Annotated in this window: 101 protein-coding genes, 6 tRNA genes and 1 other annotated feature (2 of these 108 cut by a window edge); of the genes, 26 read left to right on the top strand and 81 right to left on the bottom strand. The window is 38.1% G+C overall.

The genetic code is table 11. From position 1 onward, the window contains the following. The 36 genes from clpP to EFD62_RS07325 form a co-directional block, all read right to left on the bottom strand. Positions 1–443 carry the 5' portion of an ATP-dependent Clp endopeptidase proteolytic subunit ClpP gene (clpP, locus tag EFD62_RS07500; RefSeq protein WP_069195766.1) on the bottom strand. 142 nt of this gene lie to the left of the window's left edge, so 443 of the gene's 585 nt are visible here — the first part of the coding sequence; its start codon is at positions 441–443; the stop codon falls past the left edge of the window. Between the two features lie 70 nt (positions 444–513). Further along, positions 514–1,800, bottom strand: coding sequence for a trigger factor (gene tig, locus EFD62_RS07495; RefSeq protein WP_069195765.1), 1,287 nt, complete (start codon positions 1,798–1,800; stop codon positions 514–516). A gap of 193 nt (positions 1,801–1,993) precedes the next feature. Further along, complete coding sequence (locus EFD62_RS07490; RefSeq protein ID WP_069195764.1) at positions 1,994–2,701, bottom strand: metallophosphoesterase; 708 nt, start codon at positions 2,699–2,701, stop codon at positions 1,994–1,996. A gap of 12 nt (positions 2,702–2,713) precedes the next feature. Further along, positions 2,714–4,588 carry an excinuclease ABC subunit UvrC gene (uvrC, locus tag EFD62_RS07485; protein WP_069196404.1) on the bottom strand — a complete coding sequence of 625 codons (1,875 nt, stop codon included), beginning with the start codon at positions 4,586–4,588 and terminating at the stop codon, positions 2,714–2,716. Between the two features lie 5 nt (positions 4,589–4,593). Further along, positions 4,594–6,348, bottom strand: a complete 1,755-nt coding sequence (ptsP, locus tag EFD62_RS07480; protein WP_069195763.1) for a phosphoenolpyruvate--protein phosphotransferase — start codon at positions 6,346–6,348, stop codon at positions 4,594–4,596. A gap of 3 nt (positions 6,349–6,351) precedes the next feature. Then, complete coding sequence (locus tag EFD62_RS07475; protein ID WP_069195762.1) at positions 6,352–6,621, bottom strand: HPr family phosphocarrier protein; 270 nt, start codon at positions 6,619–6,621, stop codon at positions 6,352–6,354. A gap of 170 nt (positions 6,622–6,791) precedes the next feature. Then, positions 6,792–7,655, bottom strand: a complete 864-nt coding sequence (locus EFD62_RS07470) for a VanW family protein (RefSeq protein WP_069195761.1) — start codon at positions 7,653–7,655, stop codon at positions 6,792–6,794. Positions 7,656–7,803: 148 nt separating this feature from the next. Further along, the gene (locus EFD62_RS07465) at positions 7,804–8,178 is read right to left on the bottom strand and encodes a hypothetical protein (RefSeq protein ID WP_069195760.1); all 375 of its coding nucleotides are present in this window, start codon (positions 8,176–8,178) and stop codon (positions 7,804–7,806) included. 131 nt (positions 8,179–8,309) lie between these two features. Continuing rightward, entirely contained in the window at positions 8,310–8,894 is a 585-nt protein-coding gene (locus EFD62_RS07460; protein ID WP_069195759.1) for a zf-HC2 domain-containing protein, read from the bottom strand. Next, positions 8,891–9,445 carry an RNA polymerase sigma factor gene (locus EFD62_RS07455; protein WP_069195758.1) on the bottom strand — a complete coding sequence of 185 codons (555 nt, stop codon included), beginning with the start codon at positions 9,443–9,445 and terminating at the stop codon, positions 8,891–8,893. Before EFD62_RS07455 ends, EFD62_RS07460 begins: the two co-directional genes overlap by 4 nt. A gap of 308 nt (positions 9,446–9,753) precedes the next feature. Beyond that, entirely contained in the window at positions 9,754–10,956 is a 1,203-nt protein-coding gene (gene tuf / locus EFD62_RS07450) for an elongation factor Tu (protein WP_069195757.1), read from the bottom strand. Positions 10,957–11,092: 136 nt separating this feature from the next. Beyond that, complete coding sequence (fusA, locus tag EFD62_RS07445) at positions 11,093–13,177, bottom strand: elongation factor G (protein WP_069195756.1); 2,085 nt, start codon at positions 13,175–13,177, stop codon at positions 11,093–11,095. Between the two features lie 71 nt (positions 13,178–13,248). Continuing rightward, positions 13,249–13,719, bottom strand: a complete 471-nt coding sequence (gene rpsG, locus EFD62_RS07440; protein ID WP_069195755.1) for a 30S ribosomal protein S7 — start codon at positions 13,717–13,719, stop codon at positions 13,249–13,251. Between the two features lie 200 nt (positions 13,720–13,919). Further along, positions 13,920–14,348, bottom strand: coding sequence for a 30S ribosomal protein S12 (gene rpsL, locus EFD62_RS07435; protein ID WP_069195754.1), 429 nt, complete (start codon positions 14,346–14,348; stop codon positions 13,920–13,922). A gap of 91 nt (positions 14,349–14,439) precedes the next feature. Further along, on the bottom strand, positions 14,440–14,679 hold the full coding sequence (locus tag EFD62_RS07430) for a ribosomal L7Ae/L30e/S12e/Gadd45 family protein (RefSeq protein WP_069195753.1): 240 nt from the start codon (positions 14,677–14,679) through the stop codon (positions 14,440–14,442). A gap of 140 nt (positions 14,680–14,819) precedes the next feature. Continuing rightward, positions 14,820–18,317: a DNA-directed RNA polymerase subunit beta' gene (gene rpoC, locus EFD62_RS07425; protein WP_069195752.1), complete on the bottom strand. Its 3,498-nt coding sequence runs from the start codon at positions 18,315–18,317 to the stop codon at positions 14,820–14,822. Between the two features lie 17 nt (positions 18,318–18,334). After that, complete coding sequence (gene rpoB, locus EFD62_RS07420; protein ID WP_069195751.1) at positions 18,335–22,084, bottom strand: DNA-directed RNA polymerase subunit beta; 3,750 nt, start codon at positions 22,082–22,084, stop codon at positions 18,335–18,337. Between the two features lie 610 nt (positions 22,085–22,694). Continuing rightward, positions 22,695–23,078 (bottom strand): 50S ribosomal protein L7/L12, encoded by a 384-nt coding sequence (rplL, locus tag EFD62_RS07415; RefSeq protein ID WP_069195750.1) that lies wholly within the window; start codon positions 23,076–23,078, stop codon positions 22,695–22,697. 51 nt (positions 23,079–23,129) lie between these two features. After that, entirely contained in the window at positions 23,130–23,663 is a 534-nt protein-coding gene (rplJ, locus tag EFD62_RS07410) for a 50S ribosomal protein L10 (RefSeq protein WP_069195749.1), read from the bottom strand. 61 nt (positions 23,664–23,724) lie between these two features. Further along, positions 23,725–23,892, bottom strand: a sequence feature (ribosomal protein L10 leader region). Positions 23,893–23,940: 48 nt separating this feature from the next. After that, positions 23,941–24,636 carry a 50S ribosomal protein L1 gene (rplA, locus tag EFD62_RS07405; RefSeq protein ID WP_069195748.1) on the bottom strand — a complete coding sequence of 232 codons (696 nt, stop codon included), beginning with the start codon at positions 24,634–24,636 and terminating at the stop codon, positions 23,941–23,943. An 85-nt stretch (positions 24,637–24,721) separates the two neighbouring features. Then, complete coding sequence (gene rplK / locus EFD62_RS07400; protein WP_069195747.1) at positions 24,722–25,147, bottom strand: 50S ribosomal protein L11; 426 nt, start codon at positions 25,145–25,147, stop codon at positions 24,722–24,724. Between the two features lie 110 nt (positions 25,148–25,257). Next, positions 25,258–25,791, bottom strand: coding sequence for a transcription termination/antitermination protein NusG (gene nusG, locus EFD62_RS07395; protein ID WP_069195746.1), 534 nt, complete (start codon positions 25,789–25,791; stop codon positions 25,258–25,260). 56 nt (positions 25,792–25,847) lie between these two features. Beyond that, positions 25,848–26,066, bottom strand: a complete 219-nt coding sequence (gene secE, locus EFD62_RS07390) for a preprotein translocase subunit SecE (protein WP_069195745.1) — start codon at positions 26,064–26,066, stop codon at positions 25,848–25,850. Positions 26,067–26,125: 59 nt separating this feature from the next. Then, positions 26,126–26,275, bottom strand: coding sequence for a 50S ribosomal protein L33 (rpmG, locus tag EFD62_RS07385; RefSeq protein ID WP_069195744.1), 150 nt, complete (start codon positions 26,273–26,275; stop codon positions 26,126–26,128). A 216-nt stretch (positions 26,276–26,491) separates the two neighbouring features. After that, the gene (gene ilvB, locus EFD62_RS07380) at positions 26,492–28,159 is read right to left on the bottom strand and encodes a biosynthetic-type acetolactate synthase large subunit (protein WP_128705921.1); all 1,668 of its coding nucleotides are present in this window, start codon (positions 28,157–28,159) and stop codon (positions 26,492–26,494) included. Positions 28,160–28,215: 56 nt separating this feature from the next. Further along, positions 28,216–29,880 (bottom strand): dihydroxy-acid dehydratase, encoded by a 1,665-nt coding sequence (ilvD, locus tag EFD62_RS07375; RefSeq protein ID WP_069195742.1) that lies wholly within the window; start codon positions 29,878–29,880, stop codon positions 28,216–28,218. Between the two features lie 235 nt (positions 29,881–30,115). Then, entirely contained in the window at positions 30,116–30,835 is a 720-nt protein-coding gene (locus EFD62_RS07370) for a CvpA family protein (RefSeq protein WP_069195741.1), read from the bottom strand. Positions 30,836–30,852: 17 nt separating this feature from the next. Beyond that, positions 30,853–32,043 (bottom strand): DUF5711 family protein, encoded by a 1,191-nt coding sequence (locus EFD62_RS07365; RefSeq protein ID WP_128705920.1) that lies wholly within the window; start codon positions 32,041–32,043, stop codon positions 30,853–30,855. A 78-nt stretch (positions 32,044–32,121) separates the two neighbouring features. After that, a complete protein-coding gene (locus EFD62_RS07360; RefSeq protein ID WP_407921086.1) occupies positions 32,122–33,249 on the bottom strand; it encodes a YkvI family membrane protein in 1,128 nt (375 codons plus the stop codon). A 65-nt stretch (positions 33,250–33,314) separates the two neighbouring features. Next, positions 33,315–34,700, bottom strand: a complete 1,386-nt coding sequence (locus EFD62_RS07355) for a DUF4340 domain-containing protein (RefSeq protein ID WP_170176847.1) — start codon at positions 34,698–34,700, stop codon at positions 33,315–33,317. Then, positions 34,697–36,100, bottom strand: a complete 1,404-nt coding sequence (locus EFD62_RS07350; RefSeq protein WP_069195738.1) for a GldG family protein — start codon at positions 36,098–36,100, stop codon at positions 34,697–34,699. The genes EFD62_RS07355 and EFD62_RS07350 overlap by 4 nt, the downstream gene beginning before the upstream one ends. 6 nt (positions 36,101–36,106) lie before the next feature. Next, positions 36,107–36,829, bottom strand: coding sequence for an ABC transporter permease subunit (locus EFD62_RS07345; RefSeq protein WP_069195737.1), 723 nt, complete (start codon positions 36,827–36,829; stop codon positions 36,107–36,109). 1 nt (position 36,830) lies between these two features. After that, a complete protein-coding gene (locus EFD62_RS07340) occupies positions 36,831–37,859 on the bottom strand; it encodes an ABC transporter ATP-binding protein (protein ID WP_069195736.1) in 1,029 nt (342 codons plus the stop codon). A gap of 383 nt (positions 37,860–38,242) precedes the next feature. After that, positions 38,243–39,178, bottom strand: a complete 936-nt coding sequence (locus EFD62_RS07335; protein WP_069195735.1) for a transketolase family protein — start codon at positions 39,176–39,178, stop codon at positions 38,243–38,245. A gap of 1 nt (position 39,179) precedes the next feature. Next, on the bottom strand, positions 39,180–40,025 hold the full coding sequence (locus EFD62_RS07330) for a transketolase (protein ID WP_069195734.1): 846 nt from the start codon (positions 40,023–40,025) through the stop codon (positions 39,180–39,182). Between the two features lie 101 nt (positions 40,026–40,126). After that, complete coding sequence (locus EFD62_RS07325; protein ID WP_069195733.1) at positions 40,127–41,032, bottom strand: YitT family protein; 906 nt, start codon at positions 41,030–41,032, stop codon at positions 40,127–40,129. A gap of 308 nt (positions 41,033–41,340) precedes the next feature. Here EFD62_RS07325 and csaB point away from each other — a divergent pair, with 308 nt between their 5' ends. Further along, positions 41,341–43,578 carry a polysaccharide pyruvyl transferase CsaB gene (gene csaB / locus EFD62_RS07320; protein WP_128705918.1) on the top strand — a complete coding sequence of 746 codons (2,238 nt, stop codon included), beginning with the start codon at positions 41,341–41,343 and terminating at the stop codon, positions 43,576–43,578. A 37-nt stretch (positions 43,579–43,615) separates the two neighbouring features. Further along, entirely contained in the window at positions 43,616–44,356 is a 741-nt protein-coding gene (locus EFD62_RS07315) for a WecB/TagA/CpsF family glycosyltransferase (RefSeq protein ID WP_069195731.1), read from the top strand. Positions 44,357–44,496: 140 nt separating this feature from the next. Here EFD62_RS07315 and EFD62_RS07310 read toward each other — a convergent pair whose 3' ends face one another. The 11 genes from EFD62_RS07310 to EFD62_RS07260 form a co-directional block, all read right to left on the bottom strand. Further along, the gene (locus tag EFD62_RS07310) at positions 44,497–45,048 is read right to left on the bottom strand and encodes a hypothetical protein (protein ID WP_069195730.1); all 552 of its coding nucleotides are present in this window, start codon (positions 45,046–45,048) and stop codon (positions 44,497–44,499) included. Between the two features lie 21 nt (positions 45,049–45,069). Then, positions 45,070–45,420 (bottom strand): type II toxin-antitoxin system PemK/MazF family toxin, encoded by a 351-nt coding sequence (locus tag EFD62_RS07305; RefSeq protein WP_069195729.1) that lies wholly within the window; start codon positions 45,418–45,420, stop codon positions 45,070–45,072. Next, a complete protein-coding gene (locus EFD62_RS07300; protein ID WP_069195728.1) occupies positions 45,410–45,697 on the bottom strand; it encodes a CopG family ribbon-helix-helix protein in 288 nt (95 codons plus the stop codon). The genes EFD62_RS07305 and EFD62_RS07300 overlap by 11 nt, the downstream gene beginning before the upstream one ends. 512 nt (positions 45,698–46,209) lie before the next feature. Then, the gene (alr, locus tag EFD62_RS07295; protein ID WP_069195727.1) at positions 46,210–47,379 is read right to left on the bottom strand and encodes an alanine racemase; all 1,170 of its coding nucleotides are present in this window, start codon (positions 47,377–47,379) and stop codon (positions 46,210–46,212) included. Positions 47,380–47,425: 46 nt separating this feature from the next. Beyond that, positions 47,426–48,973, bottom strand: coding sequence for an NAD(P)H-hydrate dehydratase (locus tag EFD62_RS07290; protein ID WP_128705917.1), 1,548 nt, complete (start codon positions 48,971–48,973; stop codon positions 47,426–47,428). A gap of 2 nt (positions 48,974–48,975) precedes the next feature. After that, positions 48,976–49,653: a hypothetical protein gene (locus tag EFD62_RS07285; RefSeq protein ID WP_128705916.1), complete on the bottom strand. Its 678-nt coding sequence runs from the start codon at positions 49,651–49,653 to the stop codon at positions 48,976–48,978. Between the two features lie 102 nt (positions 49,654–49,755). After that, positions 49,756–51,354 (bottom strand): O-antigen ligase family protein, encoded by a 1,599-nt coding sequence (locus EFD62_RS07280; protein ID WP_128705915.1) that lies wholly within the window; start codon positions 51,352–51,354, stop codon positions 49,756–49,758. 6 nt (positions 51,355–51,360) lie between these two features. After that, complete coding sequence (locus EFD62_RS07275) at positions 51,361–51,858, bottom strand: DUF4330 domain-containing protein (RefSeq protein WP_069195723.1); 498 nt, start codon at positions 51,856–51,858, stop codon at positions 51,361–51,363. A gap of 37 nt (positions 51,859–51,895) precedes the next feature. Next, positions 51,896–52,999: a glycosyltransferase gene (locus EFD62_RS07270; RefSeq protein WP_128705914.1), complete on the bottom strand. Its 1,104-nt coding sequence runs from the start codon at positions 52,997–52,999 to the stop codon at positions 51,896–51,898. Between the two features lie 41 nt (positions 53,000–53,040). Next, complete coding sequence (locus EFD62_RS07265) at positions 53,041–53,577, bottom strand: acyltransferase (protein ID WP_069195722.1); 537 nt, start codon at positions 53,575–53,577, stop codon at positions 53,041–53,043. 13 nt (positions 53,578–53,590) lie between these two features. Continuing rightward, positions 53,591–54,493, bottom strand: a complete 903-nt coding sequence (locus tag EFD62_RS07260; protein ID WP_128705913.1) for a decaprenyl-phosphate phosphoribosyltransferase — start codon at positions 54,491–54,493, stop codon at positions 53,591–53,593. 251 nt (positions 54,494–54,744) lie between these two features. Between EFD62_RS07260 and pdxR the strand changes: the two genes are divergently transcribed. Further along, positions 54,745–56,241 carry a MocR-like pyridoxine biosynthesis transcription factor PdxR gene (gene pdxR / locus EFD62_RS07255; protein ID WP_128705912.1) on the top strand — a complete coding sequence of 499 codons (1,497 nt, stop codon included), beginning with the start codon at positions 54,745–54,747 and terminating at the stop codon, positions 56,239–56,241. Positions 56,242–56,340: 99 nt separating this feature from the next. Here pdxR and EFD62_RS17750 read toward each other — a convergent pair whose 3' ends face one another. Then, a complete protein-coding gene (locus EFD62_RS17750; RefSeq protein ID WP_170176846.1) occupies positions 56,341–56,508 on the bottom strand; it encodes a hypothetical protein in 168 nt (55 codons plus the stop codon). 725 nt (positions 56,509–57,233) lie between these two features. Between EFD62_RS17750 and EFD62_RS07250 the strand changes: the two genes are divergently transcribed. Continuing rightward, the gene (locus EFD62_RS07250; protein WP_128705911.1) at positions 57,234–58,685 is read left to right on the top strand and encodes a methyl-accepting chemotaxis protein; all 1,452 of its coding nucleotides are present in this window, start codon (positions 57,234–57,236) and stop codon (positions 58,683–58,685) included. Positions 58,686–58,749: 64 nt separating this feature from the next. On the opposite strand, the gene spoVB is transcribed toward EFD62_RS07250, so the two are convergent. The 12 genes from spoVB to EFD62_RS07190 form a co-directional block, all read right to left on the bottom strand. Next, on the bottom strand, positions 58,750–60,303 hold the full coding sequence (spoVB, locus tag EFD62_RS07245) for a stage V sporulation protein B (protein ID WP_128705910.1): 1,554 nt from the start codon (positions 60,301–60,303) through the stop codon (positions 58,750–58,752). Positions 60,304–60,391: 88 nt separating this feature from the next. Then, complete coding sequence (locus EFD62_RS07240) at positions 60,392–60,895, bottom strand: acyl-CoA thioesterase (protein WP_128705926.1); 504 nt, start codon at positions 60,893–60,895, stop codon at positions 60,392–60,394. A 108-nt stretch (positions 60,896–61,003) separates the two neighbouring features. Continuing rightward, the gene (gene pilM, locus EFD62_RS07235; protein ID WP_069195716.1) at positions 61,004–62,107 is read right to left on the bottom strand and encodes a pilus assembly protein PilM; all 1,104 of its coding nucleotides are present in this window, start codon (positions 62,105–62,107) and stop codon (positions 61,004–61,006) included. Between the two features lie 140 nt (positions 62,108–62,247). Then, positions 62,248–63,219, bottom strand: a complete 972-nt coding sequence (dusB, locus tag EFD62_RS07230; protein WP_128705909.1) for a tRNA dihydrouridine synthase DusB — start codon at positions 63,217–63,219, stop codon at positions 62,248–62,250. Between the two features lie 185 nt (positions 63,220–63,404). Continuing rightward, positions 63,405–63,842, bottom strand: coding sequence for a PilZ domain-containing protein (locus EFD62_RS07225; RefSeq protein ID WP_128705908.1), 438 nt, complete (start codon positions 63,840–63,842; stop codon positions 63,405–63,407). Positions 63,843–64,050: 208 nt separating this feature from the next. Then, positions 64,051–64,125 (bottom strand) — tRNA-Arg (locus EFD62_RS07220). A gap of 104 nt (positions 64,126–64,229) precedes the next feature. Further along, the gene (locus tag EFD62_RS07215; RefSeq protein ID WP_088262818.1) at positions 64,230–64,847 is read right to left on the bottom strand and encodes a hypothetical protein; all 618 of its coding nucleotides are present in this window, start codon (positions 64,845–64,847) and stop codon (positions 64,230–64,232) included. 131 nt (positions 64,848–64,978) lie between these two features. Continuing rightward, positions 64,979–65,323, bottom strand: a complete 345-nt coding sequence (locus tag EFD62_RS07210; RefSeq protein WP_069195712.1) for a hypothetical protein — start codon at positions 65,321–65,323, stop codon at positions 64,979–64,981. 72 nt (positions 65,324–65,395) lie between these two features. Beyond that, positions 65,396–67,792, bottom strand: a complete 2,397-nt coding sequence (gene spoIIE / locus EFD62_RS07205; protein WP_069195711.1) for a stage II sporulation protein E — start codon at positions 67,790–67,792, stop codon at positions 65,396–65,398. A gap of 434 nt (positions 67,793–68,226) precedes the next feature. Continuing rightward, positions 68,227–68,302: transfer RNA gene (locus EFD62_RS07200), tRNA-Val, on the bottom strand. Positions 68,303–68,310: 8 nt separating this feature from the next. After that, positions 68,311–68,385, bottom strand: a tRNA-Glu gene (locus EFD62_RS07195). Between the two features lie 35 nt (positions 68,386–68,420). Continuing rightward, positions 68,421–68,497 (bottom strand) — tRNA-Met (locus EFD62_RS07190). Between the two features lie 335 nt (positions 68,498–68,832). On the opposite strand from EFD62_RS07190, the gene EFD62_RS07185 reads away from it, so the two are divergent. From EFD62_RS07185 to EFD62_RS07170, 4 genes are all read left to right on the top strand, one after another. Next, the gene (locus EFD62_RS07185) at positions 68,833–71,070 is read left to right on the top strand and encodes a tetratricopeptide repeat protein (protein ID WP_069195710.1); all 2,238 of its coding nucleotides are present in this window, start codon (positions 68,833–68,835) and stop codon (positions 71,068–71,070) included. A 182-nt stretch (positions 71,071–71,252) separates the two neighbouring features. Next, entirely contained in the window at positions 71,253–72,320 is a 1,068-nt protein-coding gene (locus tag EFD62_RS07180) for a tetratricopeptide repeat protein (RefSeq protein ID WP_069195709.1), read from the top strand. 361 nt (positions 72,321–72,681) lie between these two features. Next, positions 72,682–74,808 (top strand): ABC transporter ATP-binding protein, encoded by a 2,127-nt coding sequence (locus EFD62_RS07175; protein ID WP_069195708.1) that lies wholly within the window; start codon positions 72,682–72,684, stop codon positions 74,806–74,808. Beyond that, the gene (locus EFD62_RS07170; protein WP_206659752.1) at positions 74,805–76,688 is read left to right on the top strand and encodes an ABC transporter ATP-binding protein; all 1,884 of its coding nucleotides are present in this window, start codon (positions 74,805–74,807) and stop codon (positions 76,686–76,688) included. Before EFD62_RS07175 ends, EFD62_RS07170 begins: the two co-directional genes overlap by 4 nt. Positions 76,689–76,711: 23 nt before the next feature. Here the strand turns inward: EFD62_RS07170 and EFD62_RS07165 are convergent, their stop codons facing one another. The 3 genes from EFD62_RS07165 to EFD62_RS07150 form a co-directional block, all read right to left on the bottom strand. Further along, the gene (locus tag EFD62_RS07165) at positions 76,712–77,431 is read right to left on the bottom strand and encodes a sensor histidine kinase (protein WP_069195707.1); all 720 of its coding nucleotides are present in this window, start codon (positions 77,429–77,431) and stop codon (positions 76,712–76,714) included. A gap of 175 nt (positions 77,432–77,606) precedes the next feature. Beyond that, positions 77,607–79,049 carry a TraB/GumN family protein gene (locus EFD62_RS07160; protein WP_069195706.1) on the bottom strand — a complete coding sequence of 481 codons (1,443 nt, stop codon included), beginning with the start codon at positions 79,047–79,049 and terminating at the stop codon, positions 77,607–77,609. Positions 79,050–79,670: 621 nt separating this feature from the next. Next, positions 79,671–80,231, bottom strand: a complete 561-nt coding sequence (locus EFD62_RS07150) for a TetR/AcrR family transcriptional regulator C-terminal domain-containing protein (protein WP_235832593.1) — start codon at positions 80,229–80,231, stop codon at positions 79,671–79,673. A 283-nt stretch (positions 80,232–80,514) separates the two neighbouring features. Between EFD62_RS07150 and EFD62_RS07145 the strand changes: the two genes are divergently transcribed. Further along, complete coding sequence (locus EFD62_RS07145) at positions 80,515–83,109, top strand: calcium-translocating P-type ATPase, PMCA-type (RefSeq protein ID WP_069195705.1); 2,595 nt, start codon at positions 80,515–80,517, stop codon at positions 83,107–83,109. Between the two features lie 149 nt (positions 83,110–83,258). Here the strand turns inward: EFD62_RS07145 and EFD62_RS07140 are convergent, their stop codons facing one another. The 8 genes from EFD62_RS07140 to yabP form a co-directional block, all read right to left on the bottom strand. Further along, the gene (locus tag EFD62_RS07140) at positions 83,259–84,959 is read right to left on the bottom strand and encodes an ABC1 kinase family protein (protein ID WP_128705907.1); all 1,701 of its coding nucleotides are present in this window, start codon (positions 84,957–84,959) and stop codon (positions 83,259–83,261) included. A gap of 337 nt (positions 84,960–85,296) precedes the next feature. Continuing rightward, positions 85,297–86,553, bottom strand: a complete 1,257-nt coding sequence (locus EFD62_RS07135; RefSeq protein ID WP_069195703.1) for a methyl-accepting chemotaxis protein — start codon at positions 86,551–86,553, stop codon at positions 85,297–85,299. A 253-nt stretch (positions 86,554–86,806) separates the two neighbouring features. After that, a tRNA-Met gene (locus tag EFD62_RS07130) sits at positions 86,807–86,882 on the bottom strand. 10 nt (positions 86,883–86,892) lie between these two features. Further along, a tRNA-Leu gene (locus tag EFD62_RS07125) sits at positions 86,893–86,981 on the bottom strand. A gap of 298 nt (positions 86,982–87,279) precedes the next feature. Further along, complete coding sequence (locus EFD62_RS07120; protein WP_069195702.1) at positions 87,280–87,702, bottom strand: S1 RNA-binding domain-containing protein; 423 nt, start codon at positions 87,700–87,702, stop codon at positions 87,280–87,282. A 118-nt stretch (positions 87,703–87,820) separates the two neighbouring features. Beyond that, positions 87,821–88,102 carry an FtsB family cell division protein gene (locus EFD62_RS07115; protein WP_069195701.1) on the bottom strand — a complete coding sequence of 94 codons (282 nt, stop codon included), beginning with the start codon at positions 88,100–88,102 and terminating at the stop codon, positions 87,821–87,823. Positions 88,103–88,197: 95 nt separating this feature from the next. Next, a complete protein-coding gene (gene yabQ / locus EFD62_RS07110) occupies positions 88,198–88,716 on the bottom strand; it encodes a spore cortex biosynthesis protein YabQ (RefSeq protein WP_268919958.1) in 519 nt (172 codons plus the stop codon). 5 nt (positions 88,717–88,721) lie between these two features. Beyond that, the gene (gene yabP / locus EFD62_RS07105) at positions 88,722–89,012 is read right to left on the bottom strand and encodes a sporulation protein YabP (RefSeq protein ID WP_069195699.1); all 291 of its coding nucleotides are present in this window, start codon (positions 89,010–89,012) and stop codon (positions 88,722–88,724) included. A gap of 180 nt (positions 89,013–89,192) precedes the next feature. Between yabP and EFD62_RS17840 the strand changes: the two genes are divergently transcribed. Further along, on the top strand, positions 89,193–89,480 hold the full coding sequence (locus EFD62_RS17840) for a hypothetical protein (protein WP_407921085.1): 288 nt from the start codon (positions 89,193–89,195) through the stop codon (positions 89,478–89,480). Between the two features lie 8 nt (positions 89,481–89,488). Continuing rightward, positions 89,489–89,821 carry a type I restriction endonuclease subunit R, EcoR124 family gene (locus EFD62_RS18310; RefSeq protein ID WP_069195698.1) on the top strand — a complete coding sequence of 111 codons (333 nt, stop codon included), beginning with the start codon at positions 89,489–89,491 and terminating at the stop codon, positions 89,819–89,821. 255 nt (positions 89,822–90,076) lie between these two features. Here EFD62_RS18310 and EFD62_RS07090 read toward each other — a convergent pair whose 3' ends face one another. From EFD62_RS07090 to EFD62_RS07055, 8 genes are all read right to left on the bottom strand, one after another. Next, positions 90,077–90,316, bottom strand: a complete 240-nt coding sequence (locus EFD62_RS07090; protein ID WP_069195697.1) for an RNA-binding S4 domain-containing protein — start codon at positions 90,314–90,316, stop codon at positions 90,077–90,079. Positions 90,317–90,468: 152 nt separating this feature from the next. Beyond that, positions 90,469–90,744: an HU family DNA-binding protein gene (locus tag EFD62_RS07085; RefSeq protein ID WP_069196399.1), complete on the bottom strand. Its 276-nt coding sequence runs from the start codon at positions 90,742–90,744 to the stop codon at positions 90,469–90,471. A gap of 153 nt (positions 90,745–90,897) precedes the next feature. Further along, positions 90,898–91,683, bottom strand: coding sequence for a nucleoside triphosphate pyrophosphohydrolase (gene mazG / locus EFD62_RS07080; RefSeq protein WP_069196398.1), 786 nt, complete (start codon positions 91,681–91,683; stop codon positions 90,898–90,900). 254 nt (positions 91,684–91,937) lie between these two features. Next, positions 91,938–92,492: a stage V sporulation protein T gene (gene spoVT, locus EFD62_RS07075; RefSeq protein WP_069195696.1), complete on the bottom strand. Its 555-nt coding sequence runs from the start codon at positions 92,490–92,492 to the stop codon at positions 91,938–91,940. Positions 92,493–92,830: 338 nt separating this feature from the next. After that, complete coding sequence (locus EFD62_RS07070; protein WP_069195695.1) at positions 92,831–93,550, bottom strand: tyrosine-protein phosphatase; 720 nt, start codon at positions 93,548–93,550, stop codon at positions 92,831–92,833. After that, on the bottom strand, positions 93,543–94,292 hold the full coding sequence (locus tag EFD62_RS07065) for a CpsD/CapB family tyrosine-protein kinase (RefSeq protein WP_069195694.1): 750 nt from the start codon (positions 94,290–94,292) through the stop codon (positions 93,543–93,545). The genes EFD62_RS07070 and EFD62_RS07065 overlap by 8 nt, the downstream gene beginning before the upstream one ends. 13 nt (positions 94,293–94,305) lie before the next feature. Beyond that, positions 94,306–94,974, bottom strand: coding sequence for a YveK family protein (locus EFD62_RS07060; protein ID WP_170176845.1), 669 nt, complete (start codon positions 94,972–94,974; stop codon positions 94,306–94,308). Between the two features lie 171 nt (positions 94,975–95,145). After that, positions 95,146–95,478, bottom strand: coding sequence for a hypothetical protein (locus EFD62_RS07055; RefSeq protein WP_069195693.1), 333 nt, complete (start codon positions 95,476–95,478; stop codon positions 95,146–95,148). A 381-nt stretch (positions 95,479–95,859) separates the two neighbouring features. Between EFD62_RS07055 and EFD62_RS07050 the strand changes: the two genes are divergently transcribed. From EFD62_RS07050 to murJ, 15 genes are all read left to right on the top strand, one after another. Further along, positions 95,860–97,683 (top strand): nucleoside-diphosphate sugar epimerase/dehydratase, encoded by a 1,824-nt coding sequence (locus EFD62_RS07050; RefSeq protein ID WP_069195692.1) that lies wholly within the window; start codon positions 95,860–95,862, stop codon positions 97,681–97,683. A gap of 208 nt (positions 97,684–97,891) precedes the next feature. Next, the gene (locus EFD62_RS07045; RefSeq protein ID WP_069195691.1) at positions 97,892–98,719 is read left to right on the top strand and encodes an aldolase/citrate lyase family protein; all 828 of its coding nucleotides are present in this window, start codon (positions 97,892–97,894) and stop codon (positions 98,717–98,719) included. Between the two features lie 10 nt (positions 98,720–98,729). Beyond that, entirely contained in the window at positions 98,730–99,338 is a 609-nt protein-coding gene (locus EFD62_RS07040; RefSeq protein WP_069195690.1) for a sugar transferase, read from the top strand. Positions 99,339–99,353: 15 nt separating this feature from the next. After that, positions 99,354–100,286: an ATP-grasp domain-containing protein gene (locus tag EFD62_RS07035; RefSeq protein WP_069195689.1), complete on the top strand. Its 933-nt coding sequence runs from the start codon at positions 99,354–99,356 to the stop codon at positions 100,284–100,286. Beyond that, positions 100,283–101,485, top strand: coding sequence for a glycosyltransferase family protein (locus EFD62_RS07030; protein ID WP_128705906.1), 1,203 nt, complete (start codon positions 100,283–100,285; stop codon positions 101,483–101,485). The genes EFD62_RS07035 and EFD62_RS07030 overlap by 4 nt, the downstream gene beginning before the upstream one ends. A 13-nt stretch (positions 101,486–101,498) precedes the next feature. Next, a complete protein-coding gene (locus EFD62_RS07025) occupies positions 101,499–102,479 on the top strand; it encodes an NAD-dependent 4,6-dehydratase LegB (RefSeq protein ID WP_069195687.1) in 981 nt (326 codons plus the stop codon). 15 nt (positions 102,480–102,494) lie between these two features. Continuing rightward, a complete protein-coding gene (locus EFD62_RS07020) occupies positions 102,495–103,664 on the top strand; it encodes a LegC family aminotransferase (RefSeq protein ID WP_128705905.1) in 1,170 nt (389 codons plus the stop codon). A gap of 4 nt (positions 103,665–103,668) precedes the next feature. Continuing rightward, complete coding sequence (locus tag EFD62_RS07015; protein WP_069195685.1) at positions 103,669–104,715, top strand: sugar phosphate nucleotidyltransferase; 1,047 nt, start codon at positions 103,669–103,671, stop codon at positions 104,713–104,715. Next, positions 104,708–105,352 carry an acetyltransferase gene (locus EFD62_RS07010; protein ID WP_069195684.1) on the top strand — a complete coding sequence of 215 codons (645 nt, stop codon included), beginning with the start codon at positions 104,708–104,710 and terminating at the stop codon, positions 105,350–105,352. Before EFD62_RS07015 ends, EFD62_RS07010 begins: the two co-directional genes overlap by 8 nt. Continuing rightward, positions 105,349–106,344 carry an N-acetylneuraminate synthase gene (gene neuB, locus EFD62_RS07005; RefSeq protein ID WP_128705924.1) on the top strand — a complete coding sequence of 332 codons (996 nt, stop codon included), beginning with the start codon at positions 105,349–105,351 and terminating at the stop codon, positions 106,342–106,344. The genes EFD62_RS07010 and neuB overlap by 4 nt, the downstream gene beginning before the upstream one ends. Then, positions 106,341–107,513, top strand: a complete 1,173-nt coding sequence (gene neuC, locus EFD62_RS07000; RefSeq protein WP_069195682.1) for a UDP-N-acetylglucosamine 2-epimerase — start codon at positions 106,341–106,343, stop codon at positions 107,511–107,513. The genes neuB and neuC overlap by 4 nt, the downstream gene beginning before the upstream one ends. Further along, complete coding sequence (locus tag EFD62_RS06995) at positions 107,510–108,202, top strand: acylneuraminate cytidylyltransferase family protein (RefSeq protein ID WP_128705904.1); 693 nt, start codon at positions 107,510–107,512, stop codon at positions 108,200–108,202. The genes neuC and EFD62_RS06995 overlap by 4 nt, the downstream gene beginning before the upstream one ends. A 30-nt stretch (positions 108,203–108,232) precedes the next feature. Further along, positions 108,233–109,576, top strand: coding sequence for an O-antigen ligase family protein (locus EFD62_RS06990; RefSeq protein ID WP_128705903.1), 1,344 nt, complete (start codon positions 108,233–108,235; stop codon positions 109,574–109,576). Beyond that, on the top strand, positions 109,557–110,609 hold the full coding sequence (locus tag EFD62_RS06985; protein WP_235832590.1) for a glycosyltransferase family 4 protein: 1,053 nt from the start codon (positions 109,557–109,559) through the stop codon (positions 110,607–110,609). The genes EFD62_RS06990 and EFD62_RS06985 overlap by 20 nt, the downstream gene beginning before the upstream one ends. 6 nt (positions 110,610–110,615) lie before the next feature. Then, a complete protein-coding gene (gene murJ / locus EFD62_RS06980; protein ID WP_069195678.1) occupies positions 110,616–112,148 on the top strand; it encodes a murein biosynthesis integral membrane protein MurJ in 1,533 nt (510 codons plus the stop codon). A gap of 136 nt (positions 112,149–112,284) precedes the next feature. Here murJ and EFD62_RS06975 read toward each other — a convergent pair whose 3' ends face one another. Together EFD62_RS06975 and mfd are read right to left on the bottom strand one after the other, a co-directional pair. After that, entirely contained in the window at positions 112,285–113,370 is a 1,086-nt protein-coding gene (locus EFD62_RS06975) for a peptidylprolyl isomerase (protein WP_069196396.1), read from the bottom strand. Between the two features lie 177 nt (positions 113,371–113,547). Further along, a protein-coding gene (gene mfd, locus EFD62_RS06970) for a transcription-repair coupling factor (RefSeq protein WP_069195677.1) crosses the window boundary here: on the bottom strand, positions 113,548–115,343 show its 3' portion. It continues 1,729 nt past the right edge of the window; 1,796 of the gene's 3,525 nt are visible here — the last part of the coding sequence; the start codon falls outside the window, past its right edge — the gene reads right to left on this strand; the stop codon is at positions 113,548–113,550.

Below are 115,343 nucleotides of genomic sequence, written 5' to 3'. Positions count from 1 at the left end.
TCTTTCATCTTGAGTATTTGCTCTGCGTGAATCTTTATATCAGTCGCCTGACCTCTAGCGCCGCCTAAAGGTTGGTGTATCATGATTTCACTGTTTGGCAAAGCGAATCTTTTTCCTTTGGCACCAGCCGCAAGAAGAAACGCACCCATACTTGCCGCCATACCTATACAGATGGTAGAAACATCCGGCTTTACATACTGCATGGTGTCAAATATGGCAAATCCTGATGTTACAGAACCACCAGGGCTATTTATATATAACTGTATATCCTTATCGGGATCTTCTGCTTCCAAAAACAGCATTTGGGCAACAACAAGGCTTGCAGTTACATCGTTTACTTCATCGCTTAAGACTATTATCCTGTCTTTTAAAAGCCTTGAATAAATATCATATGAACGTTCACCACGGTTTGTCTGTTCTACTACTACCGGTACTAAACTCACAATATCGCCTCCCTGTCTAATTTGAAGTCTTATATATGTTTTCCCATATTATCAATAAATTAAACTCTGTTTATGATATTTTTGCATTTTGAACCAAAAATTCAACCGATTTTCTCAATAATATTGTTGCCTTGATATATTCTATATCGTCATCTCTTAAATGTTTCTTAAAATCTTCTTGTTCCATATTATAACTTTTAGCAATTTTTTCAGTCTCTTCATTAAACTCTTCATCGGACACTTGGATATCCTCTGTCTTGCCTATCTTTTCCAATACGAGCTGTCTTTTAATATCATCATGTGCCCTGTCTCTAAGCTGGCTTCTGAAGGTATTATAATCGGTACCCATAATCATGAGATATTTGTCAAGATCCAGACCTTGATAGTTAAGTCTCATATTGTAGTCACGAACAATACCGTCTATTTGTTTCTCAATCATTACCTCAGGAATATCCACCTGGGCATTCTCAACTACTTTTGCTACTACTTTATCCTCCAACTCGTGCTTAGCCTTATGCTCAGCATCTCCTGTGAGTTTTTTCCTTATATCTTCCTTGTACTCTTCCAAGGTATCAAATTCACTTACATCCTTTGCAAATTCATCGTCAATAACAGGCAGTTCCTTAACCTTTACATCATTAACAATTACTTTGAACAATGCCGGTTTGCCCGCGAGTTCTTCCTTGCCATAATCTTCAGGGAAAGTAACATTTACATCTATATCGTCTCCGGGCTTTCCGCCGATAAGCTGATCCTCAAATCCCTCAATAAATGTTCCCGAACCGATTTCCAAAGTATAGCCGCTGGCTTTTCCTCCTTCAAAAGGTTCACCGTCTATAAAACCTTCAAAGTCTATATCGGCTATATCGCCTTTTTCTATACCCCTGTCCTCCACCGAAATGATTCTTGCGTTCTTTTCTGCAACAGCCTTAAGTTCTTTATCTACATCCTCATCGGTGATATTAACCTCTACCTTTTCAACCTCAACGCCCTTGTATTCTCCCAATTCCACTTCGGGCTTAACAGTCACACTGGCAGTAAATACCAGGTTTTCTCCTTCACCGAACTTCTTGATATCTATGCTCGGTCTATCTACAGGATAAATATCATTCTCTTCGATTGCTTTATCATATGCATCAGCACATACAATATTTATAGCATCTTCATAAAAAACTTCTTTTCCATAATATCTTTCGATGATATTTCTAGGAGCTTTTCCCTTTCTGAATCCCGGAACATTGAACTTTTTAGAATTCTTCTCATAAGATTTCTGTACAGCCTCTTCGAATTTCGCCGCTTCTACTTCAATCTCCAACTCAACAATGTTTTTATCTTTCTTTTCTACCTTAACATCCATTTAAAACTTATCCTCCCGTTTTTTAGGTTTTCATACTGTATTTTATATTTATTTTTTGCTTAACCGTAAATCTCTATTTAATAATTTATCATACTCAAAAAGCGCTTCTTTCAATCGGTCTAGTACTTATTAAAATAGCCATTACATTATAACATAATATGTTTTGAAAATCCAATACATAGGCTTAAAAATTTTACAAACTTAGCCGAAGCGGCTCAAAATTTAAATAATCCGCTGAAACCAGCTTAAATTCAATGTCTTCCACCAGCCCTGTGACAGCGCCTTTGAAACTGTTGCCATGCAAATGACCGTAAATACACATTTTTACATTATATTTCCTCATTATTTCCACAAAATCCGAGGGGTCTCCTGTCGGATTAAAGGGTGGATAATGCATTGCTACAATGATACTTCCACCTTCCGATAAATCCAATGCACTTTTTAACGAAAGGTCCAGACGATTTAGCTCGCGGTCATATATTTTCCTGTCCTCTGCCCCAAATTCATCATCTCCGGGACACTTCCAGCCTCTTGTACCACATATCACAAATTCATCCACTCTAAGGCTGTTGTTATGCATAAAGCTTATAGTTTTAAAATCATGCTCCAGAAGGAATTTCTGCAGCTTGCTCATAGTTGTCCACCAGTAATCGTGATTGCCCTTTGAAATTATTTTCCTTCCAGGAAGTGCCTCAATAAACTTAAAATCCTCCACGGCCTGCTCCAGATATGTGGCCCAGGAAATGTCTCCGGGTACAATTACATAGTCATCTACTCCAACAGTTCTTTCCCAGTTATCCTTTATTCTCTGCATGTAATTAGACCATCTATCTCCAAAAATATCCATGGGCTTATCAATGCCATAGGCCAGATGCAGGTCGGAAATTGCAAATACCGCCATTTACTTTTGCTCCTATTGTCTAAAATAATCATAAATTTTTTGGGCCAGTTCGTTGCTGATTCCTTTAACTTTTGCAATTTCTTCCGGATTAGCCGCTTTAATACCTTTAACCGAGCCAAAATGCTTGATTAATGCCTTTTTGCGTTTTGGCCCAACTCCTTCTATATTGTCCAACACAGAACCGCTATATCTTTTGGTTCTAAGGGTTTTGTTGTAATCTAAAGCGAATCTATGGGCTTCATCCTGAATAGCTGTCACAAACCTCAACAGAATGATGTCCTTTGAAAGGTCAAACTCGTGTTTTCCCGACACCAGCCCTCTTGTTCTATGGTGATCATCCTTTACCATTCCATATACGGGAATGTTAAAATCAAATTCCTCCAATGTGCTGCGGACCGCATTCACATGGCCTATGCCTCCATCCACTAGCAAAATATCCGGAAGCACCCCAAATCCTGTGTTTTTCCCGTCACCAATATCTTTTTCGTCATCGGCACTCTTGTCAAGCATCTCTTTTTGGGCTCGCTTAAATCTTCTGTAAATAACCTCCTGCATGCTCTGATAGTCATTCTGAATATTGGTTGACTTTATCTTAAACCTTCTGTAATCACTCTTTTTAGGGGAACCCTTTTCAAAAACCACCATTGAAGCAACAATTTCAGTGCTTCCTGTATTTGATATGTCATAGGCCTCTATTCTTTCCGGCAGCCGTTCTAGGTTCAAAAGCACTTTAAGCTTTTCCATGCCCTCTATAGCCAGTGCAGTCTCTTTTTTTATTCTTTCCTTGAATTGGCTGAGCTCAATCATAGCATTCTTAGATACCATCTCCACAAGCTTGAGCTTTTCTCCCTTTCTCGGTACCCTTATGTGAGTCTTTGTGGATCTTTTGCTGCTTAGCCATCTTTCAATAATACCTATTTCATCAATATCCTCCTGGAGAATTAACTGATTGGGAACATAGGCAGCACTGCTGTAAAACTGCTTGACAAATGCTGTCATCAACTCGCTATCACTGACATCAGCAGTTCCTTCTAAAATAAAGTGCTCTCTGCCAATCAGCTTTCCACCTCTGATGAAGAATACCTGTACGCACGAGTCTGTTTCACTCTTTGCAAAAGCTATGACATCCTGATCTTCCATTGCTGTAGATATAATCTTTTGCTTCTCTGCAATATGCCGTAAACTATTGATTTTATCCCTTATTTTTGCGGCCTTTTCAAATTCCAGATTATCCGATGCTTCCTTCATATCCTTCTCAAGTCTCTTAAGTATATTCTCCTGCCTTCCTCCTAAGAAGCTGCAAATATCCCGCATCAGAGCTCTGTACTCATCCCTGCTCACATTGCCCTGGCAGGGTCCAAGACACTGATATATATAATAATTAAGACATGGCCGCCCTTTTCCGATATCCCTAGGAAGCACCTTGTTGCAGGTTTTTATCGGAAACAGCTTCTTTACAAGATCAATCGTCTCCCGAACGGCAAACACGCTGGTATACGGTCCGAAATATTTAGCTCCGTCCTTTTCAATCCTGCGTGTCATCAAAATACGGGGAAAATCCTCGTTCATTGTAACCTTTATATACGGATAGCTCTTGTCATCCTTCAATAATATGTTGAACTTGGGCCGATGCTTTTTGATAAGGTTACATTCAAGTATTAAAGCCTCTAGCTCCGTATCAGTAACAATATATTCAAATTCCTTAATATGAGAAACCATGGCCCGAACTTTCGGAGTCTGATTTGACAAGGATTGAAAATACTGTCTCACCCTGTTTTTTAACACAACGGCTTTTCCGATATAAATTATCTCTCCATTTATATCTTTCATAATATAAACGCCCGGTTTACTCGGCAGCTTCTTCAATTCCTCTTGAATGTCAAACACTTTTTTCACATCCTGCTTTTTATCCATTCTGAAAGCATGTCCTTTACCTCCTGAAGACTTCTGCCCTCCATTGCCCTTCTTGCTGCTTCCTTTGCTTCATCAAGCTTTACCGTTCTTATGAAACGGCCTATATCTTCAATATAAGCAGGGCCCATGCTCAAATCCTTTACGCCTATTCCCAACAGCACTATTACCGCCATAGGATCTGTTGCCATTTCTCCGCATACGCTCGCCGGCTTGTTCTTTTCAATGGCCTTATCAACACAATATTTTAATGTTTGCAGAAAAACAGGCTCAAGGTATGATCTCATCTCCAAGGTTGAACACTTTCTGTTCTGTTCGCATATTTGGTGCAGCATATCATTTGTGCCTATGCTTATAAAATCCACCTCATTCAGAATTTCCTCAATGATTTTGACCGATTCTGCTGTCTCTATCATGGTTCCTATTCTGATGCTTTTTAGAGGTTGTCCATTTTTCTCTGTCAGCTCCACACTGACCTCTTCTATTATGCTTTTTACTTCTTTTATCTGTTTTATCGAATCCACCATAGGAAAGGAAATGCTTACTTCACCAAATTCCGCCGCTCGCATTATCGCACGAATCTGTGTTATAAGCTCCTTCTTGTGCTCTAGAGATCTTTTTATTCCTCGTGGGCTTCGGCTTAGGGACTGGTCATTAATCCCCAGGGCCCCCGGAACTTTATCCCCGCCAATATCCGCCGTCCTTATGACTACAGGTTTTCCAGATATCTCTTTGGCTATTTTAGAGTAAATTAGATACTGCCTTTTTTCATCCGGTATCTTTTTATAGTTAATAAAAAGGGACTCGGTTCTGACAAGGCCTACACCGTCAATCCCAAGACTTTTTGCAGCAAAGAATTCCTTTACGCTGCTGATGTTTACAAATAAACCCACCCTGTGTCCGTCGGCAGTCTCAACAGGCCTTCCTTCAAACAGTATACCGCTATTTTTGCTGTCTTTTATGCAAAGAGGCTTTCGCGATGAACCAAATTTGAAGTCGTCCATTTCACGTTCCGTTGGATTTACAATAAGTATGCCCTTTTCACCGTCTATTATTGCAGGGTTGTCATGAAATTTTTCAATCTCGTCGATGCAAATACCATTTATTGCAGGTATTCCCGTACTCCTTAAAATTATTGATGCATGAGTAAAATAACCGGCACCCTCCTCTGCCACAACTCCCTTGACTTCTTTTTTTGCAAGGGATGCTGCAATTATCGGTGTAAGCTCCTTAATCACAACAATCTGCTCGCTGTTTATTTCCTTGATTTTGATGTCATTTTCATCGGATATGCCGCCGGATATGTTCTTAATTAGTCTCTTTGCTACATCATTCAGATCAAAAACACGCTGTTTTATATATTCATTATTGCTCTCGGATATTTCATCTATATACTTCTTTATGCAGGTATGTATTGCCATATCTGCCCTATATCTTTCATTCTTTATTAAATTTTTAATTTCCTCGAAGAATGTTCTATCATCGAGTATTTCTTTATAAAAATCAAAAATCCGGTTCTCCTCTTCACTGAGTATTCCTCTAAAACCGTCATTCAGATCATAGATTTCTATAAAGGTTCTGCATATGGCTACTTCAAGATTTGTAATCTGAGCTTCCACTTCAGATTCATCTATAATATCCTCATTTATTTCAATATCAGATTCCTTTATTATAAATACTTTACCCACTCCTGTTCCGGTTGAAACAGGTTCACCTTCGAAGTTCTTTCTCTCCATAGCTCAAACGTTTTCCCCGAGACCAGATACAAGATAATTCTCCAATTCATCCGAGGCTTCCGCTTCATCCTCACCTTCAGTGATGAGCATAATCTTACTGCCTTTTCCTACCCCTAATGATAGAAGCCCTAAAAGACTCTTTGCATTGGCCTTCCTTTCGCCCTTTTCAATCCACACATTTGATTTATAATTTGATGCTTTCTGAATAAACATTGCTGCAGGCTTTGATTCCAGCCCCAAAATATTATTAATTGTAATTTCTTTCTTAATCATCTTTTTTACAGCCTCCCAAATAATCTCGAGTTCTTTGCATTTCATAATATTTATATCATTATTTCCGGAATAGTTCCATATTTTTTGGTGAATTTCCGCCCTTATTCACCAACATTTATTTTATCATAAATATTTGACAAAGCAATGTTATATTTGTTTTCGCCTTTACACTATTTCCTGATTTCATATAATCGTACCGTCACTTTTCCGTCGGATATCTCCGATTTGATGACTACGGGATTTTGACGATTGTTTTTAAACCTAAAGTCAGAGGAACCATAGGATACCATTGCATCCTTACCTTGATCCACATAGGGCACCTTTTTAGAATGCGAATGCCTTTCGGTTATTTCTAAGCCTGCCTTTTCCACTGCATTATACAATGTGGTGGACAGCTGACAGATTCCTCCTCCTACTGCGTATGCCTTAATGGGTCCGCTTTCTGTTCTTTTTATTATCGGTGCCTTCTTGTATCCTTTTTCCGCTGTTCTTCTTCCTAATGTCTCATTAAATGAAAACTCCTGTCCGGGCAACACCTTCTCATTATTAAGACAATCCGATGCAGTATCGATATTGTCCACCCGGTTTTCGCTGTCATCCAACAATGGAGTTGTGAAAGTCCCTATCTCTACCAGCTGCTTTTCTACGTCTGCTCGGGTTATGTTGGGCTTTACCTCTTCAATTATTGGTTCTACCCTTTCCCCTTCTTTTGCGTTAAGAACAGCCTCAAGAGTAGTTTTTATATTCACTCTTTTGCCGGGTGCTTCCGGTATAATCTCTACATTTTCCTCATTTAGAACCGCATCCTTCGGCGCTACATCAGTACTATTTGAAATTTCTTTGATAATTTGCTCAACCTCGGCTTTACTCTTACCGCCGACATTAATATCCTTAATATAAACATTATTTTCTACTTTATTTTCTACTATGTTTTCTACTTTTCCCTCATCGGAATCGCAGCCAACTGCTGCAATGAGAAGAAAAGCAGCCATAAAAGTTGCAAGTATTTTCTTCAATGCGATTTTATCTGTCATATCAGATTCCTTCCTTCTAGATTTTTTATAATAAAATCTATATTATGTACTCTGTATATCAATAGTTCTATGAGAGTACTTAAACTGAATATTCATTAAGCACTCTCATAAAAAGTACCTTATTTATAATTTTTATTTTGCTACTTAATTAGTATCCATACAATGCATTCCCGGCAAGCATTATAATAATAACATTAAATACTATATTAATTAGGGCAAGCGAAATATTTGCTATAATTACTGCATTTCCGCTTCCTCTCATCTGCCTGTTTAGAATTACTCCAAAAGTTATCCCCGCTATAGCAATCAGTGGTGATATAAATATCGTCATAACTGCACTTATCCAGCCTAAAACTACATATAGCTGATTTATTCTTTTAAGAGCTATTGCACCTTTTTCATTGTCACTTATTTGGTCATTGCCGATAAAAAATTGCTCATTTTCTTCTATTTGCTCTTTTTCGTTGCGGTCATTTCTTTCTGCTGTAATGATTTCATTTTCTTTATTAAAATCATCAGTCATCGAAATCACCTCCGTTTGATTATTATTAGTGTTATGAAAACATATAATTCAAGTATTATTTTCATAAACAAAGAAAACGAAGCCTTTATAGAAATGCTTCGTTTTCCTGTTAATTTATTAGTTCTGTTTTTCTATTTTTTTCCGTTTGGTTGTGATGGCGATATGCCCTTTTGAGTTAGCCTTACCGAATTGATTTCATACATTTTTGACATTAAAACAATTACAAAAAGACCTATTAGAAGATAATAAAAATCTGAAAATGCTGATTTTAGGCTTGTAGTACCGTAAACAACAAAAGCAATCAGCAAATCTATTCGAGTCAGCAAGCCATAGACAGAGTAGGAGAATGATTCCGGTAAACCTACACCAAGCATCAAACCGAGAATGCTCTCTCTGCAAAAAACTGCAAACATTAAAGATACAACCCAAAATGCAAAGCCAAACATAAAGTATGATATTAAAACTTTCTTCCTTCTCTGTTTTTTATCATAAATGTTAAGCGCATTAATCTTTTTCATTACAGTATTTTCAAAATCCGCAGGAGGCTCAATAGGGATTTCTTCTTCAAGAACAGACACAATGCTTTTTAATTCACTAAACTCCAAGTTGCATGCATTGCACTGTTTCAGATGCTTATCCAGTTCAATTTGTTCAGCTTCTGTTATAACTCCATCCATATACTTCATAATATACTCGTTATATCGCTCACAATTCATAAAATTCCTTCCTTTCTTTCGGAAGATAATGCTTCTCTCAACATTAGTCTGGCTCGGTAAAGCCTGTTTTTAATAATCGACATCGGTTCGTTTAGAATCTGCGAAATTTCCTCGTATGAAAGTCCATTTCTATGGAATAGAATCAATGGTATACGATACTTATCCGGAAGTTTTGACAATTCATCATTAATTCTTTGCCTTTTTTCCTTTTTCAAGTATCCTTCTTCAGGAGTATCAAAATTACTGGAAACACCAATTGCTTCATCTATTGAGATTGAGTCTATTTTCTTTTTCCTCAGGACATCCAGGCAATAGTTGGTAGTAATTTTCACCGACCAAGTAGAAAACTTGTATTCGGGATTATATTTGTCCAATGACCTGTAAATCCTGATAAAAACCTCCTGAGCTATGTCATTAATCTCTTCCCGGTTATTTATCATATTATATATTACATTATATATCAATCTTTTGTATCTTGCCACCAATTCGGAAAAAGCATCACTTTCACCGTCAAGGCTTCTCTTTATCAGGTCCGTGTCCGGTGTTTCCAAGCATTTTTCACCTCCCAAAATACCGAAATTATCTGTATATCGATTGTCCTCTATGCAGCCATTTACATGCCGGTATTTTCAATTGCTATAATTGAAATCCGTTTACATTGCTATAACCTACGATACACCTATAATATTATTATACGTTATTCTGATGCCCATGTCTGATTTTTAATGCGAACCAAGAGCAAAAGCTCGGGACATTGATTCCCTTGGCTTTTGCCTCTTTCATTTCACTCCAAGACGCTAAAATATAAAATGAGCCAGAGTACAATACTCTGGCTCATTTTATATATCGCATCTAATAATTATTCAATTATCTTTGATACGTTTCCAGCTCCTACAGTTCTACCACCTTCACGGATAGCGAACTTCAAACCTTCTTCCATAGCGATAGGAGTTATCAATTTGATTTTCATTGTTATATGGTCACCAGGCATAACCATTTCAGTTCCCTGAGGAAGTTCAACTACTCCAGTAACGTCAGTAGTTCTGAAATAGAACTGTGGTCTGTAGTTGTTGAAGAAAGGAGTATGTCTTCCACCTTCTTCTTTAGTCAAAACGTAAACCTGTGCTTCAAAATGAGTGTGAGGTTTGATTGAACCCGGTTTTGCAAGAACCTGTCCTCTTTCTATTTCAGTTCTTTGAATACCTCTTAAAAGTGCTCCTATGTTGTCACCTGCAACAGCCTGATCAAGAAGCTTTCTGAACATTTCTATACCGGTGATAACTGTCTTTCTTGGAGCGTCAGTCATACCAACGATCTCAACTTCGTCACCCATCTTAAGGATTCCTCTTTCAACCCTACCTGTAGCAACAGTACCACGACCAGTGATTGTGAATACGTCCTCGACAGGCATAATAAATGGTTTGTCAGTTGCTCTTTCAGGTGTTGGAATATATTTATCAACTTCAGTCATGAGCTTCATAATTGGCTCATACTCTGGAGCATCAACTGTATTAGCTGATGATTCAAGAGCAACAAGTGCTGAACCTCTTACTATCGGAATATCGTCTCCAGGGAATTCATAGGAGCTCAGAAGCTCTCTAACTTCCATTTCAACCAATTCGATAAGTTCTTCGTCATCAACCATATCACATTTGTTCAAGAAAACAACTATGTATGGCACACCAACCTGACGAGCCAAAAGAATGTGCTCTCTTGTCTGAGGCATTGGGCCATCAGCAGCTGAAACAACGAGGATAGCTCCATCCATCTGAGCAGCACCAGTGATCATGTTTTTAACATAGTCAGCATGGCCTGGGCAGTCAACGTGAGCATAGTGTCTTGTGTCTGTTTCATACTCAACGTGAGAAGTTGAAATTGTGATACCTCTTTCTCTTTCTTCTGGAGCTTTGTCAATGTTGTCATATGAAGTGTAGTTTGCCTTACCCTGTAAGCCCAAAACTTTAGTTATAGCTGCAGTCAAAGATGTCTTACCATGGTCAACGTGACCTATTGTTCCAATATTAACGTGGGGTTTGTTTCTTTCAAATTTAGCTTTTGCCATTATTAATTCTCCTCCTTTTTCAGTTCACCAACTGATTAATTTATAGTTTAATTTTTTCTTCAGGAAATATACAGAAGTCTGTATATTTCCTGAATTTTATGCTTATTTCAATTATTCAGGCTATAAATAATGCAGATTAGTCATTACCTTTAGCTCTGCCACTTATTATCTGCTCCTGAATATTCTTAGGAACTTCCTCAAAATGGCTTATTTCCATGGAGAATACACCTCTACCTTGTGATCTTGAACGCAAGGCTGTAGCGTATCCAAACATTTCAGCCAAAGGAACATTGGCATGTATAACCTGTGCTCCTCCTCTTGCTTCCATTCCCTCAATTCTTCCTCTTCTTGAGTTCAGGTCACCCATAACATCACCCATGTACTCTTCGGGAACAGTAACAACTACTTTCATAATAGGCTCGAGAAGAACAGGGTTTGCCTTTCTCATACCTTCTTTGAAGGCCATAGAACCGGCAACCTTAAACGCCATTTCCGATGAGTCAACCTCATGGTATGAACCATCGTACAAAGTTACTTTAACGTCAACAACAGGATATCCTGCCAGAACACCGTTATTCATAGCACCCTGAATACCTGCATCAATCGGTGCAATATATTCTTTTGGAATAACACCACCGACGATTTTATTAACAAATTCATATCCTGCTCCAGGTTCTCTAGGCTCTATTTCTATCCAACAGTGACCATACTGACCCTTACCGCCTGACTGTCTAATATACTTACCTTCTGATTTGACAGTCTTCTTAATTGTTTCTTTATAAGCAACCTGTGGATTACCAACATTTGCCTCAACCTTAAACTCTCTTAACAGACGGTCAACGATAATATCAAGGTGAAGCTCACCCATACCAGCTATTATAGTCTGTCCCGTTTCTGTATCAGTATAAGTTCTGAATGTTGGATCCTCTTCAGCTAATTTTTGGAGCGCTATGGACATTTTTTCCTGTCCCGCCTTTGTCTTAGGCTCAATAGCAACGTGGATAACCGGTTCTGGGAAGTTCATGGATTCAAGAATAACAGGATTTGCCTCATCGCAGAGAGTGTCTCCTGTAGTAGTATCTTTTAATCCAACTGCTGCTGCTATATCACCGGAGTAAACCATATCGATTTCTTCTCTATGGTTTGCATGCATCTGCAGTATTCTACCTATCCTCTCTCTTTTGCCTTTAGTGGCATTGAGAACATAGGAACCGGAGCTGAGCTTTCCCGAATAAACTCTAAAAAAGCAAAGCTTACCTACATACGGGTCTGTCATAATCTTAAATGCCAAAGCCGAGAATGGAGCATCATCATCGGCATGTCTTTCGATTTCAGTCTCTCCGTCAACAGCTACACCTTTAATAGCTTCAATATCAACCGGAGAAGGCATATAGTCGACAACTGCATCTAAAAGACGCTGAACTCCTTTATTCTTGTATGAAGAACCACAGAGCACAGGTATCATTTTTACGGCAATGGTAGCCTTTCTGATAACTGTCTTTATTTCCTCTTCTGTAATATCTTCACCTTCAAGATACTTCATCATGAGTTCTTCGTCGTGCTCTGCCACATTCTCCAACAGATTAAGACGGTATTCATCAGCCAGTTCTTTCATATCATCAGGAATATCTCTTTCCTGAATATCTTTTCCCAAATCATCCATATAGAAGAAAGCTCTCATCTTTACAAGGTCAATTATTCCCTTAAAATGATCTTCCTTGCCTATTGGAAGCTGGATGGGAACTGCATTTGCCTGAAGTCTGTCCTTCATCATTTTTACACAGTTAAAAAAGTCTGCTCCCATTATATCCATCTTATTTACATATGCCATACGAGGTACTTTATATTTATCAGCCTGTCTCCATACAGTCTCAGACTGAGGCTCAACTCCTCCCTTGGCACAGAACACTGTAACTGAACCGTCAAGAACACGAAGTGACCTTTCAACTTCAACTGTAAAATCAACGTGCCCTGGCGTATCAATTATGTTTATCCTCGTATTCTTCCATTGGGCAGTAGTGGCAGCTGAAGTTATGGTTATACCTCTTTCTTGTTCCTGCTCCATCCAGTCCATAGTTGCCGCACCCTCATGAGTTTCTCCTATTTTATGAACTCTACCGGTATAATACAGGATACGCTCAGTCGTTGTGGTTTTACCAGCATCTATGTGAGCCATTATTCCAATATTTCTTGTATTCTCTAAACTAAATTGCCTGGGCATTTTAACCTTCCTTTCAAAAATCGACAAATCTAACAAACACTATTGCCACCAAGCGTCTTAGCATGCTAAGATTACCATCTGTAATGTGCAAATGCTTTGTTTGCTTCTGCCATTTTATGAGTGTCTTCTTTCTTTTTATATGCTGACCCTAAATTATTTGTAGCATCGAGTATTTCTCCTGCAAGTCTCTCTTTCATTGTTCTTTCGCCTCTCAGTCTTGCATAAGTCACTAGCCATCTGAGGCCAAGAGCCTGTCTTCTGTCGGGTCTTACTTCAACAGGAACCTGATATGTCGCTCCACCAACTCTTCTAGCTTTTACTTCCAACACAGGCATAACATTGTTTAGAGCCTGCTCAAATACTTCCAGCGGATCTTTGCCTGTTTTGTTCTTAATGATATCAAAAGCTTCATAGCAGATTTTTTGTGCTACACCCTTTTTTCCATCAATCATTATATTATTGATAAGTTTTGTCACTACCTTGTCATTATATAATGGATCAGGTAATACATCTCTCTTTGGTACATGTCCTTTTCTTGGCACTTTTCTTCCCTCCTTTTCATGATATAAACAATATCATCGGTACTCGCCGACCATACAGTAAGAAATTTCTGAGGTCGCCGTCAGTGCTACGTACTTGCTAATATACTTGCGGATATTTATATATATAAACAACGTACTTGGCACTATTATTTTGTTACATTGCAGTTTTTTCATACATCGTATATGCACGTTGCACGAATTTACTTTCCTGCCGCACCAGCCTTTGGCTTTTTGGCGCCATATTTAGAACGACCTTGCATTCTCTTGGCAACACCAGCAGTGTCAAGAGTTCCACGAATGATATGATATCTAACACCAGGAAGGTCTTTAACCCTTCCACCCCTTATCAGAACTACACTGTGTTCCTGAAGATTGTGACCAATACCGGGGATATAAGCTGACACTTCAATACCATTAGTTAAACGTACCCTTGCAACTTTTCTCAATGCTGAGTTCGGCTTCTTTGGTGTTGTTGTCTTAACAACTGTGCATACTCCTCTTTTTTGAGGACTGCTTATGTCTGTTGGCAACTTCTTTATTGAGTTAAACCCCTTTTGAAGCGCTGGAGCCGTAGACTTTTTCTGAAGGTCCTTTCTACCTTTTCTAACTAACTGGTTAAACGTTGGCATCTTTCCACCTCCTTTCAAGTTTCAAATAAATATATTTCTAAACAAAAGTTAGAATACGCCAAGTCTAAGCACTAATAAATAAACAATACGGTTAAAGCAAACATGCAACAGCTGCGCCTACATCTATATTACAGGCCTTTCCCAGCTGCTTCATTGTGTCAACATATACTATCGGTATGTTATTTTTAATGCAGAGCTCTTTAATCCTGGCAACAACACGCTCATCCGCATCTTCGGCAATGAATACCTGTTTTGCCTTCAATGCTTCAACAGCTTTTATGGATTGTTTCAATCCTACAGTTTTATTACTGTTTTTCAGAATTTCAAGCACTGTTTACCCTCCCTGTCAACACAGGCTATTCTTCAACTCCAAACTAACAGATAGCACAAATTTACACACTGAATCATTTTATCACCAACAAACTACATTTGTCAAGATTTTTGATTCAGTGTGTTTTTATGCCAATTTGACTATTCTGTTACCGTACTTATACTAATATCTTTATATCTACTCATACCAGTTCCGGCTGGTATCAGCTTTCCTATAATTACGTTTTCCTTAAGTCCTACAAGTGGGTCAATCTTGCCTTTTATTGCGGCCTCAGTGAGTACTCTTGTAGTTTCCTGGAAGGATGCCGCCGACAGGAATGATTCCGTAGCCAGCGCAGCTTTCGTGATACCAAGAAGAGTTCTCTTTGCAACAGCCGGTCTCTTTCCTTCAGCCACCGCTTTAGCATTCTCCTCTTCAAAGTCAAATACGTCTACAAGGCCTCCCGGCAGAAGGGATGTATCCCCTGCATCTTCAACTTTTACTTTCCTAAGCATCTGTTTTACAATAACTTCAATATGCTTGTCATTGATATCAACACCTTGAAGCCTATAAACCCTCTGAACTTCGTGAACCAGATATGCCTGTACTCCAGATACACCTTTAATTTTCAATATATCATGAGGATTTACCGAACCTTCTGTAAGCTCATCACCGGCTTCAACAATATCACCTTCGGATACTTTTATTCTCGAGCCATATGGAATCAGGTAGTTTCTAGCCTCACCATCTTCTGAGGTTACAATCACTTCTCTCTTTTTCTTGGATTCGGCGAACTTGACTGTACCCTTTATTTCTGAGATTATCGCAAGTCCCTTTGGCTTCCTTGCTTCAAACAATTCCTCTACACGAGGAAGACCTTGGGTTATATCATCTCCGGCAACTCCACCGGTATGGAATGTTCTCATGGTGAGCTGCGTTCCAGGCTCGCCTATGGACTGAGCAGCTATTATACCTACAGCCTCACCAACATTGCACTCTTCTCCAGTCGCAAGGTTTGCACCATAGCACTTTGCACAAACTCCATATTCAGAGTGGCAAGTTAATACCGACCTTATTTTTACTTTTTTAATTCCAGCTTTTACAATTCTATCGGCATCCTGATCGGTTATCATTCTTCCCGTTTCAACCAGTACTTCACCTGTTTCCGGATGTAGTACGTTTCCGGCAGGATATCTACCAACAATTCTTTCTGCCAATTCTTCAATTATTTCATTTCCGTCTTTTATGTCCGCTACTTCTATTCCTTTTCTGGTTCCACAATCATTCTCTCTTACAATAACATCCTGACTGACATCAACAAGACGTCTTGTCAAATAACCTGAGTCAGCAGTTCTTAACGCCGTATCTGCAAGACCCTTTCTGGCACCGTGGGTGGATATGAAGAACTCCATAACGTTAAGACCTTCACGGAAGTTTGCCTTTATCGGAACCTCTATGGTCTTACCGGATGTATCAGCCATAAGTCCTCTCATACCGGCCAGCTGTTTAATCTGATTGATATTACCTCTCGCTCCGGACTGTGACATCATATATACCGGATTAAATCTGTCAAGGTTGCTTATAAGTGCTTGGGTAATATTTTCAGAAGCCTCTGTCCATGCAGCTATAACGGAATTATATCTTTCTTCATCGGATATAAGTCCTCTCTTAAACTGCTTTGTTATTCTTTCAATTCTACTTTCGGTTTCTTTTATATAATTAGCCTTTACTTCAGGTATAACCATATCCGATACGCTTATGGTTATTGCTCCCTTTGTGGAATATTTAAAGCCCAATGCCTTTATTCTGTCGAGCAATATTGCAGTCTCTGTGGTTCCATGTACCTTTATGCTCTTATCGATTATTTTCCTGAGCTCGCTTTTTCCAACAAGGAAGTCAACTTCAAGATCAAACAGATTATCCGGGTTGCTTCTGTCTACAAAGCCCAAATCCTGTGGAATAGCTTCATTGAATATGAGCCTTCCTAAAGTTGTCTCCATTATTTTTGACTTTTCAACACCATCTATAATTTTCTTTATTCTTACTTTTAGCTTTGTATGAAGCTCTATTTCTCCGTTGTCATAAGCCATAACAGCTTCATTAATAGATGCAAATACTCTGCCTTCTCCTTTTGCACCTTCTTTTAAAATGGTCAGATAGTAACTACCCAAAACCATGTCCTGTGTCGGAACCGCCACTGGCTTACCATCCTGTGGTTTTAGAAGGTTATTGGCTGACAGCATCAAAAATCTTGCTTCTGCCTGAGCTTCCGCGGAAAGAGGTACGTGAACAGCCATCTGGTCACCATCAAAGTCAGCGTTGTATGCTGTACACACCAACGGGTGAAGCTTTAGAGCTCTACCTTCAACAAGTACAGGCTCAAAAGCCTGAATTCCTAATCTATGCAGTGTTGGAGCACGGTTCAAAAGCACTGGGTGTTCTTTGATAACTTCCTCCAAGACATCCCATACTTCATTCCTTACTCTTTCAACCATTCTCTTTGCGCTCTTTATATTATGTGCAAGACCGTCATTAACGAGCTTCTTCATGACAAAAGGCTTAAACAACTCTAATGCCATCTCTTTCGGAAGTCCGCACTGATATATTTTCAGTTCCGGTCCAACAACTATAACCGAACGACCGGAATAGTCAACACGTTTTCCCAAAAGGTTCTGACGGAATCTACCCTGTTTACCTTTCAACATATCGGAAAGGGATTTAAGAGGTCTGTTTCCAGGACCTGTTACCGGTCTTCCTCTTCTTCCATTGTCTATTAATGCATCTACTGCTTCCTGAAGCATTCTCTTTTCATTACGTACAATTATGTCCGGTGCTCCAAGATCTAAGAGTCTTTTCAATCTGTTATTTCTATTTATAACCCTTCTGTAAAGGTCATTTAAGTCTGAAGTCGCAAATCTTCCTCCATCAAGCTGAACCATCGGCCTTAATTCAGGTGGTATAACAGGAATTACATCCAGTATCATCCATTCAGGCTTGTTATGCGACTGTCTAAAGGACTCAACCACTTCAAGCCTCTTTATAGCTCTTACTCTTTTTTGCCCGGAGGAATCATTGAGCTCGGCTCTAAGCTCGGTTGAAAGCTCATCAAGATTAACCTCTTGAAGAAGCTCCCTTACCGCTTCTGCACCCATTCCGGCACGAAACTTCGGTCCAAACTTCTCCATACTGTCCCTAAACTCTTTCTCCGACAATATTTGCTTTTTAGAAAGTGGAGTCTGACCCGGGTCAATAACAACATAAGATGCAAAATAAAGTATTTTTTCCAAGGCTCTTGGAGACATATCCAAAAGCAACCCCATTCTGCTTGGTATTCCTTTAAAGTACCATATATGGGATACTGGCGCCGCCAGTTCAATATGTCCCATTCTTTCTCTTCTAACCTTCGATCTGGTGACCTCAACTCCACATCGGTCACACACTATGCCCTTATATCTGATCCTCTTGTATTTTCCACAATGACATTCCCAATCCTTTTGGGGTCCGAATATTCTCTCACAAAAAAGTCCATCTCTCTCAGGTTTCAATGTTCTGTAGTTTATAGTCTCAGGCTTTTTCACTTCACCCCGTGACCATTCTCTAATCTTTTCTGGAGAAGCTAAACCAATTTTCAATGAATCGAAGTTATTAAGTTCAAACACGGCCTTCTCTCCTTCCCTTATAAATCATCATCAAAGCTATCGTCTAAATCATCTTCAAACAGGTTGTCGTCCAATTCTGTATCAATGGTGTCATCAGGACTGATTTCCTCATCATTTAAATCCGCTAAATCAAAATCGTCCGCTTCAAGGTCCTCATCTATTATTTCATCACCTATATCACCAAACTCATTGAAATTAACCTCATCTTCTCTGCCTTCAATGTTAACATTCAGCTCTTCAAGGTCATCTTCTACCGATTCTTTGATAGCTATTTCTTCCTGTTCTTCAGAGTACACCTTCACGTCAAGGCATAAGCTTTGAAGTTCCTTAATAAGAACCTTAAAGGACTCTGGGATTCCAGGTTCGGGAACGTTTTCACCCTTTACTATTGCCTCATATGTCTTAACCCTACCCACTACATCATCGGACTTGACCGTCAGTATTTCCTGCAGTGTATAAGCGGCACCGTAAGCTTCAAGGGCCCAAACTTCCATCTCTCCAAATCTCTGTCCTCCGAATTGTGCCTTACCTCCAAGAGGCTGCTGAGTTACCAGAGAGTAAGGACCAGTTGACCGCGCATGTATTTTATCATCTACGAGGTGAGCCAATTTCAGCATATACATGTATCCAACAGTTACTCTGTTTTCAAATGGTTCGCCCGTTCTTCCATCATATAATATTGTCTTACCGTCTTCCGACAGACCTGCCTTTTTCAGCGTCTCCACTATATCTTCCTCGGTAGCGCCATCAAAAACAGGAGTAGCAATCTTCCACCCAAGGGCTTTCGCTGCATATCCAAGATGCACTTCCAGCACCTGACCGATATTCATACGGGACGGAACGCCCAGTGGGTTTAAAACTATCTGCAAAGGTGTACCGTCTGGAAGGAATGGCATATCTTCCTCCGGAAGAATTCTTGAAATAACACCCTTATTTCCGTGTCTTCCTGCCATTTTATCTCCTACGGATATTTTCCTTTTCTGTGCTATATATACTCTTACCAGCTTGTTTACTCCAGGAGACAGCTCATCACCGTTTTCTCTTGTAAATATTTTTACGTCAACAACAATACCCGATTCACCATGGGGTACACGAAGGGAAGTATCCCTAACCTCTCTGGCCTTTTCTCCAAAGATTGCACGAAGAAGTCTTTCTTCTGCCGTAAGCTCTGTTTCTCCCTTTGGAGTAACTTTACCTACAAGAATATCACCGGATCTAACCTCCGCACCTATTCTGATGATACCTTCGCTGTTCAAATCCTTGAGCGCATCTTCACTGACATTAGGTATTTCTCTTGTTATATCCTCAGGACCGAGTTTTGTGTCTCTTGCCTCAGCCTCATACTCTTCTATATGAATGGATGTGAACACATCCTCTTTAACAAGTCTTTCACTTATCAAGATAGCATCTTCGTAGTTATATCCTTCCCAGGTCATAAATCCTATCAGGATATTCCTTCCCAATGCAATTTCACCGTTGTGGGTAGATGGACCGTCAGCTATTACATCTCCCTTTTCAACTTCTTCGCCTTTTCTCACTATTGGCTTCTGATTGATACATGTGCCCTGATTGGAGCGCAGGTATTTAAGGAGCTTATAATTATCTCTCTTACCGTCTTTAGTGCGTATAACGATTTCATTGGCACTTACCTTTTCAACAGTACCGGAATTTTTCGCCAGCACCACAACTCCGGAATCCTTTGCAGCCTTATATTCAATTCCCGTTCCTACAATCGGAGAATCGGTTCTTACAAGAGGTACTGCCTGACGTTGCATGTTCGCACCCATCAATGCACGGTTGGCGTCATCATTTTCAAGGAACGGTATCATCGAGGTTGCAACAGAAACTATCTGCTTTGGCGATACATCCATAAAATCGATTCTGGATGGCTCAACTTCAATAAACTCTTCCTTATAACGGCACACAACTTTAGTGGATGCAAACTTTCCTTCCTCATCCAAAGGCTCATTCGCCTGCGCAATAATATACTCGTCTTCTTCATCTGCCGTTAAGTACACTATTTCGTCAGTCACTTTGCCCACTTCATCTTTACTTACTCTTCTATACGGAGCCTCAATAAAACCATATTCGTTTATCCTTGCATAAGTACTGAGAGAACCGATAAGACCAATGTTTGGTCCTTCAGGAGTCTCTATAGGACACATACGGCCATAGTGAGAATGGTGAACGTCACGAACTTCAAAGCCTGCCCTCTCTCTACTCAAACCTCCAGGTCCCAACGCACTAAGTCTTCTTTTATGTGTCAGCTCTGCAAGTGGATTCGTTTGATCCATAAACTGAGACAGCTGACTGCTTCCGAAGAACTCCTTTATTGCAGCTGCAACCGGCCTTATATTAATAAGTGCCTGCGGCGTAACAATATCTATATCTTGGATAGTCATCCTTTCTCTTACTACCCTTTCCATTCTGGAAAGACCTATTCTAAACTGATTCTGCAAAAGCTCTCCAACAGAACGCAGTCTTCTGTTTCCTAAGTGGTCAATATCATCCGTGTTTCCAATTCCATAGCTCAAGCCTATAATATAATTGATGGACGATATTATATCCTCTACTGTAATATGCTTCGGAATTAACTCGTCAATTTTTTCCTTCAACTCCTTTTTCAGCATATCAGCACTCTTATCCTGATGCTCTTCAAGGATTGTCATCAAGACATCCCTTTTGACTTTTTCGTTAATGCCGATTTCTTTTGGGTCAAAGTCCACGTATGCTTTGATATCCACCATATTATTGCCGATAACCTTGACCAATTTGCCTTCTATGTTAAGAAATACAGTATTCACACCTGCATTTTGTATTGTTTCAGCCATTTCTCTGCTGATGCTTTCTCCTTCTGCCACAATTATCTCACCGGTATTCGGGTCAACAATATTCTCGCCGGAGATAAATCCGATTATCCTTGACGCAAGGGAAAGCTTCTTATTAAATTTAAATCTTCCGGGCTTTCCTAAATCATATCTTTTAGGGTCGAAAAACAGGCTGTGAAGCAGCGAACGCGCACTTTCAACTGTAGGCGGTTCCCCTGGTCTCAGCCTTTTGTATATTTCCAAAAGTCCCTCATCTTCTGTTTTTGAGTTGTCCTTCTGTATTGTTGCAAGTATTCTTTCATCCTCGCCCAAAAGCTCTGTAATCTCGATATCCGTTCCATATCCCAGAGCTCTTACCAATACTGTCAGAGGCAGCTTTCTGGTTCTATCTATACGCACCGACAATACATCGTTTGAATCGGTTTCATATTCAAGCCATGCACCCCTGTTTGGAATAACTGTATTTGAATACAGCTGCTTTCCGGTTTTGTCAAACTTCATTGCATAATAAATCCCCGGTGATCTTACCAACTGGCTTACTATAACCCTCTCGGCTCCATTAATAATAAAGGTTCCCGTTTCAGTCATTAGGGGAAAATCACCCATAAAAATTTCCTGTTCCTTGACTTCGCCTGTTTCCTTGTTAATAAGACGTACCTTAACCTTTAACGGTGCAGAATAAGTCGCATCTCTTTCCTTGCATTCATCCACACTGTACTTTGGGGGCTCATCCAACGAGTAGTCCACAAATTCCAGAATCAGGTTTCCAGTATAATCGGTTATGGGGTTGACGTCTCTGAAAACCTCCTTTAAGCCATCTTTAAGGAATTGCTCGTATGAATTCTTCTGAATTTCGATAAGGTTTGGCATGTCGATAGCTTCATCAATTCTAGAGTAACTCATTCTAACGTTCTTTCCCAATTTCACGGGATGTACCATTAAATATCACCTCATATTTCAGACTTTTGTCTTTGTGCTCAGATAAATAAAAATCTCGATTATTTATGTATAATATTTCATTACATAATTAGACTACAGCCTCACAGCCTAATACAATATTAATATATATAAATTAACACAAAGCTTTACAGTAGCAATGGATCAATCAACCCTTTACGTGTAGAGCCTTGCGGTTGTTTTATGATAAAACATCAGTATATTTTTCTGTTATGTACATATACTAAAAATACTTCATTCCGCAGACATTAAAATATTATTAACAAATATTGTCTAACTTATTCCAATATGCTATAATTAAATAGTAAAAAAGTTTATCTTTATGCAGAAAATATTGGAATAGCATAATGAAATTATAACGCAGTTTATAATTCTAACATAGGTAGTTCAACTTGTCAACTATTTCATAACTATATTTTACATCAACATTTCTTATTATATTTCTAACTATTTTTTTAACTATATTACCAGCTATTTTTATGCTTTTTTACTCAAGCAAAAACAATATATATTTTACATAACAGATAGCAAAAAGGCTCCTTCCAGCAAGGAACCTTTTTGTTATCTGTCAACCGATGTCGCAATAAATATATTATTTTATTTCTACTGTTGCTCCAACTTCTTTGAATTTAGCTTCAATCTGAGCTGCTTCATCCTTTGATACGTTTTCTTTTACTGTCTTTGGAGCTCCGTCAACCATATCTTTTGCTTCTTTCAATCCAAGACCAGTTACTTCTCTAACAACCTTTATAACTTTGATCTTGTCTGCTCCTGCTGATTTCAGAACTACTTCAAACTCAGTCTTTTCTTCAGCTGCAGGTGCTGCTGCGCCTGGAGCTGCTGCTGCTGCAACTGCTACTGGAGCTGCTGCTGATACTCCAAACTCCTCTTCGAGAGCTTTTACCAATTCTGATAATTCCAATACTGATAAACCTTTAACATCTTCAATTAATTTTGTAACTTTTTCACTAGCCATTTTTATTTACCTCCATAAATATTATTATTATTTTTTAATTTTAAGCGGCAATTAAGCATTTGCCTTCTGTTCTGCAATTGCGTTTAGAGCAATGACCAATCCTCTGATATTGCCGTTCAACACGTTTACAAGACCTGCTATTGGTGACTTCAAGCCTCCGAGAGCCTTTGCAATGAGCTCTTCCTTTGGCGGAAGTGCTGCAACAGCTTCAAGACTCTTTACATCGAATACTTTGCCTTCAATTACACCAACTTTAAGCTCAAGCTTTTCATATTTTTTTGCATATTCAACTAAAATCTTTGCCGGAGCTACAGCATCTTCAGAACTTAACGCCATTGATGTCGGTCCGTTAAAGTGAGGTTCCAACTCTTCCAAGCCGTTCTCTTTTGCTGCAAACTTTGTCAAAGTATTTTTTACTACCTTATACTCTACTCCAGCTTTTCTAAGAGCATTTCTGAGCTCAGTATCCTGCTCAACTGTAAGACCTCTATAATCAGCAAACACTATAGATTTAGCCGATTTAATCTTTTCAGTCAGTTGTTCTACTACTTCTTTTTTTTGCTGAAGAATTTTTTCACTTGGCACTACTAATCCACCTCCTTTTAATAACTGAGTGCTCTATTTTATACTTCACTCTTCTTTTATCAACCAAATAACAAAACCCCTATATGCACATAGACATAAAGGGGTAATTGGACTTAATTAATCAATCACTCAATCAATCACATTACCTCGGCAGGGTGGTTTATGAATACTTTTACACTTTCTTCACAAGAAAGCAACCTGCTGTCTATGGCATATCTATATTAATATTTGTCAATGGCTATAATACAACATTATCTCAAATTTGTAAAGCCCTTTTTTACTCAGCTACTTTTAATGGGTTAACTTTTATACCAGGACCCATAGTGGAAGTAACAACCACACTCTTAAGATATTGTCCCTTTGCTGCTGCAGGCTTTGCCTTAATTATTGCTGACATCAATGTACGGAAGTTGTCAACAAGCTTTTCGGTTCCAAAAGATGCCTTTCCTATAGGGCAGTGAATAATATTGGTTTTATCCAATCTGTATTCAATTTTACCGGCCTTAATATCGGCAATTGACTTAGCTACATCCATTGTTACAGTACCGGCTTTAGGGTTTGGCATTAATCCCTTTGGACCAAGGACTTTACCAAGTCTACCAACAACACCCATCATATCCGGTGTAGCTACTACAACATCAAACTCAAACCAGTTTTCACCCTGAATCTTTGTAACCAATTCCTCTGCACCAACATACTCTGCACCGGCTTGTTCAGCTTCTTTTGCTTTTTCACCCTTAGCGAAAACCAGAACTCTTACTTTCTTACCGGTACCATGGGGTAAAACAACAGCACCTCTTACCTGTTGATCGGCATGTCTTGAGTCAACACCCAATCTAATATGTGCCTCGACAGTTTCATCGAACTTTGCCTTTGCTGTCTTTTGCACAAGTTCCATTGCTTCTGATGGTTCGTATAACTTAAATTTATCAACAATTTTTGAACTTTCCTGATACTTCTTACCTCTTTTCATCTGCTTCACTCTCCTTACGTGGTAATTATTCTCGGAAACTTTGTTTCCTCCCACCTTACTTTAGAACAACACGAAAACCTTTATTTTAGTCTTCAACAACAACGCCCATGCTTCTTGCAGTACCTGCAATCATACTCATGGCAGCTTCTACGCTTGCCGCATTAAGGTCCGGCATTTTCATTTCAGCTATTTTCCTTACATCTTCTTTGGAAATTTTCGCAACCTTTTCTCTATTCGGTTTACCGGATCCGCTTTCTATCTTGCATGCTTTTTTAATAAGCACTGCAGCAGGCGGAGTCTTTGTAACAAATGAGAAGGATCTGTCAGCATATACTGTAATAACTACAGGTATTATAAGACCTGCATCCTTTGCAGTCTTCTCGTTAAACTCCTTACAAAAACCCATTATGTTTACGCCATGTTGTCCTAAAGCTGGTCCAACCGGTGGAGCCGGAGTTGCTTTCCCCGCAGGAATTTGAAGTTTTACATAGCCAGCGATTTTCTTAGCCATATTATCCACCTCCCAATTTTAATCATAATAAATCCCTCTTTAGTAAAGAGGATTTATTAGCTCTTGCATATTTATAGTTAAAATTATAATGTCCATTCAAAAAAATAATCCTACATTTTCTGGATCTGGAAAAGCTCAAGCTCAACAGGAGTCTCCCTTCCAAACATTGAAACGGAAACACGAACCTTTTTCTTCTCCATATTTATTTCTTCAACAATTCCAATAAAGTTTTCCAAAGGACCCGAAACTACTCTTACATTATCCCCGACCTCATAGTCTAACACAGGAGCAAATTCTTCTACTCCCATAGCCCTTATTTCCTCATCGGATAAAGGCACTGCCTTAGACCCCGGTCCGACAAACCCTGTAACACCCCTTGTGTTTCTAACTACATACCAAGATTCATCACTCATAATCATCTTTACAAGGACATATCCGGGAAACACCTTCTTGAGGGAGGCTTTCTTTTTTCCATCCTTAATCTCAATCTGCTCCTCCATAGGAACAACTATATCAAGAATATACTCCTGCATATTTCTGTTTTCAACGATTTTTTCAAGGTTTGCCTTTACTTTGTTTTCATATCCGGAATAAGTATGAACTACATACCATTTTGCGCCCTCGGATATTTCATTATTCGGCATAAAGCTCCAAGTCCTCCTTTATAACTTTATTAGTGCACACTGCTTTATGCATAACCTTAATAAATAAGATTGTATAGCGCACCAAAGCCTAGGTCAAGCAGCCAGATTAGTATGCCAACAATAATACACATAACTAAAACTGTAATGGTATTGTTAATAAGCTGTGACTTTGTAGGCCAAATAACCCTTTTCAATTCATTTCTAACGTCCTTGACGTATCTTACAAATTTCCCTTTTGTTTTTTCAACCTTAGAGACTTTCACTTCCTCAGCCATACGAACACATCTCCATTATTAAATATTTTTATTCTGTCATCGCAATAGAAACCAAAAAATTATTTTGTCTCTTTATGAACAGTATGCTTATGGCAGAACCTACAATATTTTCTCATTTCAAGTCTGTCCGGGTTGTTCTTTTTGTTCTTCATTGAGTCGTAGTTTCTCTGCTTGCACTCTCCGCAAGCCAATGTAATTTTTACTCTCACCTTTCACACCTCCAGGGCCTGTCTAAAAAATATATTCAGATATATTTTTAATATAAATTAATATATTATTTTCACATAAAAAAAAAGACGTACAGCGAAACAATCAATAATTTAACACAAATTTTAGTCAAAGTCAAGGTTTTTTATATGTTTGCCTTCATTTTTTTTGTTCTAAATTGGTTTTTATCTAGAAAACCCATGTGCACTCTACGTCTATTATTCCTCAATAAGCTCGCTAATCGGAGCTCCCGGTGGAACAATGGGAAATACTTTTTCATCCCTGTCAATCTCAAAATTAATCACCACAGGAGCATCCTCAGATGCCAGCGCTCTCTTTAGAGCTTCATCAACATCCTCCCTAGTTGTAACATTTATACCGATTGCACCATATGCCTCCGCTAGAGCTTTAAAATCGGTACCTCTGTCCAATGTAGTTGAGGAATATCTTCCGTCATAAAACAAATCCTGCCACTGTCTTACCATTCCCAGAACATGATTGTTAAATATCGCTATTATTACCGGCAGCTTGTACTCAACAGCTGTAGCCAACTCGTTACAATTCATCCTAAAGCTTCCGTCACCAGCAACATTTATTACCTTTTTTCCCGGTTTTCCAATTTGTGCGCCAATACATGCTCCAAACCCATATCCCATAGTTCCAAGACCACCTGAGGACAGGAACTGCCTTGGGGAGGTGTACTTATAGAACTGGGCAGCCCACATCTGATGCTGACCCACCTCAGTAGTTATTATTGCCTCTCCTTTGGTAAGTTCATACATCCTTTCGATAATATACTGGGGGTGCAATTTGCTGTCCTGAGAATATTTAAGGGGATACAACTCTTTCCACTCATTAATTTTTCTTGCCCAGTCAGTGTACTCCTTCTTTTCAACCCTCTGATTCAAAAGCTTCAATATCTTCTTAATGTCACCTGAAAGAGCATATTGAACACTAATATTCTTCCCTATTTCTGCAGGGTCTATGTCTATATGCATTATACTTGCCTTAGGCGCAAATCTTCGAACATCACTTATAACTCTATCGCTAAACCTTGCCCCAATGGCAATAAACAGATCCGATTCTGAGACCGCCATGTTTGTGGTTCTTGTACCGTGCATTCCAATCATACCCGTATACAGCTCATGGGTCCCCGGAAAAGCGCCCATACCCATTAAAGTTGTCGTAACGGGTATTTTTGCAGTGGTGGCAAGCTCAAGAAGCTCCTTATTCGCTCCGGCAATGGACACACCCCCGCCTGCGAGAATAACCGGCCTTTTGGCGCTATTAATTATCTCTGCTGCCTCATCAATATCCTTCTCATCTACTCCTATAGGAGCCTGAGGCAATCTTTTGGGCGGCTTTGGTTCATATTCAGCACATGCCGCAGTTACATCCTTGCATATATCAATCAGAACCGGACCGGGTCTTCCCTCCCTAGCTATGAAGAAGGCTTTACGCACCACGTCAGCCAATTTGTCAACATCCTTGACAATAAAATTGTGCTTGGTTATAGGCATCGTTATTCCGGTTATATCAACTTCCTGGAACGAATCCTTCCCCAGTAGAGTTGTTGCCACCTGTCCTGTGATGGCAACCATTGGAACCGAATCCATATAGGCAGTTGCTATTCCTGTAACCAGATTTGTAGCACCGGGGCCGGATGTGGCAATACATACTCCTACCTTCCCCGTTGCCCTTGCATATCCGTCTGCCGCATGAGCTGCTCCCTGTTCGTGGGAAGTCAATATGTGCCGTATTTCATTCCGCGCCCTATACAGTTCATCGTATATATTCAATACCGCTCCGCCCGGGAATCCGAATATTGTATCAACACCCTGTTCCTTAAGACATTCAATTAATATTTGTGAGCCGGTCAACTTCATTTCTATTACCTCCGTATTCTTGCAAAAGTATCAGTAAATCAAATATCTTCGACTGACTATTTATTTTCTAAAACTGCGCCCTTGTTTGCAGAGGAAACGAGTTTTGAATACCTTCCAAGATAACCCTTTGTTATTTTCGGTTCCGGTGCCTTCCAAGCTTTCAGTCTCTCTTGAATTTCACTGTCGGGTATTTCCATATCAAGCTTTCCTCCGGGTATATCTATACTGATAATGTCCCCATCTTTGACAATTGCTACAGGTCCCCCTGCCATAGCCTCCGGAGATACATGACCTATTGAAGCACCTCTTGTAGCCCCTGAGAAACGTCCGTCAGTAATTAAAGCAACGTGCTTGTCGAGACCCATTCCTGCGATTGCCGAAGTGGGAGACAACATTTCCCTCATTCCGGGCCCACCTTTTGGACCTTCATAACGTATTATTACTACATCACCTTTATTTATTTTGCCGTTGTAAATTGCATCTATAGCAGCATCCTCCGAGTCAAATACCCTTGCCGGTCCTTTGTGAACCAACATCTCGGGAGCAACAGCCGAACGTTTTACAACTGCTCCATCCGGAGCAAGGTTACCCTTAAGCACCGCTATACCTCCTGTAGGGCTGTAAGGATTATCAATACTTCTTATAACCTCACTGTCTTTGATCGCTGCCTTTTCAATGTTCTCCCCTACTGTGCTGCCGGTAGCGGTTATCAGATCCAGATGTAAGAGATTCTTCTTCGAAAGCTCCTTCATTACAGCCTGTACTCCCCCTGCTGCGTACAGATCCTGAACATGATGGTGTCCGGCTGGAGCCAACTTGCAAAGGTTAGGTACTTTGCTGCTTATTTCGTTTATGATTTCAAGATTTATTTCAATTCCCAATTCGTTGGCGATAGCAGGAAGATGAAGTACCGAGTTTGTCGAGCAACCCAGAGCCATATCTATAGCCAGAGCATTCTCAAAAGCCTTTGGAGTCAATATATCCGAAGGTTTTATATCTTTTTGGACCAATTCCATTATTTTCATTCCAGCCTTCTTTGCAAGGCGTATCCTCTCGGCATAAACCGCAGGAATTGTCCCGTTGCCCGGAAGACCCAATCCCAGAACCTCCGTCAGGCAGTTCATGGAGTTGGCGGTAAACATACCCGAGCAAGAGCCACAACCGGGGCATGCAGTATCCTCATACTCACATACTTCCTCTTCAGTCATTTTTCCTGCCTTATAGGCTCCTACAGCCTCAAATACGCTGTTTAAGTCCAGGTTTTTGCCATTGTGCCTAAGGGACAGCATAGGACCTCCACTTACTACAATGGACGGAACATTTATTCTTGCAGCTGCCATCAGCATTCCCGGCACTATCTTGTCACAATTCGGTATAAAAACCATGCCGTCAAAGCTATGAGCCAATCCCATCGCCTCGCATGAGTCTGCTATAAGCTCCCTTGTTGCCAAGGAATATTTCATTCCTATATGCCCCATAGCTATGCCGTCGCACACACCAATCGCTCCGAACTCAATAGGAGTTCCTCCAGCCATTCTGATGCCTGCCTTTACAGCTTCGGCTATCTTGTCTAAATGTATATGTCCTGGAACAATCTCATTTTTAGAATTGACAACTCCTATAAGAGGCCTCTCTATTTCTTCATCAGTATAGCCCATTGCTTTAAATAAAGCCCTGTGAGGAGCCTTCTCTATGCCCTTTTTTACTACATCACTCTTCATGATAAGTTCCTCTCTTTCCAAATATATTAATATCAATACCAATTTCAGTAATTAAGCCTTGTAATTCACTATGATTTGCAATTCATTATAATAATAGCCGGGTTTGCCCGGCTATCGCTTTATTTAATATTTATTTTACTACTATACTGCTTTAATTGTCCAGTGTTTTGACAAAAAAGCATTATTCGTTAAATATTTTAAAACCCTCAATAACATTCATTAATTGCACTTAAGATCAGACTATAGTATTCTTTGGAAACATCCAATCCACTATAAAATTGTTCTGGTATAACACTTTTGCAACGGTTGAGTGTTCGATGGCATCAAATACCCCCTGAAACTTTGGTGATGAGCTGAACATCATTAGTATCGCAAACACAATGCAAACTGTCAGCAATCCTTCTAATGCACCAAAAGTAAATCCCCCTATCTTATCTGCCTGCTTTATGATCGGAAGCTTGGTAACACCCTTTATTACCCGTTCAAGTATAAACAAGCCTATTCTTATCACAATAAACATGACTATCAAACTTATAATATCAATTATCATATATGCAAGCAAGCCGCTTAATGAATCCATAATGGTTGAGACATCAATAAGCTCTGTCACATTGGGTAAGCTTTTAACAATACTGTTTTGCATCATGTCCTTCATAAATCCGGGTAGACTGAGTCCATCAATAACCGACTGAGCCGTAGCCTTTGCCCCATCATTAATCGAAGGGCTCATGGCCTCTTGTCGAAGCATGAGATTATTGAAAATTCCACTCTTTATACTGTCGAAAATTTTAGTACCCGATAGAGCCTTTGCAATTATCGGATAAAGCTTTACGGATAAGACTGCTGAAATGAAAAAAGAAGCCAGCTTAAACACTGAATAAACAATGCCTTTCTTCATCCCAATCAATGCCAATCCCAAAATAATCCCGATGACAACCAAATCAATCCAGTTCATATTTTCCCCCTCGTCCATTACTTCATTTTTAACACAATGACGCCTTCCTTTGTAATAGCCAAAGCCTCATTGTTGCCAAGAAACTTCACCTCATTAATCAAATGATCTGAAGTGTAGCTTCCTCTAAGCCGTCCGGCCACATCTATAAAATAAACACATTTTGATGTGTTTACAGCTATGAAATCATCATTTGCAGCTATATTCACAATATCCTGGTCAATTCTATAATCGGCTACCTCCCTGCCTTTAGCATCAACTATCAATACATGCCCAACTTCCCCCATCATACCCGCATATTTTTTCTCACTAAATGCAAACACGGCGTACTTGTCTTTCATTATATCCAGACTGAACACTTTACCGCTTATGGTTCTGCTCCACTTCTCTTGAAAATCTTTTCCAAACAGGTAAATGGCTGAATCTGCCGCGGCCACAATAGTATCGTCATTCAAGTAGCGAATTGAAGGAAAAATAACATTTTCAAAAGTCTTGCCGGCAACATTCCCCCCTGAAATTGTGTACAAATGGAGTCCAGTATTTATGCTTACACCCGAAGTATCAACACAATTTATAAGAACCTCCTTGCCGGATGGGGACACCTCCGAGGAAATAGCATAAGTTTCGCCCAATATCTTGGTAAAAAGGAACACTCCCTGCTTATTGAATACCGATACAGCAGATTTATCCCTATCGGCCTTATGAAGGATAGTAACATAGCCTCCACTATTTATGCTGGCATTAATTATATTATAATCCAGCTTTTTTTCCCACTTTTTCTCCTTGCCGTTCAAAACATAAATGTCTTTTGATTCTAAGCCTGTAGCCAAAAGATATTCTCCTGAAGACTTAACAGAGGGGGTGTTCAGAGAAACAGGGTAGATCCACTGCTGCTCACCATTTCTATCAAGGTACTCCAGACCGTTTTTTGTGCATCTTACAATGTAGCCCTTGTGAGCGCCAAACTCGGAGTGCAGACTGTTATCGTAGCGTATCAAGGTACCGGTTACTTCGTATACGTCCTTATCTCCAATGAAAAATCCGTTTGCTATTACATCTCTTATGCTTATACTTTTAATGTCTATACCCTTACTGTTGAGATAAGCAACAGCAGACGTACATACAACTACGATTATAAGTACAAAAAATAAAAGTATACTCATCCTACTTGATGGCTGCCGCGTCTTTGGTATGTTTTCAGGGCTGTTCACTTTGTCCTCACCCCATACTCTTCTTTAGTATAAAACAGTATAAGAACATTGTATCATATATATCGTTTTTTCTTCAATCTATTGATTTCTATTTTTGAATGCTCCCTTTAAAGAAGCAGGGGCACCCCTTCCGAAAAGCCTTGATACAAGCATATTCAGTCCCTGCAATAGTATCATGAACAGCATAAACATTCCCATATAACCAAATAATGGATAAACCGACGATATGAGTTCAGAAAAACCCACATTTGAAATCGGCACAATGAATCCGCATATTACGGGAATTAGTATTTTTCTGCTGACTTTGACCTTATTTCCTATTCTCTCAATAAAACCATACCCGGATGTAATAGCAGAAATAAACATAGCAAGAAGAAGCAGTATCTTGTAAAGCTCTCCTAAAATTGAGTTGTGTCGGCCAATTATGCTTAAAATCGGGAGTTCATCGGAGATAATCTCGGGATAAAAAAGGTAAAGGAGAATGTTCAGAACTATTGCTATAAAGCTTAGCATCAGCCCACCAAAAATTCCTCCTGCCGCAGCAATTTTCCTGCTTTTTAGATAGGGTAGCAAGCTACACATGACTACAACCCCGCTTATGCTGTTGTAGCTTACATAGAGCAGTGATGAGACAAACCAGTTATTCGTTACTGAATCAAAATCTGACGCCAGGCTAAATATCCCTATATCTCTATTTACTATAACGTAGAATCCGGCTCCAAGAATGCCCAATACCAAAATAGGGGTCACGAAGGAACTCAATGTCACTATTCCCTTTATGTCCGTAAGGAAGGCAATCATGCATAAAATTACCGCTATCAACGTGGCATACCGATAAGGTATACTTATCGCATTGGATATTATATTTCCTGCTCCGGCAACCATTATGCATAAAACCGAGCCCATAAACAGTGTTACCACAATTTCCATAATCCAGCCAATAACCCAGCCCACAGTAGGAAAAAGGAATTCCTCATAATTTCTTATCCTCTCACTGTAGACCTTTACCAACACAATATATCCTATTAACGCAAACAAAATACCTGCAAGAATAATGCCGTAAAATCCACCCTCATAATAAAACGAAAAGAACTGCATAATTTCCTGCCCCGAAGCAAAACCCGCACCAATTACCGTTGCCATATATATACTGGCAACCTTTAATATATCCTTTATATCTCCAAACAAAATAACAACTCCTTGCATAGAATCATTTATCTAAAATAATTCTATGTAGGAGTTGTTTCACAAATTACCAATTAATTTTGCTCTCAGTTCTGAAGCATTGTCATAAGATTTTCATAAACCTTTCTTGGACCATCCTCCGCATCGAAGGCATCTTTCCTGACAACAATTCCTGTATATTGGCCATTCCTCATTGCATAATAGGTTTTCTCATCTCTAGGAATAAACTCCACCGTTACTTTTCCCGGTTCGGTATTGAGGTTATAAATTATACTGATTTCGGCATCTCCCGCAGGTTCTGCTTCCGGCTCAATTGCACTGGCCATCACACCTATAAGGGATGCATAATAATTTCTAAATTTGGCTACGGCTTCTTCTCCCTTTTTAGCCTCTACATCAATACCGTCAACATAAAACTTGTATTCCTTGTCGACTTCTGTTTCCGTTTCAGCCTTTACTTCTTCAATCTTGAGTTTTATTGTTTTTCCGTCGATATTTATCTCTGCATCATTTACAGTATAAATATATGGTGCATATATAATACCATCTGTCATTTCCAATGCAGGTGTATCCAGAAAACCAAGGGAACCCGGATTTAATGTAAATACTTCATTGCTTCCTTTAAACATTCCATAGGACTCCGAATGGTTCTCTTTCACATCGCCAATAAGCAAAGTCACTCTCTGACTTTCAGTAGCAGCTTCAACAACATAGGATGGATTGTCGAGACCATATTTTGCAAGATCTTTTACATCCTTCTCAATATAATCCACAACTTCTGCTCTTACAAGCGCATCTAAAGCAGTATTCAGCCTGACCATGTTAATTCCTGCTTCTATAGGCTCTACCAACTGCCATCCTTTGTCATTCGACTTTAAAGCCTTAAAGGATTGCTTTCCTTCTCTTGTCACAGCGAACTCGGTTACTTCCTGCGTTGTGACATCCAAGATAAACCTATTCCTGATGCTGTTCTCATTTGCCTTAAGTATATTTCCTGCATATAAAGCAATTGTATATACAGCATCTTTACTTTTTTCCCTTATATAGTATCCGGTTCGTGTCGGTGTTTCATTTCCAACTTCTATTTCTGCAGTTGAGCCGTCTGAGAATTTGACTGTCACTACCACCGGGTTTTCAAGTCCATACTTCTCAAGACTTTTTGGTTTTTCCTCCACTAGTTTGTAGGCATAAAGGTCACACATATTAGAGACAATACTGTCAATCTGAACTTGATTTATATCAAAGTCTCCTCCTGAAACCAGTTCCCATTCAGTATCATTCTTTTTGAAGGCAAAGATATCTTCGTTGTTTTTTACCGTCAGTTCTACTGCCTGATCCTTGTCGAGTTTATAAACTTCAATACTTTTATACTCTTCCTCTTCTACTGAAAGCATAGGCTTAACAACAAAGTATGCACCTATTAGAACCAAAAACGCAACTACAAGAATAATAATATTCCTGTATAACTTCATAGATGCCTCCTCCTTAACCATATAATAATACCTAATGATGTAATTATAATTGGGAACGCCAGAACAGCTACAGCAATTACTAAAGCTGCATTAAGCCCACTGAGGTTTATTGTGTCGGTTACTGAGGTTTTTGCCACAATAAACACATCATTTGACTTGTCTTGCATCCAATCTGACGTAAGACCAATAAGATGTAAATTGTTTGATGAATAAGGATAATATGTCTCATATACTTCATCCGTCAGGAATGAACCGTTTCCAATGACAACAATTTTTGAAGTTACTGCACTGACATATTCTGCAACAAGGGCAACATCGACAGGTCCTTGATTTTTCTCTGTTGCTCCGCCTCCAAAGGGTTCTCCTACTGCATCACTGCTGGTACTAAGAAGAGGGGTAACTGTCAAAGGCTCCTTGTCATTAATGAGGCTCCTAATACTTCTGGACTCAGGCATTATTACTGCAAATTGACTCAAATCCTGTTCATTGGTAATATCGGTTTCCATGACCTGAGGTATAATATGATAAGGCCTGTTTGCCACATGAGCTTGAACGTTGTTTTCCTTAATCTTGTCATAATTTAACGCCATGCTATACTCATTCAACACTTTATCAAAATTATCTAATTTCTCATCACTATTTGACGGATCAAACAAGAATATTGCATTTCCGCCACCTTTTAGGTAATCAATTACTCTATCCCTCTCCTCAGCGGATAAATCCTGAGTCGGCGGTGCGAAAAACAAAATAGAAGTATCTTCAGGTACCTTTTCCTGTCTTGTCAGATCCAATTTCTTAACCTCATAGTTATTGTACTCAAGGGTCTTTTTAAGATAATTGTATTCTGACTCCAGCTTTTTTGTACTGTGGGCATCAACAAAGTAAACCGTTGGCGTAGTTTCGCTGGTAACATACTTAATTGCCCCAGTCACTGCCTGCTCTCCCATAAACATCACGGGACCATAATAGTCCTGCTGAAAAATATCATATAAAGTAATCTTTTTAACTTTGTCTCCGCTTCTTACAATAATCTCATTCTCAACGGGATTTAAAGTACCGGACTTGTTCAGATCCTTTACTATATCAGGATTTTTATCCGGGTCAATGAAGCTCACATTCACCTTGTCAAATTTGCTGTATTTGTCCAAAAATTCTACAATAATAAATCCTGCTTCATATGACTTTATTCCTTCCCTATCGGCCAACATTACCACATCAACTTCCTGTTTTAATCCCTCAAGTATTATTTCGGTCTGTTCGCCAATAGAATACATCTTGTTCTGAGATACGTCCCACCTTATATCAAGGTTTGAAGCAAAAACATTTAACAATATCGTTATCCCTACAACAAGAACCGCCATAACAAAAAAAACTATACTATATTTAAGATTCTTTTTCATTATTTATCACCCCTGACTCCATCGCCTTTTTTCTATAACAATCATTACAAGTACAAGGAACATTCCCGTCAAACTAACAAAAAACACTATATCCTTCAAGCTAATTACGCTCTGGACAAATTGCTTGTAATGCTCATACAGCGACAACTGATTTATTATCTTCAAGAAAATCCCGGAAACCAAAGTCTTTAACTGGTCTATAAGCAGTATAAAAAACAGTGTTACAGTTCCTAGCACTGCAGCTATTATCTGGCTCTCTGTTATGGAGGAAGTAAAGAGTCCAAAAGCTACAAAAGAAGCCCCCAACAGTACAAATCCCAGGTAGCTGGATAATGTATTGGAGATAACCAAATCACCGGATATGGATATTATAATAGGGAAAATTGCTGTTAGTGCAGTCATTGTTAAAAACACTGTAAAGGCTGCAAGAAATTTTCCTATTACTATTTGAGGAACGCTTATCGGCGATGTCATCAATAAAACTTCTGTTCCGTTTTTTCTTTCTTCCGCAAATACCCTCATCGTCAATATAGGAATCAGCATAACAAGCCAGAAACTTGCGAAAAACAGCTGGCCTCCAAACACAATCTGAGCGATGCCCTGTCCTGCCTTGGACATCGTTTGAGTCAAAAAGTATATTCCAAAAACCAATACGAATATTCCTGACAGAACATATGCCAGCGGGGAATAAAAATATGTTCTGAGCTCTTTTTTATAAACCGACAGCATCTTATTCAACCTCCTTCTCTTCCGCTTGGTCATCCTCTTCCGGCGCTTCCCCCGAAGCGTCCTGCTTGGAATTGTCAGACTCAGTACTTACGACAATATTCTTTGTTGTAAGCTCGCGGAATATTTCCTCGAGACCTAGCTCCTCTTCTTTAGTCTCAAGAATAGGGAAGCCAAGCTTTGCCATTGCAAAGAATATAGGCTTTCTTACATCTACTTGCTTATCCGAATCAACTATATACTCATAAACATCTTCTTCAACTTTATCACTTACTTCAACGTTCTTAACACCGTCAATAGCCTTCAAAGCCCCTATGACAGAAGCCTTTACTCCTGCAATTTTAATTGTAAACCTTGAATTCTTGGTAATTGCCTTTGATAGATTTTCCGGTGTATCCACTGCCACAATCTTACCTTTGTTTATTATAACAATGCGCTCACATACTGCACTTACTTCCTGCATTATATGGGTGCTGAAAACTATCGTGTGCTCCTTCCTCAAATCCTTTATAACATTCCTTACCTCAAGTATCTGGTTCGGGTCAAGGCCAACCGTAGGCTCGTCCAGAATAAGAACCTCGGGATTGCCTATCAGGGCCTGAGCAAATCCCACCCTCTGCTTATAACCTTTTGAAAGGTTTCTTATAAGCCTTTTTCTGACATCAGTAATCTTCAACAACTCCATAATGTCAGATATTTGTTGCTCTCTCTTACTCCTCTCTACTTTTTTGAGTTCACTGACAAAACTCAGATATTCATCGACAGTCAAATCGGTATAAAGCGGAGGATTCTCCGGCAAATAACCGATACGCTTTTTGACTTCATTCGGTTCCTGAGCTATGTCATACCCGGATACCTTTACAGTACCTTCGGTTGAAGGCAGATACCCGGTTATCATATTCATAGTAGTAGACTTACCTGCCCCGTTCGGCCCAAGGAAACCAAGAATTTCTCCTCTTTCAACCGTAAAATTCAGGTTGTCAACAGCCACTATTTGACCGTATTTCTTGGTCAAATTCTGTATTTCAATCATCTGGTTTCTTCCCTCCTATTTGTATTTGTCCTGAAAATAGCAGCACACAATTTTATTATCTAAAATTTATTTTAATAAATTGTGAACAATTTGTAACTATTAGTAATGTAATGTGTTAAGCTAAAGGAAATCTTCGCAACAACTGGTTTTACAGCTCATTCATTTCGTGTAGATAATTTTTTGCGATCCAAAAATTAATTGTACTGACTCCCGTATTATATAGCTTTTTATCCTTCTTTTCAAGTAATATTTAAGCTCCAACTGCTATTGTCCATGAGTTGCTCCCTTTCATTTATTTTCAAAAAATCAAAAATACCCGGACATAATAAAATTACACCCGGGTAGCATATTCTAATCAACCAGTATTATTGATATTCTATTTACTATTTATTCTTTAAGACATCTTTTACCTTTTCGACTATATTCTCAGAGGTTAGTCCATACATTCTAAGGAGCTCATCCGGCTTTCCGGACTTTCCGAACCTATCCATAATTCCAACCATCCTCATAGGAACAGGTCGGCTTTCCACCAGAACTTCAGCCACAGCGCTACCAAGCCCTCCGATAACATTGTGCTCTTCGCAGGTAACAATGGCACCGGTTTCGGCTGCAGCCTTTATAATGATATCTCTGTCAATAGGCTTTATTGTATGGATGTTGATAAGTCTGGCGTTAATCCCCTCACCTTTTAAAATATCCACGGCTTCAATAGCCTTTGATACCATAAGCCCTGTAGCAATTATTGTAACATCATTACCGTCCCTTACTGTAACTCCCTTACCCAGCTCAAACTTATAATTCTCATCGAATATAACCGGTACCGCTAGCCTAGTAAGTCTTAAATAGAAAGGCCCCGGCGTCTTATATGCCGCTATTGTAGCATGCCTTGCTTCAACGGCATCCGCAGGACTAACAACGGTCATGTTGGGTATAACCCTCATGATTGCTATATCCTCAATAGTCTGATGGGATGCTCCGTCCTCTCCTACAGTAAGTCCAGAGTGGGATGCTCCGATTTTTACATTCAACTGCGAATAGCATATGGAATTTCGAACCTGCTCAAAGGCTCTTCCCGAAGCAAACATTGCAAAGGTACTTGCGAACACTATTTTCCCGCAGGAGGCAATTCCTGCTGCAGCAGCCATCATATTCGCTTCTGCAATACCCATATTGAAAAACCTTTCGGGATATTTGTTTTTGAAAATCTCTGTTCTCGTTGACTTTGACAAATCTGCATCCAAAACAACAATTCTTGTGTCAGAACCTATCTCCTCTAAAGCTTTGCCATAAGCTTCTCTTGTTGCAATCATTTCCTGCATATTATTCTCCCTCCAATCCCGCGAGTATCGCATCCAGCTCCGCTATCGCCTTATCACGCTGTTCTTTGTTTGGAGGTGAACCATGCCAGCCTGCTACATTTTCCATAAAGGATACCCCTTTACCCTTTATGGTTTCGGCAATTATCATGGTCGGTCTGTCCTGTGACTTCTTAGCCTCAGAAACAGCATCCGATATCTGTCTGTGGTCGTGTCCGTCAATTGTGATAACATCCCATCCGAATGCCCGAATCTTATCTACAACCGGTTCAGGAGACATTACCTCCGCAATATTGCCATCTATCTGCAAATGGTTGTGATCCAGAAAGGCTATAAGGTTGTTGAGCTTGTAATGGGAAGCAGACATAAGCGCCTCCCAGACCTGGCCTTCCTGTATTTCACCATCTCCCAAAATCGCATAAACATAATAGTCTTTCTTGTCAAGCTTACCTGCAATAGCCATACCTACAGCAGCCGATATTCCCTGCCCCAAAGAGCCGGTAGACATATCTACTCCCGGCACATATCTCATACTGGGATGACCCTCAAGGAAACTGTCTATATGCCTGAATTTTAAAAGCTCTTCCGCAGGGAAAAAGCCTTTCTCGGCAAGTGCTCCGTAAAGTGCAGGGGAGCAGTGACCTTTAGACAGAACAAACCTGTCCCTATCTTCCCATGCTGGGTTTGTAGGATCTACGCGCATTTCATTAAAAAATAAAACTGTTATTATATCTGCACTTGAAAGCGATCCTCCGGGATGTCCCGATTTTGCATTATAAACCGCTTCAATAATATGTCTTCTAATTACAGTGGAATATCTTCTAAGCTCGTTTAGTCTCTTCTCGTCCATCAAAACAACTCCTACGAATTTTTTTATATTAGTATACTACAGTAAAAGGTCTAAGTCCATAGTTTTAGGCATAATTTGGATACATTTTTTTCGACAGGATTTTAATCATAGGTTTGGAAACCTTCTCCTAGGACCTCTCTTATATCCGTCAATACAATAAAGGCCTTTTTGTCAACTTCCCGAACAATTTTCTTCACCATTGGAATCTGTCTTCTTTGCACCACACAGAAAAGGACTTCCTTATCCTCTCCTGTAAACATTCCTTTGCCTTTAAGCGCTGTCACCCCCCTGTCCAGATCCTTCAAGATGCTGGTAGCTATCGTTTGCGGCGAGTCCGATATGATTAACAGAGCCTTTGCAAAGCTTACACCCTCCAAAATAGCATCAATAATTTTCGAACTAATGTACAATGTAACTATGGCGTACAGGGCAAGCTGAAAGCTTCTGAACACGAAGGCGGCAAATACTATTATGCCGGTATCTATGAACAGTAGCGTCTGTCCCATTGTGAATGTGGGTACAAAGTGATTTACTATCCTTGCTGCAAGGTCTGTTCCACCGGTTGTTGCTCCGGATTTAAACACCAGGCCCAGGCCTGCTCCCATCAACAAACCGCCGAATATTGAGTACAGCAGAATATCCGGTGAATACTGGTATTCCTCAACTCTTGCAAGATAGTTCGTTACAAAGTAATCTGTCAGTGGCTGTGTCATATCTACCAATAGGGAAAGAAGAATTGTCCCATACAGCGTTTTTATGATAAACTTTTTTCCTATAAGTCTAATACCTATAAGAAACAAAGGTATATTCAGAATCAACATTGCAGTCCCCACAGGGAGCTTAGCGTCGGTAAGGTAATAGATTACAGTAGCTATTCCGCTTACACCCCCGGGCGCTATTTTGTAAGGAACCATAAATGCATTGATTGATATTGCCGTAATAATGGATCCTGTAGTTATCAATAAATAATCCTTCCAGCCTTTTATGCTCATTTTTACTTCCTTCATACTTTACCTCGGCCTATAAATAATTCTTGTTATTTAGTATTTTTGCTACTTTTATCTTACCCACAAAAGGCAAGTTCATCCCAAATATTTTAACCTTCCGAAATCCTCATTGTCACATCTTATGTTTAAAAGATCACCAAATATGCAAAATTATATTAAGAGACTCACCCTGTTAAAATTGCAGCAATGATAATATTGAACATACTTTCATTTCCCACATGTTATGTGCTATAATGTGTTGGACATATTAATAACCGTAATTAAGGTTAAAAATATATTGATAATAAGACTTTTTGAGGAGAGTATTCATGAAGGTTCTTCATTTAATAGGCGGAGGAGATGTTGGCGGAGCCAAAAGCCATGTTCTCTCTCTGGTCAAAGAACTCGGCAAACATATAGATGTCAAACTTATTAGTTTTAGAACAGGTGCTTTTGCTGACGATGCCCGTGCAATGGGTATAAATGTGGAGATTGTAAAGACAGGCACTATTTTTTCCGATGTGCGCAAGGTCTTAAGTATCGTAAAGAATGAAGGATATGAGCTTATTCATTCCCATGGCGCAAAGGCTAATATGATTGCTGTTTTCGTAAAAAAGTTTACCGGACTTCCTGTGGTTACAACAGTCCACAGCGACTACAGACTTGACTACTTGCAGAATATTTTTAAAATGTTCTCCTTTGGGCTTATAAATACACTTTCATTGAGATTTCTTGACTATTATATAGGTGTATCCAAAAACTTCAAGACAATGCTTATTGAGAGGAAGTTCAGTCCTCAGGAGATTTTTACCGTTTATAACGGCATCAACTTCAATCAGGAAATCAATCCTTCGCCAAAGGAAGATTTCTTTAAAAAATATAATCTAAAATTTGACAAGAACGATGTCATAATCGGAATACTAGCCCGCCTTGATCCCGTAAAAGGCTTGGATATATTCCTTAAAGCTGCAAGCGTTGTCATTAAAAGCAGCCCGTCCACCAGGTTCTTAATAGCGGGTGACGGACCTGAGAGAAAATCTCTCGAAAAAAAGGCCGCATCTTACGGGCTTTGTGACAATGTTTTCTTTTTGGGTTTTGTAAATCAGCCCTACGATTTTTTGAACTGCATAGATATAAACACCCTTACTTCACTCAGCGAAAGCTTTCCCTATGCAATCCTTGAAGGCTCGCTACTAAAAAAAGCGACCATAAGTAGCAATGTAGGCGGTATTTCAGACCTTATCGAAAGCGGGATAAACGGCTTCCTTTTTGAGCCAGGGGATTATATGACTCTAGCCAACCATATATTGACCCTGATAAAGGACTCCTCTCTTAGAAAGAATATGGGAGATAAACTTCATGAAAAGGCAAGCACTTACTTCTCACTGGATAATATGTGCAAAACACAGCTTGACATATATGAAACAATACTGATACGAAGTTTTCGCAACAGCAAGTCCAAATATCGATATGATGCAGTTATCTCCGGTTATTACGGCTTTAAGAATATCGGGGATGATGCCATGCTTATGGCTATAATTGATAATCTTCGCATGTATCGAAAGGATTTAAGGATTCTGGTTCTGTCCAGAAACCCCTTGGAAACAAGCATTGTATACAACGTTGACTCAATAAACAGGTTCAACCTCCTCAAAATCCTTCACATCATGAAGAATTCGAAACTATTTATAAACGGTGGAGGAAGCCTGATTCAGGATAATACCAGTACACGTTCTTTAGTGTACTACCTCGGAATGATATGGCTTGCTAAAAAAATGGGCATGAAGGTAATGATCTACGCCAACGGCATAGGACCTTTGAATAAGGAGAAAAACCGAAGACTTACAAAGAAAATCGTTAACCAAGTTGATATCATTACTTTAAGAGAAGAGCTGTCCTATGAAGAACTGAACAGCCTACAAATCAGCAAGCCCCAAATTAAGGTGACCGCTGATCCGGCTCTCACTATAATGCCCGAAAAAGATGAACGCATAAATCAACTTCTCTTAAACGAGGGAATTGACCCGAAAGAGCAGTTTATCGGCATCTCCGTAAGAAAGTGGAACGAGCACGAAAAATACGAATCTGTAGTTGCTCAGCTTGCCGACTATATAGTCGAAAGATATGGTGTAAAGCCTCTTTTTATAGCAATGCATTACCCGGGAGACCTTACAATAATTCAAAATATAGTGTCGAAGATGAAAAACAAAAGCTTTGTAATAACCAATAAGCCCACCGTTTCAGAGATGCTTGGGATAATCGGCAAAACTCAAATGCTCATTGGAATGCGTCTTCATGCTCTTATTTTTGCTGCAAGCCTTGGAATTCCTGTGGTAGGCATGGTATATGAGCCCAAGGTTGAGGGTTTCATGCAGTATGTCAACCAGATGTCAGCAGGACATGTAAACTCCCTTGAATTGGAGCATATGAAAAAGGTAGTAGATGAGACCTGGAAAAACAGGGACTCTATCAAGAAAGATCTGGGAAAAACCACTGCCCTTCTCAAGGACAAGGCTCTTGAGAATGCCAGAATTGCAATTGAGATAATTGATGAAAAACCTCTTTAAAAGCAAAAAAGTACTTTAGGCACGAAGGAGATTTTTTATGCGTAACACAGTAAATATACTCGGCATACCCGTTGATAATGTTTCGATGGGCGAAGCCCTTGATATTGTAAAAGGCTTCCTAAACGAAGATATGGTTCATACAGTTTATACCCCAAACTCAGAGATAATGATGGCAGCTCAGAGAGATCCGGAGCTTAAGGAAATACTTTGTGAAGCCGATCTGTTGGTACCTGACGGTGCGGGAGTTGTACTGGCATCCAAAATTAATGGTTGCCCTTTAAAAGAAAGGGTAGCAGGCTTTGACCTGACAAACTTACTGTTTGTAGATAAATCCGCAGAAAATATCAAATTCTTTTTCCTAGGGGGTAAACCGGGCGTCGCAGAGGAGGCATATAAAAACCTTTTAGAACGAAAAATAAACATTAATGTGTCAGGCATAAGAGACGGATATTTCTCAAAAGACGAGGAGGAGGAAATAATCCGCCAGATAAACAACTCTAATGCCGATGTTTTGCTGGTTGCCCTCGGCGCGCCGAAGCAGGAAAAATGGATTCATGCGAATAAAAAAAGGCTCAAAGTCAAGATATGCATCGGAGTTGGCGGCACCTTTGACGTGCTTTCCGGCAAGGCAAAACGTGCTCCTGTTTTCTTTCAGAAGCACGGTCTGGAGTGGTTATACAGGCTTTATAAAGAGCCCTGGCGTTTTGTAAGAATGTTGGACCTGCCACGTTTTATACTCTGTGTCATTGTCAATAAAATCAACCCTAAAAGGGCTTGATTCTATATAAAACCTATATATTTTCCATTTCAGATAGAGCAATATATGATAAAACAATAAAAATTTCGACATATAATAAAAAATTCGACATATAAAATAAAGGAAGCTAATGCTCCCTTTATTTTTTCCATAGCAAAATCCTATTTTATTGTGTACGGACCTTTTACGAGAACCCATGCCTTCTCGCTCATGACTTTCAAGCCTCTTCCGTCATCTCTCGATATTAGAAGCAGATGGTTTAGTGGTACCTCATCATCGGTATTTACATCTACACCTGTTCCCGAGGTAATATCCGAAAGACCTCCGCCTTCCCCACCTATTGCCAGCGCTTTTCCGCCCCTCAAAATCAATTCGGCACTCGCGCCTGCAATAAGTACCTGGTCCTTATTCAATTCCAATGCTTCAAACTTACCGTATTTTTCGATCTCCTCAAGTCTTTTTTCTGCTTCTTCCAGCTTCTTTGCCATCTCTTCAAGTTTTGAATCTTCGCCCGATTTCAATTCCTTAATTTTGGACTCAAGAGCGGCAAATTTTGAATCCACATAGCTTTGAGAGACCAGAGGATCCTTATCCGAACCTGGCTCCGCTGCAACCGAAGCCTGTACTACCTGTACAATATGTATAATTGCTACACTTAAAACAACCGTCAAAATAATCTTTCTTGAATTAGTACCAAAAATCATTTTTTTCATCTTTTGCAACCCCCTGAACCTTTACATTTCTATCAATCCAAAACTTATCGTCAGTGCCTCATTAACCTTTTCCATCAACTCGTCATCCAAGTGCCCTATTTTTTCTCTCAGTCTTTTCTTGTCTATGGTTCGTATCTGCTCCAAGAGCACCACTGAGTCCTTGGTAAGTCCATAATCCTTTGCACTTAGTTCTATGTGTGTCGGTAGCTTTGCCTTGTTTATTTGTGAGGTTATAGCTGAAGCTATAACAGTAGGACTATATTTATTTCCAATATCATTCTGAACAATAAGTACAGGTCTTACTCCTCCCTGCTCAGAGCCGACAACTGGACTTAAATCGGCATAAAATATATCTCCGCGTTTAATTACCACTATCTTCCAACTCCCTGAGGCCTTCCTCATATTTTTGCTGCTGGTCATTATCTGCATCAAAACAGATCTCCGCAAGTTTGACATTAATTTCAGCCATTTGCTGATAACCTTTTTTCAATCTATCCCTCATTTCAATTCTTCTTTTCTCACGTATATAAAGCTTCATTGCTTCCCGTACAAACTCACTTCTGTTAATCTTCTCCATTGCAACAATGGAATCAACCTCTTTAAGTAAATTGTCGGGAAGACTGATTAATATTTTCTTTAATTGTGCCAAAAGTAAAACCCCCACTTCTTTTTTTGGGTTAAGACATAAAGAAAAATTCAAATGATGTACTTGTTTGTGCTATTAACAAGGAAGTATTTAAATGGAGCACATACACTTTCCTTGTCAAAGGCTTTTTTACAAAAAACGGTAATCGCGAAGGTAGTAATTCTATAATTATATATATAATTATAATATCTAACATATGCACGGGTCAAATTAAAATTTAATTACTTCCCTTCAAACACCTATGTAATTCTTGCTAAAATCATTTTTTACTTAGCAAAAGCTGAATATCTCCACACATATCTGCAGCGCTGCACTAAAATTGTTTTCGGCACCTACCATTAGGTTAAATTTTAGTATTAAGCTTAGTTTTTAATTATTTTCCATAACTTATACATAAAACTTTTATATTTATTTTAAATCAAAAAGTATTTATATGTTTGTTAACTGAATCTGTATAATTTATTATATTATCAACTGCATTATTATGACAATATGCAAAGTATATTTTATAGCCATTATATCAAATAATTCAATACATTGTATATCTTTCCTTCTTTTAAGTAGACCCTGGGAATTCTCTTTCCTATTATACTCACAAGCTCGTAATTTATTGTCCCAACACTTTTTGCCAAGTCTTCCACTTTTATTTCGTTATCCTGCTGTTTTCCTATAAGTACTGCCTCGTCTCCGACATTTACGTCACCTTCAATATCGGTGATATCCACCATACACTGATCCATACATATTTTCCCTACTATAGAAGCCAACTGACCGTTTAAAAGTACCTTTCCTTTGTTGGTAAGAAGCCTTGTATATCCATCGGCATATCCTATAGGTATGGTTGCTATTTTACTGCTTCGGCATGTTTTGAATATTCTTCCATAACTAATGCAAGTGTCCTTTTCTACATCCTTTACAAGTATGACATTTGCTTTCATAGACATGGCAGGCCTTAACTCGATTTTTGTTTTGTCCACCTCATCGGAGGGATACAAGCCATAAAGTGCTATTCCTGGCCTTACCATGTTCAGGTGCATTTCAGGAAACTCAATCAGCCCGGCACTGTTGCATACGTGCTTGACAGGAATATACACCCCTATCCTGTTAAGTTCGCTCACTATACTCATAAACCTTTCAAACTGCATATAGGTATAGGCTTTGTCAGTCTCATCCGCCGATGCAAAGTGGGTAAACAAGCCCTCAATAATAATGCCCGGCAGCTTGCTTATTTGCACCACATTCTTAACTGCACTATAACCCGGCATAAACCCAACCCTGGTCATACCAGTATCGATCTTGATATGAATCTTCACATTTCTATTATGCTTCACAGCCGCATCCGACAGAGCCTTTGCCAGGTCGTGGCTGAAGACTGTTTGCGTAACATCGTTTAAAATGATCTCTTCTGCCCGTATAGGGTCAGTATAGCTAAGAATCAATATCGGAACCTGGATACCGTTTTGACGGAGTTGTATGGCTTCATCCAACATGGATACGGCCAGACGGGTCACACCATTATCTAAAAGTGTCCTGGTAACCTCCATTACACCATGCCCGTATGCATCAGCCTTGACCACACCCATTATCTCAGCTTTTTTATCGGTGATTCGTCTGATTTCTTTTACATTGTGAGCAATATTGTCAAGATTAACCTCAGCCCATGCCCTGTTAAATTTATAGTCCATAACCATTCCCTCTTTAGTTGTCATATATCTAAATATGAATTAGTTTCTAAATAAGTGATTTAATTGCATAAGGAATTTCCCCTGTCAAATCACTTGCTACAAGACCATGTTCCCCTTTTGTATTTGCAACACGATCACCACAAAGTCCATGTAAATACACACCGGCTACTGCCGCATCTACAGGACTCAATCCTTGCCCAATAAAACTTGCTATTATACCGGTCAAAACATCCCCGGTGCCTCCGGTTGCCATTCCGGAGTTGCCTGTAGGGTTTATAAATACTCTTCCATCGGGGGCTGCCACAATGGTTCTAGATCCCTTCAGCACAGTTATCACGCCCCACTTTTCAGAAAATTCCTTCGCTGCGTTGACCCTGTTCCTTTGCACCTCCCCGATACTTGTGCCCATAAGCCTTGCCATTTCACCGGGATGTGGTGTCAGAACCATTGGCACCTTACTCTTATTTAATACCGACAAATCCTTTGCTATCAAGTTCAATCCATCGGCATCAACCACCAAAGGTACCTTGCAGTTTTCAACAACACTAAACACAACAGCCTCTACACCTTCCTTGGTTGACAGACCGGGTCCAATAGCTACTGCATCCATCTTTTCCATATACCCCAAAAGTTCAGGTATGGACGCTTCGGTAAGGAAGCCGGTATTCTCATCCTCCAGTGGAATTGTTATGGCTTCTGTCAGATTACATTCATATATAGAGTACAGCGCCCGGGGAACACCAAGATACAAAAGTCCTGCCCCGGAGCGCAAAGACGCAGTTCCGGCAAGGCAGCCGGCTCCGGTCATTCCCCTAGAGCCTGTAATAACAAGAACCTTTCCATAATCCCCTTTATTGCTGTTGCCGGTTCTTTGGGGTATTAATCTTGAAACCGTCTTTTCGTCTATGATATAGCTCTTAATATCAAAATTTTGAGCAACACAGGATGGGATACTTATATCTGCTGTTATCAATTCTCCAACAAAATCACATCCGGGATGCAGGAAATGTCCGTATTTGGGAAAACCGAAGGTTACGGTCTTGTAAGCTTTTATGCATTCCCCTGCTATTTCTCCTGTTTCGCCGTCTACTCCTGACGGTATATCAACGGCAATAACAGGTATGTTTTTTTTATTTATAAGCTTCACAATATCTCCCTTAAGGCCTTTGATACCACCTTTTAAACCGGTGCCGAAGATACCGTCCACCACAAGGTCAGCGCTTTCAAGTTTTGCCTCTACATCCTCCAACTTGCTGCTTTCCACAACCTCCACCGTTTCTATACCCATGTTTTCGAGTATATCAAGATTTATTTGGGCATCACCGGTGATATCTTCCTTAGCTGCCAGTACAAAAACAACTGTATTTGCCCCTTTATTGCAAAGATGCCTTGCAATTGCAAAGGCATCCCCACCGTTATTTCCTTTCCCGGCAAACAAAAATATATTTTTATTCACTACACTTCCACAGTCCTTTAGGATTTCGTCAGTCATTCTAATGGCCGCATTCTCCATTAATACAATCCCCGGAATTCCAATGCTTTGTATTGTGTATGTATCAATTTCTCTCATTTGCGTAGGTGTAACAACCCTCATGTCTATACCTCCGTTGTGTTGAGCTTTTTAGCATCTCTCATTTTTCCATCGGCATTATTGAAGTACTCATTATCTAGCTTTTGAAGCTCCTCTCCTCCAAGGAGGTCATGGAAATACATATAGATTCCATTGTCATACTCCGACAAGCCTGATTTTTCGTCGATATAACTCTCCAACTGCTTCTTGGTCTGCTCAATGAGTTCATCCAATTCCCTCAACCTAAGTTGATTCTCCCTCATCTTAAAATACACCGAATTTATTGTATGTTCCAAAAGTTCTAGATTTGCTTCCCGAATTTTTTCAGGCATATTATCAATTTCCGCATCGATGCTATTAATTCTTTCGTTTATGTGATTTATTTCCTTTTCATATTTTTGCATTTCTTCTTTCGACTGCAAATTGTTATTATCAAATACTTCCGGAGTAAGCTTTAGTATTTTTTCCAGACAACTTTTTTTTCGGGATAGAATCTCCTTTTTCTCAAAAGCAAGGCGGGATTCCTCCTTCAAAAGTTCCTTAAGTTTTTCCTCTTTTTCAATAATGTCCTTTGATTTTTCCGTATTCTTGAAAACGGTATGCCATCTCTCATCCAGTATTAGTATCGGTATACTGGATTTCTTTAGTACCGACCAGTCAAATTCTTTCTTTTTGTTTTCCCTGCGCTTAAGAAAATCAAACATACAATCTCAACCAACCCTCTCATAAGACATTTGACCGCTAGTTTCATACCATTATTAAAAAATTAGTCTATATAATTGTATCGGTATAATTGCATGTTTTTATTAATCCATTTCCGACAGTTTTCTGTTCTTTAGTTCGGCTAAGGATATTGCAGAAGCTATTATGCCCAAAAGCACCCAAAACATCACCATAACCCTTGGATAATACCAACTATACTCCACCAACGACGTAACCAGAATCCCGGATAAGGCTGCAGTCCCTGCCGCAAGTATAGTTTTAAGCGTTGGGGTTGAGTTATATACACCAATAACAGAATTCTTTATTGTCCGGTAAATATACCATATAAAAGTAGCAAATCCGGCTAACCCAATTTCAATCCAAATCTGCAAATACAGAATATGGGTATGAGGTGGAACTGCTTTGGTATACAGTTTGTAATTTTGAATCAGTTGCCTGAATATGTCCGAACCTAAGCCCACTCCCGATACCATATAGGTTTTTAACATTGGTTTCACAGTCTGAAGAATCTTGATTCTAGTCTGGGCTGAAGTATCCTGCGAAGCCCTGAAAATGGTAAGAATTCGGTTGTAAACGTACTGAGGAAGGAAAGGTATCATCATTACCCCTCCCAATAATATAAAAGGCAAAAGTCTTTTGTTGATCAAAAATGTTATCACTATTACTGAAACTGCAAACCCTATCCATGATGACCTGGAGCCGGTATTAAAAAGCGCAACCAGCGGCGGCAACGCCATAACTATATATACCACTTTTTTGAAGAAAGTCTTCGAATTCAGAATCACGCTTACATAGAACGGAAGTGCCATTATCAGTATCTCTCCGAAATTGTTGGGGTTGCTCATGGTGGCATAAATCCTTCCCGGCATACCCTGATTCATCCCAACATCGGTAAGAGACGGATCAAAAACAACAGCTCCGCTTATCGACTGCCACAATCCATAACTTCCTATCACTGTAATACCAAAAAGCATCATCTCAATAATTGTTTGAAGGGAATTTTCATTTTTGACAGTACTGACAATTACCAAGACAAATAGAAATCCGGCCACATAAAACAATAGATACTTAATACTGCTCGAAATATTCATGGAAGTTGCAAATGAAACAACTACCGCCGTCATAAACAGTATAAGTGTATAGTCCAATGCCTTAAAATTAAACATCCAGTACCTTTGAATTATGGTATTGATAAAAATCAGAAAAACAAGAAACAATGCTATTGCAACATTGTAAATATTATTCCATCTCTCGTGCGGAACAACCAGAATGACTATCAGAAATAGGCCTACTATACATTCCAATCTTTGCAACAAAAACTTTAGAGCTCTAATCACAGCGCTCTCTAAAAATACCGCTTCATACTTCTGATAAAAACCCTTTAAAATTCTTGATGGTACTTCAAAACAGCCATTTATTATTCGGTAAGCTAGAGAATGTTCCCACCACCGGGCCATTTTACCTTTTCTTGTAAAAAAGCCGATTATGGCACTGTTATACAACAGTCCTGTTATGGATTTTGCTATATATGCAGTAAAGCTATTCTCATAGAAATGGTTCAGCTTTCTAAAAAAATTGATGATCGAGGTGACAACCTTCTTTAAAATACTGCTTTCATAGGAAGTATTTATCACCTGAATCATAAAAATAATCGGCTTTAAAAGCACACTATTATGAAGCAAAGCTCATTACCCCTTTTTCTCCAATCTATCAATCCTGCCCATAAAAATAGCACTTCCAACTTTTACGGTCATTTGCTTTCCTATTTGGTAGTCCATTCCATCAAAAATAACCCCTCCGATATCGCTTGGAACCCCTGTTGCTTCAAGGGTAATATGGTAGGACACATATCCCGGTGTCGAGCCTGCAACAACCCTGCCATCGTCAGTCTTTACAAAGGATATTGAATCGGCTATCTTAATATCCGTAACCTTGCCCAAAATAGCTCCACGGTCAAAATCTCTTGCGATATCGCCAATCTTAACGGCATTTACTGCAAATTCAGGGGATTCCTCCCAATAAAGTCCTACTATATAGGTTTCGCTTTTTGCCGCAATGGGTGTTACAGAACCTGACTTAAAAAATTTAGCCCATACCCCTGCAATTCCTACAGCCAATACCAGCAAAATTAAGATATCGATTATACTTACCTTGCCAAACAGCTTTCCTTTACTGTCAATAATCATGTTCTCAACTCTCCTTGTAAAGATTTAAAAATTTAAACTATTTTTTGTTCAAGCTTTCCTCGTATAAATTATATGTTTCCTGTGCAACTTTATCAAGATTAAATTTCTCATTAACAGTTTTTAGTGCATTTTTGCTTAAGGTCTGGCGAAGCTCCCGATCTTCCATAATTTTGATCATGGCTTCTGCAAGGCCCTTATGGTCATTGTATTGTACAAGTATGCCACAGTTGGTCTCATCATTGATAATATCACGGTTTCCGCCCATATCAGTGGCAATAATGGGTACCCCGCAGGCCAATACTTCAATAATGAGGAAGCTCAATGCCTCATGCTCGGAAGAATTAATATATAGGTCGCTTCCGCATATAAGGTTCTTTATGTCCTTCCGAAATCCTGTAAATATTACAACGTCAGTAAGGCCCATATCCTCAACCTGCTTTTTGCATTCCTCAAGCAGTGGCCCGTCGCTTGACAGGATGCATTTGAACTTTCGGCCAGTCATCTTTTTCAACTCATAAAGTGCATTAATTAAAAACTTGTGTCCCTTGTCATGGGCAAATCTCGAGGCGCAAAGCATTACGAATACATCATCATCTATTTTGAACTCTTCCCTTACCGTCGAGTCAATCGGTTCACTCCAGTATTTCACATCTACTCCGTTGAATATCACCTTAATCTTTTTTGGGTTTATGCCGTTGGAAACCATCATGTCCTTTCCCCGGTTGCATACCGCAATAATATTGGACTCCAAAGGCGTAATAATTCTGTTGGCCAGCCGTATGGGAAAACCATTTTCCAGGATAAAGTGGTTTGTATACATAACCCTAACCTTCGGATTAATGATACGAGACAGCATGGCTATATAATTCTCTCTCAAGAACTGTGTATGAATGAGATCAATATCAAGCTTTTTGCAAAGTCTCTTGAGATCAAAAACAGCTTTGATATCAAAAGGGTTCTTCATTTCAACCCTGTATGTCTCAACCCCTAAAGACTTCAATCTTTCTACCAAAAGTCCATCCTCATTATAGGCAAAATAAGCCTTTATCTTCTTATTATTCAGCTTTTCAATGAGGGTCTGTACATATCTTTCCGTCCCGGCCTTTCCGGCATGATTTAATAAGTATAGTACCTTTATCATTGTATCATCTCCGCCACCCATATTGTATCATATTTCCCATACTAAACCTTTCTGCCATCCCTATATTTTATAACTTTTGCGGGATTTCCTCCCACTATGGCATACTCGGGCACATCCTTTGTGACAACAGCTCCGGCACCAACAATAGCCCCCTTATGAATCGTAACTCCCGGAAGGACAATAACTCTTGCCGCAATCCAGACGTCATCCTCTATAATTACAGGTTTTTTTGGGTCGGTCTGAAGTCTCATTGGGATATCCAGCCTGTCATGTTTGTGGTTTTGCGTAAATATCATAACATCGGGCCCAATCATAACATCATCTCCTATTTTTAAAGGGCCGTTCACCCTGCAATTCAATCCCAATCCGGAGTTGTTTCCTATTTCTATATCTCTCCCGGAGGCAAAGTAAACACCGTGTTCAATATTTACGTTACTTCCCGTACTTTTAAAAATCCTTTTGCATAGAAAACCCCTTATCTTTTTTGAGCCAAGGCTGTAAGGCGTATCCGATCCAGGCAAATGCCGCGCCACCATATAGTACAAACCAAGGCATATGTAATATCTTAGCTTTTTCATAAATCCCCTTCCCCTACTCAATATATAAAATTATTATGCTTGCCAATGCCCAGAGAATTATGTTTATCATAAGAGGCATGTCCGACAAAACCGTCTCCTCAGGACTTCCTCCTTCTTTTTTTCTGTATATGATATACTGATACCTGAAAATACCATACAATACAAAGGGTATTGTCAGCATCATGTAGTATGTGTTGCTGCTCATAAAAGTATAGAGGGAGTACGCCATCACAGTACAGGCTGTAACAATGGAGAGCATATTGTCTATAAACTCCAAGGAGTACTCTTCAAGTATCTTTCTGTGGGAATTTGCGCCATTTTCCAGTATTACAAGCTCGTTTCTTCTCTTGCTAAAGCCTAAAAACAGTGACAGAAGTAGGGTACACAGCAAAATCCATGGAGATATGTACACCTTTATGACCAGCGCTCCTCCGATTACCCTCAGGAGAAATCCCAAGGCTATCGACATTACATCCAGTATAACCATATGCTTAACCTTTATGGAATAGAGTATGTTGTTTGCAAAGTACAAAAGCAAGACCACCGCAAAACTTATATCCAGCATAAATGCCCCTATGACAGAAACCGGCAGCAACCCGCTAAGGAATACCAGTGCCTCCGTTTTGCTTATCCGTCCCGATGCTACGGGTCTTAACTTCTTTTTCGGATGTAGTTTGTCCTTTTCTGCATCTATTACATCATTTATGATATAGACGCAAGCGGAAATCATGCAAAAGCAGAAAAAAGCCAGTAGAACCTTTGTAACATAATCAAGCTCAAAAATATGTTTTGCAAATATCAGAGCCGCAAACACAAACAGATTCTTTATCCACTGCTTTGGTCTTGCAAGCTTGATATATCCTTTGACTTTATCAACAACGCTAACCTTCCCCGAATTTTCCAAGGATTGCCTCAATCATTATCACTCCTAGAAAGCTTTCTGTATACTTCATTACATATTATTGTACAATAATATATTTAAAAAACATTTTAAATTATTATTTCATCGCTTCTTTGCATTTCAAATACTTGGACACCAATCTCATATTATATCATTTGACAACGGGTAAATCCAGTGCCTTTTATGGCGGTAAATCGCCGACTCTTTACATACACCTGTTATTCTGTTACAATAGCTGCGTGTATTATAGCTGCGTGGTGATTAAAATGCTGGAGTTATTTAAGTCTCTAAAACTTGATAAGAATTCAAGCACCCCTTTGTATATACAGCTTAGTGATAAAATTGCCGAAATGATCGACAACGGCATACTTCTGGCTGATTTGAAGCTCCCTTCCATACGCCGGATGTCATCTCTGCTGAATGTTAATTCCGTGACAATAGTTTCCTGTTATAAACAGTTGGAAATTGACGGCTATGTCCATTCTCGACCGGGAAGCGGTACCTATGTTGCCGCCGTTCTGCCCGACCGAAGCGGAAATTTTTCAGACAGCAATGTTATATTGGATGAACTTTATCAAAGCGATGATCTGAATTTAATTAATAATGGTCATATTAAAATTAATGAAGACACTATTAACTTTGCCAGCGCCACACCACAGTCTAATCTGTTTCCAGTGGAGAATTTCAAGCTTGTTTTAAATGAAGTGTTGGACCGTGACCTGGGCAACGCTTTTGATTATCAGGACAGTCAGGGATTTTATCCCTTGCGTTCGTCAGTTTGCAGCCTTTTGGAAAAAAGGAAAATTGCCTGTTCCGAGGGAAATGTCCAAATAATTTCAGGAGCACAGCAGGGAATAGATATAATTGCTAAAGCCCTATTAAGACAAGGTGACTACGTGATTACCGAAAGCCCTACCTATACAGGTGCAATTGCGGTGTTTAAATCAAGGGGAGCTGAAATAGCCGACGTTCCCCTTTCTAATGACGGGCTGAATCTCAATATTCTTGAGTACAACCTGAAGAAGTATAAGCCGAAGCTCATTTACACAATACCGTCTTTTCAGAATCCCACGGGAATATCGTATTCAAACGAGAAAAGACAGGAAATTTTGGCCCTTGCAGAGCGGTATAATGCTTATATTATCGAGGATGACTATGTGAGCGGATTGGACTTTGAAAACATGAGCTTTACACCCATTAAATCCCTGGATAAATCCGACAGAGTTATTTTTCTTAAGAGCTTTTCCAAGATATTTATGCCGGGACTGAGACTCGGTTTTATGATTGTACCGCCAAGCCTTAAAGGGTACGTAATAGAAGCAAAGCATGCAACAGATATATCCACCTCCGGACTTATCCAAAGGGCCTTTGACCTATATATAAGAAAAGGGATGTGGGACGAACACTTCGAAATAATGTTTGATATTTACAGAGAAAGATATAATAAAACCGTAAAAGCACTGGACATGTATCTTCCTAGAAATGTTCAATTTCATAAGCCTGGAGGCGGTTTGAATATCTGGCTTGACATTCCCTCAAACTGCCTAGTTGGCAGCCTATTGAAGGCTGCGTCTGCCGAGAATATTGTTTTTGCTCCCGGTAGGATCTTCTACAGCAGTACGCCCACCAAGCTCAATAATGTTAGATTAAGTTTTGCTGCAGTTCATACTGATGAAATTGAAAGAGGCATTAAAAAACTTTGTGAATTGATTTCATACTTTGACAGGGGTGAGTCGCTGACAGGCAATATTCCTATACTGTAAGCATATCGAAAGCTATGTACTCACCGGCAAGGGTATATCGTTGGCTACCCATTTACCGGTCTTTAGTTTCTTAATATGCTTACCTTTAGTCAGCAAATCCTAATCCCCATTCTTAAGTGTCTTGTAATACTTATACAAAAGGCTGTCAAGCTCAACTTCGATATTTTGAACCTTCGACTTATCCAAGTCGTATTTCTGATTAAAATAATCAATCAGCTTGTTCTTTTCTACAATCTCATTTTTTAACCCTTGTGTGTTTTCTTTCATTTCATACACCTCCTTACACAACTTACGTCATAGAATTCACAATCTTGTTCCATTATATAATAAAGCTGTTATAAATATTAATATTTTAACATAAACTTCATGTGTTATTAATACAAATTTAATAATCCATCAATCCTAGGGCTTAAATTAAAGCATACTATGTATTGTATGTAGTACAACCTGGCATTTATGACACCTCAAAAGTCCGAGTCGGTCTAACTTTCTATGACCCGATTGTAACATATTTCCCTATTCTGTTCCAATAATATCAAAATTTAAATCGCAGCCTTTATTTTATCGGCAAAAAAAAATAATACTTTAGTGGAAATTTAATTTAGTTCATTATTTATTATAGAATATGTAAATCTCCTCGGATGTGTGCAAGCTTTTTTAGGAAGCATTTATGCTAAATGCACAAGCACTTCAGAATTTGACATTGTTAAAGAGAATAGTAATGATTGAATATCGTTGTCCATGGTGTTATAATATTTTTTAGATATACCATTGGCAAGTTTCTATTGCCAACAAAATCGTGAATTTCTGCACTTTATTGAGAATTTTACAAACTAGATATCCTTCCATGATACATTTCGCAACTTGTTTTTTCATTAATTACTTATAGACTGTTTGAGAAATCTGTAATGCAAAAATTATATATAACCTACGATAATTAAATAAGGAATACACTGCTGTAAATTTTAGCATTAAGATAGGAGGCGTTATTTTTGGATAAAGAATTGTTAGACCTACATAAAAGAAATAAATTAATGGCTATAGTCCTTTGTATGTGCGTTGTGTTAGGAGCTTTATCTGCCTTCAAATATCCTATCACAATGATGGCTATATTAAAGTATGCTTCACCAGCTGCATTGTTCATAGTCTTTCTTGTTTGGAGAAAAGTCGCAATCCCATATCTTATGTATATTATAGCGTTAGGTTTTAACTTTGTATCTTTTTTCATGATAAAAAGTACGACAAACTTTCCCAATTCCCTTGTTTTGTATTTATCTTTAGCAATTATATCTATCTATCATAATTACCGTCCGTTATTGCTTAATGGTGTCATTGGTGTATTTATACTAAATTATGCGCTTTTTACAAAGCCGGCATATGCCCACATAGACCGTTTTTCTCCCAATGCTTATTTTATATTTTGCTTGGTTGCTTTAGTCGCCCAAAGTCGTGTTGGTACCCAAATGTTGGCAAAAATTAGACAAGGAGCAATTGAGTCAGAGAATTCAAAGAAAAAAGCAGATGAGCTCCTGGAAAAGGTTTCTCATACGGTAGAAATACTCAGAAAATCAACCATAAACCTTCAGGGGAATGCCACATCTACAGGTACCATATCCGAAGAACTGGTAGCAGCTTTTAAAGAAATATCTATTGGGATCGAAACCCAAACAGCCAGTTTCAATGATGTTTTGCAAGCAATGCAGGATGTCGCAGACACTGCGCAGCAAACGGCAGATGCGTCATCCAATATGAGCCAGATGTCTAGAAATACAACTGAAGTAACCGGAGAAGGTCAGGAAAAAATGAAAGCAATGTCCAAGCAAATGCAAGAAATAGACCAGTTTGTTGATAGTACATCTATAGCAATCGGTAAAGTTAATGAAGAAAGCGTTAAAATAGACAACATTGTTTCTATGATAAAAGAAATTGCCAACCAAACCAATTTGCTTTCCTTAAACGCTTCCATAGAGGCAGCAAGAGCTGGTGAGCATGGCAAAGGTTTTTCTGTTGTTGCATCCGAAATCCGCAAACTTGCAATGAACTCCCATAATGCTTCCGAACAAGTTAACCTAAGTATCAAACTTATACAAGAAAAAATTCGCCAAGTAAATGAATTGGTTCAAAATGGGCTTAAAATAGTTGTTTCCGGCAAACAGTCAGTAAGTATAGTCGAGCAGTTGTTTAATCAAATCAAGATAAATTCTGAAGAGGTGCTCAATCAAGCTGAGTCACTCAGCTTGATAAATGAACGGCTCTTACAGTCGGCTCATAAAGTTACAGATGAAATGAGCACAGTTGCTGCTATATCAGAGAAATCATCCGCTTCGGTTCAAGGAGTACTTGCCAATGCAGATATTCAGCAAAACCGGATTAGCAGCATGATAGAAAGTATTGAAGAGCTAACCGATTTAATGAAAACACTAGATCAGAATATGAATCAATAATATGCTGATTTTACTACAATTATTGATGCCAAATTAGTTTTTTTAAAGTTTTGCTACCATACTTTTATCTTTGTGGCTTTTTTAGGCCTATCATTGTCAGCATTTCATCTTTATCAAGTGCACCTAGGGCAAACATGAGCAAAAAGCCAATTACAATATTTCCTACTATGGTCAGCACCACTGTCCATAAGTGGCTAAGATTAAATATTGTAAAGAAACTTTGTACGTATTTCCCAATTAGAAGCATTATTATTCCCACCAAACCGGGTTTTAGTATCCAATTTCTAAAGTCAAGCGCCATTCCTGTTGTTTTAACAACCGTTGAAACATCCAATATGCAGACGCATATGGAACTTATCACCATACCCGCAATATATCCTGCTATTCCGTATACAGGAATACAGTAAATCACAAAAACTATTCTTATTGCATAACCGACAATAGAGTTTCTAAGAAGAATTCCCTGTTTCCCAAGTCCGTTCATTATACCTAGAAGGGTCTGCTGAAGATAAATAAATATTCCGGTAAATGAGAGTAGATATAATATATGTCCAATATTTTCTTTTCTGTAAACCAGGTCCCCTATTGTATCGGGGAAGAGCATGAATACCGCTGAGAATATGAATCCCATTATAAAGGTCAACTGTATCGATTTTGACATTCTGTAGTTTACAGTTTTGTAGCTTCTTATAGACATCGCCTCTGAAATTGCCGGGACGAGTGTTGTCGCCAAGGCAGATGTCACAAGGGATGGGAAAAAAACCAACGGCATGGCCATTCCCGTAAGTCTCCCATATTCCTGTATGCTGTTCTGGTAGGTCAAGCCGCCTAAAACAAGCATTCTCGGGATTAGAATGAATTCAACGGTGGACATAATAGAAGTAATAAATCTGTTGAAGGACACAGGAATTGACACTTTGACAATTTCCCTAACTATAATTCTTTTCCTCATAAAGCCCTTCTTCGAACTACTCACAGAAGCTCTATTTTTCTTGAGCTTGTATACAAAAATCAACACCAGCAGGTTTGATATTTCTCCCAATGCCATTCCGATAGTTGCAAGAGCGCAGGCATATTCCAGCCCAACATTTACAAAGTATCCGGCCATGGCCATAACCACAGCTGTCTTCACAATCTGCTCTACTACTTGGGAGCATGCAGTAGGCGTTACATCCTGTATTCCATAGAAGTAACCCTTTAATGCGGATGCAGCTGCAATCACAGGTATGCATGGTATCAAAAGAAGCATTGAGTAATAGGTTCTCGAATCCTTCAATATTATATTGACTATGGGATTGATAAAAATGAGTATCAGCAGGGAAACCGCCACCCCTGCCAATAGAACAATACCTAAGGCGCAGCCCGTAATCCTTCTTAGATTAACCCGGTGATCTTTCGCCATCTCTTCTGCCACCATCTTGGAGACTGCTATCGACACTCCCGAAGTTAGGGTAAGGATAATAAGGGAATATACAGGAGAAATAAGCTGAAACAATCCCATTCCTTCTGCGCCAATTAGGTTCGAAAGATATATCCTGTAAATAAAACCGATTATTTTTACTATGAAACTGGCTATCATTAGAATGATAGCGCTGCCTATAAATGATTTTTTAGCCATATTAGTCCTGAATTAATAAATTGTCCTGATTATTATTATTTTATAATCCAGAAACTTATGACCAATAATATTATACGTAATTTAAAACTTATCCCTTTTCTTTTCTCTTAAGGCGTTCTGCTCTTCTTGCTTCGGCTTCTTCAAATTCCCTCTTTTCTTCTTCCGTCTCAAGTATCAGTGGCGGAACCGGAGTGGGTTTTCCTTCGCTGTCTAATGCCACAAACGTAATATATGCTTGGTTGGTCAGAATAACACTACCGGTTTTTAAATTTTCAGCATACGCCGTCACTTTAACCTCCATAGAGGTTTTACCCACCCAAGTCAACTTGGCTTTAAGCATTACCAGCTCCCCCATACGCGCGGGATGTCTGAAATCCAGGCTGTCTAACGCAACAGTAGCTACAATCCTGTTGGAATGCCTTGATGCAGCCATAGCACCTGCTATGTCAATCCAGTGCATGAGCCTACCTCCGAGAAGATTTCCCAAAAGATTGGTATCATTGGGTAATACAAGCTCGGTCATTTCCACCTGTGACAAACTTGGAGACTTGCCCACAGGGTTTTCTTTATAATCCTTTGATATATTATTCATAATGTATATCTCCTTCCCGTCAAATGTTGTCTTATACTTCCAAACCATATCAAAAAACGGCATCTAGAATGCCGCTGCTCGATTACAAAATTTAGTTTTTGAAAACTATTACAAAGTTATTCCCACAGAGTTAATTAGGTAGTTCAATCTCTCCCCATCAAGTCCTTTATTTATCTGTATTCCTTCTATGCTAAGAAGCCCAACAGGATATATCGGAACCTGAAATACTTCTTCTAAGTACTCACGAAGTCCTTTCAGCAATGCTCCTCCACCTATTATATAGATTTTTCCGACTTTTTCACCGTAGCACCTTTTTTCATAAAACTCAAAGCACTGAAACATCTGCCGTACAATCTCGTCAATAACAGACTTGATGCTGCTGTGAATTTTCTCCTGCTCATCGCCGACATTTATATCGGGAAGATCAAACCCTTGTATTTTTTTAAGTCTTTCTGCTTCTTCAATATTCTTACCCGTACTGGCTGCAATGGCCTCGTCAAGATTGCTGCTTCCTCTTAAAATAACCTTATTAAACTCCAAAACTTTATCTTTCAATATATTTACTATGGTAGTCTCTGACCCGAAATCAACAACGGCAAAGGTATTCTGGCTTAGCTTACTATACCTCTTCTTTTTAAACCACGTTTCATCCTCAGAAACCATAATCTCTCTGTTAAAAAACTTTGCTGCACTGTTGGCGGGAATATCCACCGACACAGGCTTTAACCCCAGCTCAATCAAAATATCTATATAGCTCTGAATAATACTTTTTAAAACTGCGGTAACAAAAACCTTTATTTTATCGATCCCATCTTCTCTAAACTCCTGCAAAACCTTATAATCTATCTGATGTGCATCAAGATCTATTGGCATGCTCTGAGAAATAGTCGTCCTGACAAGATGGTTCATATCTTCTCCGGGAATCTTCTCAATAACAAAAACCCTAGAAATAATATTGGTACCGGACATAACAATCTTCGCACTCTTGGCTTTGACATTTATGTTTTCCATTACCTTCTTTATTTCGTTGGTAACACTCTTGACATCTTTAATTGCCCCATTCTTGATAGATCCTTTTGGAGTAGAAGCAATACCGAAATTCTTAATAAAAATCTCATTATTCCTGCTTAACTCCACTTCAACAATTTTTATGTTCCTAAAACCGATGTCAATACTTAGAAGGTTGGTTTTAATGAAAGGAATTGTTACCATTTTATCTACTCCTTAAGTATTATTAAGATAACCTATATGATTATATTATCATCCATGTATTTTAAAATCAATATTTTGAACTAATTAAGTTGCAAAATTGTAAATATAGTATATTTTATATGCCATGTTTTATTGCATTATTACATGTTGAATTCCAAAAGTTCGTTAAGCAAATCACAAACTTCTTCCTGAGTTACTGCTTTAAATACCTTTTCCTTAATATGTGTAGAGTTGCGCATCCCCTTTATATACCATGCTATATGTTTTCTCATTTCCCGTACTCCACATTGTTCCCCTTTAAGTTCAACAAGCATTTGCATATGTCTTTTCATTATGTCCACTTTAGTTTCCGGCGATATATTCGAATCAAGCGCCTCCTCAGTTCCTTCAAGATGCTTTATTATTCTTCTGAAAATCCATGGATTTCCCTGAGCGCCCCTCCCAATCATTACTGCATCGCAATTTGCTTCATTTAGCATTCTCTTGGCATCTTCCGGTGAGAAAACATCTCCATTGCCTATCACAGGTATGCTGACAGATTCCTTTACCTGTCTTATAATACTCCAGTCCGCTTTGCCGCTATAAAACTGCTCCCTTGTCCTTCCGTGAACTGCAATTGCCGCCGCTCCGTTTGCCTCAGCTATCTTGGCTATCTCTACTGCGTTGACCCTGTCTTCATCCCATCCCTTGCGTATCTTTACCGTAACAGGTTTGATCGAAGCCTTTGAAACCTCTCGAACTATTTTCCCAACCAAATCCTTGTCAAGCATTAATGCACTTCCGTCACCGTTTTTTGTTATCTTAGGTGTCGGACAGCCCATATTTATGTCAATAATGCATGCATCAGAATCATTCAAACGTTCTGTTACCTTTGCCATAATACCGGGATCTGAGCCAAAAATCTGCAACGCAACCTTTCCCTCATCACTGTCTATCGCAGTAAGCCTTTTCGTCTTCTCATCATTATAGTAAATCCCTTTTGCACTTACCATCTCCGTATATGTCAACCCACATCCCTGTTCTCTGCATAAAAGCCTGAATGGAATATCGGTTATGCCCGCCATAGGAGCAAGAAAAATATTATTATCAAGGGTAACATTCCCTATTTTCATATCATTCCTCCTTCATCTTAACATTGTAGCATATATTTGCGAATAATAAATATACAATTAAAAAGTTGCAAAAAAAAAGACTAACACTTAATCTTTTATCAACCTTATTATAAAATAATCTTAATATAAATCACCATAATATTTTAAATCTATTATATACTTTTTATTATATCTTTATTTGGTCTTTAATATCTGCGGAAATAGTGGTGCTTGCCTGAATTGCTTCTCGGATTTAAAACAAAGGAATGTATACCGTCATTTGCAGAGAAATGTTTGTTCTTAACTGCTATATTAGCGTTAAAAATTTCATCCAACTGAATCTTTACATGCCTATCCAGATTATTAAACTCAACGCTGTAGTTATAACCATCGGATAGAGTTTCTTTTTCTGTAATGCATCCCTCTACTCCAAATTCAAAAGCGGTCAGCATACTGTATACATGCAGGTCATAGTTTAGAATCTCACCTACATTAAAATTTCTTGTTGAGTAGAATTTGAGTCCCCGGGTTGAGATGTCAGTTACTTCCACTTCATGCCAACGTATTCTGTCGTGGCTTACAGAAGCCATACAAGTTGTGGCATTGCCGTAATGGTTATTCATCCAATTTTGAATATTATTCATCAGAACTCCCCCTTGAATTCCGGTTTGGATTTTTCTATATACATTATTTAAATGTATTTTATCATCATTGACTATTATGTTACTGTGAACACATTAATATACAATGAGAAACGGGTACTCCTTCTAATATTATTTTACTACATTTTGAGTATGGTGTCGAGGGTTAGTTTTTTAACAAAGCTTTGAGCTTTAAGAACTTTAGAAAATTTGGCGTCCCGGACAGGAATCGAACCCGTATCAGTGGAACCGGAATCCACCGTCTTATCCATTAGACTACCGGGACATTGATGGGTTATTATCATTTAAGTATTATAGTATATTTCTAGATTATTTACAACTGTCATTTACAAGTAAATTGCAAATAAATTTGTTCTACAGCAATCAAAATCACTTAAAAAGCGTAAAAAACCAATTATTTATAATAAACCCAAGAGCATATCCTAGCATGGTTGTCCACAAGTATACAATAAAGAAAACTAAAGTTCTAAGCCTTTCATCAAAGTTGTAAATTGTATTTATACCTCTTGTCAAAATCGCAGTATGCCAAAGGGGCGTAATCACCGACGTAATAAAATACGCTAAAATACTTATGCCTTCCGTACCGAAAGGTCCTATTACCAGCCAATAGAAAAAAGCATTTACCGGCACCACCGGAAAATGCGATACTACATATATTTTCATAAGTTTTATAAGCTGTCCGTTTAAATTATTTATTCTTTCCTTTACCCTGAAGAATTTAAATATATCAAACAGCGGAAGCGCGAAAAAAACCACGTCTATAAGTCCTATCAAAAGAACAAAGCAAATGGCAAGGGAAATATTAAATATTAAGGCCGATTGCGACTTTCCAAAGAAATAACTATACAATTTGGTGCCGAGTGCAAAACCTATATCAATAAATCCCACCAGTATAATACCCGGGTACAGGGTATTCATTCTATCCGATATCTTCTTATAAAATGACCTTGGCAACAATAGTATATCCAATAAAGTATTATTTGGCACAATAACACTACCCCTTAATATATTTTTCCTTTTTAATAATACAACTCAGCACCTACAAAAGCAATGCTATAATTGGAAGTTCACAATTCTTACCCGGTCAATTAAATGACACATATAAGTTTCACGCCAAGTCATAAAAATCTTGAGACCAAAAAAATCAGCAGGCCAATGCTTCCAAGTAAAGCCATATTTATAACAATGTTTGGAATACGGGCCTTTATGCGGTATGGCTTTAATCTCAGCTCCGTGCCGCAATCATCTTGTGAACCGTACCTTTTTATATAATTGTTTATTATTTCTTCCGCCTCTTTCAAAAGATGCTCATTCATTTTTTCCCTGTCTTTGGGCAAAACCTTTTTGCTTTTTCTTCCACCGCCTTCATCGGGATTGCGCTTTAAAATCAGTATGGCCTCTTCAATAAAGTTCGAGGTTATATTTCTAATTACTACTACTCTTTTTGTGTCATCACACACCATAATACTCCTCCGAAAATATGTATTCAGAGATAGTCTTTCTCAAATCAGTGCAAATTATACTAAGAATATTATTTAGCGTTTCCATACCTTTGCCACTAGCACCGTCATGTCATCCACCGGCTTGTCCTTACACTTTGAATGTGCCTCTGCCAATATTAGATCGGCAATCTCCTGAGGATTAATGCTATCTATATCTTCAATGAATTTTATCAAATTCTGCTCTCCACCTTCTTCAAGCTTAAAGGAATCAATTATTCCATCGGTAACCATAATCATAAAATCACCGTTTCCTGCATTTTTGCAAACCAGCTCCGTCTCTATATTGCTAAGTATTCCTGCCGGAAGGGATATGGTTTTTACAACTTCCACCTTGTTCTCCTTCTTTATAAAAGTTGGTGCAGCCCCTATTTTCACAAACTCAATTTTTCCGTCATATAGATCTATAGCCGAAAGGTCAATAGTAGCAAAGGAGTCATCATCGGATTTCAATACAAGTATTGAGTTTATAAGCTTTATTGCAGTATCCTGGTCAAAGCCTGTTTCCATAAACTGCTCCAACAGGTTTATAGCAACCTTGCTCTGACTTGATGCTGCCTGACCCGTCCCCATACCGTCACTTAAAGCCAAAATATACTTCCCTGCTCCGGTGTTCATAAAGGAATAATTATCTCCCGAGACCTGATCTTCGTACTTCGATCTCCTTGCCATACCTGTTGTTATGTTGAAGACCTCTTCCTCCACCAGTTTCAGGTTGCATATCCCCGTCCTATGATTATGTACACATTCATTTTTGTCCCGTATCATTCGCCTTCCCAAGGCAGAAGATGCCATCTCTTCAATGAGATCAAGACATTTATTTGCTCCCGCACATCCTTCATGGAAAATATTTACTTCGTATTTCCCCCATTTGTTTTCATATATCACCACATCATTTGCTTTTATCCCTTTATTCTCAAGCTCAGACAGCAACACATCCTCCATATCGCCCTTGAATTTGATTTCGTTGTCAATTTCAATAGCCAGATTTGATACTACCTTTGACAACCCGTCCAGTTGCTGCGATATAAGGCCTCTGCTTTCTCCTATCCTATTCTTCCATACCATATCCACTTTAAACAGCTCATATACATTATTCACCTGCTTTACAAACTCTCCTATTCTTTCACACCTTTCCATAAAATACACCGGTATATCATTCTCATCAATCCAACCCTTTTTCTCCAGGCTCTCAACTATTTTAAACATCACCTGATAGGTATTGTAAAAATTCCTGTCCCAGCAGTGAAGGCACAGACTGCAATCCTTGCATACCTTGTCTGCCACCCTGTCAAATAAGGATGAAATGTCCTGCTTATTGGTAACCATTTTTGTTTCGGATATCTCACTGAAAGTCTTTGAAAGTTCCTCAAAAGCTCTAGCAAAATTACTCAGTCTTTCTACCGTCAGCTCTTTTATACGATCACTATAAGAGACCTTTCCCTTAGAAGTAGCTGTCTGTAAAGCAAATGCTCCGAACATATCTTCAATTATTTTTTTAGGAATAACCATAAACATAATTGAAGCCGGAACTATATCTTTAATATGAATAAGTACTTCTGTTGAACCATTTATATATAGAGTCAGCACTGCATTGGCAACTACAAACCCTGCAGCAGTTCCAACTTTTCCAAGACTTCTAAACAGACCTGCCATTAGCCCGCAGAAAGCATAGGTACCTATAACCAGAGGTGTTACAGGATTGCTCAAATTAATTACCAGTCCCACAATTACTCCTACAGCTGCCCCCATTCCCGGGCCCGCTCCAAAGGTCAGCAGCAGCACCGCTAGAATCCCCAGCACATTAACAAGAGATGTACCGAAAATATTTATGCCCCCCAGCCCCGACAGGGAAATTGCCGCTATCATCGCAGCACTTATCATTTCTTCGTTGGTTAATACACTCTTTTTCTTTATTCCCTCAATCAGCGGCACACTGCGCCTAAATATGTATATCATTGAGAATACCAATGAGCTATGGAATAAAGCCATTAAAACGTCATACATCAGAAATCCCTGAAATCCTGCCAGTATAATTTGCGGAACAGCGACACTTATTAGGCCTATGGCAGAATGTCTGATATCTTCTTTTTCCTTTAGGCTCTTAAATAATTTGGTCAACATAGTATAAAGAGCCATAAATGTCAACGCCGTGTAAAGCTCTCCGCGGGCACCGCCCGTTGCCATTCCGATTACTACTGCCGCTGCCGTCATAAGCCTGTTTGCATTAGATGTGATTGCCGCCCCATAAAATGCAAGCCCAAAAGGCATTAGTCCTCCAAATAAAGATACTCTGCCGAGAAGGAAGCTTATCAAAAAGAATATAATATTGTTTTTTGAGATTGTAAGTCCCTGTAAAATTCCTCCTCTCGTTTTGCCATACATCCTTTCCAAAACACCGGATTTTTGATACGGAATAATCTGCGTCTTCATCTTTTGTAACCCCCATATAAAATATTTTTGTGAAAAAACTTTTTTCGTTTGACTCGCAGAACTGATTATAGAATAGTACCCAAAAAATCTTTGTCGATTTTGGCTGAGTATTCTAAAAATTAATTTGACACCTATTCTCAAAAGATACCCCGAGGATTACATAGAACAAACTTATAGGAACATGAATGAAACTTTTCATCAAAGTATGAAATCATAAATTTTCTCGATAATAATGTAACATTTCGTCAAAAACTTTTTTGATACCTATATATTTTCACCAAGAAAATTTCTCTCGATATCAATCAACTTGCCCATTTCGATAAATAAAAGGAAAATAGAAGCTCGGGACATCGAGTCCTTTCACTTTTGCCTCTTTCATTTCACTCCAAGAGGCTAAAACGCAAAAACGGTTGTACATTATTGTACAACCGTTGTGGTGGGCACTATAGGGCTCGAACCTATGACCCCCTGCTTGTAAGGCAGATGCTCTCCCAGCTGAGCTAAGCGCCCATAAAATATGGTGACCCATAGGGGACTCGAACCCCTGTTACCGCCGTGAAAGGGCGGTGTCTTAACCGCTTGACCAATGGGCCATGTATTATTTTATTAAACAACTAATATATTATAATGGTAGCGGCGGTCGGATTCGAACCAACGACACTACGGGTATGAACCGTATGCTCTTGCCAACTGAGCTACGCCGCCATATATATACTATATGTTACATCGTACTGTTACAAAAATTAATTATGTCCAGCACGCTTTACTATTGTAGCAATAGACTAAAAAAATGTCAAGCATAATTTTAATAAAAGTTTGTGTATTTTTCTGGAATGTTGAATCTTTATTCTATGCGTTGACAAAAGTATAGAGTCAGAATGTATAATATGGTATAATGTACTAATAAGAGGTACTATGTCCATGAAAATGTGTCTTCAAATACCCTTAGGAAATATCAACTCCGAAATTTTCGAAGGTTTATCCCGAGTGGTTTATGTTTGAGCACCGATTATTTGATTTATTGGGAATGGGGGATTTTAGTGAAAAAACATCTTTTACTCTTCATTTTAGTGCTTAGCATGGGGCTCTTTACTTCATGCAACAGCTCTATTAAAGCAACACTTTACTTTTCAACAGCCGAGTCAGAATTTGATTCCGGACAATACGAAGATGCAATAGAGTATTATGACAAGGTTATAGAGATAAACCCCAGTAATGAGAAGGCTTATCTCGGTAAAGGCCTAGCTTTGCACGCTTTAAGAAAATATGAAAAAGCCCTGGAATCTTTCGACAAAGCCATTGAAATTAACAGCGATATGGCTAAAGCTTATAATTCCAAAGGTATTACTCTAGCCGACCTTGAAAGGTATGACGAATCCCTTGAGAACTTAAAAAAAGCAATGGAATTAGAGCCGTCAAACAGTGCTTATCAAAATGATGTGGCCTTTGGTTTAAATAACCTCGGTGAATTTGAAGAGGCAATTAAATATGCCGAAAAGGCACTCGAACTTAATCCTCGCAATGATGTAGCTTATTCAAACAAAGGTTTTGCCCTTGTTGCTCTCGGAAGAACGGACGAAGCCATAAAATGCTATGACAAAGCAATTGAACTTAATCCTACGAATACTTATGCTTACCACAATAAAGCACAGACGCTTTACGATATTGGCAAAATAGAAGAGACCATAGACATTCTAGATAAGTTGCTTGATATTGATCCCGATGATCTAGACGCTATGACTGCAAAAGGTGATTGCCTAAATCATCTTGGAGAATTCGAAAAAGCAATACCTTTTTTTAATACAGTGAGCAAACAAGACCCTACAGATCCATATGCTTACGTTTCCAAAGCCATTTCTCTTTATTATCTCGGGAAATATGATGAGGCTATCGAAGACTGTGACAAGGCTCTGCGATTAAAATACGATTATCTTGATGCCTATGCATGGAAGGCTCAAAGCCTTCTTGATAAAGGGGATATGGATGGAGCCAGAGAAGTATGTGACAAATCCTTATCCATAGATGACAACGCCGCTGCCTATGATATCAAAGGGCAAACATATTTTTTTGAGTACAACTATCCGGAGGCCATGAAGCATTTCGATAAAGCAATAGAAGTTGACTCCTCATATGAAGATTCTTATCTTAATAAAATTTATTGCCTATACCAGCAAAAAAATTACAGCAAGTGTATAGAATTTGCTACAAGTGCCGCAGCCATTTTCCCAAATTGCGAGGATATTCCCTGGTATATTGGCGATTGCTATAGCATACAGCTTGAACCCGAAAAGGCTATTGAATACTATAAAAAGGCCCATGAGATAAACACTGAAAATATTGGTATTATAACTTCTATTGCTTGGGAATACTATAGTCTTCAGGATTATGAAAAAGCATCGGAATATACTGAAAAGGCTGCAAAAATATCTGCTGATGATGAAGGTGTAAAATACCTTAAGGCAGAGATTGACAAGCAAAAGCTCCCTGAATCGGAGAGAATAGTTGACTTTGTTAAAAGCAATTACTTATACTACGACAAAGTAATGAACTTTGACGCTCTGGCAAACGAATTCAAAGCTAAAGACGAAGTTAGTGTGGACGACATATGCAAATTTATCGATGGCATAAGGCAGAAGGATGACATGTTTACTTTTGTAATCCACGGTGAAGACTATGATTTAGTAAAATATGAAGAAAGTATTTCTCAAGTGGTCTCAAAACAACTTGAATCAAACATACACTATGTCAAAATCAACTCTTTTACCGCAAGTGTCAGCTGGGAATTCAAAGAAATAATTGATTCAATTGAAAACCCCGAAGACAAAGTTTTAGTTATTGACCTTAGGGATAACACAGGAGGACTTACATCTTCTTCCACTGACATATTAGACTATCTCTTGCCGGCATGTACCACAAGCTACATAGTCTATAGAGACGGATATATGTATTCATACTATTCCGATGCTACTCAGACAAAGTTTAAGAAGATTCTTGTTCTTGTCAATGAGTATTCTGCAAGCAGCTCGGAGATTCTTGCCCTGGGTCTTAAAAAGTACCTTAATAATGTTGTCATAATCGGCCATCCGACTGTAGGCAAAGGTGTTGGACAACTAGCTTATGAAGACAAGGCCAAAAAGTACATGATTTATCTGGTAAGCTTTTATTGGAATGTTATGGAGGAAAACATAATGGGGAAGAAAATTGTGCCTGACATTTATGTAAACGGCTCCAGTGATTCTGCCTACATAAACGAAGTAAAGCGCCAGGCGTCAAAATAAGTATGGTTATTGAAATTAGAGCTATTTTATGCTATATTCAATATATTAAATAGTAATAGTAACATATTCACAGTATCGTCTTTTGCAAATAATCATCATTTTACAAGCAATTGCTACATTGATTCTTTAGCAATAGTCTCATCCCATTGTTACCTATTACAACTTGTTTTAGGGGGAATTATATGGAACAGAATTATGAAAACCAAGATCACAACTCAAGTATACCAGCGCCTGACACAAAAGAAGTGTCTCAATATTCTTCGAGCCCTGATATAAAGGAAGGTTACAATGTAGATTTATCTGGACATCGCAGAAACAAACCCACAAAACGTCGCTTTCCTTTATGGATAAAGATTTTTTCTTTAATTATAATACTTGCTGCAACTATCTTTTCTCTTATCAAACTTACTTCTGTTGTAAGCGGTACCGTAGCTTTTAACAGAGGCGAAAAGGCTTCAAAAGAAAAGAATTATATTACTGCTGCCAACGAATATAAGAAGGCAATCGAAAAGCATTCAGATTCCACTGTCGTTCTGGCAAAGCTGTTTGTTGCCCAATACTATAATCTACAAATTGACGAAGCTTTCGCCACTTTTGAAACTATATCCGGAAGAGAATCGGATATGGAACTGGTAGACATGGTAAATTCAATTATTGAAAAAATCGAGACCTATTACTACCCTCAAGACAACAGTTTTTATACCACACTGCTTACATACTATGATGATGTCGAAATTCTTGTAGAGGCAATTACTGAATATTTAGAATATTATCCCGATGATGTTTGCGCAACCTATTATCTTGCGGATAAAAAAGTAGAACTAAAGAGGTATGATGAAGCTGAGCAGCTTATGAATGATGTACTTGCCAAATATGATGACTTTTATTTCGGTCACCTCCTTCTCGCTGAAATATACTGTGAAAAAGGAGACTACGACAAATCCGTGGAATACTGCCAGAAGGTTTTGGCTGACAACCAGCAAAACACTGCTGCATTGGGAAACCTTGTAAGGGCCGAACTCAAACTTGGAGATGTCAAGAAAGGGATGGAACTTGCGACTAAAACATATGAACTGGACAAAACCAACCCCCTCTCGGTATCCAATATGGCTTTAGCATACCACTATAATAATATGACAAAGGAAAGAGACGAAATGTTTGAGCAGTTAAAGAACGGCACATACATTGACAATTATACAATTAATCTGCTTACTTCCATATTCAACGGTGAGTTGGAGTGGAGAAAGTAAATTTTGTATGCTTTGACATCGATTTTAGAGTAAGATAAAAATAAAAATAACATTTATATAGAGAGAGGCTCGATAACGAGCCTCTCTTCTACCTTCATACCAAACATTTTTAACTTTTTTAGCAAACACTAATCTTCTCACTACTATATTATTTCGGTATCAACTCAAATTATTATGGGGTTCAAGCCAAAAATCTTAAATTATTTTTCGCCTTTTACTATATTTTATTCCCTTCAACCTATTTCGTTCCTTCCTATTTGATTGAATGTTGTATTCTGTTGTATTGACAGGGTTAAAATAACAATAGTAAAATACTTTGTATGCCAAAGTTTTTTATTATGAAATAGGGGAGGATGCAGTAGTGTATAAATTAGTCAAATATCTAAGACCATTTGCCCTGTATATAGCTATCGCAATTGCGTTATTGTTTATACAAGCCCTTACCGACCTCGCGCTGCCGAATTATATGTCCGATATTGTAAATATCGGTATACAGCAGGAAGGAATTGAAAATTCAATACCGAATGCAATAAGAAAAAGCAAAATGGATGAGATTGTATTGTTCATGTCCCCGCAGGAAAGAGATAAAGCCCTCGAATGCTATGATTTGATTGATAAATCCAGTATAAACTTCGATAAGTACATAGACAAATATCCTACTTTGAATAATGAGCCTGTTTTTGTGATAAAAAATATAGATAAAACCCAGTCTGAATTATTAAATCCGATAATGGGCAAAGCTCTTCTTGCTGCAAGTATATCCGAAAAACCAACAAGTGAATTATCCAAAAACGAAATTGCAGAACTTGAAGTCTTAGACGAAGACAAGTTAGATCTGTCTACTGCCCTCTTAGTTAAAGCAGAGTATGTGGCATTGGGCATGGACACCGCACAAACACAAAGAAATTATATCATAAATACCGGATTAACCATGCTTCTAATAACTTTAGTAGGTATGGCGGCCACTATTATTGTAGGCCTTTTCGCCTCAAAAGCTGCGTCAGGAGTTGCAAGAAATATAAGAAAGGATGTATTTGCAAAGGTTGAGTCCTTTTCCAATTCAGAGTTTGATAAGTTCTCCACAGCCTCACTTATAACAAGAACAACTAATGATATAACCCAGATCCAGACTCTGGTTTTCATGACGATAAGAATGGTATTATTCGCTCCTATCACGGGAATAGGAGGAGTTATACTTGCAATAAACAAAAGTCCGTCAATGTCATGGCTGATTGCTCTTGCGGTCATTGTTGTTTTAGGGCTTATTCTTATAGTTTTCTCCATAGCTGTTCCAAAGTTTAAAGCTATTCAGAAACTTGTTGACCGTCTCAATCTCGTTACCCGGGAGAACCTCACGGGGATGATGGTAATAAGGGCCTTCAACACCCAGAAGTTTGAAGAAAAGCGCTTTGACAGGACAAATCAGGAGCTTACAGACACACACCTGTTTGTAAGTCGTGTCATGGCAACTCTATTCCCCACTATGACCTTCATAATGAACGGTGGTTCCGTACTTTTAATGTGGATTGGAGCACAGCAAATTGCCAATGCAAATATGCAAGTGGGAGATTTGATGGCATTTATGCAGTATTCAGCCCAGGTAATTTTTTCATTCCTTATGCTTTCTATGATGTTTATTATGCTGCCAAGAGCCTCCGTATCAGCACAGCGTGTCGCTGAGATCTTGGATGTGAAGCCGGAAATTACAGACCCCGAATCACCAAAGCACTATGGAAAGAAAATAAACGGAGTTATTGAATTTAGGAATGTATCCTTCCGCTATCCGGGAGCTAGTGAGAATATGCTAAAGGACATTAACTTTACTGCACTGCCTGGTCAGACCACTGCATTTATCGGTTCTACAGGAGCAGGCAAAACAACTTTGATCAACCTAATCCCCAGATTTTATGACGTGACAGCCGGGCAAATTCTAGTTGACGGTATAGATATAAGAGAAGTACCCCAGCATGAACTTCGTGAGCATATCGGCTATGTGCCTCAGAAGAGCTCTTTGTTTAGCGGCACCATTGAGACTAACTTAAAGTATGCCGATGAAAATGCCACTGAGGATGAAATACGTACTGCTTCTAAAATTGCTCAGGCTATAGATTTTATTTCCGAAAAACCGGAGGGCTTTAAAAGTGAGATTTCCCAGGGTGGTTCAAATGTATCCGGCGGTCAGAGACAGAGATTGTCAATTGCCCGCGCTATTGTTAAGAAGCCTGAAATCTATATTTTTGATGACAGTTTTTCTGCCCTGGATTTTAAGACAGATGCAGCTTTAAGAAAAGCCCTAAAGGAGCATACAGCTTCAAGCACTGTTATTATTGTGGCACAACGTATTTCAACCATCAAGAATGCAGATCAGATAATTGTCCTTGATGAGGGCAGGGTAGTTGGTATCGGCACTCACAGTGAGCTCATTCAAACCTGCGATACCTACCGCGAAATCGTTTTATCACAGCTTTCTAAGGAGGAATTGGCATGAGCATGGAAAAGAATAAATCGGTTAATTCCCAGTTGAACGGCAAACGCCAAGGCGGAGGTGGTTTGCACCGTCCCAATGCTGTAATGCATCGAGGGGAAAAAGCAAAAAATTTTAAAGGTGCAATCAAAAAGCTTCTGGAGTATATTGGCAGCTACAAACCCGGTATAATAGCTGGATTCATATTGGCTGCCATCAGCACAGCTTTTAACATTATTGGCCCTAATGTGACCGGTGAAGTCACCACGGCAATGTTCGACGGCTTTATGAGCAAACTCAATGGCACGGGAAACGGAATAGACTTTGGTTATATTGCACAAAAGCTTATTTTTCTTCTGACATTGTTTTTATTGAGCACATTATTTTCGTACATCCAGGGTTGGATTATGTCAGGAATCTCAATGAAAATAAGTTATCGTTTCCGAAAAGATATTTCTGAAAAAATTAATCGTATGCCGCTAAAATATTTTGACAGAACAACCCACGGAGAAGTTCTGTCCCGTGTTACCAACGATGTAGATACCATCAGCCAGACATTAAATCAAAGTCTGACACAAATTATAACATCGGCCACTACCTTCATAGGCACACTAATTATGATGCTAATTATAAGCTGGCAATTGACTCTTGTCGCTTTGCTGATTGTTCCTGTGTCCCTTTTACTAATCGCCTTTGTTGTGAATTTTTCACAAAAATACTTCAAGCAGCAGCAGGATTACTTAGGACATGTAAACGGCCATGTTGAAGAAATGTATGGTGGCCATCTGGTAATGAAAGCCTTTAATGGAGAGGCAAAGAGCATTGAGGAGTTTGAGAAATCCAACAATCTCCTTTATAAGGCAGCATGGAAATCCCAGTTCCTTTCTAGCGTGATGATGCCCATTATGAACTTTATCGGAAATCTCGGATATGTGTTTATATGCATTCTGGGGGGATATCTTGCGGTGAAAAAGACCATTACTGTAGGTGACATTCAGGCATTTATAATTTATGTCCGAAACTTCACCCAGCCAATTTCACAGCTTGCAAATGTCTCAAACATACTTCAGCAGACTGCTGCCTCCGCTGAGCGTGTATTTGAGTTTCTTGATGAAGAAGAAGAAATCGCAGATACAGATAAGCATATAAATCTCCACAATATTCAGGGAAACGTTGATTTTGCAAATGTCCACTTTGGATACACCCCTGATAAGATCATCATCAATGACTTTTCAGCTTCTGTGAAGCGAGGGCAGAAGGTTGCCATAGTAGGCCCTACCGGAGCCGGAAAAACCACCATGGTAAAGCTCCTGATGCGCTTCTATGATGTAAATGAAGGGGCAATCCTTATTGATGGTCATGACATCAGGGATTTTACCCGAAACGATTTGCGCTCAATGTTTGGAATGGTTCTTCAAGACACATGGCTATACAATGGCAGCATAATGGAAAATATACGCTACGGCCGTCTTGATGCAACCGACGAAGAGGTTATTGCCGCTGCCAAAGCAGCCCACGTGGACAGCTTTGTCCATACCCTGCCCGATGGTTACAATATGATACTTAATGAAGAAGCCTCCAACATCTCACAGGGACAGAAGCAGCTTATAACTATCGCGAGGGCTATACTGGCAAACCCAAAGATTCTGATTTTTGATGAGGCGACAAGCTCCGTTGATACCCGTACAGAATTTCAGATTAAAAAAGCTATGGATAACCTTATGCAAAACCGCACAAGCTTTATAATTGCTCACCGTCTCTCAACCATCCGCGATGCCGATTTGATTCTTGTTATGAATCACGGTGATATTGTAGAACAGGGCAATCATAAGGAGCTCCTTGCTAAAGACGGTTTTTATGCCAATCTATACAACAGTCAGTTCGAGGATGCAAAGACAGGTTAAACCCTGTCTTTTTTTTATCCTGTTTAGTTTTTGGGCAATGAGATATAAAATGTTGTCCCCTTGCCCAATTCACTATCAAACCAAATCTTTCCTCCATGGACCTCGGCAATCGCATGCTGAACCATAAACAGTCCCAAACCGGTCCCATCCTTACGTTGATAAACAAAGGGCTGAAACATTGACTCTTTTGCCTCCTCTGGAATACCCGGCCCATTATCATTAATCGACATAAAAAAGTTGCTGTCATTTTCGCTGGTGTATATTTTAATTCTGCCCCCATTGGCCAATACCTGAACAGCATTTCTGACCAAGTTTTCTATAGCTCTCTTAAACACCTTGATATGAAGACTTATCTCTCCTTCACATCTTGCTATGAAAACCAGCTCAATATTATTTATATCACAAGTTGCCTGAAACTCGTCCAAAACTTCCTTTACAATCAACGAAGGATTGGCTCTGACGCTCTTTTCTGGCTTAAAGACATTCAGCAAATCAATTACTGAGGTGTTTAATGAATCAACCTGTTTTATTATCCTTTCGAAATAACTCCGCTCCTTTTTTGATGAAGACGTGAGCATACCCAGTTGTCCCAAACCCCTTATACTGGCAAGCGGATTCTTAAGGTCATGAATAGCTGCAGCCATAAGCTCCGCTGTAGCAATCGTTTTTTGGTATGATTCAACCCTTTTGTGTTTTAGAATATCCGTGTTTCCAAATTCTACGGTGTTTTCCCATGCTTGCATTTCATATACACCCCTTTATTTTCATCCTAAAGCAGTAATTTGTATTCGACACAGATAATTAATCTCCTTTATTTCTTCATTTTGCCCACCATTTCCCGTGGAATGAAATAGGCTAAAACAAAAAAGCGGTAAGGCTATCTAAGACCTCCCGCTTTTAATTTGTCTTATGTTTGATTTATTTAATTTGCTCTACTTTATATTCGTCCTCCAATTGTGCAACAATTCCATTGCTTCCTACCATATGCCCTGCTCCGACTACCACAAAATAAGTTTTGCTTTCCGGATCGGCAAGGTAGTCTTTCACCTTTTGTGCCATATTGTTATCCCTTGATATCCACATTTTTTCATTAAACTCATTAACTTCTCCTTCAACTTCGTGGTCAGCCTTAACTATCTTTGCAAGCTCTTCTGTATTGCCTTCTTTCCAGCACTTTAACATATAGGCAACCAACTCTATATTTGCTTCAGCGTTTGCTTCTGTTTCTTCATCTCCTTCACTTAAACCTAAACTGGAAGCCAAAAACTGAGTTTGAAGTTCACTTGAGAAAGAGTCAAACATATCTACCTGGAACTTGATGCCTTCTATTTCCAATATGTCTTTTTGACCCATTGCCTTTGAAAGAAAATAAATATCTACTCCCAAGTTTCCGCTATATGAGTTTTCTGAAAGCTGCAGGTTTTGAACCAGCAATGCCGCATACCAAGGCTTAAACTTGTTATATACTTCCTCACCAATTTCATAAGGAGTAATAAACTCTACAAATTGCTTATAAATATCTTCCGGTACATTTTTGTCAAGAGTATTTTCATCTTCATACATAGCCTTTTCCGCCATATATTTCGCTGATTCTTCCTGCTTTGAAATGTCTGCTTCAACAACTAAAGCATCAGATTGCTCATAAGCATTCAATATGTCTTTCGATAACGGATACAATGTTGCATCCGCAATATGTATTGAACCCAGCAGATAGACTGTACTATCCTCATCACTTACTTTCCAAAAGGCACCTTTAGAATCCCTTCCCGACTCATATATAGCAAACTCATATGCGTTTTTTGTAAATACTAACAGTTCCTGCCTTGTGCATTGACTTTCAAGATCGAGAATTTCCTTACTCCTTCCGTTTAATATACCTTTTGAGACAGAATACTTAATAATATCCAGTGAACTCTCAGGTATTGAGCCAATATCCTTGAAGGTAAGATTTATATTGGCGTTAAAATCAAATTCCGGTTGTGCGGCCTTTAGCACATTGTATACAGCTGTGACCATTTCCAGCCTAGTTGCTTCTTTTTGAGCTGCAAACTTGTCGTTATCAGTAAAGAGTTTTTCATCTTCCTGATCAACAGCTTTACCTGTTAATCTTTCATAAAGATTTGCACAAACCTGAAGTAACTCTTCCTGTGTGGCCTTAGATGAATACTTTGCATACATCTCCTCGGATGCAAGTCCATATATTGCCGACCATTGCACAGCTTCCAAAGCCCATGCGTCCGGTTGTTCAACAGGTGCCGATACTAGAAGTTGCGGCTGTTCTTCTGCAAACACAAGAACTTGCAGTGAAAGCACAACTATCAATGCTGCTACAACTACTTTTACCATTGCTGTTTTTTTCATTTAAAACACCCTCTCCTTCATATTCATTTATTAATTATATATTATTGAACCCCACATTAGTACCTGTCTTCTTCACCATTAGTATTTGCTTTAAAAGTCTTATCTGATTTATGAAACTTTGCTCTGACTGTAGTATCTAAAGTTTCTAATAAGTATCCAGGATTATCCGAATTAATGCTGATTGTTTCATTATCTACAGAATATTTTAAATAAAATATCGTCATAGATAATGAAACTATCGTCTTTTAATCTTAATGAATTGGGAAAACTCTTAATCACGTATACTATCATGTTATATTTGCGATTAAAAGTTAGAAAGCACCGCTAAATAAGTTAATTTTTCATATATTCGTACATAAATAAAAATTCAAACGCTTCTGTATATATTTGAGCCTTCTCCAAGGAAGAAGCAAAAGAAAACAAACCATGTCCTTTCAGTAAATACCCGTAACTTATTCTTTCAAAATTGCTATCGATAATCTTCAGCAATTCAGTCTTTTGCTGCAAGTTGGCAAATACGCACCTACTAGCTTTTATATCTTATTATAATACACTTATTACCTCCTTTTCTACCTTTTTATCTTTTTCTCAACAAATATCCTATGACACTCTCTACTCTTGTTACTTATTGTGCTTCTTAATCTTTTTCTCAACAATAAATCTCAGGCATTCCTCCGTTAACGGATAAAAACTCGTTCTATATTCATAAGGAGGGCTTTTCATTCCCCCTCTCGCCCATTGGGTAATACTCCCGACAATCGCATTGGTAAAATAATCTATAATTATATTGAATTCAGCTGGTGCAATTTTATTGTCCCCCAGCACATCTTCAGCTTTTTCCTTAATAGATTCATAAATAATCCTGAAAAAATGTTCACTAAGATTGTTTTGCACGTTTGAAGTAAGGGCAGCAACATAAAAGTCCCTGTTTTTATATAAGTGCTCCACAAGCTCGTCAAACACTGAGTTATCTTGATTGACATCTGTAAGGCTTGCAAATTCAGTGTCAAAAATCCAACAGACTAGGGCCTGTTTATCTTGAAAATGATAATAAAAGGTTTTTCTATTTAGACCGCATGCGTCTACAATTTCTTGAACACTTATTTTATCCAGCGGAGTGTTCAACATAAGTTTCTTTAGAGTTTGAGCTATTAGCTGTTTGGTAAGCTCGGGTTTTGCCATTATCAATCACCTCATATATGGACATTTAATATAATCTGTCCGAAAATTACACACTTTGGGCAATCTGTGTAAAAACCGGACACTTAGTTATAAATATTGGTTTTTTTAAATCTTATCTCATGGTAGATTATTTGTAAAGATAATTGTTAATTAGACCTTAACCCTTGGACATCATTGTTTCAAACAAAGCTATTAGGATATAATATTTACTGGCTAATTTAGGATATCCTAAAAATAATACATTAAATAATGAAAATAAAATTATTATGAAAGGACATGGGAAATGAAACACTATTTTGAAAGTATCGAAACTGTATTAAAACAGCTGGGAAGCTCCAAAAACGGTATTAACCCAACGGATGCTACACAGAGGCTTGAAAAATACGGTCATAACAAGCTGGACGAAGGCAAAAGGAAAACAGTCTTTGCCAAATTTTTAGACCAGTTGAAGGACCCTATGATCATTGTTTTGATTGTAGCAGCCATTATTTCAGGCATTGCGGGAGAGCCGGCTGATTCCATCATCATACTGATGGTTGTAGTTGTAAATTCAATACTGGGTGTAGTGCAGGAAGGAAAAGCAGAAAAAGCCATTGAAGCCCTGCAGAAAATGTCATCTCCTTACTCTAAAGTCAGGAGAAACGGTCAGGTGATGCAAATCAAGTCCGACGAAATTGTACCCGGTGATATAGTCCTTATCGAAGCAGGTGATGCTGTTCCTGCGGATATGAGGATTATTGAAGCCTCAAGCTTGAAAATCGAAGAAGCATCCCTCACCGGAGAATCAGTGCCTACCGAGAAAGATGCCGATGCCATACCTCCATCGGATAAGGACATTTCTCTTGGCGATCGCCGCAACATGGCTTACATGGGCACCAATGTTGTATACGGCCGCGGCGAAGGTGTTGTAGTCAGCACCGGAATGTCCACAGAAATGGGAAAAATCGCAAACATTATTTCCAATACGAACGAGGAAAAAACACCATTGCAGAAAAAACTTGCCGGATTGAGCAAGGTACTTAGCGTGGGTGTACTCGGAATCTGTATATTCATATTTGTCTTTGGAGTATTGAGGAGCGGAGGTTTTTCAGGGGATAATGTTCTGGACACATTTTTGCTGGCAATCAGTCTAGCTGTTGCTGCAATTCCGGAAGGTTTGGTAGCGGTTGTCACCGTTGTTCTTTCCATCGGTGTCACAAAAATGTCCAAACGCAATTCCATCATCCGAAAACTAACCGCAGTTGAAACATTGGGATGTACACAAATTATCTGTTCCGATAAGACAGGTACTTTGACTCAAAATAAAATGACTGTTGTAGATTCCTTTGGAGATGTCCAAAAGCTTGCTGTCTCCATGGCTCTTTGCAATGATGCCAATATATCGGGAGAAAACGGCGAAGTAATCGGTGAGCCTACAGAGAGCTCCCTTGTACGATATGCTTTTGATATGGGGATCAATAAAACCGAAATGGAAAAGAAAATGCCCCGTGTTGCAGAAGCCCCCTTTGATTCAGTTAGGAAAATGATGTCTACAGTCCACAAGACTGAAGGCGGCAAATTTGTTCAGTATACAAAGGGAGCACCCGATGAGCTTCTGAAGAACTGCACTCACATTCTCACAAAAGATGGTGTGGTTCCTCTGACAGATAAGCACCGCACCGAGATTCTCAGTGAAAACAAGAAGATGGCAAATAAAGCCCTTCGTGTCTTGGCATCGGCAATGAAGGAGACTGATTCCTTGCCTGCTGACACATCTCCAGAAAGCCTTGAACGGGACCTAACATTTATTGGTCTTGCAGGCATGATTGACCCTGTACGTCCGGAGGTAAAAGCAGCCATCGAAAAATGCCGTCAGGCAGGTATACGCCCTATTATGATCACTGGGGACCATAAAGATACTGCAGTTGCTATTGCAAAAGAATTGGGCATTATCTCCGATGAAAGTCAGGCTATCACTGGAGCGGAGCTGTCTGAAATATCCGACATTGATTTTGAAGAAAAGGTTAAAAACTATTCCGTCTATGCAAGAGTACAGCCTGAGCATAAGGTGCGAATTGTAAATGCATGGAGAAACCGCGGCAAAATCACTGCAATGACGGGCGACGGCGTTAACGATGCCCCGGCTCTTAAATCCGCCGATATAGGCGTTGGTATGGGAATTACCGGTACCGATGTTACGAAAAATGTATCCGATATGGTTCTGGCTGACGACAACTTTGCTTCAATTGTGTATGCAGTTGAGGAGGGACGTAGAATATATGACAACATCCGTAAGTCTATACAGTTCCTTTTATCCTCAAACTTGAGCGAGGTTATTGCATTGTTTATAGCTACACTTCAAGGATTTATACTGTTTTCACCTATACATATACTGTGGATTAACCTTGTAACCGACACACTGCCAGCCATAGCACTAGGTATGGAAGAAGCCGAAGAAGACATTATGAAAAGACCTCCTCGTAGCACAAAAGAAGGGATTTTTGCCAATGGCCTAGGAATTAATATAATATATCAAGGTATTGCCATTGCAGCATTAACGTTGATATCCTACTTTATAGGCAACACACAATCCCATATAATAGGAATGACAATGGCATTTTTAACAATGTCCACATGTGAGGTTTTCCAATCCCTCAACCTAAGGTCAATGACCAAGTCTATTTTCAGATTGAAAACCCACAACAAGGTTTTATTTGGTGCAATGGTATTAGCTTTCGCTTTATCGCTATTTGTAATATATGTACCGGGTGTTAATAACATATTTAAGCTGACTCCGCTTTCAGGATCAAACTTCCTTATCTCAATAGGTCTTGCCTTTGCAATTATTCCTATTGTGGAATTGGTTAAACTTATTGCATTTGCAGTAAAGAAAGCATAATAATAATGAAACTATAACGGGGGCATATTGCCCCCATTATAATTCATCAAAGATCGAAGAATTCAATGTAGTAAAATGGTTCACAAAAACATCAAATCTTATAATAATCCGTACCTGGTATTCAAAACTGAATTTACGAAAAACATAGATTAAAAGTGATCTGATCGAAACATTGAAATGATTAGACCTAATATAATGGCCACCACAGTTCCTAGCCCAATCCGAAGTGCCGTAACATTTACAAAATACATTTCGCTTCCTGCGCTTGCGCTCTGGCTGGAGCCTATAATAATACCCGTAATAATGATACTTACAGCAAGAAGTACTACACTAAAAGACATCCTATTAAAGTTCCTGTCGAGCCTCTTCATAATTCTATCAATATCTTTAATCCCAAGCTGAAGGGTATAATCTCTATCTTCGAATTTTTCCAAAAAGCTCAAAGCAATGAACGGAAATTCATTAAACAGGTCCACCACGTCCCGATAATTTAGAGCATTCTTCTTTATGCTATTGGTAACGTTTTTTACCGAGAAGGATTGATAAATCAGCTTCTTCGCTATGGGTTTGGCAATTTCAATGGAGTTAAGATCCGGTGCCAGCTTTTCCAGCACACCTTGAGCAGTACCAAGGGTTTTGGCCAGCATAGCAAATTCTCGAGGTATCTTTATTTCATTTATAAACGCAATATTAAACACCTCATAAAACAGGTCAACCACCTTTATTTCGCTCCAAGGCATAGCAATGTACTTATCAATCATTCTATCTATGTCTTTTTCAAACCTTTTTAAATTACGCCTTTCCGATATTTCTCCCAGGTCAACAATCGACCTGGCAACTATTTTGCTGTTTTTGGTGGATAAGCCTATGAAGAAATTCGATATACTTTTCTTCCGTGACTCCCCAATACTGCCCACCATGCCCAGGTCCAGAAAAACTATCGTACCATCCTGAAGAACTCTGATGTTCCCCGGGTGTGGGTCCGCGTGGTAAAAACCGTCTGTTAATATTTGATTGCATATTGATGTGGCAAGGTTTCTGGCCAGCTCTACTCTGTCAATCCTCGCCCTTTCCAATTTCTTAATATCATCAATCCCGATACCTTCAATGTACTCCATCGTAAGCACACGTCTTGTGGTATATGTCCATTTTATCTCGGGAACTCTGGCAATTCCTTCTTTAGCAAAATTCTTCTTGAAAGTATCGGCATTTTCCCCTTCTCTAGTAAAATCCAGCTCGTTCTTTATCGTTTTTTCAAAGTCTATCACCATTCCGATAAGATCGTAAATCTTCCCGTATTTTGTGTGATTTTCGATAAAATGCACAAGATCCTTGAGAATATTTAAATCGAGATCTATGTTTCTCTCTATTCCTGGCCTCTGTACTTTAACCGCAACCTTCTCCCCGGATTTTAGCTTTGCGCAATGAACCTGGGATATGGAAGCCGCAGCAATAGGTTCCTCAATAAACTCCAAGTAGATATTCTCAAGCTTATCCTCAAACTCACTTTCCACTACTGTCCTAACTTCCTCAAAAGAAAAAGGATGCACAGAATCCTGAAGCTTTTTTAGTTCTTCAATAATGTCGGACGGAATCACATCGGGTCTTGTACTGAGTATCTGCCCTATCTTTACAAACGTTGGGCCCAGTTCTTCACAGGACAGCCGAATCCGCTCACCCATAGAGAGTCTTGAGCTATCGTCATCTCCTTCAGTGGATGTAATCTTTTTACCCATCTTCAAGTAGTCAAAAATCCCCAGCTGATCAAACAACAGACCAAAACCATGCTTGGCAAAGACAGATATTATTTCTTTATATCTTTTTATATTGACCCTTTTGTTTATAACCATGTTATCCCCCGATTTGCAGTTTTGCTTCATTTAGAATGCTTTTTATACCCTGCCCATATATTTTTACTATTTATTATTATCTATTTGAACTTTTACATTCGAGAGAATTGGATATTGTTTGATGCTATATAGCCAACTAATTTAATATTATCACGGTGCGAAGAAAATAGTCAATGATTCCAGGTAATTACGGGCAAATTTGAAAATATCCTTTCAATAAAAAGTTCAAGACATCGTGTCCTTCGCTTTTGCCTCTTTCATTTCACCAAAAGAGGCTAAATTATAATAAGGCCCTATAAAGGCCTTATTGAAAGCTTGGAAATAAGTTATAACAAGATCATTTTATCTTATATTTTGCCAGTCTGCCATCCAGTTCCTCCACAAGTTCGTTAAGACGGCTGGAAGCGCCCTTCATATCGCCGATATATTTTAGCTGGTGATCCGTTGTCGCCGCCACTCCTTTGCTGAATGCAGCAGTCTCCATGGAAACTGCCGAGATGTTCTCAATCGCTGAAATTACCTCTCCCTTGTCATTCTGCATTTTTGCAACTGCCTGATTTACATCGTTGATTCTTAGAACTATGGAATTTATTGCGTTTGCAATGTCACTGAATGCACTATCCGTCTGATTAACAGCATCATTCTGGTCTGCCGATACTCTTCTCATTATTTCCATAGACTCTATCGCCAATACAGACTCTTCCTGTATACTGTTCATCAATAAATTAATCTCTTCTGTAGATTTTCTGCTCTGGTCGGCAAGCTTCCTCACTTCATCGGCAACTACAGCAAATCCCTTACCCGCTTCACCGGCCCTTGCCGCTTCTATCGCTGCATTCAGTGCCAACAGGTTTGTTTGCTCTGCTATACTTTCAATGGACTCAACAAAGCTTCCTATATCCTTTACACCATTTGTAAGCTTTTCAACAACTGAAAATATCTTTTCTGTTGTATCATAATTCTCCTTGGCTCTATCCCTCAATACTTTAACCGATTGTAGCCCAACATTATTCAAATCACTGATTTTTCTCGTATCATCAGTAATACTGTTATAGTTTTGATATACCAGACTGATCTGTTCCGATAATTTATCCATAACCTGTACACCCTGCTGTGCCTCATTCGCTTGGGATGATGCTCCTACAGCTATTTGATCCACCGTTTTCGATATCTCATCCATGGCTTGTGATGCCGACTCTGCTGCCGCACTCACTTTTTCTGTGGATTCCATAATGAGGGATGAGATAGAGAGGAAGCTTTCAATCAATGCGCAAATCTCTCGTAGCATAGAATTGACAGCCTCAGATATTTTTTTCACTTCTCCGGTGTCTTCCGTTTCAATCAATTGAGATAAATCCCCCTGATTTACCTTTTCCATATCCATATTGATTTTACTAACGATTCTTTTAAAGGTAATATCAGTTGCTACTTTTATTGTGAATGCTATAAATGCACAGACTAGTATATTGGTAATTAAAGCCGCCGGCCTCTTGCCTGACATTATGTAGATGAATACACCGTTGCTCACTGCAAGTATCGCAGAAAACAAATAAGCTACCCGCAAAGGACTGGATGTTCTTCTAGGCTTTTTCATATATTGCTCCCTCCTATGGATTTATTTATATCTACTCTAATTTGAAGGCTGTTGAGTATAGGTTATGAAGAGTTCTTTAATTTGGCTTGTATAAATCATCGTATTTGGTAAACCTTTAATGAATTTGTGTAATTATGTATCTTCTACATTCACAACTAAAAATCCTTCTCAGTTTTAGATAATATTTTTTTCATTTCACCAAAAGAGGCCAAAATAAAAAACGCTTACCCTTTTGGATAAGCGTGACTACTCTTGGTTGCGGGGGAAGGACTTGAACCTTCGGCCTTCGGGTTATGAGCCCGACGAGCTACCAACTGCTCCACCCCGCGATATTTAAATTGGTGCCGGAGACCGGAATCGAACCGGTACGGGAGGTAAGTCCCGCAGGATTTTAAGTCCTGTGCGTCTGCCAGTTCCGCCACTCCGGCAACTCTGAAATCCTCTGTTCAAACGACTTTTTTATTATAATATATGTTTTTTCTAATGTCAACACTTTTTTAACGGAAATTTATACCAATCACCATAGATCCTCTGTTTAATATCCTGCTTATTCTGCCGTAAACACTTATAACCTAAAAAGAGACTTTTACCACTAATAAAAGTCTCTTTAATATTTATGCATCATATTTATTACATATTACAAGCATAAAAATGCAATAAAATACCTAGCCCATGGTCATAACCAAAGCTTCACACAATTAACCTTTTCGTCAGGGAAAAACAGAATTACTGGACAAACTTTCTGTATCCTCCGCCGCCCCTCTTTGATTCAAAATTCTTTTTGAGGTCATGCATCTTTTCATCACTATCTTTCATAAATTTAGCAAGACGCTCTTCAAAGGTAAGGTTGGAAGAATGATGATTACTCCAATCCACTTCCTCAGGTTTGGTGGACTTAACAACCGGTCTTTTCGGATCCAAAGCCTTCTTAATAGACAGGCTGATTTTTCCGTTTTTGTCCACAGAAATAATTTTGACCTTAACCGTTTGATTTTCTTTGAGATGAGACTTAATGTCTTTTACGTACTCCTCAGCAACTTCAGAGATGTGAACCAAGCCGGTCTGACCGTTTGAGAGCTGAATGAAAGCTCCGAAATTAGTAATGCCGGAAACTTTGCCCTCAACAATTTTACCTACTTCAACGAGCATAGAATAATTAATCCTCCTGATTAAATAAAGTACTTTGATTATATAATATGATATTGACTTACGTCAAGTATCATGAATTTCTTGAATTAAAGAAATATGGAGGGTAATTAGAATCAGACTACTGATTCACATCAACAAAGACCCTTTCGCCGTTTTTGACCATCCCAAGACTCTCCCGGGCAATCTTCTCATTATACTTCTCAGATGCAACCTCTTCTTTCTGTCTAAGAAGCTTTTCATTAAGCTCTTTTTCCTGTTCTATATTCTGCTCAAGCTGTTTTAACTGTTGCCTCTGCGAATTCATTATAGCCTGTTGCTTCACAAGAACAGTTCCAATATAAAACATCAAAGCTCCAGTTATAATAATTAAACCCCAACTACGCTTTTTTCTTTTGCCCATTTATTGCTCTCTCCCTACTAAAATCGACCTACTGTATAGAATCATTCAACAACATAATGATATAATTCTACGCGTATTAGTAAAATCCTCCTTTCCTATATTTTTTTCCTAATATTCTTTAGTATCCTTCCGGATGCTTTTATTTTGCTTAATTTTCTCTTACTCGCTCCTTTTATCTTTCCGGCACCTCGGGCTACAATTTTATATGCTTTTTTTACCGGCACCCCCAGTATTTTTAGTGCCACCCTTATAGGCAACAACAGAATACCGCAAAGGGTAACAGCTGCTTTATATATTATATTAATAATAAACAAGAATATAGTCATGACTATTTTGCTTAAAAGCAAAGCGTACAGGATAATACCAATGACTATCCCCAATATGAGATAACCTCTTATTTCACCCTCATTACTCCTATAAATGATAGCAAAAAGGGTTAATGCTACAATAATCCAGTAAATAAAGTCCTCAAAATACACAATGAGATTACTTGATCTTATAGCCTTCCTTCTAACCCTGAAAATATCATATATAAATGCTACAATCATGCCTCCTAGGACACAACTAAAAAAAACATATGCCTGATTGCTAACAGATACCCACAATTTAATCACTTATCCTATCTGAACATTTTGGCAAAGAAACCCATTCCTTTTGATCTTCCGTCTTTATCGTTGTACTCACAGCTTGTGATATACCCTTCTATACTAAGCTCTGAGCTTTCCACGCTTAATTTGTTTATATGAAGATCTTCTCCCCGTATGATTAAAAGGCCTAATTCCGTGTCGGCAACAACCATTTCATCATTGAAGCTTTCCACATCCACAACTCCCGAAATGCTGAGCCTTTCTCTATTTTCAAGTATAAGGTTATGCATCCCGGTCTTTTGCATCTTTTTATCTTCAACCATCCTTTACCCCTCCAATCTTATGTTACACTTTTAAATATTTATGCATGTACAATAATAAAAATGACTCTTAACGAACAATTTCCATAGATAAATCACAATCACCCGTAAATGTGATATGCCCTCTTCCAAGTAGACAGGTTAAATATATGAATTAAGTGCTGAAAATTTGAATTTCTTGATTTGATTAAAAGCGAAACCATTTGGCTAACCCAAAAAGCAATGACGAAATTATTTGGTGTTCAAACACCGGCAATTAGTAAACACCTAAAAAATATTTTTGAAGAAGGCGAGCTTTCTGAAGAAGTGGTTGTTTCCAAAATGGAAATAACCACTCAGCACGGTGTAATTCACAATAAAACACAAAGGAGAGAGACAAAATTCTATAATCTTGATGCCATTATTTCAGTTGGTTATGAGTTAATTCACGCGAAGCAACACATTTTAGAATTTAGACAACTGGTGTATTAAAAGAGTATATGATAAAAGGCTTTGCTACGGATGATGAAAGATTGAAGCAGGGTAAAACTGCTTTTGGCAAAGACTATTTTCGTGAACTTCTCGAACGTGCTCGCTCAATCAGAGCGAGCGAAAGGCTTATTTGGCAACAAATCGAGGAAAAATTAAAGCCTGAAGAAACCCGCCGTTTCATGGACAATGCTTTCCGAGACGGAATGCTTAAAACAACCGGTACAGACATTGATAAAATCATGCCTCCTGTATCTCGCTTTGGCGGAGGCAGGGCTGCCAAAAAGCAAGGAATTATTGGAAAGCTGATGATATTTTTTGAGAAGTATTTTGGGTTGATATAGCAAGAATCAATACATCAGACTAAATAAATTGATAGGTTGCTATAGAATAAATACTCTACTCTGAGGTTTGGAAAAAATCGTTTCATCTATTGCTAAAATGACTATGGCTAAATTTACACTTTCAGTAACAAACAATACAGAGTAGTAAAAATACCAGCTACATTAAGCCATTAAGTTTAAATGTGACTGGTATTTTTCTTTTTCCCCGCTTGAAGCTGTTTACTTAAGTTTTTCTTCAATGCCTTTTTTGCATAATTACTTAATAGTATACATTTCTTTTGATTCTGATTTTAAGACGTGTTCACTTATTGCTGTCACTTCAACCCTCGTGGTATTGTTCCCGAACCGAATTTCTATAATGTCTCCTATCTTCACCTCAGCACCGGGTTTTACCACTTTGCCGTTTATCATGACCCTACCCTGTTCACAGGCCTCATTGGCCAATGTACGTCTTTTAATAAGTCTCGAGACTTTAAGGTACTTATCGATTCTCATAATTATAAAATCCCCCCAACCTCTTTCATTTCACTCCAAGAGGTTAAATAAAAAGGCTTCACCCACGGAAGCCCTTTTCTTTTTTATCGGTTTTATTGTTAAACACTTTACTTCATAAAATAAAGTACAAGATGTGTTTTATCGGCTAAATCCTATTTGTTTACTAACTCCTTCAAGCCCTTTCCAACCTTAAACACTGGGGCTTTAGTAGCGGGAATTGTAATTTCTTCTTTTGTCTGAGGATTTCTTCCCTTTCTTTCAGCTCTTTCTTTTACTTCAAAAGAACCGAATCCTACCAACTGGATCTTGTCACCTTTTGAAAGAGCTTCCTCAACACTTTCTATAAAAGCATTAAGGGCTTTTTCCGCATCCTTCTTTGATAATTCACTTTTTTCAGCCATACTTGCTACTAACTCTGTCTTATTCATATACAATCCTCCTGTTTTTTTATATTGGATTTCATTTGAAACTTTTGTTTCTTTATTTAAAATAATTGTCATGCTTTGTAAATCCTAAGTAATGTTTATTCGCTGAAAACTTTGAAATTCCTCCTTTCTTTCCGCATTTTAAGAAAATTTTTCTTATTTTTTTGTCTTAGCTTTATTCCATAGCTCGTCCATTTCCTCAAGGGACATTTCCGTAAGGGTCTTTCCGGATTTTTCGGCCTCTTTCTCAATAAACTCAAATCTTTCTATGAATTTGTTTATCGAACCGACTAACGCAAGTTCCGGCTGAACCTTCAAGAATCTAGATAAATTTACTATGGAAAATAATACATCTCCAAGTTCATCATTTATTCTTGCCACATCTTTACTCTTATATACATCTCTTAATTCGTTTATTTCTTCACAAACCTTTTCAAATACACTATCTGTGTCTTTCCAGTCGAATCCGACCTGACTGGCTTTTTGCTGAACCTTGTAGCTTCTCATCAACGCCGGGAGATTTGAAGGCACATCCTTTAGGACCTCTGTCTGGCTTTTCATTCCTTTTTCTTTTTTCTTTATTTCCTCCCAGTTGGTTAAAACTTCATCGGCGGTGTCCGCTTTATCAGTGCCGAAAACATGGGTGTGCCTGTGTACCATCTTTTTGCAGATACCCGTTATTACGTCATCCATGTCAAATTCCTTATCTTCACTTGCTATTTGAGCATGGAAAACAATCTGCAGCAAAAGGTCACCCAATTCGTCACATAGCCTTTTTTTATCATTTAGATCTATTACCTCAAGAACCTCATATGTCTCTTCGATAAGGTACTTCTTAAGACTTTCGTGGTTTTGCTCCCTATCCCACGGGCACCCGTTTTCACTTCTCAATAGCTTCATAATTTCAAGCAAATCATTAAAGGTATAATTATCCTTTATCATATTATCAGCTCCCTGGCAGTACTTGGTTGTTCTAATTATACCAAATGCGGTCAACAATTGCCATAAGTATATAAAATCGTTGATTTCTAAGGCCAAAAAATAATAAACCTCTTTCATCTCATTCCAAGAGGCCAAACTCCAAAAAATAACAGGCAATCCACAATGGCTACCTGTTATTTTTTGGGAACGTAATCTATCCATATTTACCTCTTTTTTCAAAGAGAACTGCAGTCCAGATATCTATAGGCTACCTCTTATTGTTCCATCTGTTTTCCCAAGAAACCTGCAGCTGTTTGAGCAAGTTTTGCTTCAACTTCACCCATACGAACATCCGGATCTGTTGATAAAAATATTACAGCTCCAATAGGGTCACCTTCTGAAATAATCGGAGTAACTACCTGTGAAGAATATTTTGTTTCTCCTCCTTCATCAGCTAAAATACTTATAGTTTTCTCGTCAGGTGCTTTTACAACAAGAGTAGTTTTTTCTTCTATCACTTTTTCAATTTCTGAACTTAAAGATTTTTCAAGGAATTCTTTCTTTGATGCCCCAGAAACTGCAATTATTGTATCTCTATCTGAAATACAGGTTATATGACCACTTGTTTTATGCAAGGATTCAGCATATTGAGCAGCAAAGTCACTTAATTCACCTATTGGGGAATATTTCTTTAATATTACTTCTCCTTCTCTATCGGTAAATATTTCGAGAGGATCACCTTCTCTAATTCTTAAAGTTCTTCTGATTTCCTTCGGTATTACTACTCTTCCGAGGTCATCTATTCTTCTAACTATTCCAGTTGCTTTCAATTTATTATACCTCCTTTTCTAGTATGTTGTTAGTACAGTTTTAGTATTAATAATTTATTGGAGTTTTATACATTACAGGTGAATTATGATAACTTAAATAATTATCAAAATCTGCATTTGAATATTTTGTGAAGACATGCAAAAAGTGGCTATCTCAAAACAAATATTTTGGAGCAGCGCCCTTTTATTATTAAAGATTTGATATTTTATTCTCGGAATTAAATATTAATAAATAAGTATGTCCATTATGAAACTAATAATTTATCTATATTGCTTTTTGAATTATTGATTTTCTTTTGCCCAAACCATTCTAGTGACATACAAGTATATAGTATAACCTATTCCTTTGATATTATCTCGGCCGAAGGAGGAGTAATAATGACTTTTTGGTTATGGGTAAATATTTTATCGGTATATTCCTTCCCTGCCCAGTTTTTAACAATATCATATGACTTTTTATATATCTCATAATCTTCCGGCTTGTGGGCATCAGATGCTACAAACTGGACCACTTTCAGATCGATAAGTTTTTTTGTAAACTTTTTGACGTTTGAACCATGGATTCCAACTATGCTTGCAGCATCCACCTGAACAAGACAGCCTGTTTCTATCAACTCAATGAATTTCTGCATGTTCCTTACATAGTACATATTCCTTTCCGGATGGGCTATTATAGGAACTATTCCTTCCGAGTGTAGTTTCAAAACAGTTTCATTGATGTTAATCGGCAATATATCAAAAGGCAGCTCAAACAATAAGTACTTTGACTTGTTCAGTGTATATTGTTCTCTTTGCAAAAACACCTCATTAATTGAAGAAATCAGAAATACCTCATAGCCTAGAAATATGTCTATTCCAAAGTCTCTAATTCTAGATTTGACTTTGTAAAAATTTTCTACGACCTTATCTGAGCTATAGATGCTTTTGTTGTAATGGGGGGTAACAATAATTTTGTCCACTCCTATTTTTTCCGCTTCCAATATCATTCTTACAGAATCTTTAATTGTTGAAGGCCCATCATCTACCCCAAAAATAATATGACAGTGTATATCAATCATGTTCTCCCCTCTTTAAACTCTTTAAATTCTTAATTAATCGTGACCACATTTTAATGTATTTCTTTCTGGAATTGTAATAATCATAACTACCATAGTAATTTTTGTATTCCGACTTGCTTATTTTGTTTAAAACAGCGCCTAATATATTGGCATTAGCTTTTACAAGCTGTTCTTTCATCCTTAAAGCGTTTTGACATTTTACTGCGTTTGTTTCAATAACAATAATCGTTCCGTCCACCTGAGCAGCGATGACAGCTGCATCTATAACACTTCCTAAGGGAGGAGTATCGATAATAACTGTATCATAGAGCTTCTCTAATTCTCGAATAAGGTTGCTGAATTTATCAGATGTTATAAGCTCTACGGGATTGTTGGTTTTAATACCGCAGGTTATAAAGTTAAAGCCGGAAATATCGGTTTTATTTATTATTTCTTCAAGTTTTGCCTGCCCTAGTATATAATTGGTAAGGCCTTTCAAATTACTGCTCATAAAATATTTAAAAGGCATTGGTTTACGTATATCGGCATCAACGTATAGAACTCTCATTCCAGCTTTAGCCATGGAAATTCCTAAGTTTATTGATGTTGTTGATTTGCCCTCACCGGGACTATAGCTGGTAATAGCTATAGTTCTGATTTTTCTACTGGATTCACAAAATTGAACATTTGCCCTCAAAACTTTATATGCTTCTTCTACTGTTGGATTTAAATCATACTTAACCACATAGCTAATCTCCGACACTTGTTAGCACCCCCTATTTGATCTTGAATGAAGGTATAGTCCCAAGTACGTTTAGTTCTAAATATGTCCCTATATCTTCCGATGTTTTAATGGTTTCATTTAATATTTCAAACAAATAAAATACACCTATAGTTGCACAAAGGCTTGTCAAAAAAGCTATTGAAGTGTAAAGCAAAGGCTTCGGTTTTACAGGAGTTTTAGGGACCTCGGCGGCGTCAACAATGCTTACATTGGCTATTTTGGTGATGTTTATGGACTTTTTAGCAAACACTTCGCAAATTTTGTTTGAAAGCTCCATACTTCTTACGGGGTACGTATCTTTTACACTGATCTCCAAAACTCTAGTATCATTTTTTGAGGTTACAGTAATATTTTTAGACAATTCATCCGGAGAAATATCGGTTATTTTCAGCTCTTCCAATGCTGTTTTAACAATTTGCTTGCTTTTTATAAGCTCTCTATAGTCTTTAACCAATTGTTGATTTTTCAGCAATTCATTATAAGTTACATCCTCTTCGGAAACCGTATTTTGACTGATTATATAGAGGGTTGAAGAAGCCTCATATACCGGAGAAATGAAAAACACGCTTCCCAAAGCAGTAATAACAGACACAAGAATTGGAATCAATATAATAAATACGAATTTTTTTCTTATCATTATCAAAAACTGTTTAAGCTCCACTAAGAATCACCTTTTCAAAATTATTGATTTCAAATTGATCATATTTAATAGTATTCTGTTCAAATAAAAAAATTACCATGTCAATGTAGATGTTAAGGGTCAAATACTCAAGCCGCAGTTATAAACTATTGCAGAGCATAAGATGCGGCTTGAGTTTATATACTTTAATTTCTAGCCTTCAGTTTTGCTGTTTCGTATCCAGAATATTTTTGCCAGAATTCCGGATATGACTCCAAGTATTATTGCCACTATAACACTAAGGATTCCGTATTTAAGAGTAAAATGCAAACAGCCAAAATGCTCAAAAAGGTCTTCTACCGTATAAACATCATTGAAAATGCGCAGCCCGATAAGGTTGATTATAAAAATGAGCAAATCAAATATCAGAGCAGAGGCTACTATTGTCCTTTGTCTTACTCGAGATAGCCAGTTATAGAACCACTCAGAGACCAGTCCCGGAACCAGAATCATCAAAAAGTAAATAATAGCACCTAATATTTCCATATTTTATTCTCCTTTCCATGTGATACGATTACTCTACTCTATAATACTCTAAAGGCAGATTTATGGTTCCATACATTGACAAAAAATAATTGGTCCAATCCCCAAAAGCGCCTTACAATTCGCAGTACTTAAAGCTCTTATACATTTCTAAGTTCAAAAAATGTAAATCAATTTCTTATAATGATAATTATTAAGTTTTTTAATTAACATCTATTATCAATCTTACATAATATGAAGCATACTACTTATTAAAAATGCACTATAAAGACATATATGTCTTATTTTTAATTTAAAGAAATTTTTATGCAAACTAATAATTTTCTTTGAACTTGAGAGCTATAAGCCGCTTTTATGTAGCTTCTGTAATTGGGAGGTTTAGATATGAAGAATTTAAACAATAGAGTATGTCTTCTTACAGATTGTTTATTTGTAAACATGGCTTTATTCATCGGACTTATGATCAGGTTTGATGCAAACATTCCCGAAGCCTTATTTGGAATAGTCCCCTTAAATTTCATCATTACAACTTTAATAAGTCTGTTAGTATTCAACATATTTGGCATGTACTCAATGCTATGGAGCTACGCTAGTGTTGAGGAGCTTGTAAAAATATTTTTGGCAACGCTAACATCAACAGTTGTACAATTTCTCTTGGCAGCATACTTTAATGTGTTATTCCCTGTTTCCGTATACATTATTGGCTGGACAATTACATTTTATTTGGTAGGAGGAGTCAGATTTATCGGCAGAATAACGAAAAGTATAAGCATAAGAACGAGAAAAAGCATACACAAAAAAAGAATAATGATTATAGGTGCCGGTGAAGCTGCTTCGCTACTGATTAAGGAAATGAAGAATAATAAGCGCAGCACTTATGAACCGGTGGTTGCGATTGACGATGACCACCAAAAACACCATACCCACATAAATGGTGTTCCTGTTATAGGGGGCAGAGAAAAAATCATAAAGACTGCGATGGATATGTCAGTAGAAGAAATAGTTTTAGCCATACCTTCAATCACAAGAAAAGAAACGCTGGAAATTATAGATATATGCCAAAAGACAGGTTGCAAGCTAAAGGTGTTGCCCAGTGTATATAGCCTTGTAAATGGAGAAGTAAGCATTAAGGAAATAAGAGATGTTACAGTTGAGAATCTCTTGCAAAGAGATGAAATCTCACTTTCCATAGAAGAAATCTCCGGCTATCTTAAAGGTGAAACCATTTTAGTTACCGGTGGAGGAGGCTCTATTGGCTCTGAACTTTGTAGACAAATAGCATCCTACGAACCCAAAAGCCTTCTAGTATTTGATATATACGAAAATAATGCTTATGAACTTCAAAATGAACTCCTACAGAAATATAATGATCAACTGGATATTAAAGTGATAATAGGTTCCATACGGGATAAAAAAAGATTGGATCATGTGTTTTCAAAGTATAAACCGACCATCGTGTTCCATGCGGCAGCTCACAAGCATGTTCCGCTTATGGAATTTAGTCCCCAGGAGGCTGTTAAGAATAATGTTTTCGGTACATTAAACCTTGCAGAATATGCCCATCAATACAACTGTAAAAAATTCGTACTTATATCAACCGATAAAGCGGTTAATCCAACAAGTATAATGGGAGCAACCAAAAGAATTGCTGAGCTCATTATTCAATATATGAATAGCATAAGCAAAACAAAATTTTCTGCTGTAAGGTTTGGCAATGTGTTAGATAGTAATGGCAGTGTTATTCCCCTTTTCAAAAAGCAAATTGAATATGGAGGTCCTATAACAATAACCCATCCCGAAGTGACTCGGTATTTTATGACCATCCCGGAGGCGGTAAGCCTTGTTATACAATCCGGAGCGATGATGGACGGTGGAGAAATCTTTATACTTGATATGGGTAAACCGGTTAAGATTATTAACCTCGCCAGATCGTTAATTTCTTTATCGGGATTAAAACCGGATATTGATATTGAAATTAAATACGTTGGACTAAGACCTGGGGAAAAACTGTATGAGGAGCTGCTTATTTCAGAGGATGGAGTACTCATAACAAAGAATGACAAAATCTTCATAGAAAAGAGCAAGTTGATTGACTTTGATAAGTATATGCAGGAAATAAAAAAGTTTGAGTTTGAAAATTTGGAGGATACCGAAAAAGTAATAAGTTTTATAAAAGAGTTAGTACCCACCTATCAGAATAATTTGTAACCGAAACTAAAGGGGTTGCATATTATGATAATAAAAATGAGGGGTTAGAAATACAAAAGTCCATGTTCTCAAACTGATATACATAAAGATAAGCCAATTCTATTGTTGAGAAAATCTTGAGAAACCAATCCCAGTAATTGATAAATGTTAAAAATCAATTCTAACAGGACCTTTTTAGAATGACCTTTTGGTAGGAAGGATGACCGAAATGGCTTTGAATCTTATGTATATCACTAATGAAATTGAGATTGCCAAAATAGCTGAAAGAGCAGGCGTTGATTGGATATTTGTTGATTTAGAGATTAACGGTAAAGAGGAAAGGCAAGGTCATCTTGATACTGTTATTTCAAAACATAAGATTAGTGACGTAAAAAAAATTAAATCAGTACTGAAGAAGTCTAAGCTTTTGGTCCGTGTTAATCCGATATTCGAGGGCTCAAAGTATGAGATTGATTCAGTAATAGAATATGGAGCAGATATTGTGATGCTCCCGTTTTTCAGGACTAAGGAAGATGTTCGCAAATTCATTGATTATGTTAACAACAGAGCGAAAGTTATGCTTTTACTTGAAACTCCAGAAGCAGTTGACAATATTGATTCCATCCTCAATGAAAGCGGAATAGATTATATTCATATAGGACTCAATGATTTGCATTTGGGTTATAGAATGAAATTTATGTTTGAGCTGTTATCCAATGGTACCGTTGAAATGCTTTGCAAGAAAATCAAACAGAAATCAATTCCTTACGGATTTGGAGGAATCGCTCGAATAAGGAGCGGCCTTTTGCCGGCTGAAAACATACTTGCCGAGCACTACCGATTAGGCTCTAGCATGGTTATTCTTTCAAGGAGCTTTTACAGTATAAAAGAATCCACTAATCTGGATATCGCTGATAAAACTTTCACGGATGGTATCACTGCTATAAGAGAATATGAAACGGAACTTTCCTTAAAAAGCGATGAGTTTTTTCAGCAAAACAAGATAAAGTTGAAAACGCTGGTAGACAAAATAGCAAATTCTTGCGTGGTAGATTGAGGGGTTATAAATGCAAATTGATGTAAAACAAGATGAACCTTTCTTAAAAACTGTTTATAAACTTTTAATAAAAAGAATTATAGATATTTTTGTATCAGCAACAGTTCTAATGCTATTAATGCCTTTGTTTATTATTATTGGCATTTTGATAAAGATAGACTCTCAAGGGCCCATTATTTACAAACAAAAGAGAGTCGGCAAAGGCGGAAAAGATTTTTATGTATACAAGTTTAGAACAATGTATTCAAATGCAGACAAAATCGGGCCCACGATTACAAAAGAAGGAGACTGTAGAATAACAAGATTCGGTAAAGTTCTAAGGAAACTGAGTTTAGATGAATTACCGCAAATGTTTAATGTACTTTTAGGTCAAATGAGTCTAATCGGTTATAGGCCTGGAGTAAGAGAGAATTACAGCGAAGCTGACCTAAAAAGCAGAATTTTCGATTTACAACCGGGTATAACAGGTTACGCCCAAGTTATGGGTAGAAGTGCTTTGACAACGGAGGAAAAAAGAAATTGGGAACTAAAATATGTTGAAGACATTTCCTTTACAGTAGATCTAAAAATATTTTTGCTCACAATTAAAAAGGTTGTAGCAAGAGAAGCAGCATATTAGAAGGGGGTTAAGTCTTTGAAGCCTTGTATTGGGTTAATAGCCGGTCATAGTGGTGATTCCCTTACAGATATATTAAAAAGAAAGGGATATGGAGTTGCTATTGTAGGAGGGGCTAAAAATGAACCCGGAATGGATAAAGCTGATTTTATATTAGTTGAAGATTTGTCTAGACCTAGGGAGATTATCAGTTTTTTTAAAGAGCATGAAGTTAATAAGGTTATTATAGGAACAGGACATTACAAAGCTATTGTGCTATCGAATGCTTTAGAAAGAAGCGGATTTAAGACTAATATCAACTATTCAAACAGTATTTTAGCGAAAGATAAACTTAAATTTAAAGAGGAACTTCTGAGAATAAATATAGCTACCCCTAAATATTTGAGTATTGATGTTAATGAGAATATTTCAATCGATGAGATAACCGGCAAAATTGCTGTTCCTTGTGTTGTGAAATCTACCATTGATGCTGTTCAACCGGTAAAGGTAAACTCAGCAATCGAACTTAAAGAAGCCATTGAAAATGTGAAGGCTACCAACACTGTTGTAATGATTGAAGAATATATCAAGGGTAATGATTGTACTGTTGCTGTAGAAAGCGATGGTAAGAATGTTCGTAGTCTGGGAGTGACATATTACAGCAAAGCTAAGGAATACAAGCTAAAGGGTTTTGATGAGGCTTACTCTAGAAAGATGTCGGAGGATAAAGAAGCAGAGCTTAATAAGGTGGCCATTCAGATTGTTAAACAATTAGGTTTTACCGGCTTATTACGAATTGATTTTATTATTGCTGAAAATAGCGAAGAAATCTATGTATTGGAGTTAAATACAGTAATTGTAACAGGATATAAAGGTAGTGCATATCCCTTCTTTAAGGAACAAGGAATAGACATTGCAGAAGTTATGATATCAAATTCCCTCAAATTACTGGGATTGGAGAAGGAAGTATGAACAAAGTTTTCTTTGTGACTTATGGTGGGGGCCATGTAAGAAGTATAATTCCGGTTATTAAAGAATTAAAATCAAGAAATCATGAAGTTTCTGTTCTTGGATTGACAAGTAGCGTGAAGGATTTAAAAAAACAGGAAATTATATTTAACGGCATTAAGGATTATTTGAATTTATTCAAAGATGAAGATGTGCAAAAGATTCTTGAATATGGAGATATGTTTATTAATGAATCTTTTGATACTGATTCAGGTTTAGATAAGCTGGAAATTAAATTGTATTTAGGGATGAATTTGTGGGATTTATCTATTCAATTGGGCAATTTTAAAGAAGCATTAAAGCTATTTAAGCAGAGCGGTAGAAGTTGTTTTTTCCCTATTAATTCAATGGAAAAGATATTAAGCTATGAAAAGCCGGATGTGACTGTGGTTACGTGCGGAAAAAGGGCTGAAAAGGCTGCTGCCTTTAGTGCCAATAAAATGGGTATAAATGTAGTCCGTATAGTGGATCTTTTAAAAGAAAATTGGAGAATTCCATACAAAGCAAAGGTATGTGTATTGAATGATTATGCCAAAGCAAGCATACTTTCAAGCAATAAAGACTTAGACGAGCAAAACGTGTTTGTTACCGGTCAACCGAATATCGAATTGAATTACACAAAAGAGCTGCTGGATGACTTTATAGAGAAGTATAATCTTGATAAATTTGATAAAGTTATTTCTTTCTTTTCCCAACCCAACATAGCTTATAGAGATGAGGTTCTGGTTGGATTTATTGAATTATTGCAAAAGCGAAGAAACTTTATGGGTATTTGGAAAATCCACCCGAATGAGCAGTTGGATTTATATAAAAAATATATAGATATATTGCCCTCTAATTTATTGATTCTAAAAGAAGAGGATACTAATTTGATTTTAAAGGAGTCTGATTTGGTAATTACCTTTTTCTCTACCGTTGGATTACAAGCCATAGCTGCAGATAAACCTCTTATAACCGTTAATTTTTCAAAAACCCCACATCCGGTAGAATATGACAAGCTAGGTTGTGCCCTTCTTGTTAAAAATATTGCAGAATTTGAGGATGCTATAAATCTTTTGATTGAAAACAGCAATTTACATGCCCATTTCCATGAAGCAAGAAAAAAACTGATGCCGCCTAGGAAAGCGGCGGAAAACATTGCTAATGTTATTGAGTATTCATAAAGGAGATAAAAAGATGAGCAAGATTCTAGTAACCGGTGCCGACGGCTTTATTGGAAGTCATTTGACAGAGGAATTGGTAACACAGGGATATAAAGTTAAGGCTTTTGTATACTATAATTCTTTTAATTCTTGGGGATGGTTGGATACCTTACCTAAAGAAATTATGAAAGAAATAGAAGTATTTACGGGAGACATTCGGGATCCTAATGGCGTTCGAGAAGCAATGAAGGGAATGGATAAAGTTTTTCACCTTGCGGCATTAATAGCTATTCCATTTAGTTATCATTCTCCGGATGCCTATGTAGATACAAATATAAAGGGTACTTTAAATGTGCTTCAAGCAGCCAGAATCCTCGATACATCAAGACTGTTCATTACCTCTACATCAGAAGTATATGGAACAGCTCAATATGTTCCCATAGATGAACATCACCCCTATCAGGGACAGTCTCCATATTCCGCAACAAAGATAGGTGCAGATAGACTGGCCGAAGCTTTTTATAGGAGCTTTAATATACCAATAACAATAGTCAGACCGTTTAATACATATGGACCAAGACAATCAGCCAGAGCTGTCATACCCACAATTATAACCCAGCTTCTTTCGGGAAAAGAAGAGATTAAACTTGGTTCATTAACTCCCACAAGAGACTTTAATTATGTTAAAGATACTGTAAACGGATTCATTGAAATATCAAAAACAGATAAAACCATAGGTGAAGAAATCAATATTGCAACCCAACAAGAGATATCCATCGGTGATCTGGCTGAGGAATTGATTAGACAAATTAATCCAAAGGCAAAAATCGTCTGTGATAAACAAAGATTAAGGCCTGAAAAGAGCGAAGTTAACAGGCTGTTGGGTTCCAATGAAAAGCTAAAGAAACTTACAAATTGGAAGCAAAATTATACTCTTGAGCAAGGTCTGGCAGAGACAATTGAGTTCATTAGATGCAATTCAGACAAGTACAAAACAGACCTTTATAACATATGATAGGGAGGTGCAAAAGTGAGTAAGGAATTCCTACCTTTATCAATCCCCAACTTGAAAGGGAAGGAAATTGAATATGTCACAAATGCCGTTAAAACTGGGTGGGTTTCAACCGCTGGACCTTATGTGACTGACTTTGAATCAAAAGTCTCGCAGTATGTGAACAGCAAAGGTGCAGTTTCCTGCCAAAACGGAACATCCGGACTTCACATAGCCTTTCTGGTTTGTGGCATCTCAAAAGATTGTGAAGTCATTGTTCCAACTCTTACATTTATTGCTGCGGTAAATCCGGTAAAATATGCCGGTGCCGAACCGGTATTTATGGACTGTGACGATTCCCTTACCATGGATGTGGCCAAACTTAAAGCTTTTTTTGAAAATGAATGCAGTTTCAAGGATGGAAAACTCATAAACAAGACTACAAAAAAGCCTATAAAGGCAATATTAGTGGTGCATATATTTGGCAATATGGCTGACATGGAAGGCATTATGGAGCTTTCTCAAAAATACAATTTAAAAGTCATTGAAGATGCAACGGAAGCCCTTGGAACTTACTATATTGACGGAAAATATAAGGGCAAGTATGCCGGAACCATCGGTGATGTAGGTGTATATTCCTTTAACGGAAACAAAATTATCACCACCGGCGGCGGCGGTATGATTGTTTCAAATAATGAAGATATTCTTAAAAAGGCAAAGCATCTCACAACCCAGGCAAAGTGCGATGAGCTCTACTTTATTCACGACGATATTGGCTATAACTATCGAATGACAAATATTCAAGCGGCAATGGGACTGGCACAATTAGAGCAAATTGAACATTTTATAAATACAAAGAGAAAAAGCTATGAACTTTATAAGGGGGAAATAAGCAAAATTCATGGATTAAGAATGTTGGAATTTAAGGACAATATAAGGCCCAATTATTGGTTTTATTCTTTATATATAGATAAAAATTACCCCCTAAACAGAGATCAACTAATTGAATGCTTAGCATCGAAGCAAATTCAAACAAGACCAATATGGGGACTTATTAGTGAGCAAAAACCCTATAAAACAAGCCAATCATATAAAATTGAGAAAGCATTTGAATATTTAGAGCATGTAGTTAACATTCCTTGCAGCTCAAATCTTAGAAGAGAAGATGTAGAGTATGTAGTTGAATGCTTAAAACAACTAGAGGTATAGAAAAATGGATGTTGTAGATTTTTTGATAGATGAAGAATCAACAGTACTAAATGCGATGGAACAACTGGATAAGGTTGCAAAAAAGGTGCTTTTTGTTGTAAAAGGAGGACACTTTGTTGCAGCTATTACCGATGGGGATATAAGGCGGTGGATTTTAAAAAAAGGAAAACTTGATGCAAAGGTCAAGGAAGTAGCCAACTACAACCCAAAATTTCTATATGAAGCGGAAAAAAACAAGGCCAAAGAATACATGAAAAAGTATTCTGTTGAGGCTTTGCCTGTATTGGATAAAGATCGCAATATTATCTCAGTTGTCCTCTGGAATGATGAACAAATAAAGCCAAAGAAAAACTTGGATGTTCCGGTGATAATCATGGCAGGAGGACTTGGTACCAGGCTTTATCCCTATACTAAAATACTACCTAAGCCACTAATACCAATAGGTGAAATACCTATTGCAGAACATATAATAAATCGGTTTAATAAATTCGGATGCAGGCAGTTTTATCTCGTTTTAAATCACAAGAAAAATACCATCAAGGCGTATTTTAGTGATATTGAAAGAAGTTATAGTGTTGATTATGTTGAAGAACAAAAGCCTTTAGGAACAGGCGGAGGACTTAGCCTGCTCAAGGGAAAAATCCCTTCCACCTTTATCATAACAAATTGTGATATTTTGATAGATGAGGATTATGAAAAAATATACAATTACCATAAGAAAATGGGTAATCTCATAACAATGGTTTGCTCCCTAAAGAATATTAAAATACCCTATGGCGTTATTGAAATAAATGATAAAGGCGAAATCGAGAAAATGAAAGAAAAACCCGAACTGATGTACTTTGTTAACACGGGTATGTATTTGGCTGAGCCTAAAATCATTGAAGACCTGGAAGAAAATCAGCCTGTGGAATTTCCTGATATTATTGAGAAATATAAATCCAAAGGAGAAAAGATTGGCATCTATCCAATAAGCGAAAATAGCTGGATGGACATGGGACAGTTTGAAGAAATGGAAAAAATGAAAAGAAGGTTGGAAAAAGATGAATAAAAAAATTCTATTAATCGGTGGCGGTGGTCACTGTAAATCTGTTTTAGACAGCCTTCTCAATTTAAATGAATATGCAGATATTGGAATTATCGATAATAAAGAAAATGCTGCAAAGACAGTATTGGGAATACCAATATTAGGTTGTGACAAGAATCTTCCTTCTTTATATAAGGATGGGTATAGTCATGCGTTTGTTACTGTAGGAAGTATAGGTAATCCCTCTCTTCGTATCAAGCTTTTTAATGCTCTATGCGAGATAGGATTTATAATTCCTAATATAGTTGATGCTTCTTCTGAAGTTAGCAAATATGCCCGAATTGGTAAAGGGGTCTTTATCGGCAAGCAGGCCATTGTAAATGCCGGTGCGGTAATTTGTGACGGAACAATTATCAATTCCGGCGCAATTGTCGAACATGACTGTGAAATTGGGGAGTTTGTGCATATAGCCCCCGGAACGGTTTTGAGTGGAGGAGTAAAAATCGGAGATCACTCTCATATTGGCTCAAATACTACTGTTAAACAAGGAATTTGTATTGGCTCAAATTGTGTAATCGGAATGGGAAGCATTGTAACAAAGAATATTAGGGATAACGTGATGGCCTATGGAAATCCATGCAAAGAGGTGAAGAAGCTTTGAAGGTATTTGTTATAGCGGAAGCAGGTATAAATCACAACGGGAGCCTCAAGCTGGCTAAGGAACTGGTAGATGCGGCCAAATACGCTGGTGCTGATTGCATAAAGTTTCAAACCTTTATTGCAAAGAATCTTGTTACCAAAAATGCTTTAAAAGCTGAATACCAAAGGCAGCAAACATTAGCGGAAGAATCCCAATATGATATGCTCAAAAAGTTTGAACTCTCCTTTGATGAATTTGTTGAGCTAAGCAGGTACTGCTTGGATAAAAATATTGAATTTCTTTCAACAGCCTTTGATTTTGACAGTATAGAATTTGCAAAAAGTTTGGGGATGAAAAGGTGGAAAATTCCTTCGGGAGAAATTACAAATCTCCCTTATTTAATAAAAATAGCAAAGTTGAATAAACCCATTATTCTATCAACGGGTATGAGCACAATGGATGATATAGAAAAAGCCCTTTCAGTATTGAGGGAAAATGGTGCCGGAGAAATTACGGTCCTTCATTGCACGACGGAGTACCCGACACCCTTTAGCGATGTAAATCTTAAGGCCATGCTGTCCATAAAAGAAGAGTTTGGTGTAAAAGTAGGTTATTCCGACCACACACAAGGGATCGAAGTGGCTATTGCAGCTACAGCCCTAGGAGCTACCGTTATTGAAAAACATTTGACTTTAGATAGCAAGATGGAAGGCCCTGACCATAAATCCAGTCTTGAGCCATGGGAAATGAAATCTATGGTAGAGTCTATCAGAAATATTGAGCTCGCTTTAGGCGATGGAATAAAACAGCCTGTAGACTCTGAGAAGAAGAATATGGGTATCGCCCGTAAAAGTATTGTAGCTAAAAGATATATTAAAAAGGATGAAATTTTCACTGAAGATAATTTGACGGTAAAAAGACCCAGTAACGGTATTAGCCCAATGCAATGGTTTGAAGTGCTCGGGAAAAGAGCCATAAGAGATTTTCAAGAAGACGAGTTGATAGAGTTATGAAGAAAGTAATAAGCGTATTTACAGCTACAAGAGCTGAGTACGGTTTGCTAAAACCCATAATATGCAAACTAGATAGAGTAAAAGAGTTTGATGTAAGGATTGTGGCAACCGGCGCCCACCTTTCACCGGAATTTGGGCTCACCTACAAAGAAATTGAGAAAGATGGATTTCATATCGATGAGAAAATAGAAATTCTATTAAGTGCCGATACCCCCTCTTCAATATCCAAATCAATGGGTCTTGGCATGATTGGATTTGCAGATTATTTTAAAAGGATTAATCCTGATTTATTGATTGTTCTCGGCGACAGATATGAAACCCTTGCTGTTTCAATGGCAGCTGTAAATCAAAAAATTCCTATTGCTCATCTTTACGGCGGTGAAGCAACCCAAGGAGCTATTGATGACTCCATTCGTCATGCCATAACCAAATTAAGCTATCTTCATTTCACCAGTACGGACACTTATCGCAAAAGAGTTATACAGCTAGGAGAGCACCCGGACCGGGTATTTAATGTGGGAGCTATTGGTATAGAAAATATTCTAAACGAAAAGCTGTTATCAAAGAAGGAATTGGAAAAAGAACTAAATATGGATTTGCATAAACCTTATGCCATGGTTTGCTTTCATCCGGTGACTTTGGAATACAACAGCTCCAAGGACCAAATAACTGCTTTACTTGAAGCATGCAAGGCATATACGAATATGAATTTTATATTTACCAAAACCAATGCCGACTCTGACGGACGTATTATAAATCAGCTTATTGATAAATACACCCGGGAAAATGATAACATTACTGCATTTACTTCACTAGGTATGATTAAGTATCTAAGCGCCCTTAGACATTGTGCCATGGCAGTAGGTAATTCTTCAAGCGGATTATTGGAGGCGCCTAGCTTTGGCATTCCTACAATAAATATTGGTGAACGACAAAAAGGAAGAATACAAGCCACTAGCGTTATCAATTGCAACCCCACTGAGGAAGAAATAAAACAAGCAATAGAAAAGGCTTCAACGGATGCCTTTATCAAGCAGGCACAAAAAACTGTCAATCCCTACGGAAACGGAAACACTTCTGAGAAAGTTATTGAAGTAATTAAAGAATATGTTTTAGGTGAGAAGATTGATCTTAAGAAGCAGTTTTATGACGTCGAGGTAGAGATATGAAAAATATTGCAATCATTCCGGCCAGAGCCGGTTCCAAAGGCCTGAAAGATAAAAACATAAAATTATTGAACGGAAAGCCAATGCTGGCATATTCAATTGAAGCAGCCAAAGAGTCGGGTTTATTCGAAGAAATAATGGTATCTACCGATTCGAAAAAATATGCCCAGATCGCCAAGCAATGGGGTGCCAATGTTCCCTTTCTAAGGCCGGAAGAATTGTCTAATGATACAGCCTCATCATGGGATGTAGTTAGATATGTTATACAAAGATACAAAGAACTCGGACGGGAATTTGATACAGTGGCCTTACTGCAGCCAACCTCTCCCCTTAGAAATTCTACTGATATTATTAAAGGTTATGAGGTTATGGAGAATAAATCTGCAAATTCTGTTATAGCAGTATGCGAAGTAGAGCATTCGCCATTATGGGCGAATACTTTGCCTAAGGATCATTCTATGGTTGGTTTTATCAGGCCTGATATTGCCAAAGTTCCCAGACAAAGCATACCGACCTATTACAGGATTAATGGGGCTTTATATATTGTCAAGGTTGAGCATTTAATGCATTCTGCAGATATTTACTCTGATAGAAGTTATGCCCTGATAATGGATAAAGAAAATTCAATTGACATTGACGATATATTTGATTTTAAGATTGCCAGCTTATTATTAATCGAAAGGTTGCTATAAGAATTATATTTGCTGAATTAGGTGATAACAATGACATCAAAGTTGATGTATTTTTTGGTTCTGATTATAGGACTTATAAGTATGGAAATACTTATTCGAAGCAATATGAAGAAAAAAAGAATTGCGGCGGATTCTATATTTTTGCTTTTTGCAATAACACTTCCCATTATAGGTAGGTATGAATCCTTAGCTCTTTTTTTAGTATCGTTTTTATTAATGTTATATAAACTTCGAATAGAAAGAGATGGATTAACCTTTATATATTTCCTTGTTGTATTGGTTGGATTTTTAGGTATATTTAATTCCATCTATATAGCAACTTCGTTTAGAGAGCTTCTTATAGTAACATCATATTTCTTAATCAGTATTACGGCTACTGCGTTAGCTTACGAGTTCAAGGAGGCATTTATTGAAAGGGCATTTCGATTCATAATAGCTTCTGCTCTAAGTGTATCATGTATAAAACTCATTGATTTAATTGGTCTATTTAATTTTCGTAAATATATAATCTTACTAAAGACTGACAACCATTTTGCATATTATATTGGGAGCATATTAATAATTGTTATTGTAATGTTATATGATAAAAATAAAACCTTCAAGAAATTAAACTTTTTCCCCGTCATTGTTTTTGCTATGTCTTTAATTTCTGCAGGCAGTAGGGGATCGTTGGTGGCTATCGTTGTAACCCTTGGAATCTTTGCTGTATATAATAAAAAATACAAAACAGTATTAATTATGATTTTGATTTTTATTATTGGATTCATCAACTTTGACAACTTGCCCTATGATATTCAAAAAACCCTATTATCACTAACCAACAAAACGGCTACCTTCTCAAATATAGAAAGGCTTGCCATTTGGAATTCAAGTATAGAGATGATTAAAGCTCATCCTCTAGTTGGAGTAGGAATTGATAATTGGAGGTATTATTATTCGCTGCCCCAATATATGCGATCTGTAAACAGCTATCCCCACGCCCATAACTTTTATCTTCAGACAGGAAGTGAAATGGGGCTCATAGGATTGGTTTTGTACCTTTTAATTTTTGCTGTTAGTATATACTATTCCATTTATGTTTTTAAAAGGACGAAGCACGATATAAGAAGGTGTATTGCCCTATCATCGGTAATGTTTATTATCTTCACAGCTGTATATTCCATGTTCAACAACCCTCTTTTTAATAGTAAGCCTGCCATGCTTTTTTATATAATTGTGGGGCTAAATGCCGGTATTTACAAACTAACCAGAGAGGAAGTGAAAATCCATGAAGAAGACTCTGACGATATTACAACTAAGATCCGAGTTCAGGGACAATGGACCCGGGACACAGAGTTTGGAGATCGCCCGAGAAATGAGTCGAAGAGGTCATAATACTATTTTTGCGTCAAGCGGAGGAATCCTTGCAGAAGAGATAAGAAAAGAATTTAAGCACATTGATATACCAACATTGGCAATACACAAAAGGGGCCCTGTTTCAACAATAAAAAATATTATGAAAATAAGAAAGATACTCAAGGAAGAGGATATTGATGTAATACACGGCCACAATGCCGCTGCAACCTTTACTGCATATTTGGCATCAAAGACTGTAAATAAAAAAGTGGCAATTACCCATAGTGTCAGAGGTATGGAAATTCGGAAAGGTTATCAATGGAGAAATTTAATATACAGGCTCTACCCTGCTACTTTTTTTGCGGTATCGGATTTTACAAAACAAATGTTAGTTAGAGCTGGAGTTCGTGAGGATAGAATTATAAATACTTATAACGGTGTAGATACTGAGAAATTTAATGTATCAAAATATAATAAAGACAGTTTCAGGAATGAAATTGGTGCTCGTAAAGATACAGTTCTTATAGGTACTGTAGGAAGAGTTAATTACAACAAAGGTCAAGAAGTCCTTATAAGGGCAATTCCGCATATCCTTAAGAGGACTCCAAATTTCAAAGTTGTAATAGTTGGAGACGGTGAAAAGCTTGAGACTTGCCAAAAGCTTGCAATAGATTTGGGGGTACAAGAATTTGTGCATTTTACCGGCTTCAGAAGAGATATACCAAATATTCAAGCAGCCTTGGATATATATACTCTTGCTTCAGTTAAAGGTGAAATGTTTCCTAATTCTATACTGGAAGCAATGGCTATGGGTAATCCATGGGTTGCCAGTAAACTTAGCGGAATTCCGGAAATCTCCGAGAACGGAAAAAATGGGCTGTTGGTTGAGCCAAACAACTGTGAAGATCTAGCGGATAAATTAAGTAAACTGATTATTGATGAAAACTTAAGAAGAGATATGGGAGAAAACTGTATTAAAACCATCAACGAAAAGTACACCATAAAAAGTGTCTGTGATGCTATAGAATTTGAGTATTTGAATGCCGCCATACAATTAATATGCGAAGGTTGAGGATATATGAAGAAGGCTGCTATAGTATTAGTTGTTATAACAATAATGTCAAAATTTTTAGGTTTTTTTCGTGAGATAACTCTGTCGTACTTTTATGGTGTGAGCAATGAAAGCGACGCGTATATAATAGCGCTGACAATACCAAGTATCATTTTTGCATTTGTCGGTGCCGGGCTTGCTACAACATTTATTCCTATGTATAACAGCGTATTGTCGGAAGATGGCATAAAAGCTGCAAATGCTTTTACCAGCAGAGTTGCCAATATAATTATTTGCATTTCAACAGCAATAATTCTTTTGATATTTATTTTTACAGATGAAATAGTCAAATTATTTGCATATGGCTTTGATAACGAGACGTTGAACTTGGCAGTTCAATTTACCAGAATAACTGCGCTGGGTATTTACTTTATTGGACTTGGTTATGTTTTTAAAAGCTTGCTTCAGATTAAAAATAACTTCATTATGCCGGCAATAGTAGGATTCCCCTACAACTTGGTAGTTATAATATCTATTTTTGCAAGCTCAAATTCGAGTCTTATGATTTTACCTTTGGGTACTTTTATTGCCACATCTCTGGAGACCATTGTATTGTTTCCCAGTATAATGAAGTCGGGATATAGGCACAGGCTGGATTTTAAAATTGACAACAACATAAAAAATATGTTTTTCCTATCAATACCCGTTATATTAGGAACCTCTGTAAATCAAATTAACAAGCTTGTTGACAGGACTCTTGCTTCCCAAATTTCTGTTGGAGGAATTTCTGCCTTAAATTATGCAACGAGACTAAATAATTTTGTTCAAGGAGTTTTTGTAGTTTCGGTAGTTGCAGTGATGTATCCTGCAATATCAAAATTGGCAGCTGAAAACAATATTAAAGAACTTAAAAAGGTATTATCGGAAGCTATTATTGGAGTTACGTTGTTATTAGTGCCGGCAACTATTGGTGCTATGTTTTTTTCAAAAGAAATAGTTGTATTACTATTTGGTAGAGGGGCCTTTGACAAAACAGCAATAGACATGACTTCTTTAGCCCTATTCTATTATTCTATCGGAATGCTGGCCTTTGGAATCAGAGATGTTTTGGCAAAAGTGTTTTACTCTATTAAAGATACTAAAACTCCAATGGTTAACGCGGGCATCGGTATGGTACTAAATATTATTTTGAATATAGTTTTGTCCCAGTACCTGGGAATTGGTGGCTTGGCACTAGCGACCAGTATAGTAGGCATATTTATTACCATATTAATGTTTATAACGTTGAGAAAGAAAATAGGCCCTTTGGGAATAAAGTCGATGAGTATAAAATTCCTTAAGATTTTGATTGCCTCATTGCTTATGGGATTTGCGGCATATATATCTTATAGATATATTAGTAATTTACTAAGCCCAAATATCTCAATTATAATATCAATCACAGGCGGTGCTTTGCTATATTTCGTGATTATCTATTTCATGAAAATTGAGGATGTAGAAGTTTTGGTACAGCAGTTTAAACGGAAGTTAATTAGCAAGAAAAAGATTAATTCCCCTTAATATTGCTATGAATAGTGCTAAAGCTTTCGAATACATATAGGGAATTATAATTCCGTAATATTATTAAGGAGCTATTTCAAAATTCTATTTTGAGACAGCTCCTTTTTATCATCATAAATTTATTTCTTATTCATAATTAAATTTTTATTCTGCCTAATGCAAACTCATTTTCGTTTAAATCGTACTGAGATTCTTCTGTCCACTGCTTGAGTATATTGTTATATTTCTCTGCCAATATCGTATTTCTTACATTTTGTATGACGTCTTTATACTCCGTTCTATTCTCTATTCTTACAACATGGTATCCATAATTCGTCTCAACTATGTCGGTATCTCCAACTTTATGTTCCAAAGCCCACTTTACAAGTTTCTCTAATTCAGGTACACTTGCACTAACGTAAGTCAGCTCCAGCAGCCCTTTATTCCCCTCAACGCCGCTGTCCTCCGAAAGATCCAATGCCAATGTTTCCATGTCTTCGCCCTTGTTTACTTTTTCAAGTGCAGCCTTTGCCTTGTCGTAGACCTTTTTCTTATCCTCTTCAGCTAAGGCAACCTCTGTCTTTGGATTAATAGTGTAAAACAATATATGTCTTATAGTAAGTTTGTCGAAAATATCTTTATTCTCATTATACCTACTCGCCAACTCTTCATCGGTAATGGCAATCCTTTTTTGCTCATCTTCCACAAACTTAAAAACCAATCTTAGGTCTTTCAAAATCACTTTATATTGATTAATGGTAATTCCATACGTATCTTTGAACATTTCTTCAGCGGACATAATATTGACACCAGTATTCTTCGCCGCTTGATTGAACTGTGCCATTTGACTGAGAAGTGTGGTAATTGAATTTTCAATTTCCTTCATATCCTTGTCGTTCAAAAACAATCCTTTTTCCTTAGCTTTCAGAAGCTGTATCTTAAACTCCTTGCAACTGTCAAGAGCTCTTTGCTTTGCAAGCTCCCTTGCATCAACACCTTCTACTTTTGAATCCCAGAAAGCTTCTTTTGATGCCTCGTCCTGAAGCTGGGCATCATTTTCCATCTGAATCATTACTGAACCAAGAAAATACTTGTACTCTTCACTGGTAATTTTTTCGCCTGCAACGGTAGCCACATAACTGGTGGCATACGAATACCAAACACCAAATCCCACAGCCAAAACCACAACCAGTATTGCTATAACAGCAACGAGCATCTTCTTTCCGCCAATCTTTTTCCTCATATCCAATAGAATCCCTCACATTCCCTAAGTAATATACTATTTTAATGCCGTCTTTCCAGTGCAAAAAAATAGAACAATTGCTTAACTAAAAAGCAATCTGTCTCTTGTAGGATTTATCTTATTGTTTTATGTCTATACAATAATCCCAACTATATCTATTATAATAAATAATGAAACCTACTGCAATTTCTTAATGTCTTGTAACAAAATCTTAATAATTTCGAGCAATTCCTCTCTTTTTACTCCTGTTGTTTTAAAGGTGATGTAAGGTCTATTGCTAGCCGTAAAAAGAAGCTTTCTTCTGTATTTGTCCATAAGTTTTCCCAATGCCTCAAAGTTTATATTTCTGTTTTCAGAATACTGCAGAATTACAGCATCATTCTTTTCCTGTAAGGATGAGAATCCACATGCTTTAGACAAAGATTTTATATATGCAATTTTAAGTAAATTCCCTACCGGCTGCGGTATCTCGCCGTAGCGGTCCATCAGCTCATCCTCTGTATCCAATACATCCTGTTCATCATTTATTGATGCAATTTTCTTGTACATATCGATCTTTTGGTTTTCGTCACTGATATAATCATTATCTATGTAGGCACTTACATTTATGTCTATGGAAATCTCCTCTTCCTCCTCAGCGGCAGGCATACCCCTAAGCTCGTTTACAGCTTCCGCCAAGAGTTTACAATACATATCATACCCGACAGAGTCTATATGCCCATGCTGCTGCGGCCCTAAAAGATTTCCCGCGCCCCTTATTTGAAGGTCCCTCATTGCTATTTTAAATCCCGAACCAAATTCCGTAAACTCCTTTATGGCCTGAAGTCTTTTTTCCGCAATTTCAGAAAGCACCTTATCCTTTTTATAAGTTATATAGGCATAGGCAAGCCTGTTTGAACGTCCAACCCTTCCCCTAAGCTGATAAAGCTGGGCAAGCCCCATCCTGTCGGCATCTTCTACTATAATAGTATTAACATTTGGCATATCCAGTCCCGATTCAATTATGGTGGTACATACAAGAACATCATATTCACCGTTTATAAACTGGAACATAATGTTTTCCAGCTCCGTCTCATTCATTTGCCCATGGGCAGTGCCGACCCTAGCTTCAGGGACCAACTTCTGTATTTCTGCTGCCTTTAGATTTATAGTTCTGACCCGGTTATAAAGATAAAAAACCTGTCCACCCCGGCTCATTTCCCGAGTTATAGCCTCTCTTACAACTTCATTGTTGTATTCCATTACATAGGTCTGAACAGGATATCTCTCCTCCGGAGGGTCTTCAATAGTACTTATATCCCTTATACCAACTAGGGACATATGCAAAGTTCTTGGAATAGGTGTTGCTGTAAGGGTCAAAACATCAATATTTGCCTTCAGACTCTTGATCTTTTCTTTGTGTGTCACTCCAAAACGCTGTTCTTCATCTATCACCAAAAGCCCAAGGTCTTTAAAGGAAATATCCTTCTGAAGCAGTCTGTGGGTTCCGACAAGTACATCCACCATACCGGTCTTTACATCCTTTAGTATTTTCTTTTGTTCTGCCTGGGTCCTAAACCTGCTTATCATTTCCACTGTTATGGGAAAGTCCTTCATTCTTTCTTTAAAGGTGTTGTACTGCTGCTGGGCAAGGACCGTTGTAGGAACCAGATAAGCCACCTGTTTTCCATCCATAACGGCTTTAAATACCGCCCTCATCGCCACCTCGGTCTTTCCATAACCCACATCACCGCAAAGGAGCCTATCCATTGGCTTCGACGACTCCATGTCCTTTTTTATCTCCTCAATACACTTCAGCTGATCTTCCGTCTCCTGATACGGAAACAACTCCTCAAACTGTTTCTGCCATACCGTATCCTTCCCGAAAGAATGCCCTGTTGCCGCTTCCCTCTGGGCATACAGATTAATAAGCTCCTCAGCAAGCTCTTTTAATGATTCCTTTGCCTTGGCTCTGGTCTTTACCCAGTCCGTCC

It is taken from the genome of Acetivibrio mesophilus, assembly GCF_004102745.1.
Classification (GTDB): domain Bacteria; phylum Bacillota; class Clostridia; order Acetivibrionales; family Acetivibrionaceae; genus Hungateiclostridium; species Hungateiclostridium mesophilum.
This window is presented reverse-complemented; position numbering and strand designations above follow the sequence as displayed.

Excerpts from the sequence above, each read along its gene's own strand:
- EFD62_RS07475 (WP_069195762.1), bottom strand. The coding sequence starts at position 6,621 with ATGATTAAGAAAGAAATTACAATTAATAATATTTTGGGGCTGGAATCA.
- pilM (WP_069195716.1), bottom strand. The coding sequence starts at position 62,107 with ATGGTAACAATTCCTTTCATTAAAACCAACCTTCTAAGTATTGACATC.
- rpoB (WP_069195751.1), bottom strand. The coding sequence starts at position 22,084 with ATGGTACATCCCGTGAAATTGGGAAAGAACGTTAGAATGAGTTACTCT.
- EFD62_RS07285 (WP_128705916.1), bottom strand. The coding sequence starts at position 49,653 with ATGTTTGATTTTCTTAAGCGCAGGGAAAACAAAAAGAAAGAATTTGAC.
- fusA (WP_069195756.1), bottom strand. The coding sequence starts at position 13,177 with ATGCCCAGGCAATTTAGTTTAGAGAATACAAGAAATATTGGAATAATG.
- EFD62_RS17750 (WP_170176846.1), bottom strand. The coding sequence starts at position 56,508 with ATGAAAGAAAACACACAAGGGTTAAAAAATGAGATTGTAGAAAAGAAC.
- rplK (WP_069195747.1), bottom strand. The coding sequence starts at position 25,147 with ATGGCTAAGAAAATCGCTGGCTATGTAAAACTTCAAATTCCTGCGGGG.
- spoIIE (WP_069195711.1), bottom strand. The coding sequence starts at position 67,792 with ATGAAGACGCAGATTATTCCGTATCAAAAATCCGGTGTTTTGGAAAGG.
- EFD62_RS07050 (WP_069195692.1), top strand. The coding sequence starts at position 95,860 with ATGAAGAATTTAAACAATAGAGTATGTCTTCTTACAGATTGTTTATTT.
- EFD62_RS07465 (WP_069195760.1), bottom strand. The coding sequence starts at position 8,178 with ATGACTGATGATTTTAATAAAGAAAATGAAATCATTACAGCAGAAAGA.
- EFD62_RS07270 (WP_128705914.1), bottom strand. The coding sequence starts at position 52,999 with ATGATAAAGGTACTATACTTATTAAATCATGCCGGAAAGGCCGGGACG.
- EFD62_RS07135 (WP_069195703.1), bottom strand. The coding sequence starts at position 86,553 with ATGAAAAAGCCTAGAAGAACATCCAGTCCTTTGCGGGTAGCTTATTTG.
- EFD62_RS07360 (WP_407921086.1), bottom strand. The coding sequence starts at position 33,249 with ATGCAAGGAGTTGTTATTTTGTTTGGAGATATAAAGGATATATTAAAG.
- EFD62_RS07010 (WP_069195684.1), top strand. The coding sequence starts at position 104,708 with ATGAATAAAAAAATTCTATTAATCGGTGGCGGTGGTCACTGTAAATCT.
- EFD62_RS07460 (WP_069195759.1), bottom strand. The coding sequence starts at position 8,894 with ATGAATTGTGAGCGATATAACGAGTATATTATGAAGTATATGGATGGA.
- nusG (WP_069195746.1), bottom strand. The coding sequence starts at position 25,791 with ATGCCGAATAATGAAATATCCGAGGGCGCAAAATGGTATGTAGTTCAT.
- EFD62_RS07045 (WP_069195691.1), top strand. The coding sequence starts at position 97,892 with ATGGCTTTGAATCTTATGTATATCACTAATGAAATTGAGATTGCCAAA.
- EFD62_RS07115 (WP_069195701.1), bottom strand. The coding sequence starts at position 88,102 with ATGGGCAAAAGAAAAAAGCGTAGTTGGGGTTTAATTATTATAACTGGA.
- tuf (WP_069195757.1), bottom strand. The coding sequence starts at position 10,956 with ATGGCAAAAGCTAAATTTGAAAGAAACAAACCCCACGTTAATATTGGA.
- EFD62_RS07070 (WP_069195695.1), bottom strand. The coding sequence starts at position 93,550 with ATGATTGATATACACTGTCATATTATTTTTGGGGTAGATGATGGGCCT.
- EFD62_RS07165 (WP_069195707.1), bottom strand. The coding sequence starts at position 77,431 with ATGCAAGCATGGGAAAACACCGTAGAATTTGGAAACACGGATATTCTA.
- EFD62_RS07350 (WP_069195738.1), bottom strand. The coding sequence starts at position 36,100 with ATGAAAAAGAATCTTAAATATAGTATAGTTTTTTTTGTTATGGCGGTT.
- EFD62_RS07015 (WP_069195685.1), top strand. The coding sequence starts at position 103,669 with ATGGATGTTGTAGATTTTTTGATAGATGAAGAATCAACAGTACTAAAT.
- EFD62_RS07355 (WP_170176847.1), bottom strand. The coding sequence starts at position 34,700 with ATGAAGTTATACAGGAATATTATTATTCTTGTAGTTGCGTTTTTGGTT.
- EFD62_RS07275 (WP_069195723.1), bottom strand. The coding sequence starts at position 51,858 with ATGATTATTGACAGTAAAGGAAAGCTGTTTGGCAAGGTAAGTATAATC.
- EFD62_RS07240 (WP_128705926.1), bottom strand. The coding sequence starts at position 60,895 with ATGAATAATATATCAAAGGATTATAAAGAAAACCCTGTGGGCAAGTCT.
- tig (WP_069195765.1), bottom strand. The coding sequence starts at position 1,800 with ATGGATGTTAAGGTAGAAAAGAAAGATAAAAACATTGTTGAGTTGGAG.
- murJ (WP_069195678.1), top strand. The coding sequence starts at position 110,616 with ATGAAGAAGGCTGCTATAGTATTAGTTGTTATAACAATAATGTCAAAA.
- ilvB (WP_128705921.1), bottom strand. The coding sequence starts at position 28,159 with ATGAAGTTGACCGGCTCACAAATATTAATTGAATGTCTTAAGGAACAG.
- csaB (WP_128705918.1), top strand. The coding sequence starts at position 41,341 with ATGAAGGTTCTTCATTTAATAGGCGGAGGAGATGTTGGCGGAGCCAAA.
- spoVB (WP_128705910.1), bottom strand. The coding sequence starts at position 60,303 with ATGGCTAAAAAATCATTTATAGGCAGCGCTATCATTCTAATGATAGCC.
- EFD62_RS07210 (WP_069195712.1), bottom strand. The coding sequence starts at position 65,323 with ATGGTGTGTGATGACACAAAAAGAGTAGTAGTAATTAGAAATATAACC.
- EFD62_RS07490 (WP_069195764.1), bottom strand. The coding sequence starts at position 2,701 with ATGGCGGTATTTGCAATTTCCGACCTGCATCTGGCCTATGGCATTGAT.
- EFD62_RS06975 (WP_069196396.1), bottom strand. The coding sequence starts at position 113,370 with ATGAGGAAAAAGATTGGCGGAAAGAAGATGCTCGTTGCTGTTATAGCA.
- rplL (WP_069195750.1), bottom strand. The coding sequence starts at position 23,078 with ATGGCTAGTGAAAAAGTTACAAAATTAATTGAAGATGTTAAAGGTTTA.
- EFD62_RS06995 (WP_128705904.1), top strand. The coding sequence starts at position 107,510 with ATGAAAAATATTGCAATCATTCCGGCCAGAGCCGGTTCCAAAGGCCTG.
- EFD62_RS07180 (WP_069195709.1), top strand. The coding sequence starts at position 71,253 with ATGGAACAGAATTATGAAAACCAAGATCACAACTCAAGTATACCAGCG.
- EFD62_RS07090 (WP_069195697.1), bottom strand. The coding sequence starts at position 90,316 with ATGAGAATCGATAAGTACCTTAAAGTCTCGAGACTTATTAAAAGACGT.
- EFD62_RS07085 (WP_069196399.1), bottom strand. The coding sequence starts at position 90,744 with ATGAATAAGACAGAGTTAGTAGCAAGTATGGCTGAAAAAAGTGAATTA.
- EFD62_RS07330 (WP_069195734.1), bottom strand. The coding sequence starts at position 40,025 with ATGGACGAGAAGAGACTAAACGAGCTTAGAAGATATTCCACTGTAATT.
- yabP (WP_069195699.1), bottom strand. The coding sequence starts at position 89,012 with ATGGTTGAAGATAAAAAGATGCAAAAGACCGGGATGCATAACCTTATA.
- EFD62_RS07370 (WP_069195741.1), bottom strand. The coding sequence starts at position 30,835 with ATGAACTGGATTGATTTGGTTGTCATCGGGATTATTTTGGGATTGGCA.
- EFD62_RS07315 (WP_069195731.1), top strand. The coding sequence starts at position 43,616 with ATGCGTAACACAGTAAATATACTCGGCATACCCGTTGATAATGTTTCG.
- EFD62_RS07335 (WP_069195735.1), bottom strand. The coding sequence starts at position 39,178 with ATGCAGGAAATGATTGCAACAAGAGAAGCTTATGGCAAAGCTTTAGAG.
- EFD62_RS07030 (WP_128705906.1), top strand. The coding sequence starts at position 100,283 with ATGAACAAAGTTTTCTTTGTGACTTATGGTGGGGGCCATGTAAGAAGT.
- EFD62_RS07150 (WP_235832593.1), bottom strand. The coding sequence starts at position 80,231 with ATGGCAAAACCCGAGCTTACCAAACAGCTAATAGCTCAAACTCTAAAG.
- EFD62_RS18310 (WP_069195698.1), top strand. The coding sequence starts at position 89,489 with ATGATAAAAGGCTTTGCTACGGATGATGAAAGATTGAAGCAGGGTAAA.
- ptsP (WP_069195763.1), bottom strand. The coding sequence starts at position 6,348 with ATGGAGAGAAAGAACTTCGAAGGTGAACCTGTTTCAACCGGAACAGGA.
- pdxR (WP_128705912.1), top strand. The coding sequence starts at position 54,745 with ATGCTGGAGTTATTTAAGTCTCTAAAACTTGATAAGAATTCAAGCACC.
- EFD62_RS07265 (WP_069195722.1), bottom strand. The coding sequence starts at position 53,577 with ATGAAAAAGCTAAGATATTACATATGCCTTGGTTTGTACTATATGGTG.
- EFD62_RS07290 (WP_128705917.1), bottom strand. The coding sequence starts at position 48,973 with ATGAGGGTTGTTACACCTACGCAAATGAGAGAAATTGATACATACACA.
- EFD62_RS06990 (WP_128705903.1), top strand. The coding sequence starts at position 108,233 with ATGACATCAAAGTTGATGTATTTTTTGGTTCTGATTATAGGACTTATA.
- secE (WP_069195745.1), bottom strand. The coding sequence starts at position 26,066 with ATGGCTGAGGAAGTGAAAGTCTCTAAGGTTGAAAAAACAAAAGGGAAA.
- alr (WP_069195727.1), bottom strand. The coding sequence starts at position 47,379 with ATGGACTATAAATTTAACAGGGCATGGGCTGAGGTTAATCTTGACAAT.
- EFD62_RS06985 (WP_235832590.1), top strand. The coding sequence starts at position 109,557 with ATGAGTCGAAGAGGTCATAATACTATTTTTGCGTCAAGCGGAGGAATC.
- EFD62_RS07160 (WP_069195706.1), bottom strand. The coding sequence starts at position 79,049 with ATGAAAAAAACAGCAATGGTAAAAGTAGTTGTAGCAGCATTGATAGTT.
- EFD62_RS07470 (WP_069195761.1), bottom strand. The coding sequence starts at position 7,655 with ATGACAGATAAAATCGCATTGAAGAAAATACTTGCAACTTTTATGGCT.
- EFD62_RS07120 (WP_069195702.1), bottom strand. The coding sequence starts at position 87,702 with ATGCTCGTTGAAGTAGGTAAAATTGTTGAGGGCAAAGTTTCCGGCATT.
- neuC (WP_069195682.1), top strand. The coding sequence starts at position 106,341 with ATGAAGAAAGTAATAAGCGTATTTACAGCTACAAGAGCTGAGTACGGT.
- EFD62_RS07345 (WP_069195737.1), bottom strand. The coding sequence starts at position 36,829 with ATGCTGTCGGTTTATAAAAAAGAGCTCAGAACATATTTTTATTCCCCG.
- EFD62_RS07225 (WP_128705908.1), bottom strand. The coding sequence starts at position 63,842 with ATGAATAATATTCAAAATTGGATGAATAACCATTACGGCAATGCCACA.
- EFD62_RS07140 (WP_128705907.1), bottom strand. The coding sequence starts at position 84,959 with ATGGTTATAAACAAAAGGGTCAATATAAAAAGATATAAAGAAATAATA.
- EFD62_RS07170 (WP_206659752.1), top strand. The coding sequence starts at position 74,805 with ATGAGCATGGAAAAGAATAAATCGGTTAATTCCCAGTTGAACGGCAAA.
- EFD62_RS07310 (WP_069195730.1), bottom strand. The coding sequence starts at position 45,048 with ATGAAAAAAATGATTTTTGGTACTAATTCAAGAAAGATTATTTTGACG.
- rpsL (WP_069195754.1), bottom strand. The coding sequence starts at position 14,348 with ATGCCAACGTTTAACCAGTTAGTTAGAAAAGGTAGAAAGGACCTTCAG.
- dusB (WP_128705909.1), bottom strand. The coding sequence starts at position 63,219 with ATGAAAATAGGGAATGTTACCCTTGATAATAATATTTTTCTTGCTCCT.
- EFD62_RS07025 (WP_069195687.1), top strand. The coding sequence starts at position 101,499 with ATGAGCAAGATTCTAGTAACCGGTGCCGACGGCTTTATTGGAAGTCAT.
- EFD62_RS07325 (WP_069195733.1), bottom strand. The coding sequence starts at position 41,032 with ATGAAGGAAGTAAAAATGAGCATAAAAGGCTGGAAGGATTATTTATTG.
- ilvD (WP_069195742.1), bottom strand. The coding sequence starts at position 29,880 with ATGAAGAGTGATGTAGTAAAAAAGGGCATAGAGAAGGCTCCTCACAGG.
- EFD62_RS07340 (WP_069195736.1), bottom strand. The coding sequence starts at position 37,859 with ATGATTGAAATACAGAATTTGACCAAGAAATACGGTCAAATAGTGGCT.
- mazG (WP_069196398.1), bottom strand. The coding sequence starts at position 91,683 with ATGATAAAGGATAATTATACCTTTAATGATTTGCTTGAAATTATGAAG.
- EFD62_RS07040 (WP_069195690.1), top strand. The coding sequence starts at position 98,730 with ATGCAAATTGATGTAAAACAAGATGAACCTTTCTTAAAAACTGTTTAT.
- EFD62_RS07055 (WP_069195693.1), bottom strand. The coding sequence starts at position 95,478 with ATGGAAATATTAGGTGCTATTATTTACTTTTTGATGATTCTGGTTCCG.
- EFD62_RS07145 (WP_069195705.1), top strand. The coding sequence starts at position 80,515 with ATGAAACACTATTTTGAAAGTATCGAAACTGTATTAAAACAGCTGGGA.
- rplA (WP_069195748.1), bottom strand. The coding sequence starts at position 24,636 with ATGAAAAGAGGTAAGAAGTATCAGGAAAGTTCAAAAATTGTTGATAAA.